This window comes from Agrobacterium sp. RC10-4-1 (assembly GCF_014138475.1).
Lineage (GTDB): Bacteria > Pseudomonadota > Alphaproteobacteria > Rhizobiales > Rhizobiaceae > Agrobacterium > Agrobacterium pusense.
Genome location: NZ_JACJIT010000005.1, coordinates 449,245 through 530,353, shown reverse-complemented (window position 1 = coordinate 530,353; position 81,109 = coordinate 449,245). Strand labels below are relative to the sequence as shown.

The window sequence follows — 81,109 nt, the reverse complement described above, 5'->3', positions numbered from 1 at the left end:
TTGATCTTCTTGGCCTTGGCCTGAAGGTCCTTGACGACTTCAGCAACGGCCAGATCGATACCGCGCTTCAGGTCCATCGGGTTCATGCCGGCAGCGACTGCCTTGGAACCTTCGCGAACGATGGCCTGGGCCAGAACGGTCGCGGTGGTGGTGCCGTCACCGGCGATGTCGTTGGTCTTGGAGGCAACTTCGCGAACGAGCTGTGCGCCCATGTTCTCGAACTTGTCTTCCAGTTCGATTTCCTTGGCGACCGAAACGCCGTCCTTGGTGATGCGCGGAGCGCCGAAGGACTTGTCGATAACGACGTTACGACCCTTCGGGCCGAGGGTTACCTTCACTGCATCAGCAAGAACGTCGACGCCCTTGAGCATCTTTTCGCGTGCTGTGCGGCCGAATTTTACTTCTTTGGCTGCCATTTTCAAAACTCCTGGTTTCGAATGGCCGGACGGGGTCCGGCTTGAAATTTAAGGAAGGATGGGGTGGCCGAAATCAGCCGATGATGCCCATGATGTCGGCTTCCTTCATGATCAGAAGGTCTTCGCCGTTGAGCTTGACTTCGGTGCCCGACCACTTGCCGAACAGAACGCGATCGCCAACCTTGACGTCGAGAGCGACGACCTTGCCGGCTTCGTCACGTGCGCCGGAACCGACGGCGACGATTTCGCCTTCCTGCGGCTTTTCCTTGGCGGTGTCGGGAATGATGATGCCGCCCTTGGTCTTTTCTTCGGACTCAACGCGACGAACAACGACGCGATCGTGAAGCGGGCGGAAATTGGTGCTTGTCATTGTCTAATCCCTCGATCAAATGACTGCGCGAGCTTTTGGAACTCGCCTGATGGGTGTTAGCACTCTCGTTTATCGAGTGCCAGCGGAACCGAGATAAGGAGGGCTTCTTCCGGAGTCAAGAACGCCCTGTCTGAAAAATTTCATGGCCTATGGTTACCAGCGTTCCATGACAGGAATTTCTATGTCTGCGCGATGCTATGAAGCTTCAAATCGGGAGGCTGGAAGGCTCGAAAAGCGCGCCGCTGTCTTCCTCCGGCTTGTCCCGGGAATATGATCTGCCAACGCATTGATTTTCGTGACGGGTTTGGATGCGCGGGATAAGCCTGAGGATGACGTCGAGTGTGACGCGCCATTCCGTTCAGTCCGAAGCCCGGACCGGCGGCGCTTTTTTCCTTGCCATCGGCGTCCCGCTTTGCGATGTGACGCACACACTCTTCTCGCATCCGGAAAGCATCTCATGGCCCACCGCATTCAAACTCTCGGCGAAATCACTGATGGGTTCGACGTTATCCTGTCGGATGTCTGGGGCGTGCTGCACAATGGCGTCAGCGCCTTTCCGGACGCGGCCATTGCCCTGAGAAGCGCGCGCGAGGCCGGCAAGACCGTGGTTCTCATCACCAATTCACCGCGTCCCGCGCCCGGCGTCATCGCCCAGCTGCGTGTGCTCGGCGTGCCCGACGAGGCCTATGACCGCATCGTCACCTCGGGCGATGTAACGCGTGGCCTGATCGCGGAAGGCCCCAGAAAAGTCTTCCTGCTGGGACCGCAGCGGGACATGCCGCTGTTGGAGGGTCTCGATGTCGAGGTGGTTGGCGAGGCCGACGCGGACTCCGTGGTCTGCACCGGCTTCTTCGACGACGAGACGGAGACGCCGGAGGACTATACCGAAATGCTTAAGGGCTTTATTGCCCGCAACGTGCCGATGATCTGCGCCAACCCGGATCTGGTGGTGGAGCGCGGCGAGCGCATCATTCCCTGCGCCGGCGCCATGGCCGCCTATTACGAACAGCTTGGCGGCGAGGTTCGCATCGCCGGAAAGCCGCATGCGCCGATCTATGAGGCCTGCCTTGCAGCGGCCAAGGAGGTGCGCGGCGCCTTCGCCAAGGATCGCGTTCTCGCCATCGGTGACGGCATGCCGACGGATGTGAAGGGCGCGATTGCGAGCGGTCTCAACCTTCTTTATATCAGCGGCGGTATTCACGTCGCCGAATATACGCTGAACGGCCAGACGGACGAGGCGCTTCTCAATGCCTATCTCAAGGGGCAGGGCGCTTCACCCGGCTGGTGGATGCCCCGACTTGCCTGAGGACGCATTTCTACGCCTCGCCTCGGGAATAGCTGGCGCTGGAATGGATCGACTGTCATGACCGTCTTTCACCGCAATGAAAAAAAAGAGCCGCTGCCCGAAGCTCTTCGTGGCGGCGTCGTCGCCATCGGCAATTTCGATGGCGTGCATCGCGGCCACCGGGCCGTGCTGGATCGCGCGCTGGAACTGGCGGAAGCCCGCGGCGTCCCCGCGCTGGTGCTGACCTTCGAGCCGCATCCCCGTTCCGTGTTCAGGCCCGATACGCCGGTCTTTCGCCTCACGCCTGCGCCATTGAAGGCGCGCATCCTTGAGGCCATCGGTTTCCGCTCGGTCATCGAATATCCGTTCGACCGCGAGTTTTCGCAGCGCTCGGCGGAAGAGTTCGTCCAGTCCATCCTGATTGACTGGCTGCATGCGAGCGCCGTCGTCACCGGTTTCGATTTCCATTTCGGCAAGGGCCGGGAAGGTGGGCCGGCATTCCTGATGGAAGCCGGAAAACGCCATGGCTTCGATGTGACGCTGGTGGACGCTTTCCGCGACGAGGGCGCGGATGTCGTCTCTTCCAGCCGGATACGCTCGCTTCTGTGCGAGGGTGATGTGGCGGGCGCCGCAGGCCTGCTTGGTTACCGTTTCACGGTGGAAAGCGAAGTCATCGGCGGCCAGAAGCTTGGCCGCACGCTGGGTTACCCCACCGCCAACATGGCGCTGGCGCCGGAAACGGAACTGAAGGCCGGCATCTATGCCGTCCGCTTCCGCCGACCCGATGGCTCGATCCGCGACGGCGTGGCGAGCTTCGGTTATCGCCCGACGGTCACGGACAACGGCGCGGCGTTGCTCGAAACATTCGTCTTCGATTTTTCGGGCGATCTCTATGGCGAGGTCTGTTCGGTCTCTTTCTTCGGGCATCTGCGCGATGAGTTGAAATTCGATGGTCTCGATCCGCTCGTGGCGCAGATCAAGCGGGATGAAGAAGAGGCGAGGGCGATGCTGTCGGGTGTGCAGCCGCTGAGCGAAGTGGATGCGAAGATCGCGTTTTGAGCAGGCTGTGGGGCATGTCCTTATTCGCCCGCCCCTTGCCGTCGCTTTTCTCTTCCTTTTTACCGGAAAACCGCATAAACAACCGGCCATGTCCCAATACCGGTTGAAATTTGCAGTTCAGATTGGCCGAATTATTGGCCCGGCCTTCCGCCCGCTCTGAGAGAGCCGGAAGGTCCGGGATTTTGGCGCTTCTGTGACAGACGGACGTGGCGCTTTCCGAATTTGCCCTCTTTGCAATTGATATGGCGCGGCCCGCACGGCGCGCAACAACGGTATGATCATGAGCGACACCGCAGAAAAACTGGACTACTCCACCACCCTCTATCTTCCGCAGACGGATTTTCCGATGCGCGCCGGCCTGCCGCAGAAAGAACCGGAAACGGTGAAGCGCTGGCAGGAAATGGGTCTCTACAAGAAGCTGCGCGCCTCGGCCGCCGGCCGCGAGAAATTCGTGCTGCATGACGGCCCGCCCTATGCCAACGGCAATATCCATATCGGCCATGCGCTGAACAAGATCCTGAAAGACGTCATCACCCGCTCGTTCCAGATGCGCGGTTACGACGCCAATTACGTGCCCGGCTGGGATTGCCACGGCCTGCCGATCGAATGGAAGATCGAGGAAGCCTACCGCGCCAAGGGCAAGAACAAGGACGAGGTTCCGGTCAACGAATTCCGCAAGGAGTGCCGTGAGTTTGCGGCCGGCTGGATCAAGGTCCAGTCGGAGGAGTTCAAGCGCCTCGGCATCGAGGGTGACTTCGAAAACCCCTACACGACCATGAACTTCCACGCGGAAGCCCGCATCGCCGGCGAACTTTTGAAGATCGCCAAGAGCGGCCAGCTCTACCGCGGTTCCAAGCCGATCATGTGGTCGGTCGTGGAGCGCACGGCGCTGGCGGAAGCGGAAGTCGAATATCATGACGTCGAGAGTGACACGATCTGGGTGAAGTTCCCGGTCGTTGAAGGCTCTGCTGAGCTTGATGGCGCTTCCATCGTTATCTGGACGACCACGCCGTGGACGATCCCCGGCAACCGTGCCATCTCGTTTTCGTCGCGCATCGCCTATGGCCTTTATGAGGTCACGGCGGCGGCCAATGATTTCGGACCGCAGCCGGGCGAAAAGCTCGTCTTCGCAGACAAGCTGGCAGCCGAATGCTTTGCCAAGGCGAAGCTCGAATTCACACGCCTGCGCGATGTGAAGGCGGAGGAGCTCGCCGCTGTTACCTGCGCCCACCCGCTGGCATCGCTGGGTTACACCTTCCCTGTTCCGGTTCTCGATGGCGATCACGTCACAGACGATGCCGGTACCGGCTTCGTGCACACAGCCCCCGGCCATGGCCGCGAGGACTTTGACGCGTGGATGGCGCAGGCGCGCGATCTGGAAGCGCGCGGCATCTCCTCCAAGATCCCATTCACGGTCGGCGATGACGGTTTCTACACCGAAGACGCCCCCGGTTTCGGCCCGTCGGCCGAAGGCGGTGCCGCCCGTGTCATGGACGATAACGGCAAGAAGGGTGACGCCAATGACCGCGTCATCAAGGCGCTGATCGCGGAAAACAACCTGTTCGCCCGCGGCCGTCTGAAGCACAGCTATCCGCATAGCTGGCGCTCCAAGAAGCCTGTCATCTTCCGCAACACGCCGCAATGGTTCGTCTATATGGACAAGGAACTGGGCGACGGCACGACGCTGCGCTCCCGTTCGCTTTCCGCCATCGACCAGACCCGCTTCGTGCCGGCTTCCGGCCAGAACCGCCTGCGCGCCATGATCGAAGGCCGCCCGGACTGGGTTCTGTCGCGCCAGCGCAGCTGGGGCGTGCCGATCGCCGTCTTCGCCGACGAGAAAGGTGAAGTTCTGATCGACGAAGCCGTCAACGCCCGCATCCTCGAGGCTTTCGAGGCCGAAGGCGCGGACGCCTGGTTCGCCGAAGGCGCCAAGGAACGCTTCCTTGGCAATGACCACGACCATGCCAAGTGGCAGCAGGTCATGGACATCCTCGACGTCTGGTTCGACAGCGGCTGCACTCACACCTTCACGCTGGAAGACCGCCCGGACTTGAAGTGGCCGGCGGATGTCTATCTCGAAGGCTCCGACCAGCATCGCGGCTGGTTCCATTCGTCGCTGCTCGAAAGCTGCGCGACGCGCGGCCGTGCGCCTTACAATGCCGTTGTGACCCACGGTTTCACCATGGATGAGCAGGGGCGCAAACAGTCGAAGTCGCTGGGCAACGTGGTTGCTCCGCAGGAAGTCATGAGCCAGTCGGGTGCCGACATCCTGCGCCTGTGGGTGATGACCACGGATTACTGGGAAGACCAGCGCCTCGGTAAGGCCATCATCCAGACCAATGTCGATGCCTATCGCAAGCTGCGCAACACCATCCGCTGGATGCTCGGTACGCTCGCCCATTACAAGGGTGAGGAGATCGCCTATGACGATCTGCCGGAGCTGGAAAAGCTGGTGCTGCACCGCCTGTCCGAACTGGATGGCGTTGTTCGCGAAGGTTATGACGGCTTCGAGTTCAAGAAGATCACCCGTGCGCTGATCGACTTTGCCAATGTCGAGCTTTCGGCCTTCTATTTCGACGTCCGCAAGGACACGCTGTATTGCGACGCGCCGTCGTCGCTGAAGCGCCGCGCGGCCCTGTCGGTCATCGCCAAGCTGTTCGATTGCCTGGTGACGTGGCTTGCCCCCATGCTGCCCTTCACCACGGAAGAAGCGTGGCTGTCGCGCTACCCGGATGCGGAGTCGGTGCATCTCGCCCAGTTCCCGGAAATCCCGGCAAACTGGAAGAATGATGCGCTGGAAGCGAAGTGGGAGAAAATCCGCAAGGTCCGCACCGTCGTGACGGGCGCGCTTGAAGTCGAGCGCCGTGAAAAGCGCATCGGTTCTTCGCTGGAAGCGGCTCCGGTCGTCCACATCGCCGACGCCGATCTTCTGGCCGCGCTGAAGGATCAGGACTTCGCCGAAATCTGTATCACCTCGGCCATCACGGTTGTGGGTGACGAAGGCCCTGCCGACGGTTTCCGCCTGCCGGAAGTTCCGAAGGTCGTGGTCGAGCAGAAGCTCGCGGAAGGTGAAAAATGCGCGCGTTCGTGGCGCATCACCACCGATGTCGGCTCCGATCCGGATTATCCCGATGTCTCGGCGCGCGATGCGGCCGCCCTGCGCGAGCTTGCGGCCCTGGCATAATGAAAATGGCCGGATGAATTGCGCTTTGCCTCTTCATCCGGTACACCTGCCTGAAAATGGCCGGATTTACAGGGCAATGCGGGCTGCCGCCTGCCGAAAGACGATGTCTGGCGAAGTGGGACGGACGGCTGGAAGGGTTTCAATGAAGACGATGCAGGGTAATGCGCAGGGTTTGGGCATGTTTCGCACGGTGGTTGGCGTCACGACGATAGGCGTGCTGCTCGGCGCGTGCACGAGCCCGACCTACGGTACGGGCAAGACGGCAGCCGAACAGCTTGTCGACGATCTCGGCAACGCAACCTCGATCACCGGCGACCAGACCAAGCGCAACCTGAAATATGGTCCTCGCCCGGGCCTCGTCGTTCCCGCCCAGGCCCGTGCCGAGCAGCTGGCTCAGCCGCAGCAGAACATGGCGAGCCGCGAAAACAATCCGCAATGGGTCGAATCGCCGGAAGAAACCCGCGAACGCCTGCGCGATGAGGCGGATGCCAACAAGAACAACCCGCATTATCGTTCGCCGCTGCTCGCCGGCAACGGCACCGCCGGTCAGATGACGGAAAGCCAGAAGTGGGAAGCCTTCCGCAAGGCCAAGGCCGAAGCCCAGGGCGGCTCTGTGGTCAACGCCCAGCGCAAGTTCCTCACCGATCCGCCGGCCGAATATCGCAGCGTTCCGCAGGATCAGCTGACCGATCTCGGCGAGCCGGAGCAGAAAAAGGAAAAGCGCCGCAAGAAAGAAGCGGCAATGGCCGGCACCGGCAAGAGCTGGTGGAACCCCTTCCAGTAATGGCGAATGGTTGATGGCTGGCGGGAAGGCTTACGCCTCCCGCGAGTCGCTCAGTCGTCGAGACGTTTCCCGCGGAAAAATTGCCGCAGGATGTCAGCACTTTCACTCTCCGCCAGTCCCGAATAAACATCCGGCGCATGATGGCATGTCGGCTGGCTGAAAAACCGCACGCCACTCTCCACTGCACCGCCCTTCGGGTCTTGCGCGCCATAATAGAGCCGACGGATACGGGCAAATGAAATTGCCGCCGCGCACATGGTGCAAGGCTCCAGTGTCACATAGAGATCGGCACCGGGCAGGCGTTCCTGTCCCAGCGCCTCGCAGGCCATACGGATCACGGCGATTTCAGCATGCGCCGTCACATCGTTCAATTCACGGGTGCGGTTGCCGGAACGGGCGATGACGCGACCGTCCAGTACCAGTACGGCACCGATTGGAACCTCCTGCCGCTCGCCGGCGGCACGGGCTTCCCAAAGCGCCAGCTCCATGAAATGCGTCCTTTCGGCCATTGCGTTTCAATTTCCTCTTAACCCTTGTGCTTGGACCTGATAGGACAGCCCAAACAACAGGCAAACAGCAAATGACTTTTAAAGACAAGCCGAAGCGTGACGGCGGCAAGACATTTAGCCGAGACAGGAAGCCGAAAGGCCCCGGCAAACCCGCCGCCGAGCGCGAAAAGAAACCTGCCGAGGCAAAGGCCGCCCCGGTGCCGGAAACCGTTGGCGCCTCGAAGCCCGAGCGCATTTCCAAGATCATGGCGCGCGCCGGCGTGGCTTCGCGCCGCGATGTCGAGCGCATGATCATGGAGGGCCGCGTGTCGTTGAACGGCGTCAAGCTGGATACGCCTGTCGTCAACGCCACGCTGTCGGACAAGATCGAAGTGGATGGCATGCCGATTCGCGGCGCCGAGCGCACGCGGCTGTGGCTTTATCACAAGCCCGCCGGTCTGGTGACCACCAATTCCGACCCGGAAGGCCGCCCGACCGTTTTCGACAATCTGCCGAGCGAACTGCCGCGCGTCCTCTCCATCGGCCGCCTCGATATCAATACCGAAGGCTTGCTGCTGCTTACCAATGATGGCGGTCTTTCCCGCGTTCTGGAATTGCCGACCACCGGCTGGCTGCGCCGTTACCGCGTGCGCGCCCATGGTGAGGTGGATCAGGCGGCGCTCGACAAGCTGAAGGAAGGCATCGCCGTCGATGGCGTGCTCTACGGCGCGATCGACGCCACGCTTGACCGTACCCAGGGCCACAACGTCTGGATCAGCATGGGCCTGCGCGAAGGCAAGAACCGCGAGATCAAGAACGTGCTCGGCGCGCTCGGCCTCGAGGTCAACCGTCTGATCCGCGTTTCCTACGGTCCGTTCCAGCTGGGTGATCTGCCCGAAGGCAAGGTGCTGGAAGTACGTGGCCGGATGCTGCGCGACCAGCTCGGCCCGCGCCTGATCGAACAGGCGGGCGCCAATTTCGATGCGCCGATCTACAATGCCCCCGTTGAGGACGAGGAAGACAACGCGCCGAAGCGGCCCGCGAAGGCCGAATGGGCAAAGAGCGATGCGCCGGAAGGCAAGCCACGCTTCGAAAAAGGCGGCAAGTCCGAGGACCGCCGTGAAAAGGCGCTTGGCCGCCTCGACACCAAGCGGGGCGACAAGCCCGCCGGCAAGTTCGGCGCCAAGGGCCGCACCGAGGATGAGGGTGACGACCGCCGCCCCCGCCAGCCTGCCGGCACAAGCCGCACGGCCAATGTCTGGATGGCGCCTGGCGCGAAGCCGACCCGTGACGGCAAGGAACGCAAGTCGTCTGCCCGTGCTGAGGCGGAAAGCCTGTTCAAGAAGCCTTCTGCGCAGGACGAAGCCCGCCGCAGCCTCGTGCGCCATGCCGATGAAGACGGTGAGTGGATTCGTTCCGAACCCACCCGCGACGATGACCGCGGGCAGGGCCGTGGCGATCGCTCCGCACGTGGCGAGAAGAATTTTGGCGATCGTGGCGGACGCGGCGGCAAGTCGTTCGGCGATCGGCCGTTCCGCGACCGTCCCCGTGAAGATGGCGACCGCCCGCGTGGTGCCAAGCCGTTTGGTGACCGTCCGGCCCGGGGCGACAAACCCTTCGGCGACCGGCCCTTCCGTGACCGCCCGCGCGAAGACGGTGACCGTCCGCGCAGCGACCGCCCACGTGGCGAAAAGAGTTTCGGCGATCGCACCGCCCGGGGGGAAAGACCCGCTGGTGACCGTCCGTTCCGCGACAGACCCCGTGACGACGGTGATCGCGCCCGCGGCGAGCGGCCAGCGGGTGACAAGCCCCGCGGCGGCAAGCCGGGCGGCAAACCCGGCTTTGGCAAGCCGTCCTTCGGAAAATCGGGCGAGCGTGGCGAACGTTCGGGGTTTTCCGGAAAAGGCGCTGGCGGCAAGGGCCCCGGCGGTAATAAGCCGGGCGGCAAGGGCCCGGGTGGCAAACCTTCTGGAGGCAGGGGAATGACACGTAATGCGGATCGTAGGCGGTGAGTTCCGCGGCCGGAGCTTGGCCGCGCCGAAAACAAATTCCATTCGCCCGACCATCGACAGGACGCGGGAAAGCCTCTTCAACATTCTGAGCCATGCCTATCCGGAAAGTCTGGATGGCACGCGCGTTCTGGACGTTTTCGCCGGGACCGGTGCGGTCGGGCTGGAGGCGCTTTCGCGCGGCTGTCGTGTGGCGCTCTTCGTCGAAAACGGCGTCGAGGGCAGGGGGCTGCTTTGGGAAAATATCGATGCGCTGGGTCTGCATGGCCGCGCCCGCATCTTGCGGCGTGATGCCACCAAGCTCGGTGGCGTCAACAATATCGAGCCGTTCGATCTTCTTTTCGCCGATCCACCTTATGGCTATGGCCATGGCGAAAAGGCTTTCACGGCTGCCCATAGTGGCGGTTGGCTCAACGCCGGCGCGCTTGCCATTCTGGAAGAGCGCGGCGATGTGACGGTCAATGTCGATCCGGCGTTCAAGCTGCTTGAAAGCCGCATCTTCGGCGACACGAAGATGCATTTCTACCGCTACGAGCCCTGACGGGGAGTGCCCCGTCACGCCACGGTCTTGTCGTGTTTGCCGGATAGGCAGACCCCTTCACCGTGGTAACCAGTTTTGGGTGTTTCGCATGGATCAGGCTGGGAACGAAAGCGTCACGATCGTCCGCGCCGGAGAAGAAGTTCTCGAAGGCGATGGTGCGGGCAATCATGAGCCGACATTCGGACTGGCGCTCGGCGGCGGCGGCGCACGCGGCATCTGCCATATCAACGTTATCGAGGCTTTCGACGAACTCGGCATCCGGCCCGTGGCAATTTCCGGTTCGTCCATCGGCTCCATCATCGGCGCGGGCATGGCGGCCGGCATGTCTGGCCGCGAAATCCGCGAATACACGCTGGAACTCATGGGACGCAAAGGTTCGGTCGCCAACCGGCTCTGGAGCCTCGGCCCGGCATCGATGCGCCATGCGGTGGACGGTTTTCGTCTCGGCCAGTTCAATCTCGAACTCATTCTCCACGCCTTGATGCCACAGGCGCTGCCGAAGGATTTTTCCGAACTCGCCATTCCGCTCAAAGTGATAACCACGGATTATTACGCCCAGACCGAAGTGGTAGTCGAGAGCGGCGAGATCATCCAGGCGCTGGCGGCTTCAGCCGCCATTCCGGCGCTGTTCATGCCTGTTCGTATCGATGGCCGCATCATGATCGATGGCGGTATCTTCAATCCGGTCCCGTATGAACATTTGCTGGATCACGCCGATATCGTCATTGGCGTCGATGTTGTCGGTGGTCCGGAAGGGGATGGAACCACCATGCCCAGCCGATTGGAAAGCCTGTTCGGCGCCAGCCAGCTGATGATGCAGGCGGCGATTGCTCTGAAGCTCAGACTGCGCCCGCCACACATTTTCCTACGCCCACCGGTTCACCGTTTCGGCGTGCTGGACTTCCTGAAGTCGGAAGAGGTGCTGAACGCGTCGTCCAGCATCAAGAATGATCTGAAACGCCAGATCGAACTGCAGGTAGAGCTGTTTCATCGCGGGCACGGCATGGAGGCTTAAGCAGCAATCCCTGAGTATTCGCTAGGAACGAGCGGGTACCACGCATTTCTTCTCCCCGCCGGGGAGAAGGTGGCCCGAAGGGTCGGATGAGGGGGCAACGCCAGCGATTGACAGAACCCTTGCCCCCTCATCCCGCTGCCGCGGACTTCTGCCCGGCGGGGAGAAGAGACAAGTGGCGCTATCCCAGCCACTACGAAGAACGCATTTCACAACGACACCTCCGTCTCGCTGTCCTCCATATCCTCTTCTTCCTCCCGCTTTTCCGCCTTGTTCTTCGGCTTCATCAGCGGTTCCGGCTTCACCTCGCGTACCGGCTTGTTGTGCAGCATTTGCCGGCCGGCGGCGAGGCCTTCCACGGCTTGCAACTGCAGTCGCTCCTCATCGCGTTCGCGAATGTCGTCGGCAATCGCCAGAGCCCTGTCGCCATCCATATCGAGCCCCTCGAGAATACGCCTGCCAAACAGCAGGCCGGATTCCAGCGTTTCGCGGAGCTCATATTCCACGCCCTTCTTTCTAAGGTCGATCGAATGAATGCGGTCATAGGAGCGGGCATAGATGCGAACGCTTGGAAATTCCGACTGGATCATGTCGATGATACGGTCGGTGACTTCCTTCTTGTGGGTGCAGACAGCCACCAGATCGGCCCGTTCGATGCCGGCGGCGATCAGCACGTCCTTGCGGGTGCCATCACCGAAAAAGATACGGAAACCGAAACGGGCGGCCTGACGCACGCGATCGGCGGAACTGTCGATCACGGTCACGTCGCGCCCGCCGGCGAGAAGGATCTGCGAGGCGATCTGACCGAAACGGGAAAAGCCGATCATCAGCACATCCGCTCCGGCTCCGTCGAAATCCTCTTCCAGCTTGTCTTCTTCCGCATCCTCCGCCGTCAGCCGGCGTGAAATCACCGCAAGAAGCGGCGTCAGCGCCATGGAGAGCGTAACGACGGCAACGAGGATCGACGCGGTTGCCTGCGGAAACAGCCCCGAGGCGGCCGCCGTGGTGAAGAGCACGAAGCCGAATTCGCCGCCCTGCGCCAGAAGCAGCGCGATGCGGCTCGATGCATAACGCGACGAGCCGGCGATGCGGCAGAGACCATAGATCAGCGCCGCCTTCACCGCCATCATGACAGGCACGGCGATCAGGATAAGCACGATGTTCTCATAAACGATATGGACGTGCAGCGACATGCCGACGGCCATGAAGAACAATGCCAGGAACAATCCGCGAAACGGCTCTATATCGGCCTCCAGCTCGTGCCGATAGGAGGACTCCGACAGCATCAACCCCGCCAGCAACGCGCCCATGCCCATCGACAGGCCGACCGCCTCCATGATCGCGGCGGCGCCGATGACGACGAAGAGGGCGGCGGCGATCATCACCTCCCGCGCGCCGGTGCGGGCGATGATCTGGAACATTGGGGTGAGAAGATACCGCCCGGCAAGGATCATTCCGGCCACCGCGACGACGGAGGCGATGAGATCGGACACCATGGAATCCGTCGGGACATCGGGCCGGTTGGAAAGAATGGTGACAAGGGCAAGAAGCGGCACGATGGCGAGATCCTGAAACAGCAGGATCGAGAAGGACCGGTTGCCATGCCTTGTATTCATGTCGCCGTCATCGGCAAGGATCTGCAGTGCAAAGGCGGTGGAGGAAAGCGCAAGGCCGAAACCTGCGACGAGGCTGCCGCGCCAGTCGATCAGCCCCGCCCACCATACAATCGCCGCAAGCACACTGCCCGTCACCAGTACTTGCGCCAGCCCCAGCCCTAAAATATCGCGCCGCATCTGCCAGATGCGCGACGGCTTGAGTTCCAGCCCGATGATGAAGAGCAGGAAAACGACGCCGAGTTCCGAGACGTTGAAGATGTCCTTCGCATCGGTGACCAGATGCAGGAACGGCCCGATGACGATGCCGGCCACCAGATACCCGAGCACGGTGCCAAGTCCGAGTTTGCGGAAAACGGAGGCCGCAATGACCGCGCCGGCCAGAAGCAGCAAGGGTTCGGAAAAGAGAGCGTCGTGCTCGGTCATGCGGGCGAACTTTCGAATAGGGTGGCGATGGCGCCCTCTGGACGGAGAAAGCGACGTTTCGCCCTTGATGCGGGGTTGCTGGCACAATAAATGGAACAGGAATGAAAGGCCAACTCATGTCCTCAGAAATAGATTCTTCCAAACTTCTCGAGCGCGCCAGCCAGCTTGTCGATCTTGCCCGGGCCGCCGGCGCGGATGAGGCGGATGCTGTTGTCGTGCGTTCGCGCTCACAATCGGTCGGCGTGCGGCTCGGCAAGGTGGAAAGCACCGAATCCTCCGAAAGCGACGATTTTTCCCTGCGTGTCTTCGTTGGCCGCCGGGTGGCAAGCGTTTCGGCCAATCCCGGCTTCGATCTGAAGACCTTGGCGGAAAGGGCAGTGGCCATGGCGAAGGTTTCGCCGGAAGACCCCTTTGCCTGCCTTGCGGACAAGGAACGGCTGGCAACTTCCTATGACGATCTCGAGCTTTTCGATGCAACGGACGTGTCTGCGGATCAATTGCGCGAGGCGGCCCTTGCTTCGGAAGAGGCGGCGCTGGCGGTCAAGGGCGTCAGCAATTCCTCGGGTGCTGGCGCGTCGAGCGGCATGGGCGGGCTCGTGCTGGTCACCTCGCATGGCTTTGCCGGCAGCTATATGGGCAGCCGTTTCAGCCGTTCCGTCAGTGTCATCGCCGGCGAAGGCACGAAGATGGAGCGCGACTACGATTTCGACAGCCGCCTTTATTATGCAGATCTCGATGCCGCCGAAGAGATAGGCCGTCGCGCCGGTGAAAAAGTCGTGCGCCGCGTCGGTCCGCGCCAGGTCGATACCGGCAGCAATATCACGGTGGTGTTTGATCCACGCATCGCCCGCGGCTTCGTCGGTGCGATTGCAGGCGCGATCAACGGCGCTTCCGTTGCCCGTAAGACCAGCTTCCTGCGCGACAAGATGGGCCAGCAGGTGCTGAAAAATGGCCTGTACCTCACCGACGATCCTCAGATCGTGCGTGGCCCTTCCTCTCGTCCTTTCGATGGCGAAGGTGTTCGCGGCGAAAAGATGACGATGATTGAGGATGGCGTTTTGAAGCACTGGTTCCTCTCCACCTCCGCGGCACGGGAACTCGGCCTGGAAACCAACGGCCGCGGCGTGCGTGGCGGCACTTCGGTCTCGCCGGCCTCCACCAACCTTGCTCTGGAGCCGGGCGATCTCTCGCCGGAGGACCTGCTGGGGCAGGTCGGGTCGGGCTTTTACGTCACCGAGCTGATCGGCCACGGTGCCAACATGATCACTGGTGAATATAGTTGCGGCGCGAGCGGTTTCTGGATCGAGAACGGCGAAAAGACCTTTCCGGTTTCCGAGGTCACGATTGCCTCGAACCTGAAGGACATGTTCATGCGGATCACGCCAGCCAATGATATTGATCGCAAATACGGCATCGCGGCCCCGACGCTCGCCATCGAAGGCATGACGATCGCAGGCAAGTGAGGCGACCTGCGGGGTTTTCGCTGGCGCTTCATATGCAAGTGCGAACAGAAAAACGGGCGCGCCATCTGAGGCGCGCGGAAAAGACGGCAAGATGAACGACATGGATGAGGCCCGCTGGGCCTCCGATCTGAGGCTGGTCCTCGAAGCCGCCCGCAAGGCGGGCGAGACAGCCCTCGGTTTCTTCCGCAAGGATCCCGAGGTCTGGTGGAAGAATGGCGGGCTTTCGCCGGTCAGCGCGGCCGATTACGCCGCAAATGAAATCCTCGAAACCATTCTGCGCTCCGCCCGGCCGGATTATGGCTGGCTTTCCGAAGAGACGGATGACGATACGGACAGGCTTTCCCGTTCCACCGTCTTTGTGGTCGATCCCATCGACGGCACCCGCGCCTTCATTGGCGGCAGGGATACCTGGTGCATCAGCGTTGCCGTGGTGCATGAAGGGCGACCGGTGGTGGGCGTGCTCGTCGCACCGGCGCTGTCGGAGGAATTTACCGCGATAGAGGGTGGCGTGGCGTTAAAAAACGGAAGCCCCATCTCCGCAAGCGGCGGCAATACCGGCACCTTCCATCTCGCCGCCGCGGCAGAGGCGATCACGCATCTGCCGGAAACGATGCGCAACAATGTCGAGCGTGTCCCGCATGTGCCGTCGCTGGCCTACCGGCTGGCGATGGTGGCGGATGGTCGTATCGACGGTACGCTGGTCATGCCCAACTCACACGAGTGGGACCTGGCCGCGGCGGATCTCATTCTCGAACGCTCCGGCGGCCGGCTTGCCGGTCTGGATGGCAAACCTCTGATGTATAATCGCCGCCGGGTGAACCACCCCGCATTGTGCGCCGCAGCAAATTATGCGCTGCCTGCACTTTTGAAAGCGTTTTCACATCCGTCTGGCAGTTGACGTTTGGCGGGAAATCCCGCAGATGAAGGCCTCTCTCAGAGTTCAAGAAAGAGATAAGACATGACGGAAACTGGCAAACCGAAACAGCTGCTGCACCTCGTCTTCGGCGGCGAACTGGAAAACCTTCAGGATGTTCAGTTCCGGGATTTGAGCGCGCTCGACATCGTCGGCATCTATCCAGATTACGCCTCCGCGCTCACGGCTTGGAAGTCGAAGGCACAGATGACTGTCGATAACGCCCATATGCGTTATTTTATCGTGCATATGCACCGTCTTCTCAATCCTGACGACAAAATTTGAGTCCCTTTGCCCTTGCGTTGTAATACTATTGGATGAAAGCGCGCTTTCCCGTGATTCCTGCGCGAGCGGCGCGGCCCGGGAATGCCGTTACGAGAAAATGTGATCGCGCTTTCGTTTCCGATGACAAAAAATGACGCAATTTGAGAAGAAGTAGGCGGCGATAACAACCAGAACAGGGGCAGGGCATTGCGCGGAATGATCAAGGGCAGACTGTCATGAGCAGCCGTATCGCACGTTTCGCTCTTTCCGGTTACCGCATTGCCGGTATCGCCGCTTACCCGTTTGCCAAGCCCTATCTTTCCTATCGGGCCGCCAAGGGCAAGGAAGACAAACGCCGCCGGCTCGAACGTTTCGGTTATGCGAGTGCCGAGCGCCCGCGCGGGCCGCTCGTCTGGTTCCACGCCGCAAGTGTCGGCGAAACGCTGGCGCTTATTCCGCTCATCCGCGAAATCCGCAAACGCGACATCTTCGTGCTTCTGACCACGGGTACGGTCACCTCGGCCGAACTGACCCGCACCCGGCTCGGCGATGACGTGATCCACCAATATGTGCCGCTCGACATCAAGATCGCGGTCAACCGTTTCCTGACCTACTGGGCACCCGATGCCGCCATCACGGCCGAGTCCGAAATCTGGCCGGTGACGATGATGGAACTGGAGCGTCGGCACATTCCGCAGATCCGGGTCAATGCACGCCTTTCCGACCGTTCCTTCGATCGCTGGAAAGCTCGCCACGACATTGCTGAATCGCTGTTTTCCAAGCTGGCGCTGGTGGTTGCCCAATCCGATCTCGATGCCGAACGTTTCCGCGATCTCGGCTCCTGGCCGGTGGTGATATCGGGTAACCTCAAGGGTGACACCGACCCGCCGCCCTGTGACGAGGCGCTGCTGGAGAGCTACCGCAAGCAGGTCGGCAATCGCAAGACATGGGCGGCGATCTCAACCTTTGACGGTGAGGAGAAGGCCGCGGCCACCGTGCATGCGGCGATCAAGTCGCGCAACGGGCAACTGACCATCATCGTGCCGCGCCATCCCGAGCGTGGAGATGAGGTGGAGGCCATGCTGAAGGGCATGAATCTCTCCGTTGCTCGCCGCAGCCGCAATGATGTGATAACGCCTGAAACCGATATTTTCCTCGGGGACTCCATTGGGGAAATGGGGCTTTACCTGCGGCTGACCGAGCTTGCCTTTGTTGGCCGCTCGCTGACGGCCGAAGGCGGGCAGAACCCGCTGGAGCCTGCCATGCTTGGCTGTGCGGTTTTGTCGGGCGCGCATGTGCAGAACTTCCGCGAGGCCTATCAGAAGCTGATCCGCGCAGGTGGTGGCCGCATCATCCGTGATGTGGAGATGCTGGCAAAGGCGGTGCATTATCTGCTGGTCAACGATAATGAGCGCTACAAGATGATCGATGCGGGCAATCGGGTCATTCAGGATATGCGCGGCGCGCTGTCCTCCACGGTGAAGGCGCTGGAGCCCTATATCAACCCGCTCACCGTTTCCGCCAAGCTGCAGCCGCGGAGCGCCATCGGATCATGGTAGCGGATATAGAACTCAACGCCGCGCAGTCAATCGCCGCAGTGCTTTTCGACAAGGACGGCACGCTGCTGGGCTATGACGCAAGCTGGGGACCGGTGAACCGCGAACTCGCGTCGATTGCGGCCAAGGGAGATCCCGTCCTCGCCGACAGGCTTCTCTCCGCCTGCGGCATGGATCCCGTTACCGGTCATGTGGTGCCCGACAGTCTTCTGGCCGCCGGCAACACGGCGGAGATCGCCGCCGGTCTCGTCGCCGCCGGCTCGCCCTGCGATGTTGTCGAGCTCACGCAACGTCTCGACCGGCTTTTTACCGAGGCCGCGGATAAATCCGTGCCGGTGACCGATCTCAAGGGTTTTTTCGCGAGGCTGAAGGCTCGCGGCTACAAGCTCGGTATCGCCTCCAGCGACAACGAAAACTCCATCCGCCAGACGGCCATCCGCTTCGGTTTCGAAAACGATATCGATTTCGTTGCGGGATATGACAGCGGTTACGGCACCAAGCCGCAGCCCGGCATGGTCCTCGGCTTCTGTCAGGCGATCGGTATCTCTCCCGACCGCGTGGCCGTCGTCGGCGATAATAACCACGATCTGCATATGGCGAAAAACGCTGGCGCGGGTCTAAGGGTCGCCGTTCTCACCGGCACCGGCTCTCGCGAAAGCCTGGGTGCGGATGCCCATTATTGTTTCGATGACATCACCGGGCTCGAAGCGCTGCTGCCGGAAAGGGCTGTTTGAAGCGGTGTCGCACGGTTTGCATTGTCGCGGCACTCTCTAGTCCCGTCATGCCGGCTTTGAGCCGGTATGACGGAGAAAATGGATATCGCGGCGCGCAGATTGAAGTTCCATGTTAAATCGCGGCCAGTCCGTATCAGCACCGGTGCGTAAAGCCGTCTATTCGGATTTTGCAATTTACGGTTTTTTCTGGCAAACAACCTCCCAGACGTGAAATGGCGAACGCAATGCCGTGGGCGACCCGGCCGGGAGCGGGAATAGATGGTTTCTGAAGCGCCGCCCTTCTGGTGGCAGAAAGCGGGCTGGCAGGCGTGGCTCCTGTCTCCTTTCTCGCTTCTTTACGGCAAGGTCGCCGGCCGGCGCATGCGGACGGCAAAAAGGGCAAGTGTTACCGTTCCGGTCATCTGCATCGGCAACTTTACCGTGGGTGGCGCCGGTAAGACGCCGACGGCAATGGCAATTGCAAGGGCCGCCGTTGCGAAAGGCTTGAAACCCGGATTTCTCAGCCGCGGTTATGGCGGCACACTGGACGTCACCACCCTTGTCGATCCCGCACATCATCGCTCTGCCGATGTCGGCGACGAGCCGTTGCTTCTGGCGCGCGAAGCGGTGACGGTGATTTCGCGCCGCCGCGTTGAGGGTGCGCATCGCCTGATCAAAGAGGGCGTCGATCTCATCATCATGGATGACGGGTTTCAGAGTGCGCGTCTGACGCTGGATTATGCGCTTGTCGTCATCGATACGATGCGCGGCATCGGCAACGGCCATCTGGTGCCGGGCGGTCCGGTAAGAGCCCCGCTCGCCGAACAGATGCGGCATATGACCGGGCTCCTGAAGGTCGGTAATGGTCACGCGGCCGATGCCCTTGTGCGGCGAACCGCAAAGGCTGCCAAACCTGTTTTCGTTGCGGCGATCACGCCGCAGGAGCCGCAGGATTTCAGGGGAAGGCGTGTGCTGGCCTATGCGGGCATAGCCGACCCGGCCAAATTTTATCGAACCGTCGAAGCGCTCGGCGGCGATATCGTGATGCAGCGCTCTTTCCCGGATCATCACCACTTCAGCGATGACGAGATTGCCGATCTTCTGCAGGACGCAGGCAAGGCGGATCTGCAACTTGTCACCACGGCCAAGGATGCCGTGCGGCTTAACGGGCACCACGGCCGGGCTGAGGAATTGCTCTGGAACAGCCTGGTGATCGAGGTCGACATGGTGTTCGACGATCCCAATGCGGCTGGAACGATTATCGATACGGCCGTGGCGAACTGCCGCGCCCGTTTGCTTCGGGATAATTCGCGGACGTCGCTATAAGGCACCGAAAAAGACAAGCCGTCGTGCGCCGGTTTCTCCTCACTGACGTGACGAGCACAGGGACGAGGGAGGCACACGCGCGACACTCAACGCGTCGCTTCCCTCCTTATGCCGGCAAAGTACCGGCCTTCTTTTCGGCTTCCAGAGAAGCCGCGGCATCCACATAGGCCTCCTGCCGCGCCACGCTCCAGTAGCGCAGCTCATCGAGCGGAATGCTCTTGCCTGTCATGGCGCAGATGACATGCGAGCCGGTCTGGACGATGCGGAAGTCACCGTCGAGATATTCGATGACGGCGAGGCGATTGCCGCCTCCTTCAAATCTGTTCATCCGTTTTCGTCTCCTGCTCTGTCCTGTCGGGGCACCCAGTCCGAAACGGCGTAGCGTTTTCCTGAACAATCCGGATGCTCCAGTATCCTGAATTTATATAGGCCGGCGTGGCGCAAGGCCAGCCCCGACGCCCTTGCATGTAAGAGGGCGTCAGCTGCGGCCGAAGAGCCGTTCTATATCGGAAAGCTTCAGTTCGATATAGGTCGGACGGCCGTGATTACACTGGCCCGAACCCGGTGTATTTTCCATCTGCCGCAGAAGCGCATTCATCTCCTCCGGCCGCATGCGCCGGCCGGAACGCACCGAGCCGTGGCAGGCCATGGTGGCGGCGACATATTCCAGCTTGTTGGCAAGCGTCGAGGCGGCGTCCCATTCGGCGATCTCGTCGGCAAGCTGGCGCACCAATCCCTGCACGTTGACCTCACCCAGCATGGCCGGGGTTTCGCGAACGGCGACGGCACCCGGCCCGAAACGCTCGATGACGAGCCCCAGCGCATCGAAACCGGTGGCGTGATCCATCAGCCGGTCGCAATCTTCTTCCGGCAGATCGATGATTTCGGGGATGAGCAGCACCTGCGAAGCCGGCCGTTTGGAATGCAGTGCATTCCGCATCTGCTCGAAAACCAGCCGCTCATGCGCCGCATGCTGGTCGACGATGACAAGGCCGTTTTCTGTCTGCGCGATGATGTAGTTCTCGTGCAGCTGCGCCCGCGCGGCCCCGAGCGGGTAGAGCGTGGGCTCGGGCGAGGAGCTCGCGCCGGCTTCATAAGTTTCCCGAGACTCGGCCCGCGCCGTTGGGGTGGTGATGTCCGAGAAATGTGATTGTACCGCCTCCGAAAACTGCGTTGCGCCTGAAACGGCGAGCGGCCGTGACGGCGAGGTCGCGGCGGACCATGGCGCGGGAGCGGTCGTGAAAGGCGATGGCCTGAGGCCAGAAGGGCTATAGCCGGGGCGGAAGGCGTTCATCATCTGGCTGGCGCCCGTCGTTGCCGCCCTGTCGCCGTCACGCGTCAGCGCCTGGCGGATCGCGCCGACGATCAGCCCGCGAATGAGCCCGGGGTCGCGAAAACGAACGTCGGATTTCGCCGGGTGTACGTTTACATCCACAAAGGCGGGATCGAGCGTGATGGAAAGCACCGCGACAGGATATCGCCCATGCGGCACGGTTTCGGCATAAGCACCGCGAATGGCGGATAAAAGCAGTTTGTCCTGCACCGGACGGCCATTGACGAAGACATATTGATGCGCCGAATTGCCACGGTTGAAGGTGGGCACGCCGGCAAAGCCCGTCAGCGTCACATCCTCACGCCCGGCATCGATTTCAATGGCGTTGTCCTTGAAGTCCGCACCGAGAATCTGCGCCATGCGGGCCAGATGATCGTCACCCGTCGACGGAATTTCGAGCGTCGACCGATCCGTGCCTGACAGCACGAAGCGGATATGCGGAAAGGCGATCGCCATGCGTTTGACGACTTCGGTGATTGCGGCCGCTTCGGCGCGTTCCGTCTTCAGGAATTTCAGCCGTGCCGGTGTGGCGAAGAACAGGTCGCGCACCTCGACGATGGTGCCGGCATTCGAGGCGGCCGGCCTCACATCGGAAACCTTGCCGCCGGTGACGGAAATCACCGAACCCTGCTCCGCGCCCTGCTGGCGGCTGGTGATCGTCAGCTTGGCCACGGAGCCGATGGAGGGCAGTGCCTCGCCGCGGAAGCCGAGCGTGCGTATATCGTCAAGTGTATCGGAAATCTTCGAGGTGCAGTGCCGCCTGACCGCAAGCTCGAGATCGGCCGGAGACATGCCACAGCCATTGTCGGTAATCCGCACCAGCCCCTTGCCGCCGCCCGCCGTGGCGATCTCGATGCGCGTCGCCCCGGCGTCGATGGCATTTTCCACCAGTTCCTTCGTGGCGCTGGAGGGTCTTTCGATGACCTCGCCGGCGGCGATCTGGTTGATAAGGGTTTCTGAGAGCTGCTTGATGGCCATGATCGCCATTTTCGCGGATTCGCGCCGGCTTCGAAAGCAAAAAACTGAGACCGCGGAAATTTGCACATGTTTTGCGGGTTGCATGGCATCGGACCATTTCCGCCAATGCAGTTTAAGCGTTAATCCGCCCTTAATCGCCCTTGTTTATGGTGGGGCAGCTTGAAATGACCGCAGAAACGGGGCCACCTCTGCCGGGTGGTGTGTGACGTCGACTATGGGTGAGCGTCATCTTCTCCTCAAGACTGCTTCAAGCGGCAAACCCTGATGTCTGTTTTCCGGAATTTTCGTTTCATCCCGGCATCTGCCCTGGACGATTCCAATAGAAACAAAAGCCTGACCCATTAAAACAGGCGGGAGTTTGCAGTTGAGTGATTTGGCGTCCTCCGGCGCGGGCGTTCATACGGTGATGCTTGATGCCCTTTGCGACGCGCTTGGCGCGGCGATCGTCGTTTACGACCGTAACGATCACATTATTTTCGCAAGCCGGAAGCTCCTCAGTTTTTTCCCGCTGGAAGAGGCCGTCATCGGCCCCGGCGCGCGCCTGCGCGATTATCTTGGCGCCCTGTACGATTGTTACCATATCGAGACGGAAAATCCTGCCGCCAATGCCCGCCAGTTCGGTCGGGAAGAGTGGATCGGCGAACGGCTGGCTCTGCACTGGAAGGAACGGTCTGAAAAAACCGAACGGCTGAAGGGGGAGCGGTTCCTGCGCTTTGTCATGAACCGCCTGCCATCCGGTCTCGGCATTAGTGTCCTCGCGGATATTTCTGAACAGAAGAAGCGTGAAGAACAATGGCGTATCGATCTCGAGCGCGTACAGCTCCTCGAGGATATTCTCGACAATCTGCCGTTTCCCGTCTTCGTCAAGGACCGGAACCTGGCCTATGCCGCCGTGAACAAATCCGCCTGCACCCTGGTCGAAACCAGCCCCGAGAGCCTGCTCGGACGCACGGTCTTCGATCTCCATTCAAGCAAGGTTGCGGGGCGGATCGATGCGGCCGACCGGACGGTACTGGAGAGCGGCACGCCAAGCGTCATTCCGGAAAGGGTGAGACGCCTGAACGGTGAAGAGATACTGACGATCACGCGCAAACAGCGCGTAGGACGGCCAGGCCGTTATTTCCTGGTGACGACGATGGAGGATGTGACTGCGCTCGCCACGCTTGATGCGAACGGCATGCCCGTCATCCCTTCTTTGGAGCATGTGGCATTTGTGTCCTCAACCTATGGAAAGGATGAGGAGAAGGAAGGCCGTAACGGCTTGCTGAAAAGCAAGGCGGTGCTGGTCGTCTCCGAAAACAGCCGCTTTGCAGAGGCCGCCGGCCGCCAGCTCACGGCAGGTGGCATGGACCATGCAGCGGTGACGAGCGAGGAAGAGCAGCGCACCTTTATCGATGTCGCCGCCTCCGCCGGGGTTGCCATCGATGTTGTTGTCATCGACGCCCAGATGAGCATCGCATGCCTCGATATTGCCGCGGCACACCATCTGCCCGTCGTCAGCATCGAGGAGGACGAGATTGACGCGTCGTTGTTGCATCATGTGGCTGTAGGGCTCCATTCGGTGCCGAAGGAGAAATCGGTAGAGGAGGACTGGGAGATCATGACGCAGGACCTGCCCAAAATCCTCAGCAACGGCGGCGTGTGCGACGTTCTTCTCGTCGAGGACAACCGGGTCAACCAGATCGTTTTTTCGCAGATACTTGAGGGTCTCGGGCTTTCCTGGCGGCTCGCCACGTCGGGCGAGGAAGCGCTGCGTCTCTTCGTGGAACAGGCTCCGTCGGTCGTACTGCTTGACACGACGCTTGCCGATATCGACGGCTTCGAGGTCGCCCGCCGCATGCGCGATCTTTCGGGTGAAAAGCGCATTCCTGTTGTCGGCGTCATTACCCACGCATTCGAAGGCGACCTCGACAAATGCCTCGCATCCGGGATGGAGGACATGCTGCTGAAACCTGTCAGCCCCGATATGGTGGAGGCTGTTTTTGTGCGGCTTTTTGGCAAGGACGTGCTGCAGCTGCAGGCGTGATAGCCCCCTCCATCGAACCGCGTGGCGTAAACATACAATTAATTGCCGCCGCCTCGGCCGTTTTGCGCTGGCAGCGGGTCTCAACGAGGGCGGTCTGCGTTTTTCGGTTCGTCGCTCTATGGCTTTTTTAATACTTGCCCTGCATTGTGATCGCGGTCGATAGAGGATTCAAGAGATGCAGGAATGAAACGGGCAGAGCCGCAAACGTTGCAGGTTAGCCAGAACGAGCTTCAGGCGATGGCCTACAGCGATCCGCTGACAGGGCTCGGCAACCGCTACCGTTTGCGGGACAAGATCCGCATGCTCGCCAGCGAACGCTCCAGCGATCCAGCACCCTTCACGGTCGGCATTGCCAATATAGACGGCTTCAAACCCATCAATGACCTTTTCGGCGTGCAGGCGGGCGATGAAATCCTCTGCCAGGTTGCTCACCGCCTCAAAGCCTGCATTCCCGATGGCGCCATCGTGACGCGCCATGACGGCGACGAATTCGCTTTCGTATTGCCGCTGGTGTTCGAACGCACCGGTGCCGAGCGTGTCGGCAACATGATCAAGGACGTGCTCTCCGCTCCCTATGATCTTGGTGATCGTAACGTCCGGCTTTCCTCCTCGTTCGGCTTTGCCATCTATCCCTTCGCCGGCGATGATTTTGAGGATCTGCTGAAAAGCGCCGAGACGGCGCTCTACCGCTCCAAGCGGCGCGGCCGCGGCCAGATCACCGTCTATTCGCGTGAGATTGCGCAGGAGATGAAGCGCGCCACGCAGCTTGAGCAGGCGCTCAGAAACGCGATCATCACCGACGCGATCGACGTGCATTTCCAGCCCATCGTCCGGCTGGAGGAGGCGAAGGTCATCGGTTTCGAGGCGCTCGCGCGCTGGAACGATCCGGATCTCGGCTTCGTATCGCCTGCGGTTTTTGTGCCGCTGGCCGAAGAACGCGGTTTCATCGATGCGCTTTCGGAGGCCCTGCTCAGAAAAGCCGCGGAAGCGGCGCTTTTCTGGCCGCGTGAGCTCTTTCTGTCCTTCAACCTGTCGTCCGCGCAACTGATGGACCCCAGCACGGCAGACAATATTCTGTCCATACTTTCGCGTGTCGGCCTCGACCCGCACCGGCTGGAGCTTGAAATCACCGAAACGGCGGTCATGACCTCCGCCGATACCGCCCAGCGGATCATCAGCGAGTTGCAGAGCGCGGGCGTTCGTATTTCTCTCGACGATTTCGGCACCGGCCAATCGAGCCTCGGCCGCCTGCGGGATTTCACATTCGACAAGGTGAAGATCGATCGCGCTTTCGTCTCGCGCATCAGCAGCGACCGCCCTTCCGAACATATCATCAAGGCCATCGTCGCCATGTGCGAAGGGCTTGATCTTGAAGTCGTGGCCGAAGGGATAGAGGAGCGGGCGGAAGAGGAAAAACTGCGCGCGCTCGGCTGCGCCATGGGACAAGGCTACTTCTACGGCCGCCCCGCCGACGCCGCGGCGACCCAGCGGTATCTACATGAGAATTACCGCGAGATATTGTCGGATATTTCCTGAGAAACGGAATGACCTTGGACGAGGTGGTGGGGACGCCCCCAACACCCCTCATTCCTGTCTTTGCCACGGGAGCCCGGCCGACGCGCGTCTGCGCGGCGAAGAGAGTCCCTTCGGTCCAAGACTTCGGCTGGCTAGATTCCTGTGACAAGCACAGGAATGAGGAGAAGGCGGTGCGTGCCGCGTCTCAGAGCCTGTAAAGCGGCTCAAACCGGCCCTTGACCTCAACCCCCAGTTCGAACGTCAACCCGTGCTGCGGATTGGCGGCTAGGGCGTCCTCGTCAAGATTTTCACGCGCCGACGTCACGAGAAGGCGCGATGCGTCCGGGCCGACGAAGGCCGGGCAGGTCGTCTGTCCCGCGGGCACCGCATATCGGGCAATATGGTTGCCGTCGTTATCATAACGATCAACCGCGCCTTCGCCCCAACGAGCGTTCCAGATATGCCCTTCGGCATCGCAGACCGAGCCGTCGATACCGCCATCGACTCCTGTCGAATCGATGAAGACTTCAGCCTTGCCGGAGGGGAGGCCGGTCTCGGGATCGAGCGGCACGCGCATCAGCTTGTTCACCTTGGTATCGACGTAATATCCGGTCGCGCCATCGGGCGAGAAGCAGATCGAATTCGGAATGCTGATATCGGCAAACAGCTTCGTCACCGTGCCTTTGTAAACATGATAGATGCTGCCCGCGCCGGTTTCCGCCTTTCGGCCCATGGTGCCGATCCAAAGCGCGCCGCAAGGGTGCATGCGCCCGTCATTGGACCGGTTGCCGGGCAGGTCCTTTTCCAGCTCCGCATGCAGAGTCAGCACACCAGTCTTCGTATCACGCAGGAAAAGCCCGTCATCGGAGGCGATCAACTGTTGGCTGTCGCTGACTTTCGCCAGAGCGCTGCCCATGAAGGGCAGGGAATGGACGGTCTTGCGGCCGGAGGCGAGGTGCAGTTCATGCAATTCCCGCTCGAGAATGTTGAACCACCAGGCCGTGCCGGTCGCAGGGTCGAAGGTCGGGCCTTCGCCGAGCAGCATCGGCGTCTCGTCAAGAACACGTCCGGTAAAGGGAAAAACAGTCGCCAAGCTCTTATCCTCCGATGGCTGCATCATAGGCCGACAGTGTGACAGTGGCGCGTTCGCGCACCTCCGCTGCGGTCATGCCGGGTTTATAGAGGCTGGTTCCGAGCCCGAACGCCATGATGCCGGCCGATGTATAGTCGGCAAAATTCTTATCCGAGACACCGCCGACCGCTGCGATGACCAGATCCTTCGGCAGGATCGTCCGGATCGCATTGATGCCGGCGGGGCCAATGATGCTGGCGGGGAAGAACTTCAGCCCGGTCGCACCGGCTTTTGCGGCCACCAGCGCTTCGGTGGGGGTGAGAACGCCCGGCATCGTCACCATGCCTTTTTCACGTGCAGCTGTAATGACCTCCGCATCGGCATTGGGGCTAACCATCAGCCTGCCGCCTGCCGCGTCCAGCGATGCGACGTCTTCCACGCTCAGCACGGTCCCGGCGCCGATCAGGCAATCGGCGGGCGCCATCTTTGCCGCGATCTCGATGGAACGGAACGGATCGGGGGAATTCAGCGGAATTTCGATGGCGCGGAAGCCGGTTTCGATCAGCGCGCCGACAACGCCTTCTGTCTCCTCGGGTTTCAGGCCGCGCAGGATGGCAATCAGCGGATATTTGATGGAAGGAAAGGGAATACGCATGGTCGATCTTTCTTCTTATGGCCAGATGGCTGTTGCAGCGGCCAGCAATCCGCGCCGCACGGCTTCGTCTGCGTCGATGACCGTATAGTGGATATCGAGGGCGGTGAAGGCGCCTTCGTAAAGCGCGCCAAGCGCGCCGGAGCCGATCAGCACCACCGGTGTCTCCCGCCGCGCCGTCGAATGCGCGCCGGCGATCTCCAGCCCGATCATGATGCCAGAAAGCCTGGCCTTGGCATCCGTGGCGGCGAGGCCATGCAGCAATTGACCGGAGCGCAGTGTGAACAGCCGGTTGCTGGTGAGCTGCGGATTGGCGTAAATGTCGAGCACGGCCGCTCTGAAGTCCTCGTGTTGGCCGGTGAAAGGCTCCGCCTCGGCCACCGCATGGGACAGGATCGTCTGCTTGGAAATGACCTCGAACAGTTCGCCGGTCATGAAGGTGGCAAAGCCGTTGACGTCGCCATCACGAACGGTCACCCATTTGGAATGCGTGCCGGGCATACAGACAAGTTTCTCGCCGGTGTCCGAGGAGGCAAGAGCGCCGAGCAATTGCGTTTCCTCGCCACGCATCACGTCGGGCGCGTTTTTATCCCGCTGCGCCAGCCCCGGCAGAATACGCACATCGCGCGCCTGACCCGGCACGCGAACTGCGCCATCCAGCACCGACGACAGCGATGCCGGCACGTCGATGTAACCCGCTTCGACCCAACCCTGCCGCGCGCCTGCCATACCACAGACGAGAACCGGCAAATCTTCAGGCGCGCCGATGGCGTCGAGATGCGCTTGCAGAACCTCGGCAAAACCGGTCCGCATGGCCGTGGTCATGCCTTCCGAACTTCTGCGCTCCGCCAGCACAGCACCCGAGCGGCTCATGAGCCAGAGCCGGAAACTGGTCGTACCCCAGTCAACGGCGATAAAAGCGGGTTCAGACATTATAGAAGGCCTCCGTCTACGATTATGGATTGCGCCGTGATGGCGCTTGATGCCGAGGATGCGAGAAACAGGCATGGCCCAGACAAATCGGCAGCGACGAGCATGCGCTTCAAGCATTGTCGCGCCGTGGTCGTCGCAATGCCCTCATCCGTCAGCCACAGTTCCCTCTGCCGCTCGGTCACGATCATGCCCGGCAGCAGCGTGTTGACGCGGATATTTTCTGGCCCCAGCCGGCCGGCAAGGCTTTTTGTCAACCCGATGATACCTGCCTTCGCCGCCGCATAGGAGGGAAGTTCGCCCATGTTGAGCAGAAACGAGATGGACGAGAAATTGATGATGGAGGCGTCTTTCGCGAGCCGGAGGTAGGGAAGCGCGGCCTGAACGGTAAAAAACATCTGCTTGAGATTGACCGCCTGATTGGCATCCCAATAGGCTTCTGTCACCGCATCTATGTCATGACGGTCGTCCCAGGCGGCGTTGTTGACCAGAACCTTGATACCGCCTATCGCCGCGGCCGCCTCAGTGACGGTCACGGCTATGGCCGCCACGTCGCGCAGGTCGGCCCTGAAGAAATGGACCGGGTGGGGCGACACCCCGGAAAGCCGCCGGACCAGCGCTTCGCTCGGCTCTTCGGCGATATCGATGAACGCTACCTTTGCGCCCTGCATGGCAAAGGCTTCCACGAGCGAAGCCCCTATGCCGGAACCGCCGCCGGTGATCAGCACGCCCGCATCCTTGAGGTCCGGAAATTGGGCTGTCGTCATCGGCATGATCTCATCCGTCAGGGGCTTGATTGTTCCATTATTTGGAACTAGATTTTAATAAATGGAATTATTCCCTTGGCGCAAGCCTCATGTCAAGGCGAATGACAATGGATGTTGCCATGCCTGATACCAAAATACCCAATGGCAGGATGCGCAGCGCAGTTCCAGCCGCGCGGCAAAAAACCGATAGCGACACCGGTACACTCGGTAAGGCCATCTCGCTCCTGGAACTGATCGCCCTTTCTGAAAGGCAGATGCGTTTCACCGATGTGGTGGAAGCGTGCGGGCAGCCGCGAGGCACCGTCCATCGCCAGCTCGCACATCTGCTTGCCGAAGGCCTGATAGACCAGGCCCCCGACCAGACCTACGTTGTTGGCCTGAGGCTGTTGCAGTTTGCAGCCAAAGCCTGGAGTGGCAACGATCTGCGCAGCATAGCCGCCCCACACCTGGCGGCGCTGCAGGAGGCAACGCAGGAATCGGTGCATCTCGCGGTTCTGATCGGGCGCGAAGTGACCTATCTGGACAAGATTGAGGGCAAGCACAGCTTGCGCATGCATTCGCAGGTTGGAAAGACCTCGCCAGCCTATTGCACAGGCGTGGGTAAGGCCGCGCTGTCGCTGCTACCCGCCGGCGATCTGGAAGATCTCGCGGCCGGGCTGGATTTTAAGCGCTTCACGGACAACACCATCACCACACCGCAGGCCCTGATGGAGGATGTTTCGGCCATTCGCACCCTCGGTTACGGTTTCGATCTTCAGGAGCACGAGATCGGCATTCATTGCGTTGCGGCGCCGTTACCGGCCCCGGGACGCAGTTTCCGCGCGGCGATTTCAGTGACCGGCCCCGCCTACAGGGTGGATGTGGAACAGCTCCGCGCCTGGGCTCCGCTGGTGCGTGCAACCGCCGATAAAATTTCGGCAGAACTTGTCTATCGCTTATCGCCGGTTGCGGATGATTGACGAAAAGCCGATGCCGCTTATGGGGTTGCCCGCCCGCGAAAAAGAGGAGACATGACCGGCTTACGCGAGATAACGCTAATTTTCGAATATTCTGATCTAATTTTCAACTTTTGTTTGCATGAATCGATTTGCTGAGTAACATCCTCAAAATTCCGGGCAGAGGCGGGCCTTTGCGGCGGCATTTCCTCATGCTCGAAGAACAGCTTTCATGCAGAAAACAGAAACGGCCAGCGTTCAGTCGATTGGTGTTGATTGCGTTCGCGAGATCGCCAATCTTAATACGCAGTTCGATATATTCCGCTTCCTGAAGCGGCTGACGGAGGCGTGGGAATTCAGGGCCTTCATGGTACTCGACCTCACTACAGAGGTCTCAAGCGAATTGTCGCATTATACCGTCATCACCAGCTGGCCGGCCGAACTGTTGCAACGCTATGATGAAGAAGGCGAGTTGCAGAACAGCCGCGTCATGGCGCGGTTAAGAAAATCCACTGTACCCTTTTCCGTGTCGCTGGATTTCCTGGTCGAAGGCGAGGGGCATGTCCTGAAGAAAAACGTGGTCGCGCTTTTCGAACGGTTCGAGATGATAAATTCCGTCTGGTTCCCGGTGCATGATGTCACCCTCAGGCGCGGCGCCGTATCCTTTTCCGGCAACAAGACGGCCCTGCCGGAAGCCCGGCTTGCGGAGCTTTTTTACATTTCCAGCCACGTCTTTGCCCGGCTGTCCGAAATCCGCCGTCTCGATCTCCGCGTGCCGGAAACATTGAGCGAACGGGAGATCGACTGCCTGAACTGGACGGCAGCCGGAAAGACCAGTGCCGAAATCGCCGAGATCATGATGTTGTCGGAGCATACCATCAATCACTACCTGAACCGCGCGACGAAAAAACTCGATACGGTCAACCGCACCCAGGCGGTCGCCAAGGCCCTGCGCGTCGGACTGATTAAATAGCGAAACTCGCAATTTTATCATTGTGATAAAGCCCTTCCTGGGCGATCCTCTTTTCGAATCACCGGAAAGGAGAAATCGTTGCCGGAGCGGCATAGTGTAAAAGCGGGATTTTCTCCGACTGTCGATTGCGCCGTGCTGATAGTCGCTGCCGAAAAAGGCTTTGCCGCCGATGAAGGCATAGAACTGGAACTGGTCCGAAAGCAGTCCGCACGTGGTGTTCTTTCGGTGCTCGGCGAGGACGGCGTTCAGATCGCGCATTTGCCCGCTCCTGTTCCCGTGGGGTCGGCCGTTGGCCTCCATGATATGCCGGCCAATATCATCGGCGTTTTCACGCTTTCCCTCGGCGGCTCCGCGACCACCGTTTCCCCTGGGTTTTATGATGAACTTTACCGTGAGGGACTGAAGCTGCCGGACCCGGCGGCTTTCGGCCGTGCGATGGCCCGCGTCTGCGCCGCACGCCGGGCCGCGGGTGAAAATCCGCCCGTCTTCGCGGTTGAGGATATCGCCTCGACGTCCTTTTATGCCCTGCGTTATCTGCTCGGAAGCTGCGGTGTGCTGCTTGGCCGTGACATGGAAATCGTCGAAGCGCTGCCGAAGGCGATGCCCGGGCTTCTGGAAAGCGGCGACGTCGATGCGCTCTGTTCCGCTGAACCCGCGGGCAGCGCTGCGGTGCTGGGTGGCGCCGGGCGTATCGTGACGACGGGCGCGCTCATCTGGCACAATGCCCCGGAAAAAATACTTGCCGTGAAGCGAGATTGGGCTGATGCGAATGCCAGCCTCTTGGAGGGGCTGCTGCGCGCACTTTACCGCGCGGGCGAGTGGTGCGCCAACCCCGCCAATATCGAGGAACTTGCCGGTATTCTGGCCGCCCCCCATTATATGAACGTCAGTGGCGAATTCCTGCTTCCGGCCCTGACGGGCTATATTTCGACTTCGCAGAAGGACATGCAGCGTTTTCAGGAATTTTTCGTCACCAGCGCGAAAGCGGCGAATTTTCCATGGCAAAGCCAGGCTCTTTGGTTCTTCAGCCAGATGTTGCGCTGGGGGGAAATACCCGCCGGTTGTCGTTTCGATGCCGCGGTGGTGGAAGCCGCACGCAATGCGTATAGGCCGGATATTTTTCGCAAGGCGATGAAACCACTTTTCGTGCCGGTGCCAGGCGCCAATCTGAAGCTGGAAGGCACGCTGAGGGAACCTGTTCATGTCGGCGCATCGCGCACCGGCCTCGTTCTGGGACCCGACTGTTTCTTCGACGGGCGAGTCTTCGATCCGGAGACGCTCGATATGGATGACGAGATTTGAAATCGCAGCGCTAAATCGTCGCGAATGGTTCCTGTTTGCGCTTTGGCATTGGCGAACCGCTCCCGCTTGTCTATGGATGGCGCAAATTGTTTCCCGATCAGACCGGACGATGTAACGGAGTAAGACAATGGCAGAGGTCAGCAAGAACCAGGTGGAAAAGGCTCTGGACGCCGTCATCTATCCCGGCAGCGGCAGAAGCATCGTTTCCCTCGGCATGGTCTCGGAAATCTTCATCGCAGATGGAAAGGCCTATTTCTCGATCACCGTCCCGGCCGACAGGGCGGCCGAGATGGAGCCGTTGCGCCTGTCCGCCGAACAGGCGGCGAAGGGTGTTCCGGGCATCGCCGGCGCGGTCGTGGCGCTGACTGCCGATCGCAAGCCCGGCCAACAGCAGCCGGCGCCGGCGCGTCCCGCCGCGGCAGCGGGCCGGCCGACGCAGCAGCCGGGCTCGTCCAAGGTGGGCGTCCCCGGCGTCCGCGCCATCATCGCCGTCGCATCGGGCAAGGGCGGGGTCGGCAAATCGACGACATCAGTCAATCTTGCGCTTGGCCTTCAGGCGCTTGGCCTGAAGGTCGGCATGCTGGATGCGGACATTTACGGGCCTTCGCTGCCGCGGCTCCTCAAGATTTCCGGTCGTCCGAAACAGCAGGAGGACCGCATCATTCTTCCCATGGAGAATTATGGGCTGAAGGTCATGTCCATGGGGTTTCTGGTGGATGAGGAGGCCGCGATGATCTGGCGCGGGCCAATGGTGCAGTCCGCCCTGATGCAGATGCTGCGTGAAGTCGCCTGGGGCGAGCTCGACGTGCTGGTGCTGGATATGCCGCCCGGCACGGGTGATGCGCAGCTGACCATCGCCCAGCAGGTGCCGCTTGCCGGCGCGGTCATCGTTTCCACTCCGCAGGACCTCGCGCTGCTCGACGCGCGCAAGGGCATCACCATGTTCCGCAAGGTGGAGGTGCCATTGCTCGGCGTCATCGAGAACATGAGTTACTTCATCGCACCCGATACCGGCGCCCGCTACGATATTTTCGGCCACGGCGGCGCGAAGGCGGAAGCCGAAAGGATCGGTGTGCCGTTCCTCGGCGAGGTGCCGCTCACCATCGCCATCCGCGAAATGTCGGACGCCGGAACGCCTGTCGTCGTTGCCGACCCGGATGGTCCACAGGCTGCGATCTACCGCGAGATAGCGAAAAAAGTCTGGGAGCGTATTGGCGCCGGTGAAAGAAAAGCGGCTCCAAAGATCGTTTTCGAATAAGCTACGGACGGCCGGCAAAACCGCAAAGCGCACCTGCGCTGTGAATAGTCCTGTAAAAACAGAAGATTGGTGGCCAGTAACGGTGCGGTTTCTGGCCATGAAATCCAGAAGTGCTTCGTCTGCAAAGCTGTCACGAAAAAATATTGCTTGATTGCATCTCGCTTTGGGCGCATACGCCTGCGCCGTTTGGCTCTTGGTCCATCGGGCTGGCGCGATATGACGTTGCGCCTGTTTCGGTGGTCCCTGAAGTGTCGTCCAAAGGTTTGCCGACAGCAAACAGGATATGTTAAGCAGCATTGCGGCTAAGGCCTGCAATGTGGAGCGGAGAAACGGATTGATAAAAGCCTATCGCGCCAATTGCGAGGCGATCAGCCTGTCGTCAGACGACGGCTCCGTACAGATTCCTGATGACATCGTCTGGATCGATCTCGTCAACCCGGACAGGGCGGAAGAGCAGCATGTGGAAAAGCTGCTGCAGCTCGATCTGCCGACGCGTGAGGATTTGAAGGATATCGAGCCCTCCAGCCGTCTCTACATGGAAGACGGCAATGTTTTCATGACCGCATCGCTGGTGTGGAAGGCGGATTCGGACGACCCCCGCCTCACAGACGTCGCCTTCATCCTCGCCGGCACGCGCCTCGTGACGATCCGTTATGCTGAGCCGAAATCATTCCACCTTTTCATTGCCGCCATCACCCGCGCGCCGCATGAGATGCGCAGCGGCACGGCGCTGCTTTTGAAACTGCTCGAGACAATCGTCGATCGCACGGCCGAAATTCTCGAAAACTCGGTCGCTGGCATCGACAATCTCGCCGCTGATATTCTCGGCAGCCAAGCCCGTTCCAAGCGCAAGGCGCCGCGTTATCTCGAAGACCGCCTGACCAACATCGCTGCCTATCATCGGCTGATTTCGAAGGTTCGCGTCAGTCTTGCATCGCTGGCGCGGCTGCAGACGTTCTTTTCCACCAGCGATCAGGCGAGCGCGGACAAGGTTGCGAGGGAGCAGGGCAAGTCCATCGGACGCGATATCCAGTCGCTGAACGAACATGCCTCCTTCGTTTCCGGCAATCTGACCTTCCTGCTCGATGCCTCGCTCGGCATCATCAACATCGAGCAGAACAGCATCATCAAGATATTCTCCATCGCTTCGGTGGTTTTTCTGCCGCCCACGCTGGTGGCTTCGGTTTACGGAATGAACTTTCAGCTCATGCCGGAGTTGAACTGGACATTTGGTTATCCACTTGCGCTGATCGTCATGGTGATGTCCGCAATCATCCCGTTTCTCTTTTTTCGTTGGAAGGGCTGGCTCTGAGGAGCCAGGATCATCATGTCCCAGATCGCTGACAAGGATGTTGCCGAGAAGCCGGATGCGGATGACGCTCACAAGAACAAGGGGCTTTACGCCGCTATCCTTGGTTCGATCGGCGTCGTTTATGGCGATATCGGCACCAGCCCGCTCTACGCCTTTCGCGAAGCCCTGCGGCCCATCGCCTATGACGGGGTGACGCAGGAAGAGGTCATCGGCCTCACATCGCTGATGATCTGGTCTCTGACGATCATCGTCACCTTCAAATACATCACGCTTTTGCTGCGCGCCGACAATGACGGCGAGGGCGGTACGCTGTCGCTGCTGGCGCTGCTGATGAAGACGGCCGGCACCCATCGCAGCGTCCTCATCGTGCTTGGCCTGATTGGCGCGGCGCTGTTTCTTGGCGATGCCATGATCACCCCGGCACTTTCAGTGCTTTCGGCGGTGGAAGGCCTGAAGCTCGTCACCCCGGAGATGGACGCCTTCATCATTCCGATCTCTGTCGGCATCCTGATTGGCCTCTTCGCCATCCAGTCCCACGGCACCGGCACGGTGGCAAAATTTTTCGGACCGATCACCGCGGTCTGGTTCATCGTCATGGGCCTTGCAGGCCTCATTCATATCGCTGACGACTTCAGCATTCTCTTTGCCTTCAACCCGTGGCACGCGGTCGAGTTTCTGGCGAATGAAGGTTTTTATGGCATTGTCGTACTCGGCGCGGTGTTCCTGACGATCACGGGCGCAGAAGCGCTTTATGCAGACCTCGGCCATTTCGGCCGCCGCCCCATCCAGTGGGCGTGGTTCTGTCTGGTATTCCCGGCGCTGACGCTGAACTATCTGGGGCAGGGCGCGCTCGTGCTGAAAGACCCGGCGGCCATGTCCAATCCCTTCTATCTGATGTTCCCGCAATGGGCGATCCTGCCCGCCGTCATTCTGGCGACCGCCGCGACAATCATTGCCAGCCAGGCCGTCATAACGGGCGCCTTCTCGCTGGTTCGCCAGGCGATTCACCTCGGCTACCTGCCGCGCATGGAAATTCTCTTCACCTCGGAAACCAATACCGGGCAGATTTATCTTCCGGCGGTCAACACCATCCTGCTTTTCGGTGTCGTTGCCCTGGTGCTCACCTTCAAGAGCTCGGATGCGCTGGCCACCGCCTATGGTATTTCGGTCACCGGTGCGATGGTCGTCACCAGCCTGATGTTCTTCGAGTTCGTGCGCAAACGCTGGCAATGGTCGATCTGGCTTGCCCTTGCGGTGCTGACCCCGCTTCTGGTGCTGGAACTGATCTTCCTCGGCGCAAACCTTCTGAAAATTCATGATGGCGGTTACGTGCCGGTGCTGCTGGCGATTGCCTTCACGGTCATCATGACGACTTGGCAGCGCGGTTCGAGAATCCTGTTCGCCAAGACGCGCCGCATCGATGTGCCGCTGAAGGCCTTCATCGCCTCAGTGGAAAAGGAAAGCGCCCATGCGCCGGTGCGCGTACCGGGTACGGCGATTTTCCTCACCGGCGATCCGGAAACGGCGCCGGCGGCTTTGCTGCATAATCTGAAGCATAACCACGTCCTTCACGACAAGAACGTCATCCTGACGATCCGCACCGAGGATCAGCCGCGCGTTCATCCGGCAGATCGTTATACGTTGACGAAGATGAGCGACCGTTTCGCCGTGGTCGAGCTGCATTTCGGCTTCATGGAAACCCAGAATGTTACCCAGGCGCTGGGCTATCTGCGCCGCACGGGCTACAAGTTCGACATCATGTCGACCTCCTTCTATCTCGGTCGCCGCAAGCTGGTTCCAGATCCGAAATCGGGCATGCCGGGCTGGCAGAACCGCCTGTTCATCGCGCTCGCCGAAACGGCAGCCGATCCCTCCGACTATTTCCGCCTGCCTGCCAATCGGGTGGTGGAACTCGGTTCGCACGTCGTGGTGTGACGAAGTGGGCATGCCCCCAATGTAGCTGGGCGATCTCGTTCTCTCTGTCATACCGGCCTTGAGCCGGTATCCAGCCAGCCCAAGTCCTTGGGGTGAAAGGGTCTTTACGCCGCGCCGACGCGCGACGGCTGGTTCCGGCTCGAGGCGGAATGACGGATGAGGAGATGCCCTGCGGCGCAGTTCTAATCGGCACATGCGAACTCGACTCCACGCCACACTCATTAGCATTCCCTCACACATTAACGTGAAGACACCTTCCTGCGCGGCGTTAACCAACCATCAAGGTTAATAAGAGATTCTCGAACACCTGTAGAAAATTCGGTTGTCGGTGTTCGGAGTGCTGGTTTTGCGTTCGAAAAGAGTAATGCGTCGTCGGTCCCCCGTGTCCTTTCAGGGATGGGCGTCCAAGTGGACGTCACCCGTCGTCTTCGGCCTGGCCGCCTGGCTTGTCTTTCCCTCCCTCGCTGCGCGTGCCGATCTCGCCTCGCTTCTGGCGGGCCTCGACAAGGGCGGCGAACAATGGCGCATGGTGCTGACTGCCTCCCCGGCGGGCTCGACGCATAACGCCTCCCTGACATTCAACGATCCGGAAGGGGGCGAGGCGCTGCATGGCGGCGGCATGACCCTGCCCAACGGCAGCAAGGTCGCGTTCGTCACCAACAAGAAGGGCGAAGCAACGACGCCGGACAGCGAGCGGGTGAACCGCGCCGCCAAGAAGGGCCGCATCGTCGCCACCGAAATCATGCAGCCGCCGAAGGCCTTCACCGCCGGTTCGGTGCTGCAGCGCACCTCGATGCTGGATATCGAGCCGCTGAAGCGCAAGGATCGCACCGCCTTCGTCAAGCCGAAGCGCGGCAAGGATGTCGAACTCGCCTCTTTCTATTTCCGCCGCGAGGAAAAGAAGGCGGATAAGAGCGTCTCGCCGATGCTGGCGGAACTCGTCACCAACCGCACGCCGGACATCCTGGCGACGGCCTATGCGCCCGCCGAACCGGATTTTGCCCGGGAGTCTCCCTTCGACGCCATCCTGAAGAAGCCCGAGGCCGGCCGCTTCGTGCCGCAGATCAACCCAGATGACCACGCCTGGGCCGCAACGCCGCTGCCGGCAGCCGTGTTTTCTCCGGCCGAACAGCAGTGCCTTGCATCGGGCATCTATTTCGAGGCGCGCGGTGAGTCCGTTAAAGGTCAGGCGGCGGTGGCGCAGGTCATCCTAAACCGCGTGCGCAATCCGGCCTATCCGAAAACCATCTGCGGCGTTGTCTACCAGAACAAGGACTGGCGCAATCGCTGCCAGTTCTCCTTCGCCTGCGATAATATCAAGGATCGGGTGAATTCCGAACGCCACTGGAAGATGGCGCGCGAAGTGGCCATGGCGACTACGGCCGGCAAGATCTGGCTGAAGGAAGTTGGCTCTGCCACCCACTATCACGCCGTTTACGTGCGTCCCGCCTGGGGCAAGTCGATGAAGAAGGTCGGCAGAATCGGCCTCCACGTCTTTTACCGTACCTATGGTGGCGGCTGGAGCTGATACCACCGCCAATTTGTCGCATTTTGCGTGTCAAAAATGCCGATTCCCCGGCGAAACATCGCCCCCAAACAGTGATTTCTAGTCAAGCCATTGTTTTTGAATGATTAATTTGTGCCTAAACAACCGCTCGCAGTGCCTTGACTAGAGAAGCCCCTAAAACTATGTTGCGCGCGACTTCAGAGCGGGCTGGAACAGGCTTAATCCGTCACCGTTTACAACTCCAAAGGGTTCTGGCATGGCTGGAACGGAGAAAATGGGTGGGATTTTAAGATGACTGGCAACCGTGACGATAGTCTGGACGAGCGCCGCAAACGCCTTGCTGACAAGTTGGCAAAGGTGAAGGCGGAGGATGAGGCGGAAGTGAGGGCGGAGACCAACGCTGCGGAGAGCCGGAAAGGCTTTGCGATGGCGGTTAAGCTCTCATCGGAGTTCATTTCGGCCATCGTGGTCGGCGCTATGCTGGGTTATCTTCTGGACTATTTTGCCGGCACGACGCCGTGGGGGATGATCGTTCTTCTTCTTCTCGGTTTCTGCGCAGGCGTATTGAATGTGTTGCGTTCGACGGGCGCGGTGGCCAAGCCGCCGCTGCTTGAGAAGGCGGACAGACGAGACGAGGGTGGAAAACGCGGCCTTTGAGGCTGTTTTTCCTTACAGTTGAGATGCCGCGACAGGCGGCGACAGGTAAAGAGGGCAGCCGGTGGCAAACGATCCGACCCATCAGTTCTTGGTGCAGCCGATCATTCCGATCGAAATTGGCGGCGTCGATTTTTCCTTCACCAATGCGTCGCTCTTCATGGTCGCGACCGTGGCTGCTGCTTCGGGTTTCCTTTATTTCGCAACGTCGAACCGCGGTCTGATCCCCACCCGCATGCAGTCCGTTGCCGAAATGTCCTATGAGTTCATCGCCTCCATGCTGCGCGAAGGCGCCGGCAAGAAGGGCATGGTGTTCTTCCCCTTCGTTTTCTCGCTGTTCATGTTCGTGCTGACGGCAAACCTGCTCGGCATGTTCCCGTATTTCTTCACGGTCACCAGCCAGATCATTGTCACCTTCGCGCTCGCCTGCCTCGTCATCGGCACGGTCGTGGTTTACGGTTTTTATAAGCACGGTCTGCATTTCTTCGGCATTTTCGCCCCCTCCGGCGTGCCCAAGGCACTTCTGCCGCTTGTGGCGTCGATTGAAATGATCTCCTTCCTGTCGCGCCCGATCAGCCTTTCCGTTCGTCTTTTCGCGAACATGCTGGCCGGCCACATCACGCTCAAGGTTTTCGCAGGCTTCGTCGCCTCCATGAGCGCACTTGGCGCGCTCGGCGTCGGCGGTGCAGTCCTGCCTCTCATCATGACGGTCGCAATGACCGCTCTCGAATTTCTCGTTGCCTTCCTGCAGGCTTACGTCTTCGCGGTACTGACTTGCATGTACCTGAACGACGCCGTGCATGGTGGTCACTGAGAAGTAAAGTCGCTGGCCCCGGCAACGGGCGTCAAAAACAGCCGCAACAACCAATATCTCAAGGAGTCTCACATGGAAGCGGAAGCAGCAAAGTACATCGGCGCAGGTCTCGCATGCCTCGGCATGGCTGGTACGTCCCTCGCACTCGGCCGTATCTTCGGTGATTACCTGTCCGGCGCACTGCGCAACCCCTCTGCTGCCGACAGCCAGTTCGGCCGTCTGGTATTCGGCTTCGCCGTTACGGAAGCTCTGGGCATCTTCTCGCTGCTCGTTGCTCTCCTTCTCCTGTTCGCTGTCTAATATCGGCATCAGGTCTGGATCACGGCCCGCAACATAGCGTGCCGTGATCCTTCGCATTTGCAGTCCCCCTGGAGGTGAGCATGTTCGTGACCGAGGCTTATGCCCAGTCAGCACCGACCGTAGGTGAAACGCATACGGAAACTCCGGCCGTTGGCCAGCCGCAACCGGAAGCCACGCACACGGAAACCGGTGTAGCGCATGGCGCCGAGCACGGTTCTTCCGGCGTTTTCCCGCCGTTCGACCAGTCTACTTATGCATCGCAGGTCCTGTGGCTGGCGATTACGTTTGGCCTTTTCTACCTGCTCATGCAGAAGGTCATCGTTCCGCGCGTCGGCGGCATTCTGGAAAACCGTCATGGACGCATCGCACAGGATCTCGACGAAGCGGCACGGCTGAAAGCTGAAGCTGACGCTGCCGTCGAAACCTATGAAAAAGAACTCGCGGCAGCCCGCGCCAAGGCAAGCTCGATCGGCGCCGCGGCCCGTGACGCCGCCAAGGCGAAGGCCGATGCCGATCGCGCCGCTATTGAAGCCGGTCTCGCCGAAAAGCTTGCCGCTGCCGAAAAGCGCATTGCCGGCATCAAGGATCAGGCTTTCGCCGATGTCGGCGCCATCGCCGAGGAAACCGCGACCGCAATCGTCGACCAGCTGGTTGGCGCAAAGGTCAAGGACACGGACGTGAAGGCAGCGATTGCCGCCGCTTCGAACGTGAAGGGAGCCTGATATGGCATTTGATGCATCATTTTTCGCTCTCGTCGGTCTCGTTCTCTTCTTCGTCCTGATCGCTTACCTCAAGGTTCCGGGCATGCTCTCCAAGTCTCTGGACGAGCGCGCGCAGAACATTCAGGACGAACTGGCCGAAGCCAAGCGCCTGCGTGAAGAGGCCCAGCACCTGCTGGCCGAATATCAGCGCAAGCGCAAGGAAGCCGAAGCCGAAGCCGCCGGCATCGTTGCCGCCGCTGAACGCGAAGCCGCCGCATTGACGGAAGAGGCCAAGCAGAAGACGGAAGAATTCGTCGCCCGCCGCACGGCCCTTTCGGAACAGAAGATCAAGCAGGCCGAAGAAGACGCCATCGGCGCCGTCCGCGCCGCCGCCGTCGACATCGCCATTGCCGCTTCCGAGAAGCTGCTGGCCGAAAAGACGACGGCCGCCGCAAAGGCCAAGCTTTTCACCGCCACGATCGGCGAAGTGAAGTCGAAACTGAACTGAGATTTATCTCGGTATTGTTCAAAACCCCTCCGGCCCCGCCGCGAGGGGTTTTTTGTTTGAGGTGATAAAGCTGGCTAGGATTGGGTGCCGCCTGCACTACGAAAATGCGGCATTCGCTAACAGGCATTTCTCTTAGGGTGGCGGTAACTGGCTGCAATGTTTTTGATGCAGATTGCTCATCGCTTTGCTCCAATACTTGGCATGGTTTGGACGCACCGAAAGCATCGGAAGGCCCTTAGCAAACACTGCCCGCAAAGGGTTGACTATGACAGAGGCAACTATCATAAGCCGGACAGTTAAGGGGAGAGTTCTCGTTGAACCAGATAGCCATCTTCAGCGGTAGTGCGCATCCCGAACTTGCGAAGGAAATTTGTTCCCACCTCGGCGTGCCGTTGCATCCGGTGCGCACTAAGCGCTTCTCCAACGATTGCCTTGAGGTCCAGCTGCAGGCAAACTGCCGGGAGCAAGATGTCTTTATCGTCCAACCGCTCAGTGCGCCTGTGCAGGAAAACCTGATCGAGCTGCTCTTGATGCTCGATGCGGCGCGTGGTGCGTCGGCCTCACGCATCACCGCAGTCATTCCGCACTTTTCCTATGCTCGCTCCGACAAGAAAGATGCGCCGAGGATCTCCATCGGCGGTCGGCTGGTCGCAGATCTCCTAGTTACGGCAGGTGCCAGCCGCGTGCTCACCATGACGCTGCATTCCCCCCAGGTCCACGGCTTTTTCAGCGTGCCTGTTGATCAGCTCCACGCCTTGGGCGAGCTCGCCAATTATTTCTTCCGTTATGATCTCAGCCGGGCCGTCGTCGTTTCCCCCGACCTTGGCAATGCCAAGAACGCGGCCGCCTTTGCAAAGCGGCTGAATGTGCCTGTCGCGGCCGGCGCCAAAGAACGGGTGAGCGATACCCAAGTGCGCATCTCGGCGCTGATCGGCGATATCCGAAATCGCGACGTCATTGTGCTCGATGACGAGATCGCCAGCGGTGGCTCCATTCTTGAGCTGCTCCAACATCTGCGGGCCCACGGCGCACGCACCATCCGGATCGCCACCACGCACGGAATTCTCGCTGGCTCTGCAGTTGCCCGGCTTGCCGCGGAACCGGACGTGCTTGAGATCGTGTGCACCAACACGGTGCCCATCGCTGCCGAAAAGCGCCTTCCCAAGCTTACCGTGTTGTCTGTCGCACCGGCTCTCGCCGAAGCAATGCGCCGGATTAATTCGGGGGATTCCGTTAGCGCGCTTCTGGCCGAGGACATTGCTCCGGCCCAAGTGATCACCGCGTCTCAAAGCAAATGAAGTGAGCATTTCTTTGGACTGCCGGACTAGAGATGTCCTCAGGTGGCGCCGCCGTCAAGTCCGCGCTGCGGCTAGAACTTCACCATTTGTCATCAATCCCGCTTCAGTGGCCGAAAGCTCATCCTGTGCAGCGCGCAGGGCCCGTGGCTTTCGATGGCGCGCAGGTGGGCCGGTGTGCCGTAGCCTGCGTGGCCTTCAAAGCCATAGGATGAATGCACCACACCCGCACGTTCCATCATCCGGTCGCGGGTCACCTTGGCGACGATTGAGGCGGCGGCGATGGAGAGGGAGCGGGAATCGCCCTTGATGACGGCCTTGGCTTCGCAGGTGATGCCTGGCGGCCTGTCGCGGCCGTCGGCCAGTACGAGGGCGGGGGAAATTTCGAGTCCGAGGACTGCGCGGCGCATGGCGTCCAGGCTGGCGCGCAGGATATTCATCGTGTCGATCAGGCCCGGGCCGGAGGAGGCGACCGATACGATCGAGGTTTCCATGATCTGGACGAACAGGCTCTCGCGCTTTTGCTTCGTCAGTTTCTTGGAATCATCCATTCCGTCAGGAATATTGTCCGGATCGAGAATGACGGCGGCCGCAACCACAGGGCCGGCGAGCGGGCCACGCCCTGCCTCGTCCGTGCCGGCGACCGGCCAGAGGCCCTTCTTTCGCGCTTCCAGCTCGAACGAGAAATCCGGGCCAGTATCGGCAAGATCAAAAAGGGCAGGAGAATCGGGTGTGGCCGTGCGTTTCATGCGGCGAAACTGGCACACACACCCGATCTCCTGCAAGCCCCCGGAAGCGGGCGATGACAGGCACGATGAGCCGGGGTCAAGGGGCGTGGCTCACCGTGCCCAAGGTCGTCATGACCTTTTATCCTCCAGCAGGGCGGCGGAGGAAAAACGATCGCACGCGAGGCGGCGGTTCCAGGGGCGATGTCCGGCGGGCCAGGGAAAACCAGCCGGGCATTTCGTCGAGAGCAACACGATGAGACGATTGCTCCTGTCATTTTGAATTCCGTTTATTAAAAGCTCACAGCACCTCGTATTGTCGGCGCGTCATCCCCCCGTGCTCGATGTCCTCTCGGGCTTGACCCGAGATCCTGTCGCGCTCGGTTCACGTTCCAGGGTCGAGCCCGAGGGTAGCGTCTGGTTCATCACGGGCATTCGTTACCTTCAGTCACTTTCACCATGCGGCTCTCAAAGCAGAGACAATTGCACCCCGGCACCGCCCGGAGGCACGAACAGGTCGTCACGCAGGTTGATGCCGCGGCGGATGAGACCAAGTCTTTTGGTCGCCATCTCGAATCGCCTGCCGATCTGCCAGGCATAAGGGCCATCACCCTTCATGCGCTTGCCGAACTCCGCGTCATAATCCTTGCCGTCGCGCATGGAGCGCACCAGCGACATGACATGACGGTAACGGTCCGGATAGTTGCGCAGCAGCCAGTCGCGGAACAGCGGGCTTACCTCCAGCGGCAGCCGCAAAAGCACATAGGAAGCCTCGGTCGCGCCAGCAGCCTTGCCGGCCTCAAGAATGCGCTCGATTTCATGATCGTTAAGCGCCGGGATGACGGGTGCCATCATCACCGCCACCGGAATTCCGGCATCCGTCAGCGCCTTGACGGCCTCCAGCCGCTTCTCCGGCGTGGCGGCGCGCGGCTCCATCGTGCGCGAAAGCTTGCGATCCAGCGACGTGACGGAAATGCCGACCTTGACGAGCCCCTTTTTTGCCATTGGCGCGAGAATATCAATATCCCGCTTGATCAGCGCCGATTTGGTGACGATGGCGACGGGATGATCAGCCTTGGCCAGCACTTCCAGTATCTGCCGCATGATGCGCCATTCGCGCTCAATCGGCTGGTAAGGGTCGGTATTGGTGCCGATGGCGATTACCCGCGCCTTGTAGCCGGGTTTCGCCAGTTCCCGTTCCAGAAGTTTGGCCGCATCAGGCTTGGCAAACAGCTTGGCCTCGAAATCAAGTCCGGCCGAAAGGCCCATGTAGCTGTGAGTGGGTCTGGCAAAACAGTAAATGCAGCCATGTTCGCAGCCCCTGTATGGATTGATGGAACGATCGAAGGGGATATCGGACGATTCATTGCGGGTGATGATGCTGCGTGGCTTTTCCACCTGCACCTCGGTGCGGAATTCCGGCATCTCTTCCAGCGTCTGCCAGCCATCGTCGAAGACCTCACGCTGCAAGGCTTCGAAACGTCCATCTGGATTGAGCCCCGCACCACGGCCGCGGCGACGGTCAATCTCGATGCGCAGGCCGGATGCATCGGCCAGCGCATTGGCAATGTCAGGCATATGGCTCGGCTGGAAGGCAGCCTGCCCCGAAAGCGAATGATTTCTCATCTGGATGCTCCCAAGACGTCGCACGCCTTTCGAGGCACGCTGAACGCCCTAAACCGTTTCCATCCGGAGAGGCCTCATCGCCCCTCGAATGATTAAATTCCTACATCACGAATGAGAACAATACAAGAACAAAATTGTAAATTTGGCTGCTTTTGTACTGCCGGGGCCAGCGCCAGGACGGGCACGCCGGCACCTGAGATCGCGGAGAGCGACATCAACCCCCGCGGATTTTACCGCGACGAGCATGGTGGCAATTTATTGTGCGATGCGTTAGAGCTATGCACATGTTGACAGTCATAATGGAATGCCGGGATCAGGAGCCGGAACTGGCGCATACGCTGTCTGCGCTTGTCACCGGTGCCGTGGAAGGGCTTGTAAGCGATGTTGTGATTCTGGATCACGGTTCGCGCGATGGATCGTCGCGTGTGGCCGATGCGGCCGGCTGCCGTTTTTATGGGCAATGGGAACTGGAGGATATCGTCAAGTCCGCGCGTGGCGGCTGGTTGCTGCTGATCGAGCCGGGCGCACGCCCGCAGGCAGGCTGGATCGATGAAATCCTGGAATATGTCGCGATCTGCGAACAGCCAGCGCGCTTTTCCCCATCACGTTATCACCGGCGGAATGTTTTCAGCCGTGTCCTGCGCCGCACCCCGCCGCTGGAGCATGGTTATCTCCTGCCGAAGAAGCACGCGATGTCGATTGCGAAATCGGGCATGAGCCTGACGCAATTTGTCGGCGCGCAGAAGCCGCGCCGGCTGAATGCGGAAATGGTGCCCGCCTGGGCATTGCGGGCTTCGGCCTGAGGCGGGAAGGGTTATTCCGCGAGCACCTTGCCGGGGTTCATGATTCCGGCGGGATCGAATGCGTGCTTGATGCGCCGCATCAGCTCCATTTCGATGCCGGGCCGGATGGCGGCCAGTTCGTCGCGCTTTAACTGGCCAATGCCGTGTTCGGCGGAAATCGAACCGCCCAGCGACAGCACGATGCCGTGCACGATTTCGTTCATGTCCCGCCAGCGGGCGAGGAATTGCGCCTTGTCCGCCCCCACCGGCTGGGAAATATTGTAATGGATGTTGCCGTCGCCCAGATGGCCGAAGGCGCAGACACGGGCGCCCGGGATAGCAGCAAGAACCGCCTTTTCCGCCGTCGCCATGAACTCCGGTATTCTGGAAACCGGGACGGAGACATCGTGCTTGATGGAGCCGCCCTCCGGCTTCTGCGCATCCGACATGCTCTCACGCATGTGCCACAGTGCCTGACGCTGGGCTTCGGAGGCGGCGATCACGGCATCCTCGACCAGCCCGGCCTCAAAACCACGCTCCAGCAGCAATTGCATCATCGTATCCGCCGTCTCGGCCGAATCGGAGGTGGAGATGTCGATGAGTGCGTACCAGTCATGGGGCTGTTCCAGGGGATCGCGCACGCCGGGAATATGTCTGGCGGTAAACTCCACGCCAATCCGTGGCATAAGCTCGAAGCCGGTCAGCGCCGTGCCGCAGAGGTTTGACGCCATCTCGAACAGCTTCAGCGCATCTTCGGTTGAGGTCAGCCCGGCGAAGGCCACCTGATGGCCGAGTGGCTTCGGGAAGAGCTTCAGCACCGCGCCGGTGATGATGCCGAGCGTACCTTCGGAGCCGATGAAGAGATCACGCAGATCGTAACCGGTATTGTCCTTTTTCAGCCGGCGCAGCCCGTTCCAGATCTCGCCTGTCGGCAACACCACTTCGAGCCCGAGGCAGAGCTGGCGCATATTGCCATAAGCAAGCACTGCGGTACCGCCGGCATTGGTGGCGAGATTGCCGCCGATACGGCAGGACCCCTGAGAGCCGAGGGACAGCGGAAACATGCGTTCAACCGAATCGGCGGCTTTATGGATGTCATCGAGAATGCAGCCGGCATCGGCAACGATGACATTGGCGACGGGATCGATGTCGCGAATGCGGTTCATGCGCTCCAGCGAAAGAATGATGTCAGTTCCCCCGGCGCGCGGCGTTTGCCCGCCGACAAGGCCCGTATTGCCCGTCTGCGGCACGATTGGGGTACCCGTCTCGCTGGCGAACTGCAGGATGGCCGATACTTCCTCGACCGATCCGGGTTTGAGGAGCAACGGCGAAGCGCCACGATAAAGCCCGCGATTTTCCACCAGCCGCGGCGCCATCTCTGTCGCATCGCGCACCGCATTCCTGTCTCCGACAATGGCGGCAAATCGGTCGAGGATGTCGGAGGAGGGGACGGTTGTCATCGGGCGTCTCTCTGTCATTTGAAACGGTGGGCGAATGGTCGGCGGGCCTCAGCTCCGCGGTGCGGCGGCGCGGGAAAGGCGGTCATTGATCGCCTCTCCAAGACCGTGAGTGGGAATGCTGGTGATGGCGATGCTGTCTGCGCCGCTTGCATCGGCGGCCTTGAGGTAATCGAACAGGTTGGCGGCGGCCTCGGAAAGATCGCCGGAGGGGCTGAGATCGAAAACGGCGCGGGCGGTCTCTTCACCCGCAACCGGGATACCTTCGAACCGGATCAACGCTTCGCCAGGCGAAACCGATGTGGCGTTGAGGCGCACGGCGGCGCCGGGGGCATAATGCGAAGCGAGCATGCCTGGCGCCTCGATGGCCGCCGACGCTTTTTCAGAACGTTCAAGCCGCTTGCCCGCAACACGCTCTATTTCGGCCGTGACGACGCCGCCAGGACGAAGCAGACGCACCCTTCCATCTTCCTCCACCTTGACGATGGTGGATTCGACGCCGACCGAAGCCGCCCCGCCGTCGAGAATGAGGTTGATTTTCTGACCGAGATCGGCCTCCACATGGGCGGCGCTTGTCGGGCTGATCTTGCCGGAACTATTGGCGCTGGGGGCTGCGAGCGGTTTGCCGAACCGGCGGATAAGATCGCCGGCAAAACCTTGCGGTACGCGAATGCCGACCGTATCGAGCCCGGCCGTCGCCAGCGCATGAATATCGCTTGCCGGCTTCAGCGGCAGCACCAGTGTCAGCGGGCCGGGCCAGAAGGCCTGTGCAAGATCAAGCGACATGGGATCGAAAATGGCGTAACGTTCCGCCATGGCGATATCTGCCATGTGGCAGATCAACGGGTTGAATTGCGGCCGGCCTTTGGTCTCGTAGATACGGGCAATGGCTGCAGGGTTGGTGGCATCGGCGGCAAGGCCGTAAACGGTTTCCGTCGGCAGGGCGATCGGCTGGCCGGCGGCAAGCTCCGTGACGGCTGCTTGAAGGGCGGTTTCCCGCTCGTTTTCAATATGGATATGACGCGCCATGATGCTGCCTTTCAGGGCGGTCAATAGCGTATTTCCGGGCAGAATGGAAAGCGCTAATGCACATTGTCCGAAACTGGTCGTCGGTTTCGGGACAACGACATGCCTAAGAAAGAAAGATGAAGTCCCTGGGGGCTTTGTCGCTGCTATATCGCCTTGATGATCCTGCGCATCTCCTCCGAGCGCGCGCCGAGCATGAGGACGTTTTTCAGCGCCACGCGCGGATCGTGGGTCTGGAACAGCAGGCCGCCGCGATGGACGGATGTATCGACGGCGATTTCCTGATCGGGAAGGGCGTTGATGGCGACAGCGAAATACATCCGCGAATAACGCGCATCGATATTTTCGAAGAAGTTTTCGGCCCCGCTCAGTTCCGCGAAGAAATTCGCGAAATAGAAGGACCATAGCACATGACGCTCTGCATCGAAGCTGGTCGTCGCCGCCGTGACGTGGCAATAACCCAGATGCGGCCGGTCATTCAGCAGATGGTGAAAAACCATTTTCGGAAAACGGATGGACTGGTGAAAGCCGTTCAGGCGGCTGTGGGTGGCATCGGCGGCAGCTTCCAGCTTTCGCCCGGTCAGCGCAGCCACTTCGTCATGGCTGTAGTAGACGCGTTCTTTCGGCAGCCACCGCTCTTCGTAACGGCTGATGCGCCCTGTCCGCAAAAAATCGGAATGCGCGGTCTTCGAGCGTATCGGTGTGACCGAATGCCTGCTCGCATCGAAATAGCGTATGCGTGTCGCCTTCTCCACCGGGAACACCCTCGTTGCTGTCGATCCGGTAAGATAATTTAGGGTGCGTTAATACTCCGTTGCGCTGCAGCCCCTGTTTTTTGATGGGTGGGCAGTGGCTGCGCCATCATGCGTCATATTGCGACGTCGTTGCAGGCGGTAAATAGTTGCCGGATTTTGCAGTGGAATGGCCTGAAGACGCCGTTTGGACATGTCGCAATTTGTCGCCAATGCGGAAGCCGATGTCGCTGTCTGTGCTGCCGCAAATGACCGCCGATGATTAGATGAGGACATGCTTCCGCAGCCCCCGCAATTGGTGTCGGGCAGGGCGGTTTGATCGAGGATTTGGCCATGGAATTGCGTGATACCGTATTGCGCCAGCTGAAAAACCGCCGCGAAGGTTTTAGCCTGGAACAGCCCTTCTACACGGACCCGGATTACTTCAAGCTGGATATGGAAACCATCTGGTATCGCGACTGGCTGTTTGTCGGCCATGATTGTGAGGTACAGAAGTCCGGCAGCTATTTCACCGTGCAGATCGGCGCCTATTCGGTTGTCATCGTTCGTGGCCGCGACGGGCAAATCCGCGCGTTCCACAATTCCTGCCGCCATCGCGGCTCCCGCGTCTGCACCACGCAGAAGGGCCAGTCGGCGCGTCTGGTCTGTCCCTATCACCAGTGGACCTACGATCTTGACGGCAAGCTGCTTTTTGCCCGCCACATGGGCGAGGAGTTCGACAAGGGCGATTTCGGCCTGAAGCCTGTCGCCTGCGAAACCGTCGCTGGCTACGTCTTCATCTGCCTCGCCGATCAGCCGGCGGATTTTGAGCCCATGCGCGCCGAAGTGGAGAGCTACATGGCGCCGCACCGCATATGGGAAGCCAAGGTCGCGCATGAGAGCACCATCATCGAAAAGGGTAACTGGAAGCTCGTCTGGGAAAACAACCGCGAGTGCTACCATTGCGCCGCCAACCATCCGGAACTCTGCCGTACCTATCCCGAAAACCCGAGCGTGACGGGAACGGATGGCGGGGCAAGCGACCCCGAGATCGGCGGCCACTGGGCACGCTGCGAAGCAGCCGGCCTGCCCAGCCGTTTCAAGATTGACCCGAAGGGCCAGTTCCGCGTGGCGCGCATGCCGCTGATCGGCGAAGCGGAAAGCTACACAATGTCGGGAAAACGCGCCGTGCGCCGGCCGCTGTCGGACGATGTCAGCATCAGCCATATTGGCGCGCTGCTCCTGTTCCATTACCCGACGACCTGGAACCACTTCCTCGGCGACCACACCATCTCCTTCCGCGTGCTGCCGCTCAGCGCCAACGAGACGATGGTTACCACCAAATGGCTGGTGCACAAGGATGCGGTGGAGGGCGTGGATTACGATCTTGAGGATCTCACCCATGTCTGGAACGAAACCAACGATCAGGACCGCCGCATCGTCGAGGAAAATGCCTTCGGCATCCGCTCGCCCGCTTATGAGCCCGGCCCTTACTCCATGGAGGACGAGGGCGGCGTGATGCAGTTCGTCAACTGGTACGCCGATTTCATGATCGACCGGCTGTCCGGCGACAAGGCCCGGCTTTCGGCTGTAGCGTGAAGATGAACATGGTCGTGACATATAAGCATATTGACGAGATGAAGCCGTGGAGCGACAAGCTCCAGCTGCTGGAATGTATTTCGGTAACCCCCGAAACACAGGATGTGATGACGTTCCTGTTCCGCTCCGAGGATCAGAACTGGTTCCGTTATCTGCCGGGCCAGTTCGTCACGCTGGAACTGCCGGTGGGCAAGGAGCCGCTTTACCGCACCTACACATTGTCATCCAGCCCGTCGCGGCCCTATTCACTGTCGGTCACGGTCAAGGCGCAGGCCAACAGTATCGGCACGCGCTGGATGTTCGACAATCTGAAGCCCGGCATGAAGATCCGGGCGCTTGGTCCGCTCGGCGATTTTTCCTACGTCAAGCATCCCGGGGACAAGTATCTCTTCATCTCCGCGGGCTCCGGCGTCACGCCGATGATGTCGATGGTGCGCGACATGAGCGACCGCGCCCCGCAAAGCGACATTGCCTTCATCAATTGCTCGCGTACACCCGGCGATATTGTCTTCCGTCACGAGCTGGAATATCTCGCCCGCTTCATGCCGAACCTGTCGCTCGGCTTCATTGTCGAGAAATGTGGACGCACCGATCTGTGGTCCGGCCTGAAGGGCATGGTCGACAAGGCCAAGATCGCGCTGCTCGCCCATGACTTCATGGAGCGTACCGTCTTCTGCTGCGGGCCGGAGCCGTTCATGGCCGCCGTCCGCTCCATGCTTGAAGCCTCCGGCTTCGACATGGGCCGTTACCATCAGGAAAGCTTCTCGCCTGCTGCTCCCGTCGCCGTCGGCGAGAGTGTTCTCACCGATGATGGCGAAGCGTTGTCGATGGTGGGTTTTACCCTTTCCGGGAAAGAAATGCCCTGCCAGCCCGGGCAGACCGTTCTGATGACGGCGCGTGCAGCCGGTGTGCGGATCGGCGCAGCCTGCGAATCCGGCATCTGCGGGACTTGCCGGGTCTTGAAACTTTCCGGCGAGGTGGAGATGAACCACAATGGTGGCATTCTCGATGAGGAAATCGAGGAGGGCTATATTCTCGCCTGCTGCTCGCGGCCTTTGACCGATGTCAAGGTGGAGGCATGATGCCGGCAGGCGTTTGAGGCTTTCCTTCCATTACCATTGTCTGGAACCAAATTTCCGTAAATTCGTTTGCACGTCATCCAATTCTTCTCGGGCATGAAGCGGGGCTGACCCTAATCTCCGAAAAGAGTGAGTGGGTGAAAAGCGTGGGTCAACGCGCTGAAGCAAACGGAGGAAGATCATGATAAATTTCCGGACAACGAGTGTCGCCACGGCCCTCGTCGTGTTCCTGACCAGCTTTACGCCGTCGCAGGCGTTCCAGGTTCCTGTGCCGATCCAGAAGCCGGCGGTTTCCACCGACAATGTCGTGCAGGTGCAATATCGCGAATGGGACCGTCGACATGATCGCCGTCACGGCGACCGCATGTATCGCCCGCGCCCGCCGCGTGACGGCTATTATAATGGCCACCGTGGTTACCGCGACCGCCGTCCGGGTTACCGTTATCATAACGGCTACTGGTTCCCGCTTGCCGCTTTCGCCACCGGCGCCATCATCGGCGGCGCGATTCAGCAACCCCGTCCGGCCTATGGCGGTAGCCATGTATCCTGGTGTCAGAATCGCTGGCGCTCGTATCGTGCCTACGACAACACCTACCAGCCCAACAGCGGTCCGCGTCGCATTTGCGTATCGCCTTACAGCCGCTAATTGCACAAGCAGAAGCCCGGTTTCTACCGGGCTTTTGTCTGGCCCTGAAACGCCGTGGTTTTGATAAACGAAGCGTGATCGGACCGTTAATCGTAGGTTCAGCCACACGTCCCTAGGCTGTAGAAGTATACGACACCGCCCGGACAAAGGCGGAATAGAACAACAGAAATTCACGTCTTACGGCCTGTCGACCGTCGTGAATGGAGGAAGTCAGATGAAAAGCTATGTGAAGAATATCCTGGCTGTCGGTCTTTCTGCAATCGTGGTTGCAGGAGCGATTGTTCCGGCCGAAGCCGCCATGCCCCTGCCTGTAGCGCCGAAGAGCGTTGAGACCTCGGGCAACGATGCCAGCAAGAATATCGTGAACGTGCAATATTGGCGTGACCGTGACGGCTGGGGCGATCGTCGCGGCTGGTATCGCGGTCACCGCGGTTACCGCGATTATCGTCCGGGTTACCGCCACCATGACGGTTACTGGTTCCCGCTCGCAGCATTTGCAACGGGCGCAATCATCGGCGGCGCTCTTTCGCAGCCGCGCGAAGTCTACCGTCCGGTGCCGGAATATCGCCCGCGCCCGGTCTATCGTGAGTATCGTCCGGTCCGCCGTGGCGGCATGAGCCAGGCGCATGTGAACTGGTGCTATGGCCGCTATCGCTCCTACGACGCCTATAGCAACACGTTCCAGCCGTATAACGGTCCGCGTCAGACCTGCTATTCGCCCTACGGCTGATAGGTTGGCCAAGACCGAGATTGACAGAGCCGTCCGGTTTCGACCGGACGGCTTTTTGCTGTCAGAGGATACGCGCGCGTTTCAACACGAACCAGGCGAGCACGACCGAGATGACGATGAAGATGCTGGCCGCCATGGTGCCACCGGTCCCGACCGTAAACGGCAGCTCATCCGTGTTCATGCCAAAAAAGCCGGTTACCAGCGACGGTGGCAGCAGGAACGCCGTCATCAGCGACAGGATATAGAGATGCCGGTTGGTTTCAGACGAGAGTTTTGAATCGATTTCTTCGTGAAGCAGCCTTGCGCGCTCCTGCAGGGCATAGACGTCATGATCGACAGCCTCGAGGCGCCCCATCAGCCGTGAGGCGACATCCTCGAAACCGTCAGGCATCTCGTCGTCATCCGCGGCCGAAGCCCGCCGCATCAGGGTGAGGACGGTGCGCAAATGCCGGTGCAGGCGCACCACCGTGCGGCGCAGCGGTGCGAGGCGTCGCCTTTCGTCGCGGGTCTCGCTGTCATAGACCAGATCCTCGATGGCGTTCAGTTCTTCCGTCGTCTCCATCACCAGATTGATCAACGAGCGCTGGAATTCGGCGACAAGGCCTTCGAAGACGTGGGACGGTGTGAGATAGCGGTTGGAGTTCTTGTCGACCGCCGCCTTTAGCCGGTCTACCGAATGCAGCGGCTGAAGGCGGGTGGTGATTATAAAACGGTCGCTCACCGCAAAATGCAGCCAGCCGAAATCGCGCGTTTCCTTGTCGAATTCCCGTTGGAAATCGACCAGGGTGCCGTAGAGCGATTTTTCGTCGACAACAATGGATGGATGCGTTTCGTGGGTGGTGAGGCTTGCCCGTGCTGCCGGATCGAGACCCTCAACCGTCTCCAGAAAACCCGCCACGCGCTGATCGGCGAGATTGAGATGCAGCCAGAAGAACCCGTCGCGTCCCGCCATCTCGTCAAAGCCGGCATCGGGCGCCAGCCTGCGGCATGGGGCCTTCCCGGGTTGAAATTGATAGGCCCAAACGAGGCCGGGAATGGTGGGCGTTATGAGGTCCATCGTGGCAGTCCTGACCGGCGGGATGGGAGGAGAGGGGTGCCCGTCGCACCGGGAGGAGGCGAAAGGAGCGCGTCAGGGCACCGTCAACATGCTGAGCAAATTCATATGACAGTTTTATAACAAGCCCGTCGAAATACCGGGAATTTTCAAATTGACGTTTACGTAAAAATCATTTAGCCCGAAGGCAGTAGCAGGATACAAGAGCTTCGGGAGGAGGCAGCATGTATAGCGCGCCGGTGGATGATATCGCCTTTACACTCAAACATGTAGCGGGTCTCGGAGACGCGCTTTCCAGGGGTGTGCTGGGAGATCTGAGTGAAGATCTCGTCGATGCCATTCTGGAGGAAGCCGGACGTTTCGCCACCGGAGAGGTCGCGCCGCTCGCCGAAATCGGGGACCGTCAGGGCGCAAAACTTGCCGATGGCAAGGTGACGACGCCCGATGGCTGGGCCGATCTTTACCGTCGCTGGGCGGCGGCGGGCTGGAACAGCCTGACTGCCCCGGAAGAATTCGGCGGCCAGAACCTGCCGCATATGCTGAATGTTGCAGCGCTCGAAATGTGGAATTCCGGCTCCATGGCCTTCGCGCTGGCACCGACGCTGACAATGGGCGCGGTGGAAGCCATCGTTGCCCACGGCAGCAACGATCTCAAGCGAAGCTACCTGCCGAAACTCGTCTCCGGCGAATGGACCGGCACGATGAACCTGACCGAGCCGCATGCGGGTTCCGATCTTGGTGTCCTGAAGACCCGGGCGGAGCGCAATGGTGACGGCACCTACCGCATCTTCGGCCAGAAGATTTTCATCACCTGGGGTGAACACGACGCGGCTGATAATATCATCCACCTCGTTCTCGCCCGTCTTCCGGATGCGCCGGCGGGAACGCGTGGCATTTCGCTGTTCCTCGTGCCAAAATTCCTGCCCGATGAAAACGGCGCGCCGGGCAGCCGCAACGATCTTTTCTGCCACTCTCTCGAACACAAGCTCGGTATTCACGGTTCGCCCACCTGCACCATGATCTTCGGTGACGGCAAATTTGGTGACGAAAAGGGTGCGCTCGGCTGGCTGGTCGGCGAGGAGAACAAGGGCCTCGCCTGCATGTTCACCATGATGAACAACGCCCGCCTTGCCGTTGGCATGCAGGGCGTGGCGATCTGTGAGGCGGCGACCCAGAAGGCGATCGAATACGCGAGGGAACGCACGCAGGGCAAGGCGCCCGGCTGGCAGGGTCCTGGCATGAGCCCGATCATCGAACATCCTGATATCGTGAGAACCCTTCTGACAATGAAGGCGCTGACGCAAGGATCACGGGCGATTTCCTTCAGCTGCGCGCACGCCATCGACATGGCGCATGCGACTGAGGACGCCCGGCAGCGCGCTCACTGGCAGGAGCGCGCTGCCCTTCTGACACCGATCGCCAAGTCCTTTTCCACCGATGCCGGTGTCGATGTCGCATCCATGGGCATTCAGGTGCATGGCGGCATGGGCTTCATCGAGGAAACCGGCGCGGCGCGTTATCTGCGTGATGCCCGCATCGCGCCGATCTACGAGGGCACCAACGGCATTCAGGCCATCGATCTGGTCCTGCGCAAGTTGCCGCTCTCCGAGGGCGCGCAGGTCCGCGGTTTCATCGCCGAACTGCGTGAGATCGCCGCCCGCACGGCTGCATCGAACCGTGACGATCTCGGAGAGACCGCCCGTTATCTCGATGCCAGCCTCACCGATCTGGAAACGGCAACCGACTGGCTGCTCTCCCGCATCAAGGCGGGCGAAACCGAGATGGCACTTGCGGGCGCCACGCCCTATCAGCGTCTCTTCGGTCTGGCCTTGACGGGCGCTTATCTCGCCAAGGGCGCATTGGTCTCCGTCGATGATGGCAGGGGCGGGCATCGTGCCGCGCTTTGCCGTTTCGCGGCGGAAAACCTGCTGGCGGAAACGGCGGCGCTGAAGGACCGCATTGTGTCAGGCGCGGCAAGCCTTGCCGCCGCCCGTACTGTTTTGGCTTGAGGAGCTTCAGATGTCGGACGACCATATTCTTGTCGCGCGTGTCGGCCATGCGCCTGACGTTCTGACCATCCGCTTCAACCGACCGGAAAAGAAAAACGCCATCACCGACGCCATGTATCTGCGCATGGCCGAGGCGTTGCACGCCGCCAATACGGATCCGGACATCCGCGTCGTTGCCTTTCTCGGCACGGAAGGCTGCTTTTCCGCCGGCAACGACATGGCTGATTTTCTCGCCTTCGCCATGTCAGGTGGAAAGGGCAAGCTCGCCGCCCTCGAACTTCTGAAAGCGCTGGTCGCCTTCGAAAAACCGCTGGTATCCGGTGTCGATGGGCTCGCCATCGGCATCGGCACCACGCTGAACCTGCATTGCGACCTGACGGTCGCTTCCAGCCGCAGCCTGTTCAAGACGCCCTTCGTGGATCTCGCATTGGTGCCGGAAGCGGCCTCCAGCCTGCTCGTGCCAAGGCTCATCGGCCACCAGCGCGCCTTTGCGCTGCTCGCGATGGGTGAGGGTTTTTCCGCCGAGCAGGCATTGCAGGCCGGGCTGATCTGGAAAGTCGTTGCCCCGGAACATGTCGAAACCGAGACGCTGGCGCTTGCCACCCGCCTCGCCGCCAAACCGCAGCAGGCGCTGAAGATCGCTCGCGATCTGGTCCGCGGCAACCCGGCCGATATTCTCACACGCATTGAAGAGGAAGGTCGTCATTTCATCGCGCAGCTGCAAAGTGCCGAAGCGCGCGCCGCCTTCGAGGCATTCATGCGTCGTTAAGTGTGCGGGCAGGAATTCCTTGCGGTTAAGCAACCGGGCAATATGGCTTGGGTTAGATAACGCACCGTCATTGTCCGAAGGCCACCCACATGCGTCACTTCGTTTTCGCCCTGACTGTCTTCCTATCCGCCGCGACGATTGCTGAAGCGGCGGCGATAACACGCGCTCCAGCTGCTTCCACCAACGATGTCATTCTGGCGCAGTCCACGGACGACGATAGTCCGAACTTCTATTCCGGCAATAACCGCGACCGCCAGCGCCGCGCGCGTTTCGTCTGCGTCATCACCCCCCCGGACAGCGCCAACCGCCGTCGGCCCTATATCTGCCCGCTGGAGCGCGGCCGTGTCGGCGGTGCCTGCCGCTGCTCGGGCGTGGTGGGCAACGGCACGGTCGATACGGCCTGGTAAGACTCCCAGGCTTCATCTTCACTCTCATTCCTGTGACAAGCACAGGAATGAGGGCTGTTGGGATTGCGGGCATATGAATCGTTGCGTTGCCTCAGCGTCGCTGAGCGGCTCTCCGCCCGGATTGCTTATTTCTCCAGCGTCGCCACCGCTTCCACATGCGGCGACCACAGGAACTGGTCAACCGGCGTGACGCGGGTGATGCGATAGCCGCCCTCGGTCAGGATGGCGAGATCGCGCGCCAGTGTCAGCGGGTTGCAGCTCACGGCCACGATCTTCTTTACCGTGCTGCGTGCCAGTTCCTTGCACTGGAATTCCGCGCCCGCGCGTGGCGGATCGAAGACGACGGCGTCGTAATTCTTTAGCTCGCTTGTCATCAGGGGGCGGCGGAAGAGATCGCGCTTCTCGACGCTGACCGGCTTCAGGCCCTGCGTGTTGCGGGCGGCGAAATCCAGCGCCTTCAGCGGCTTGTCTTCCGCCTCCACCGCATGCACCTTGCCAACGCGCGCAAGCCGCAGCGCAAATGTGCCGGAGCCGCAGAAGAGATCGGCAATGCGTTTGGACTTGCCGACATGGGCAAGCACGAGCTCCGCCATGGCGTCCTCCGCCTGCTTCGTCGCCTGCGTGAAGCTGCCGGCCGGCGGCGATACCGCCACCCCGCCAAACTCGATGATCGGCTTCTGGGGTTCGATCAGTATCTCACCCGACAGTGAAACACGCGCAATGCCGCGCATGGCAAGAACCGTTTCCGTGAGCGTGCGGCGCTGCTTGTCGCTGACCGACTTGATGCCGTCGACGGAAATATCGAGGCCGGAAAGGGTCTCCAGCACCGTCATCCGGAAGGGTTCCGCATTCGCCACCATTGAAAGTCCGATGGCGCGGATGGCATCCAGTCGCGAGACGATGCCGGGCGAGGTGACGGGACATTCCTCAATGGCGACGATGTGGTGGCTGTTCGCCTGGCTGAAGCCGAGCAGCAGGCCCTTTTCCGTCTTGCGGGCGGCGAACACCGCACGGCGGCGCTCGCCAGGGTGACAGATGACGAGATTATCCACATCGGGCGTCAAGCCCTTCGATTTCAGTGCCGAGACCACCAGTTCCCGCTTGTATGCATGGTAAGGCTCGTCGGCGAGATGTTGCAGCGAACAGCCGCCGCAGGTGCCATTCTTGCCCTCCGGGCCGAAATGGCGGCAGGCGGGTGTACGGCGCTCGGGTGAGGCTTCCGTAATCGACATCACGGTGCCGTGATCCTTCACCTTGGCGATGGCGACCGTCTCGCCGGGCAACGCGAAGGGCACATAGACCGGGCCGTCGGGACAGTGCGCAATGCCATCGCCCTGGGCGCCGAGGCTCTTGATGGTGACGGTTTGTGTGCTCATGGCTTTTGGCCTCCGAGAAGAAATTCGACATTGCCGTCACCGCCGGAAATCGGCGAGGGAATGAGGCCGAGACTTTTCCAGCCCATCTCCTCCGTCAGCCAGCGCTCCAGTTCCGCCGCCACTGCGGGCGCGGTTTCGGGTTCCTTCAGAAGCCCGGCCTTGCTGATGGCGTCACGCCCTGCCTCGAATTGCGGTTTCACCAACAGGACAGCACGAGCACCCGGCTCAGCAAGATCAAGCGCCGGGGCGAGCGCGAGCTTCAGCGAAATGAAGGACACGTCCGAGACAATGAAGCCGATGGGCTGGTCATCGATATCGTCCGCCGTCAGGAAGCGGGCATTCAGCCCCTCCAGATTGGTGACACGCGGATCGTTCGCGATCCTTGCATGCATCTGCCCGTGGCCGACATCGATGGCGATGACGTGGCTGGCGCCCCGTTCCAGCAGCACCTCGGTAAAACCGCCTGTGGAAGCGCCGACGTCAAGACAGTGATGGCCGGAAGGATCGAGCCCGAAATGATCGAGTGCGGCCACGAGTTTCAGAGCTGCGCGGGAAACATAGGCCTGCGCTGGATCGCTGATGGCGATCTCGGCATTGCCGGCGACGGTCTGGCTCGGTTTGGTGACGGTCTTGCCGTTGACGCTCACGGTGCCGCGCGCAATCGCGTCGCGCGCACGCGAGCGACTGGCGAAGTGGCCGAGCGACACGAGAAGCTGGTCAAGCCGTTCATTTTCAGGTGTTTTGGACATGATCCCGTGTCAATGACTGCCAAACTCCGCCGATGCAAGCGATTTATCGCGATGCGGAGCCGACAGCGCCTGAGCCACGGCCTTATGAGGCTTTTGCGCCGCAAAATCAGCATATCAGATTAATCCAATATAAAGGCTTGTATTGCAGGGTGTGCCAAGGCCCGTGCGGCCGGTCGGAACCCGCCATGATGGCATCTTCTCCCATTTCTGAAATTGCGGCCGTTGCAGCGCAGACGCTTGCTCCGAGGCATCGGGTCGCCGAGAGAGTTTGCGATGTCGCTGAAAAATCTCCCCATTAATCTGAAGCTCATAGCCACCTTCTGTGCCTTGATGGGCGTGTGCCTGCTCGCTTCCGCGGTCGTATTCTGGCAGACGCTGGGGAGCGAGCGTGTCACGATTGAAAACAACCGCACCAAGGATATCATCCAGGCCGTGGATGGCGCGACGGCAGCCATGCTGGAACAGGCCGTCAATCAGCGCGGCTTCCTGCTGTTCCGCAGTGACAGCACCTATAATGACGTGTTCGCCCAGCGCGATATCATGCTGAAGAAGCTTGATGAAGCGCGCGCCCTTGCTGCCGGCCAGCCGGACATCCTGAAATCCATCGACGACATGCAGAAATCCGCCACCGTGTTCTTCAAGGAACTGGCGGAACCGCAGATCGCCGCACGCAAGACGACCGAAGCGCCGATTTCCGAAATCATCGAAATCGGCCGCAATCAGGCCAAGGGCCAGCTTGACGGCTTCCGTGCCTCGGCCGCCAAGATCAAGGAACAGCTGAATGGCCTGTCCACCGCTTACGCTGCAGAACAGCAGGCTGCTGCCCGCAAGCTGGAATATGCCCTTCTCGGCGGTGGCGCCGTCGCCGGCCTTCTCGCCGTGATCCTGATCTGGGCGCTTTCGCGCTCCATCGTTACGCCAATCGTCGGCATGACAGCGGCGATGAGCCGGCTTGCCGATGGCGATCTGACGACGGAAGTTCCGGCCACGGATCGTGGCGACGAAGTCGGCAAGATGGCAAAGGCTGTAATGGTCTTCAAGGAAGCCGGGCTTGAAAAAGCCCGCCTTGCCGGTGAGACCGATCGCATGCGCTCCGCGACGGAAGCAGAACGTCGCCGCACCGAGGAAGAAAAAGCCAGGGACGAGGCCGCCAGCGCTTTTGCCAGCGCCGAGCTTGGCAAGGGCCTTGCGGCTCTCGCGGATGGCGATCTTTCCTATCGCATTGAAACGCCTTTTGCGCCTGCGATTGATCCGGTTCGTGTGAATTTCAACAGCGCCGTCGAAAAACTCCAGCAGGCATTGCGCACGGTCGGCGAGAACGCGGCCGCCATCAATGCCGGCGCTTCGGAAATGCTCTCCGCCGCCGACGACCTGTCGCGCCGCACCGAACAGCAGGCGGCCTCCATCGAAGAGACCGCTGCGGCGCTCGAAGAAGTCACCACCACCGTGCGTGATAGCGCCCGTGGTGCGGAAGATGCCGGCAATCTGGTCCAGCGCGCCCGCGCCGGTGCGGAAAAGTCGGGTGTTGTGGTCCGCAAGGCGGTTGCCGCCATGCGCGAGATCGAGAAGTCCTCGGGCGAAATCGGCAACATCATTGGCGTCATCGACGATATCGCTTTCCAGACCAACCTCCTGGCGCTGAATGCCGGTGTGGAAGCCGCCCGCGCCGGTGATGCCGGCAAGGGCTTTGCGGTGGTCGCGCAGGAAGTCCGTGAACTTGCCCAGCGTTCGGCCAATGCCGCCAAGGAAATCAAGACCTTGATCAGCGCTTCCAGCCAGCAGGTGGAAAACGGTGTCAATCTCGTCGATGAAACCGGCAAGGCGCTGGAACTCATCGTCTCGGAAGTCGAAGAGATCAACGCCCATGTCAGCGCCATCGTTGTCGCTGCCCGCGAACAGGCCACCGGCCTGCAGGAAATCAACACGGCCGTGAACACCATGGATCAGGGCACGCAGCAGAACGCCGCCATGGTGGAGCAGCAGACCGCCGCCAGCCATTCGCTGGCCCGCGAAGCGGAAGCGCTGAACAGCCTGCTTGGCCAGTTCAGGATGGGCGGCGCACGCACCGCCGTTGCGAGCGCCGGCGGATATTCCGCTCCGCGCCCGTCTTCGGCCAAGCCGGCCTTTCAGCCTGCGCCAGCCGCGCCGATCCGCAAGGCTCCGGTAAAATCGGCCTCTGCAACAGCAAGGCCTGTCGCATCGCCGGCCCGTGCACTCGGCCAGAGCCTTGCCCGCGCCTTCGGTGGAGCTGCCGAAGCACCGGCCGCGAAGGATCAGGACTGGACGGAGTTCTGAGCGGGGCTTCAGATTGAACCTACGGATCGGGGGCCGAAAGGCCCCCTTTTTGCGTCGGCATTTTCAAATGGGAGGCCGCCTAGGCGCGCTGTAGCCGGAACATCCGCGCAAAAAAAAGCTCATCCGACAGGCGGTGGAGCAGGGCGGCAATGACGGCGGTTGCGGCAATGGCGAAAACGAGACGTCCGGCGAGAACCCCGTAGACATCCGCACCCAGCGACATGACCACAAGCGTGTCTTCAATCACGCTATGGGCAAAACCCATGAAGACGCAGGACAGAAATACCTGCCGCGGTGATATCGTCCCCGATTGCGCCTCGCGGATCAGGAAACCCGCGCCATAGGAAATGCCGAGGAATAACCCGATGGCAGTGAGATGCTCGGCCTCGCCGCGAATGCCTGCAAGACGCAGCAGGGGCGAGAGCGCTTTCATCATCAGCGCGAGCAGGCCGGTCAGCCTGAGAATTTCAAGGCAAAGGGAAAGGGCAAGGAGGATGACGAGCATCCAGGCCATGGTTTCACCGAGACCGAGGAAATAGGCGGACCATTCAGGCGTGGCGCTCATCGCAATCCAGGCCGGGCTCACCGGCCCCGACAACCAGCCGGTCGATTCCAGAAGCTGGTGCAGGAGAAAGGCATAAAGCAATCCGCCGCCGACGCGCAGCCCCGTCGTGACGATCATGCCGGGGCCCGCCTTTTCGATGATTTTCTGTTCGATGGGCAGGCCATGGGCGAACAGGATGAGCGCCGAAAAAACGGTGATATCAGCCACGGTCAGCGACGACGCGGGAACCAGCGTGAAGATGAGCGGCACGGCACCCCATATGCCGACCAGCATCGCGGTCAGCCAGGCAAGGCCGAGTTCAGGCGGCAGGCCGATGAGGTTCATGACCGGCGCAAAGGCAGGCGCCACCGCCTCGATCGCCCCCATCCTTGATAGCAGCTCGGTCAGTATGGCGATCGGGACCGTGATCCGCACCAGCACCCAGTAAATTGCAAGCGTTTCCCGCGCTTTTTGCCAGACGGTCTGTAGAACTGACATATGAAGGCTCCCCTGAAAGTTGTTTCCATCCACTACTCCCGGCCGGTTCGCATTTGCGGTCAGAGATTGCAGTTTTATGCAATTTTATTGCAAAGATGGCGGCGGGCGATATGCTATCCGCATGGACAGGATCGACCGGAAACTTCTGAACCTTTTGCAGGACGACGCCTCGCGCACCAATGTGGATATGGCTGATGAAGTCGGGCTGTCGCCATCCAGTTGCCTGCGCCGCCTGCAGCGGCTGCGCAAGTCGGGCGTGATCGACCGCATCGTGGCGATCCTCAACCCGGCAAAGGCGGGACGCGTGCTCAAGGCTCTGGTGACGGTGGAGCTGAAACTGCACGGTGAGCAGCAGATGCGCCGCTTTTTGGATATTGCCTGCGCGGAGGAGGCGGTGTCGCAGGCCTATGCCGTCACCGGCGCAAGCGATGTCGTACTGATGTTACGCCTGCGGGATATGGAAGAATTCGACGCCCTGTGCGACCGCTTGTTCCGCGATCAGCACAATGTGGCACGCTTTTTCACCATGGTCGTCATCAAGACGGCGAAAGAAGAAACGGCCATCAAGCTTTGAAACTGATAATATGGCCTTCTGGGAAGGCATTTGATCCTCCCCTTCAACCCAAGGAAAGCGTCTGGCTTTTGGGAAGGCAGTTTACAGATGGCGCCTCGCGTTAAGTTAAGGCTCCTTGAGGGCACCTACGGAGTGGCCCGGCTTTCTGCCGATGCATCCATTCCAGCCTGGGCCGATGGCACAGGTTTTCTCAGCATCAGCCGGACTGATGATGAGCTTTCCGTCGTTTGCCGTCAGGAGCGTATCCCTCATGATGTTAAGGCCGACACCGGCTGGAACTGTCTCAAACTTCAGGGCCCGTTCGCCTTTGATGAGACCGGCATCGTGCTTTCGGTGATCGAACCGCTATCGACCAACGACATCGGGATATTCGTGGTTTCCACTTTCGATGGCGATCACCTGCTGGTCAAATCGAAAGATCTTGAGAAAACGTTTGAGCTGCTGGCAAATGCAGGGCACTCGCGCATCTAAGCTCCGTGAGCGTGATCCGCCCGCATGGGATGCCAGACGGAAATATCGCGCGGCGCGTCCAGAAGCTCGGGCAGGGCATCGTGCCATGCCTGCCGATAGGGCCGGTGGATCTGAACGTCGATGACGTCCTGATGGTCAGTCCAGGTCTCATGCAGCAGGAACCGGTTCTCGTTTTCGCCACCCCAGTGCAGGGTTACGTTCACGAAGGTCTTTTCGTGCCGCATGGCGTCGAGCAGCGCATTCAGCAATTCCAGAAAACGTTCGCGCTGGGCTGGACGGACCTGAAAGCTGATAAGATAGGTGGTGTGCACGGGTCTTACTCCCTGGCGCCTTGCATCAGTGCGTTGCGGGTTGCTGCGTCGGCGGGATAAAAACACTCCAGCACGAGTTCGGAGAGCGTGACGTCCGTCGCCGTCCCGAAAACCGTGGTGGTTGAAATGAAGCTCAATATGCCGCCCGAAGATGGATCGCGAAGCTGGAGCGGTATGGCCAGAGGGTCGGCCCCGGCGGTATGCGGGGCGACCTTTGGCGCGGGATAGGCCGCAAGCTCCGCATGCAGCCGAGAAAGCACTTCGTCTCCGGTTTCCTCGACCTGACGGCGCAGGCGTTCCAGCAGGTGATGGCGCCATTCGGCCAGATTGACGATGCGTGAACTCAGACCCAGCGGATGCAGGCTCAGCCTCAAGGCGTTGAGCGGCGGGTAAAGCAGCTCTTCTGAAACGCCGGCCAGAAGCGACGTGATCGCCCCATTGGCGAGAACGACATTCCAGTGCCGATCCACGGCAAGAGCGGGGAATGGCATATGCCCATGCACTACCGTTTCGACGGCTTGTCGGGCGGCTGCCATATCAGGTGCATCCAGTGATCGTTCGGAATGAACGGGTGCATAACCTGCAGCCAGCATCAGCCGGTTGGCGGCGCGGGCCGGCATCGAAAGCTGCTCCGCCAGCCTCACCAGCATGTCGCGGCTGGGCGATGATCGCCCGCTTTCAACGAAGCTCAGATGGCGTGCTGATATTTCAGCCTCCACCGCCAGATCCAGCTGGCTCAATCTGCGGCGGGCTCGCCATTCCTTCAGCACCTGGCCGACATGTTCTCGATGATGTGTCATGCCCCGCAGCCTAGCAGAAGATATCGCGGATGCGATTACCTCGGAGGTAATTGTTCCGCTTCCCGACCCCCGGCATGTTTGGGCCGTCAACCACAAGGAGCGCAATCATGACGCAGCATCTCGCAATCGCCGAAACCTATCTCGCAGCCTGGAATGAGGAAGACAATGAACGTCGCAGGCACCTGATCGGTCAGGCATGGGCAGAAAATACGCGCTACGTCGATCCGCTGATGCAGGGCGAAGGCCAGCAGGGGATTGCCGCCATGATCGAGGCGGCGCGGCAGAAATTTCCGGGATATCGTTTCGTTCTTGCCGGCACCCCGGACGGACACGGCAAATTCACCCGTTTCTCCTGGCGCCTTATCTCGCCTGAAGGGGACGATGTGGCTGGTGGCACCGATGTCGTCAGCCACGATGCCGAGGGCCGGATCGAAAATGTCGTTGGTTTTCTCGACGGCGCGGCATCCTGAGGTAAAGGCGGGATAGTCCCGCCTCCTGTCCCGGCAGTTTTGTCAGCCGGCGAAACCGACTCCGGCCTGACGCTGGCCGAGCGCATTGAACACCGTGGAAATGATGCCGGCCCGGTCGAGGCCGGCATTGGCATACATGGTCTCTGGCTTGGCTTGTTCCACCCACTGGTCGGGCAGTGTGAGTGTCCGCACCTTGGGGCCGTGATCGAGCAGGCCGGCGCTTGCCATGAAATGCAGCACATGTGCGCCAAAACCGCCGACCGAGCCTTCTTCGATCGTCACCAGAATCTCATGATGGGCGGCAAGCTGTCGGATGAGATCGAGATCGAGCGGCTTGGCGAAGCGCGCATCGGCAACCGTCGTAGAAAGACCGGCGGCGTCCAGGTCTTCGGCCGCCGCCAGGCATTCCGCAAGGCGGGTTCCGAAGGAAAGCAGGGCAACCTTCGTGCCTTCCTTGATGATGCGACCCTTGCCGATCTGAAGAATCTCCCCGCGCGCGGGCATCTCGACGCCGACACCTTCTCCGCGCGGATAACGGAAGGAAATCGGGCCTTCGTCATAGGCCGCTGCCGTGCGGACCATATGTTTCAGCTCCGCCTCATCCGAGGCCGCCATAACTACCATGCCGGGGAGGGTGGCGAGGAAAGTGGTGTCGAAAGAGCCGGCATGGGTCGGCCCGTCGGCGCCGACAAAACCGGCGCGGTCGATCGGGAAACGCACGGGCAGGCTCTGTATTGCCACATCATGCACCAACTGGTCGTAACCGCGCTGCAGGAAGGTGGAATAAAGCGCGCAGAACGGCTTGTAACCGTCAGCCGCAAGCCCCGCCGCAAAGGTGACGGCATGCTGTTCGGCAATGCCGACATCGAAGGTGCGCGCCGGGAACAGCTCGGCCATCTTGTCGAGGCCGGTGCCGTTGGGCATCGCGGCCGTCACACCGATGATTTTCTCATCGAGCGTGGCTTCTTGGATCAGCGCCTCGGCGAAGACGCTGGTATAGCTCGGCGCATTCGGCTTGGCTTTTGCCTGCGCGCCGGTGATGACGTCGAACTTGTTGACGCCGTGATATTTATCGGCGGCCGCCTCCGCCGGCGCGTAACCCTTGCCCTTCTGTGTCACCACATGAATGAGGACGGGGCCTTTCTGGTTGTCGCGCACATTGCGCAGCACCGGCAAAAGGTGGTCGAAGGAGTGACCGTCGATCGGGCCGATGTGATAGAAACCAAGCTCCTCGAACAGCGTGCCGCCGGTCACGTAACCGCGCGCATGGGTCACGGCGCGGGTAATGGCGCGGTCGATCGTCTTCCCGAGATACGCCGTCAGCTTCTTGCCGAAATCGCGAAAACCCATATAGGTGCGGCCGGAGGCGAGACGCGCCAGATAGGCGCTCATCGCGCCGGTCGGTGGCGCGATCGACATGTCGTTGTCGTTGAGGATGACGATCAGTCGTGCATCGAGCGCACCGGCATTGTTCAGTGCCTCAAACGCCATGCCGGCAGACATGGAACCGTCACCGATGACAGCAATGACCTTGCGGTCGCTGCCATCCAAGCCCGCCGCCACCGCCATGCCGAGACCGGCGGAAATGGAGGTGGAAGAATGGCCGGCGCCGAAATCATCATATTCGCTTTCCGCACGGCGGGTGAAACCGGAAAGGCCACCTTCCTGCCGCAGCGTTCGGATGCGATCACGCCGGCCGGTCAGGATCTTGTGCGGGTAACATTGATGGCCGACATCGAAGATCAGCCGGTCTTCGGGCGTGTTGAAGACCTTGTGGATGGCAATCGTCAGTTCCACCACGCCAAGGCCGGCACCCAGATGCCCACCGGTTTTCGACACGGCGTCAATCATCTCGTCGCGCAGTTCCCTTGCCAGTTCCGGCAAGTCGCGATCATCGATCTCCTTGAGATCGGAGGGAAAATTCACCCGGTCAAGCAATGGTGTCTGTGGCATTCCGGTCAATCGTTCGGCCTTTTCTGGTGGTCCCCGCGCGGCGCGTGAGAACGTCTTTCATCGCGAAAGCCGCCGGGTGAACCATGCATGTCGTATACTTCTATAGAATTTCAACCTTCCGGCAAAGGGACAAACTCTTCTTCGTCGCCGGGAACGATGTCGAAGCGTCCCGTTCTCCACTCCTGTTTGGCCTGTTCTATGCGTTCTTTTGATGACGAAACGAAGTTCCACCAGATGTATCGGCGCTCATTCAGCGCTGCCCCGCCAAAGATCATGATGTGACAGCCATTGCTGCCGGCCTGAAGCGTGATGTCGTCACCCGGCCGGAAGACGAGCAGCTGGTCGGCGGCGAAGATATCGCCCGCCACATCCAGCGAGCCGGACAGAATATAGATCGCCCGCTCCTCATGATCGGCGGAAAAGGGACACTTTGCCCCCGGCTCCAGCGTCAGGTCGACATAAAGCGTATCCGTGAAGGCCGCAACGGGGGAGGTGAGGCCCTCGAATTCACCGATCACTACACGACCCGACGCGCCCTTGATATCGATCAGCGGCATCTCTTCCTTTGCCGTGTGGGCAAAGGCCGGGTCGATTTCCTCCATATGGTCGGGCAGGGCAAGCCAGGTCTGGAGGCCCGACATGGAAAGCGGATGGCCGCGCAGGTTTTCCGGCGTGCGTTCCGAATGCACGATGCCGCGCCCGGCCGTCATCAGGTTGATGTCGCCGGGGCGGATGACAAGCTCGGTGCCGAGACTGTCTCGATGCTTGATTTCGCCGTCGAACAGATAGGTGACGGTGGAAAGCCCGATATGCGGATGCGGCTTCACATCCAGCGCCTCACCGGCCTTCAGTATCGCCGGACCCATGCGATCGAAAAAGATGAAGGGACCGACAAGCCGCCGCTGCCGCGTCGGTAGCGCGCGCCGCACCGCAAAGCCGCCAATATCGCTGGTGCGGGGGATGATGAGGTTCTCGATGGCGTCGCAGGCAAAGGCATCGCCCGCGACGGGATCGTTACCGGGAAAGAAGGACATGGTCAGCTCCTCGTATCGTCTGGCGGGAGTTTAGCATAACCGAGGGGGAGGGGAGCATCGCGATATCGAACGCAGCGTCAACGATCCTTGTTAACACGACATTGTGAGAACACCTTACGGCCGGGGAAAGTTCTCAAAACCTCTCCTCCGTCATCCTCGGGACAAGCCCGAGGATGACGTCGAGGGTTTGAATCGGGAGGTGGCTACCTTATCGAATCACGTCCGAACGCTCACCCTAAACGCAATCACTCCCCGTCCAGCGGCTCCACACCCTGCGGCTTGCCGGCGCGGTCGAGACGGATCTTCTCGATGCGCTTTTCGGCAGCGTTCAGCAGCGTTTCGCAATGCTTCTTCAGGGCTTCGCCGCGCTCATAGATGGCGATGGATTCGTCCAGCGCCACGTCGCCGCGTTCCAGACGTGCGACAATGCTTTCCAGCTCGGCGACGGCTTTTTCGAACGAATAACCGCTGACATCGGCTGTGTTGGCATTTTCCGTCATGTTCAACCCTTCATCATTCTCAAAATATGCATGGCTGCCGATTCCGCCAGCCCTTCCAGATCATAACCGCCTTCCAGCAGGCTGACGACCCGATTCGAAGTGTATTTATCCGCCATCTCCAGAAGCCGGCCCGTCGCCCAGTCGAAATCCTCTCCCACCAGATTGATCTGCGCCAGCGGATCACGGTGATGCGCGTCGAAACCGGCGGAGATGAGAATGAGATCGGGCGAAAAATCCGCAATCGCCGGCAAAACGCGTGATTTGAATGCCTCGCGGAAATGTTCGCTGCCGGTGTTGGGAGAAAGCGGTGCGTTGACGACGTTGTTCTTCACGCCGGTTTCGTTTTTATCGCCGCTCCACGGATAAAGCGGCATCTGGTGGGTGGAACAGAACAGCACGGATGTGTCGTTCCAGAAGATGTCCTGCGTGCCGTTGCCGTGGTGCACATCCCAGTCAATGATGGCGACGCGCTCGGCACCATGCGCCTTCTGCGCGTGGCGGGCGGCGATCGCCACATTGTTGAAAAGACAGAAGCCCATGGCCTTGGCGGTCTCGGCATGGTGGCCAGGCGGGCGGGCTGCAACGAAGACATTGTCGGCAGCGCCGGCAAAAACATCGTCTACTGCCGCCATTGCAGCGCCGATGCCGGTCAGCGCCGCCTGCAGGCTTTTTTGCGAAACGTAAGTGTCGGCCTCAATGCGGTTGATCTCGCCATCCTCTTCCGGAATCTGTCGCATCACGGCAAGCAGATGCTCTTCCGGATGCGCCAGCAGCACCGCGTCTTCATTGGCCTGAGGCGCTTCTTTGCGATCAAGGCGCTCGAAATTCGGATGTTCGAGCGCGATGTTCAGCGACCGCAGGCGGTCCGGCCGCTCGGGATGGCCGGAAGGCGTGATATGCTCAAGGAAGATCGGATGTTCGTATAAACGCGTCGCCATTCTTTTCCTCCCGAAGAAAGTGTTTTCAGGCGCGCTGCGGCAGCAGCGGATAACCCGCCATGACGGCGCGGCCGGCAAGGGCTGCCAGCACGGCCTTCAGCGCATCACCCGGGATGAAGGCGAGCGAACCCATGAAAGCCTTTTCAAAACCGAGACCGACGACCACCGCCAGGTAGGTGATGCCGAAAGCATAAAGCACGACCACGCCGCCGATCAGGCTGGCGACGAAAAAGCCAACACCCTGCGCCAGAGCGGACTGGCTGCGATTGACGAGTTTTTCCGAGAGCGTGCCGGTGACGAAAACGGCTGCGATCCAGCCGATCAGGAAGCCCGTTGTCGGCGTGGTGAAGATCGAAAGACCGCCACGTCCGCCCGAAAGCACCGGCAGGCCGATGGCGGCAATCAGGATCGTCAGCAGAACCGCGAGCGTGCCGCGTTTTGCGCCGAGGACGACGCCGGCGAGCATGACGCCGAGCGACTGCGCGGTAATCGGCACCGGAATGAAACCGAGCGTGATCGGCGGCAAAAGCCCGAGCGCGATGATGATGGCGGAAAACAGCGAAATCAGCACGAGGTCGCGGGTCGTCATGGCTCGGAAACTCCGGATGGTTGTCTGGCCGTCAGCTTTGGCCTCTGAAACCGCGCGCGTCAATGGCGTCGGCAATGGCATCGGCATCCTTCAACGTCATAATGACGAGCGGCACGATGATGGTCGCCATCCGCACGGGCAGGCCACGCGCCCGGTGTGCATCGCGCACCGCATGGTAACGGTTGACGATCTCAGGCACGAAGCGCACCACCAGTCCGACTGCAAGCCCGATATCGGCGGCCTTGAGCAGCCCCAGCCTTTCCAGCGGGGAGGCAGCACGTGTAATTTCGTCCATGAACTGCGAAATGCTGACGGTGATGGTGACGGCGGTGGCGAGCAACGCAAGTGCCGTCAGCCGCATAAGATTGACACTGGCATCGTGTGCCGGAAGCAGGAGATAGCTGAAGCCGGCAACGAGGAAGATCGTCAGCATCACCGGCCGCAGCCGCAGGGCGATGTCCTTGAGGGGCAGCCGCGTCGCGCTCAGAACTAGCGCGGTCAGAACCATCGCGCATGCGAGAACCAGCAAGTCGTGGGTGAGGAACAATGCAATGCTGAAGCCCATGAGCGTCAGAAGCTTGAGGCGCGGCGAGACGCGGTAAAGCCAGCCCGTTCCTTCGACATGCAGCGATTTCATCGCGACGCCACCTCCAGATAGCGCGCCACCGCCGCTTCAGGTGCAGCATCTGCAATAAGCGCACCCTCATGGAAAACCAGCACCCGGTCGAAACCCCGAAGCAACGGCAGATCGTGGGTTATGACAATCAGCGCCTGGGACAGCGCCGCCATGGCTCTTTCCACGATTGCGCGGTTTTTGAGATCAAGCTGGTTGGTTGGCTCATCGAGAATGAGGATTTGCGGTTCCGTCACCAGAAGGGCGGCAAGCGCTGCAAGCTGTAGCTCACCGCCGGAAAGCTCATGCGCGCGCCGGTCTTCCAGCTGCGCGATGCCGAGTCCGGCCAGAACGACCTTCACCCGATTTTCAGTTTCGGCCTTGCCGAGGCCGAGCCGCTTCAGCCCGAAGGCGACATCGTCGCGCACGATCGGCAGGATGATCTGGTTTTGGGGATTCTGGAAGATGAAACCGACCATCTGCAGGATGGCCCTGGCGTCGCTCACGGTGTCGAGACCGTTCACCGAAACCTTGCCCTCGCTTGGCTTGTTCAGCCCGTTGATCAGCCGGGCAAAGGTGGTCTTACCGGAACCATTGAGACCGATTACGCCGATACGCCGTTCCGTCAACGTCAAAGACAGCGGCTGCAGGACCTGCCGGCCCTCGAAAACGACACCGGCGGCATCGAAACGGATTTCCAAACTTACATCCTCGCGCTCGTTTCCGGTTCTATATCCCGTCATCAACAGAAGTGAAACAAGGAACAAAAAAAGAACATTGCATTCGCGAAAAAGCCGTCATACCTTCTGGGCCATGACGATCAAGGTTTCGAACGAAGCAGCAAGGCGAATTTTTCTGGCGCGGCAGGGCCTTTCCTCCCCGCCCGGCAAGGCGCTTTCCAAGGATGGGCTGCTGCAGCTCATCACCGATCTCGGCTTCGTGCAGGTGGACAGCATCGGCACGGTGGAGCGCGCCCATCACCAGATTATTTTCTCCCGCAACCAGACCTACAGGCGCAACCATCTGACCACGCTGCTGGAAAAGGATCGCGCGCTTTTCGAGCACTGGACGCATGATGCCTCCATCCTGCCGACGGAATTTTATCCCTATTGGAAACACCGCTTCCGCCGCCGCGAGCCGATCATTCAGGAACGCTGGCGCAAATGGCACGGTGAGGGCTTCGATGCCGCGTTCGGCGAAACGCTGGAGCGCATCGCCGCAACCGGGCCGGTGCTGGCGCGGGAGCTTAAAGAGGAGGGACACCAGTCCGGTGGCTGGTGGAACTGGCATCCCTCCAAGACCGCACTCGAATATCTCTGGCACACCGGCAAGCTTGCAATTGCCGGCCGTGTGAACTTCCAGAAGGTCTATGATCTGGCCGAACGGGTCATTCCCGGTGAGCATCACGAGACCGAAGTGGAGCACGCCGAATTCGTCGACTGGGCCTGCCGCGAGGCGCTGAAACGGCTGGGGTTCGCCACCCACGGCGAAATCGCCGCGTTTTTCGATCTTGTGACGCCGCAGGAGGCGAGAGACTGGGTCAAAAACCATCGCGATGAATTGTGCGAGGTCTCGCTTCTCGCAAGTGACGGCGATACTGCCCGCCAGTCCTATGCCTTTGCCGATTTCACTGCCGACCTGACGGACGTACCGGAACCGTCCTCCCGCGTTCGCGTGCTGAGCCCCTTCGACCCTTTGCTGCGTGACCGAAACCGCACGGAGCGGCTATTCGGCTTTTATTATCGCATCGAGGTTTTCGTGCCGGAGCCGAAGCGGCAATATGGCTATTATGTTTTTCCGCTTCTGGAAGGCGACCGTCTGATCGGTCGCATCGACATGAAGGCGGAGCGCAAAGGCAGCACTCTGGATGTACGCCGCCTGTGGCTCGAGCCCGGCGTGCGCGCTTCGGCCGGGCGGCTGGAAAAGCTCGATGCGGAATTGTCGCGGCTTGCGAAGTTCACAGGGGTCGAGAGCGTGAACTATCTGGAGGGCTGGCGGGAGGAAAACTGAGTTTTTCGCACGGATGATTGCGAGAGAGGTGCCCTCGGACTCAAGGTTATCGATCCGTGATACCCCATTGTAGCGCGGCGTTGCGACATATTTCTTCTCCCCGCCGGGGAGAAGGTGGCCCAAAGGGTCGGATGAGGGGGCAACGGTAGAGATTTACGGAGAGCTAGCCCCTCATCCCGCTGCCACGGACTTCTCCCCGGCGGCGAGAAGAAGCAGGCGGAACCCGCTCGCCTCACAATTGCGCGGCGAGACCAGGCAAAAACCTAAGCTCACCCGATATCCGTCGCCGAAATCTTGATGCCAAATCCTTCGAGACCGACATAATGGCGTTCGCGCGTGGTCATCAGCTTGATCGAGCTGATGCCGAGGTCTTTGAGGATTTGCGCGCCGAGACCGATTTCCAGCCATTCGTTTTCCCGCGAGCGGGCCTGGGCGTGTGCCTCGTCCGGGTCGCGCGCCTTGCGCCGCCCCGCAACCTGACCGACGCCGACGGAGCCTTCACGGAGATAGACGATGACGCCGCGGCCTTCCTCGGCGATCTTCTGCATGTAGTGCCGCACCGGCTGGCGGTCGCCGAATACGTCGTCAGCGACGTTTTCCGGGTGCAGGCGCACGGGAATGTCGACACCGTCCCTGATGTCGCCGAAAATCACCGCCATGTGCTGCATCCGGTCCCAGGGAAGGGAGTAGGTCTGCGCTCTGGCCGGGCCGAAGGGCGTTTCGATGGTGAAGGAGGATTCCATCTCCACCAGCGTTTCCTTGCGCTGGCGATAGGCTATCAGATCGGCAACCGACACCTGCTTGAGCTGATGTTTTTCCGCAAAGGCGGTGACCTGCGGTCCACGCGTCACGGTGCCGTCGTCATTGACGAGTTCGCAGATGACACCGATCGGCGGCAGGCCTGCCAGCTTGCAGAGGTCGACGGCGGCTTCCGTATGTCCGGAGCGCATCAGGACGCCGCCCTCACGGGCAATCAGCGGGAAAATGTGTCCAGGCCGGGTAAAATCGGCGGCTCCGACATTTGGATTGGCGAGATTGCGCACCGTCAGCGTGCGGTCATCGGCGGAAATGCCCGTTGTGGTGCCGTGCTTGAAATCGACGCTGACGGTGAAGGCCGTGGTATGGGCGCTGTCATTTTCGGCCACCATGGCATTGAGGTTCAGGCGCTTGGCTTCTTCGCGCGGCATGGGGGCGCAGACGATGCCTGACGTGTGGCGCACGATGAAAGCCATCTTTTCTGCCGTGCAGTGGACCGCTGAAATGATCAGATCGCCCTCGTTCTCACGGTCATCATCATCGGTCACGACAACGATTTCACCGGCTTCGAAAGCGCGGATGGCATCGACAACGCGTTTCTGGTCATAGGCCATTGCGGAATACCTCACTTCAACCGGCCGGTCTGGCCGCGATCCCTCAGATAATGGTCGGCGACGGTGCAGGCCACCATCGCTTCGCCGATCGGCACGGCACGAATGCCGACGCAGGGGTCGTGGCGTCCCTTGGTGCGCACGTCGACATTGTTGCCATCGGCGTCGATCGACTGGCGCTCGGTCAGGATTGACGAGGTCGGCTTGATGGCAAAGCGCGCGATGACGGGCTCGCCGGTCGCAATGCCACCCAGAATGCCGCCGGCATGATTGGAGAGGAAGATCGGCCTGCCGTCATTGCCCATGCGCATTTCATCGGCATTCTCCTCGCCGGAAAGCTCGGCGGAGGCGAAACCCTCACCGATCTCCACACCCTTGACGGCGTTGATCGACATCAGGCTGGAGGCTATATCCTGGTCAAGCTTGGCGTAGATCGGTGCGCCGATACCCGCCGGAACGCCTTCGGCGATCACTTCGACAACGGCGCCAATGGACGAACCGGCCTTGCGGATGCCGTCGAGATATTCTTCCCAGACGGGCACCATGGCGGCATCAGGGCAGAAGAACGGGTTCTGATCGACCTGATCCCAATCCCAGTTGTCGCGGTTGATCCTGTGTTTGCCGATCTGCACCAGCGCGCCGCGCACGTTGAGGCTGGGTACCACCTTTCGCGCAATTGCGCCGGCAGCGACACGCGCCGCCGTCTCGCGCGCGGAGGAGCGACCACCGCCGCGATAATCGCGAATGCCATATTTCAGGTCATAGGTGAAATCCGCATGTCCGGGGCGGAAACGCCTGGCGATCTCGCCATAATCCTTGGAGCGCTGGTCGGTATTTTCGATCAGCATGGAAATCGGCGTGCCTGTTGTCGTCATCGTCTCGCCGTCCTCATCCAGCATGACGCCGGAAAGGACCTTGACGATATCGTCCTCGCGCCGCTGGGTGACGAAGCGGCTCTGGCCCGGCTTGCGCTTGTCCATCCAGTGCTGCACCTCCGCAAGGGTAAACCGGATGCCGGGCGGGCAACCATCCACCACGCAGCCAAGTGCCGGCCCGTGGCTTTCTCCCCAGGTGGTAACGCGGAAAAGATGACCGAAACTGTTATGCGACATAATTCTCAAACCGGAAAACGGGGCGCCTGTGGACAGCGCCGTTTAAAACAAGCGGATTTGTCTTAGTGGAAAATCCGGACAAGGCAAAAGCCTTTCTTTCATCGCAAACGCGATAAGAAGGTGACGTACCGTTCACGACTTGCGAAAGGACGAAAAACGACAGTCCCGCCATGGGCGACGGAAAGTGATTCGACCGTATCGACGGTTTTTTGAGATGACGAAATTGTAAAAGAGCCGGGGTTTTCCACCCTAAACCCGAGTTTTCCAATATTGCCGGAAAATGCGGTGTAAAAATCACTAACGGCTTGAACAGGATTTGAAATCCGTTCATCAATTGGGCCGAAAATGTCATGGTTGCGGGCAATTTCCGCCACATTCGAAAGGCAATTCTTCATGCATGTAAGGTTTTCACGCAAATCCACGAAAGCTAGATCGATGCGTATGATGATTGCCGCCCTTCTGGCCACCGCCAACCTCCTGATGCCGATCAACGGCTTCGCCCAGAGCGTCGACGTGGAAGGCACGATCAGCAAGATCGACGCGAACGGTCTCAGTATCACGCTGAACGACGGCAAGACCTATCGTGTGCCGGAAGAATTCAATTTCGAAGGTCTGAAAGCGGGCGTGAAGGTCGTTGTCTTCTACACGGAAGTGGATGGGAAACGTGTGGTCGACGATCTGCAGGTTGTGGAGTAAGCAGCCGCCTACCAAGTCAAAACCTCCTTTGTGAAACGAGCGGGTGCCACCTGTTTCTTCTCCCCGAGGGGAGAAGTCCGCGGCAGCGGAATGAGGGGGCAAGCTCTCCGAAATCCGGCAACGTTGCCCCCTCATCCAACCCTTCGGGCCACCTCTCCCCGGGTGAGAGAAGAAACAAGCTGCGATGTCCTGCCAATCATAGGAAAGCTGCCAGCCCCTAGGAAATCCACTCGACGCTGTTCCTGTCGATCTCGACCTTCAAAATCTGGTCCTGCGGGATTTGCGTCCGCGACGCCTCATCCTTGTCCATGCCTGAAACAAGTCTGAAAATCGAGCGGATGACGCCGCCATGGCAGACGCAGACTGTCGGCCGCTCCACGGAGGAGAGCCATGCGCCGATGCGCCAGGAGAGGATTTCATAGCTTTCGGCATCCTGGCCGGGGGGAATGAAATCCCACTTGTTGGCCTTGCGCGCCTTCACCCGGTCCGGAAATTCCTTCTTGAGCTCGGGCAACGTCTGCCCTTCCCAGTCACCGAAGGAAACTTCGATGAGGCGGTCGTCGGTGCGATAGGCCTTGGGATCGAGCCCCATCGCGCCGCGCATCAGTTCCATTGTCTCGCGCGTGCGCCCGAGCGGGCTTGCTACATAATCGAAATCCGCGGCCTGATCCCCCAGGAGGCGGGCGAGAAGCAGACCATTGCCGACCGCCTGCTGGCGGCCGAAATCATTGAGCGGAATGTCTTTCTGGCCCTGAAGCCGGCGTATCGCATTCCAGTCCGTTTGTCCGTGCCGGATCACATAGACGAGCAAGGCGATACCCCAGTTTCAAGCATTCCCGGTTGTCGTCAGTCCTTCACCACCGAAATGTCAGGCGCATCCACCGCCTTCATGCCGATGGTGTGGTAACCGGAATCGACATGGTGGATTTCGCCGGTCACGCCAGTCGAAAGGTCGGAGAGCAGGTAAAGCGCCGACTTGCCGACTTCCTCGATCGAAACGGTGCGCTTCAGCGGCGCATTATATTCGTTCCACTTGAGAATGTAACGGAAGTCGCCGATGCCGGAAGCAGCGAGCGTCTTGATAGGGCCGGCGGAAACGGCATTGACGCGGATGCCGCGATTGCCGAGGTCGACGGCGAGGTAACGCACGCTTGCCTCAAGCGCGGCCTTGGCCACGCCCATGACGTTGTAGTTCGGCATCACCTTTTCGGCGCCGTAATAGGTGAGCGTCACGATCGAACCACCGTCATTCATGACGGGCTCCGCCCGCTTGGCAACGGCGGCCAGCGAGAAGACGGAAATGTCCATGGTGCGGTTGAAATTGTCGCGGCTGGTGTCGAGGTAACGGCCGGTCAGCTCATCCTTGTCGGAAAAGGCAATGGCGTGCACGACGAAGTCGATCTTGCCCCAGTGCTTTTCCAGGCTGGCAAAAACCGCATCGATCGTCTCGAGATCGGTCACATCGCAGTGACCGGCCATGAAGGCGCCGAGTTCCTGGGCCAGCGGCTCGACACGCTTCTTCAGCGCATCGCCCTGCCAGGTGAGAGCCACTTCCGCACCCGCGTCGGCGCAGGCCTTGGCGATGCCCCAAGCGATGGAACGATTATTGGCGACACCCATGATGAGGCCGCGTTTGCCAGCCATGAGGCCGGATGCCTGAGCCATTTTATGCTCCCTAGTACTTTTGATCGGTCCTGCCTATGGCATAGGCTGCAATCCTGTTCAAGATTGCCAAGGATCATCAACTGTTAGGGAACGTAACAAAGGGTGCGTTGTCCCGGCTATTCGCAAAACTTTCACAAATAAAGGCCTTCGCGCATGTGGCGCATCAGGTCGGTCACCTTCTCATCGGGCTTCTCGTGCAGGACGATGCGCAGTTCGATGACGAGATCGCCGGAGCCGCCATTGCCGTCGGCAAGGCCCTTGCCGGCAATCCTGAGCGCGCGGTCCGAGCCTGACCAGGCTGGAATGGTGATGCTTTCCTCGCCAAGCGGCGTCTTGACCTTTGCTTCGCAGCCCAGAACCGCATCGCTGAGCGAGATCGGCAACGTTGTGTGGATATCGAAGCCACGAAGGGAAAACGCATCCTCGCGTGCGGTCAGCAATGTCACGGCGAGATCGCCGCGGGCCATGTTCGGAAGCTTCAGCCCCTGTCCCTTCAGCCGCACCACATGTCCGTCGGTCATGCCGGCTTCCAGCTGGAAGCGAACCTCTCGTTCATCGGCAAGCGATACGGTAATCCACTTTTGCTCCAGCAGATCGGCGACCGTGACGATGGCCTCCGCCGTGATATCGGGCGCCTTTTCGGGAGCTGGTTGCGGCGTGCGGAACCGGCGTACGAGAGCGCTGAAGAGATTGGCGGCAAGCGAGACGGGCGCGGCCCTGTCATCGCCAGCGCCGGACTGGGCGGTCTCGCCGGCGGCAGGCGCATCGCCTCTTACGGCGCTTGCGGCAGCCTTTGCCGCTTCCGCCGCCTGCTGTACCTTGGGATCGTTCTGTGCCTCCGCGCCGAAAATCCGCTCGACGATGTCTTCGGCACTTTCCGTCCTGGCGTCGGTTTTCTGGCCGGTCTGCGTCCGGTTGCGGGCGTCCGCCCGGGCCAGTTCTTCCATCAGCTTTTCGGCCGCCCTGGCGCGTTCAGCCGCCTCGCGCGCGGCCTCCCGCTGCTGCATGATGGTCTGATCGCGCTGCTTTTTTTCTGCAGCCTTGCGGGCCTGATCGTAGAGATCGCGCTTTTTCGGGTCTTTCAGAAGGTCGTAGGCCTGTCCGATCTCGGCGAATCGCGCCGAGGCATCGGGATCGTCGCGATTGGCGTCCGGATGAACGGTTTTCGCCTTCGTGCGCCAGGCGGCCTTGATTTCCTCGTGGCGGGCGTCACGTTTTACGCCGAGGATCGAATATGGATCGCGCATGCGAAACACCAGTTACGTTGGCTCAGGCGCCTGCCGCCCGTCATGGCGCAATCCTGAAGCTAACCCCTCCGAAAAGGGGTGCCCGCGATCATTCGCCTGCACGCCCTCGGTTTAATCAACGTCGACTGTTGCAATAAGTTGCTAATCACTCCTTTACGGAGCAGGTTCGACGCACCGGGGCCGCGCCTATTCCCCATGGAAGGGTAAACAGATTATTTCTGCTCGAAGCGGGTCATCAACCATTCGCCGGTTTCCGACAGGCAGGCCTGTCCGGAATAAGCTGCCACCCCTTCGAAGGAGTGGCGCGTTGTCTTGAAATCGCGGCAGACGAAACCGCTTGATTTGTCTTCGTGAATGGCGGTCACGACGCCGGCGCTGCCGGTGGCGGCATTCGCCCAGGGCAGCGGCTGGTCGGCAAGTTTGGCGAGATCGGCCGATGTCACCGCATTGCGAATGGTCACATCGTCGGTCTGGGCGCTGCCATTCTGCTGGTTGGGCACGGAGGCAGTGGAAAGCGAGCGGTCAACCTTGTCGCCGCCGAACAGATCGAGGCTGACGCATCCGCTCAGCACCGCAAGCATCGACACGACGGCGGAAACTTCCGCTACCGACGAAAGGAGGCTCTTTGTTCGACTGTTCGACTTTGCTATGACGGTCACCATCTTTCACCAGAGATCATCTCTGGGGTCCAAATCAGCTCGGGAGCATTTTAGTCAATATGTCGGAAACGGGGTTAACATCCAGTGACTTCACGGAAGAAAATGAACCTTTCACGCTTTTTGCCGAATGGCTGAAGGATGCGACGGCTTCCGAGATCAACGATCCGAACGCGGTGGCACTTGCCACAGTGGACGAAAATGGCCTGCCGAATGTGCGCATGGTGCTGCTGAAAGGCGTCGATGACCGCGGCTTCGTGTTCTACACGAATTTCGAAAGCCAGAAGGGCCGGGAGATCCTCGGCCAGAAAAAAGCGGCCATGTGTTTTCACTGGAAGAGCCTGCGACGTCAGGTGCGCCTGCGCGGCGAGGTGGAGATCGTGAGCGACGAGGAGGCGGATGCCTATTACTCCTCCCGCCCGCGTGGCAGCCGCATCGGCGCTTGGGCATCCAAGCAGTCACGGCCGCTGGAAGACCGTTTCGCGCTGGAAAAGGCGGTGGCTGAATACACTGCCAAATATGCGATCGGCGATATTCCGCGCCCGTCCCATTGGTCCGGTTTCCGCATTCGCCCCGTCAGCATCGAATTCTGGCATGACCGCAAGTTCCGCCTACATGACCGCATCGAATTCCGCCGCGACACGCCAGACGGTGCCTGGTCCAAGGTCCGCATGTACCCCTAAGGGCGTCAGGCCGCGCCATTGGCGCCTGCCTGTTTAAGCAGCCAATCCAACAGCGCCGGGCCAAGGGTGGCCCGGCAGAAGCTCCATCCGCCGTCCGTAAAGCGCTTTCGAATCGACGCTGCCGGAGAATCGTGATTAGAGTTGGACATCACGAACAAAGGATGAACAAATGCTTCTGTCCATGATGCGCCAGTTCGAGGCTGCCTCGCAGAAATATGCCGATGAAAACGGGATCGCCCGTGATCCCGACTGGTTCATGCTGAAGCTTCAGGAGGAGGTGGGCGAGGTTACGCAGGCCTGGAACCGGCTGACAGGGCGGGGGCGCAGCAGGGGCAGAAGCGGAGAGGAGATGAAGCGTGATCTGGCTGACGAAACCGCCGATCTGCTCGGCCACGTACTGCTGCTGGCGCATCGCAACGGTCTCGATCTCGAAAATGCGATAGAACGCAAGTGGCGCTTCAAGCCGGGGGCCTGACGCTCCGCCGAGGACCATTCGATCCTGCTGCGTCGTGCCTCCGCGATCCGCTAGGAGAACGCGATGACAAAGAACAGGATCGCAAGAGCGACAGCCACAGGTGCCATGACCAGCTGCTCCGGGCGGCTTTTCGACATTGCGTTCAATCCGATGCTCACCGCCATGTAACAGACGATGATCCAGATTCCAGGTTCAACCCAGCCAGACGGCCAGATGTCGGCCCAACCCGCCTTTTGCAGCGGGAAGGAAACGAAAAGCGCATAAATGAGCGGTGTCGCTGCGCTGGCTATCCTTTGCCGTCCCGGCAATACCGTGTGCGCGCCGCCCCAGGCAAGGCGGCCGAAAGGGGCGCCGGCGGCGAGCGCAATCTGGAACAGGGACAGAACCAGCAGTATCAGCGTTATGAGTGACACGGCGACAGGCATCATGATTACCCCGGTTATGGATACGCCGGCAGAGGCATTTGCCCAGTAGCGGCGCCCCAGCCCGACATGTGTTTCATCATGACGCCAAATCGCGAAGCACGTATGACGCCGTTTCGCGCCCCAGCCCGATTTTCACTCTACTCAGGCCTGCGCTTTTTGCAGAAGGTCGGCCACCATATGCAGGTCGCTGGCGACGGCCACGCATTTCTCCCGCATTTCCTCGGTCGGC

Annotated in this window: 81 protein-coding genes (1 of these 81 cut by a window edge); 44 read left to right on the top strand and 37 right to left on the bottom strand. The window is 60.5% G+C overall.

Going from position 1 to position 81,109, the window contains the following annotated elements; translation table 11 throughout:
* A partial coding sequence (locus FHW77_RS17085) for a TCP-1/cpn60 chaperonin family protein (RefSeq protein ID WP_286086113.1) occupies positions 1-416 on the bottom strand: 416 nt, incomplete at its 3' end.
* A gap of 73 nt (positions 417-489) precedes the next feature.
* The gene (groES, locus tag FHW77_RS17080; protein WP_004440196.1) at positions 490-786 is read right to left on the bottom strand and encodes a co-chaperone GroES; all 297 of its coding nucleotides are present in this window, start codon (positions 784-786) and stop codon (positions 490-492) included.
* 457 nt (positions 787-1,243) lie between these two features.
* Here groES and FHW77_RS17075 point away from each other — a divergent pair, with 457 nt between their 5' ends.
* From FHW77_RS17075 to FHW77_RS17060, 4 genes are all read left to right on the top strand, one after another.
* Positions 1,244-2,092, top strand: a complete 849-nt coding sequence (locus FHW77_RS17075; RefSeq protein ID WP_004440197.1) for a TIGR01459 family HAD-type hydrolase — start codon at positions 1,244-1,246, stop codon at positions 2,090-2,092.
* Positions 2,093-2,149: 57 nt separating this feature from the next.
* Positions 2,150-3,130, top strand: a complete 981-nt coding sequence (locus FHW77_RS17070; RefSeq protein WP_004440200.1) for a bifunctional riboflavin kinase/FAD synthetase — start codon at positions 2,150-2,152, stop codon at positions 3,128-3,130.
* A 280-nt stretch (positions 3,131-3,410) separates the two neighbouring features.
* Positions 3,411-6,314 carry an isoleucine--tRNA ligase gene (gene ileS / locus FHW77_RS17065; protein WP_034496298.1) on the top strand — a complete coding sequence of 968 codons (2,904 nt, stop codon included), beginning with the start codon at positions 3,411-3,413 and terminating at the stop codon, positions 6,312-6,314.
* A gap of 142 nt (positions 6,315-6,456) precedes the next feature.
* Positions 6,457-7,098, top strand: a complete 642-nt coding sequence (locus FHW77_RS17060) for a hypothetical protein (RefSeq protein ID WP_004440212.1) — start codon at positions 6,457-6,459, stop codon at positions 7,096-7,098.
* A 50-nt stretch (positions 7,099-7,148) separates the two neighbouring features.
* Here FHW77_RS17060 and FHW77_RS17055 read toward each other — a convergent pair whose 3' ends face one another.
* The gene (locus tag FHW77_RS17055) at positions 7,149-7,607 is read right to left on the bottom strand and encodes a nucleoside deaminase (RefSeq protein ID WP_004440213.1); all 459 of its coding nucleotides are present in this window, start codon (positions 7,605-7,607) and stop codon (positions 7,149-7,151) included.
* 71 nt (positions 7,608-7,678) lie between these two features.
* Here FHW77_RS17055 and FHW77_RS17050 point away from each other — a divergent pair, with 71 nt between their 5' ends.
* The 3 genes from FHW77_RS17050 (at position 7,679) to FHW77_RS17040 (ending at position 11,151) form a co-directional block, all read left to right on the top strand.
* Positions 7,679-9,598: a pseudouridine synthase gene (locus FHW77_RS17050; protein ID WP_034495968.1), complete on the top strand. Its 1,920-nt coding sequence runs from the start codon at positions 7,679-7,681 to the stop codon at positions 9,596-9,598.
* Positions 9,579-10,136, top strand: coding sequence for a 16S rRNA (guanine(966)-N(2))-methyltransferase RsmD (gene rsmD, locus FHW77_RS17045; RefSeq protein ID WP_034495966.1), 558 nt, complete (start codon positions 9,579-9,581; stop codon positions 10,134-10,136). The genes FHW77_RS17050 and rsmD overlap by 20 nt, the downstream gene beginning before the upstream one ends.
* An 88-nt stretch (positions 10,137-10,224) precedes the next feature.
* Positions 10,225-11,151, top strand: coding sequence for a patatin-like phospholipase family protein (locus FHW77_RS17040; RefSeq protein WP_034496294.1), 927 nt, complete (start codon positions 10,225-10,227; stop codon positions 11,149-11,151).
* Positions 11,152-11,357: 206 nt separating this feature from the next.
* Here the strand turns inward: FHW77_RS17040 and FHW77_RS17035 are convergent, their stop codons facing one another.
* Positions 11,358-13,187, bottom strand: a complete 1,830-nt coding sequence (locus FHW77_RS17035) for a monovalent cation:proton antiporter-2 (CPA2) family protein (RefSeq protein WP_004440219.1) — start codon at positions 13,185-13,187, stop codon at positions 11,358-11,360.
* 116 nt (positions 13,188-13,303) lie between these two features.
* Between FHW77_RS17035 and FHW77_RS17030 the strand changes: the two genes are divergently transcribed.
* From FHW77_RS17030 to lpxK, 6 genes are all read left to right on the top strand, one after another.
* Positions 13,304-14,650 carry a TldD/PmbA family protein gene (locus tag FHW77_RS17030; protein ID WP_034496291.1) on the top strand — a complete coding sequence of 449 codons (1,347 nt, stop codon included), beginning with the start codon at positions 13,304-13,306 and terminating at the stop codon, positions 14,648-14,650.
* A gap of 91 nt (positions 14,651-14,741) precedes the next feature.
* Positions 14,742-15,548, top strand: a complete 807-nt coding sequence (locus tag FHW77_RS17025; RefSeq protein ID WP_004440221.1) for a 3'(2'),5'-bisphosphate nucleotidase CysQ — start codon at positions 14,742-14,744, stop codon at positions 15,546-15,548.
* Between the two features lie 60 nt (positions 15,549-15,608).
* On the top strand, positions 15,609-15,848 hold the full coding sequence (locus FHW77_RS17020; protein WP_004440223.1) for a DUF4170 domain-containing protein: 240 nt from the start codon (positions 15,609-15,611) through the stop codon (positions 15,846-15,848).
* 215 nt (positions 15,849-16,063) lie between these two features.
* The gene (gene waaA, locus FHW77_RS17015; RefSeq protein WP_006699512.1) at positions 16,064-17,386 is read left to right on the top strand and encodes a lipid IV(A) 3-deoxy-D-manno-octulosonic acid transferase; all 1,323 of its coding nucleotides are present in this window, start codon (positions 16,064-16,066) and stop codon (positions 17,384-17,386) included.
* Positions 17,380-18,117 (top strand): HAD family hydrolase, encoded by a 738-nt coding sequence (locus tag FHW77_RS17010; RefSeq protein WP_004440228.1) that lies wholly within the window; start codon positions 17,380-17,382, stop codon positions 18,115-18,117. Before waaA ends, FHW77_RS17010 begins: the two co-directional genes overlap by 7 nt.
* Positions 18,118-18,375: 258 nt before the next feature.
* Entirely contained in the window at positions 18,376-19,422 is a 1,047-nt protein-coding gene (lpxK, locus tag FHW77_RS17005; protein ID WP_004440230.1) for a tetraacyldisaccharide 4'-kinase, read from the top strand.
* Between the two features lie 106 nt (positions 19,423-19,528).
* Here the strand turns inward: lpxK and FHW77_RS17000 are convergent, their stop codons facing one another.
* Complete coding sequence (locus FHW77_RS17000) at positions 19,529-19,750, bottom strand: DUF2093 domain-containing protein (RefSeq protein ID WP_004440232.1); 222 nt, start codon at positions 19,748-19,750, stop codon at positions 19,529-19,531.
* 150 nt (positions 19,751-19,900) lie between these two features.
* Positions 19,901-21,733: a DNA mismatch repair endonuclease MutL gene (mutL, locus tag FHW77_RS16995; RefSeq protein ID WP_034496289.1), complete on the bottom strand. Its 1,833-nt coding sequence runs from the start codon at positions 21,731-21,733 to the stop codon at positions 19,901-19,903.
* Positions 21,734-22,139: 406 nt separating this feature from the next.
* Between mutL and FHW77_RS16990 the strand changes: the two genes are divergently transcribed.
* Both FHW77_RS16990 and FHW77_RS16985 read left to right on the top strand, forming a co-directional pair.
* Complete coding sequence (locus FHW77_RS16990; protein WP_044458782.1) at positions 22,140-23,759, top strand: response regulator; 1,620 nt, start codon at positions 22,140-22,142, stop codon at positions 23,757-23,759.
* A 183-nt stretch (positions 23,760-23,942) separates the two neighbouring features.
* Positions 23,943-25,295, top strand: a complete 1,353-nt coding sequence (locus FHW77_RS16985; protein WP_004440238.1) for a putative bifunctional diguanylate cyclase/phosphodiesterase — start codon at positions 23,943-23,945, stop codon at positions 25,293-25,295.
* Between the two features lie 184 nt (positions 25,296-25,479).
* Here FHW77_RS16985 and FHW77_RS16980 read toward each other — a convergent pair whose 3' ends face one another.
* The 4 genes from FHW77_RS16980 to FHW77_RS16965 are packed head-to-tail and all read right to left on the bottom strand — an operon-like array spanning position 25,480 to position 28,701.
* Positions 25,480-26,367: an SMP-30/gluconolactonase/LRE family protein gene (locus FHW77_RS16980; RefSeq protein WP_004440239.1), complete on the bottom strand. Its 888-nt coding sequence runs from the start codon at positions 26,365-26,367 to the stop codon at positions 25,480-25,482.
* 4 nt (positions 26,368-26,371) lie between these two features.
* Positions 26,372-27,001, bottom strand: a complete 630-nt coding sequence (locus FHW77_RS16975) for a 2-dehydro-3-deoxy-6-phosphogalactonate aldolase (protein WP_004440240.1) — start codon at positions 26,999-27,001, stop codon at positions 26,372-26,374.
* Between the two features lie 15 nt (positions 27,002-27,016).
* Complete coding sequence (locus tag FHW77_RS16970) at positions 27,017-27,931, bottom strand: 2-dehydro-3-deoxygalactonokinase (protein ID WP_004440241.1); 915 nt, start codon at positions 27,929-27,931, stop codon at positions 27,017-27,019.
* A complete protein-coding gene (locus FHW77_RS16965; protein WP_004440244.1) occupies positions 27,931-28,701 on the bottom strand; it encodes an SDR family NAD(P)-dependent oxidoreductase in 771 nt (256 codons plus the stop codon). Before FHW77_RS16965 ends, FHW77_RS16970 begins: the two co-directional genes overlap by 1 nt.
* An 83-nt stretch (positions 28,702-28,784) precedes the next feature.
* Here FHW77_RS16965 and FHW77_RS16960 point away from each other — a divergent pair, with 83 nt between their 5' ends.
* From FHW77_RS16960 to FHW77_RS16900, 13 genes are all read left to right on the top strand, one after another.
* The gene (locus tag FHW77_RS16960; protein ID WP_034495957.1) at positions 28,785-29,654 is read left to right on the top strand and encodes an IclR family transcriptional regulator; all 870 of its coding nucleotides are present in this window, start codon (positions 28,785-28,787) and stop codon (positions 29,652-29,654) included.
* A 208-nt stretch (positions 29,655-29,862) separates the two neighbouring features.
* Positions 29,863-30,603 (top strand): helix-turn-helix transcriptional regulator, encoded by a 741-nt coding sequence (locus FHW77_RS16955; protein WP_004440251.1) that lies wholly within the window; start codon positions 29,863-29,865, stop codon positions 30,601-30,603.
* Positions 30,604-30,681: 78 nt separating this feature from the next.
* A complete protein-coding gene (locus FHW77_RS16950) occupies positions 30,682-31,905 on the top strand; it encodes a CmpA/NrtA family ABC transporter substrate-binding protein (protein WP_004440252.1) in 1,224 nt (407 codons plus the stop codon).
* Positions 31,906-32,032: 127 nt separating this feature from the next.
* Positions 32,033-33,163, top strand: coding sequence for an Mrp/NBP35 family ATP-binding protein (locus FHW77_RS16945; RefSeq protein ID WP_004440253.1), 1,131 nt, complete (start codon positions 32,033-32,035; stop codon positions 33,161-33,163).
* Positions 33,164-33,497: 334 nt separating this feature from the next.
* Positions 33,498-34,475: a magnesium transporter CorA family protein gene (locus FHW77_RS16940; RefSeq protein ID WP_004440254.1), complete on the top strand. Its 978-nt coding sequence runs from the start codon at positions 33,498-33,500 to the stop codon at positions 34,473-34,475.
* A 15-nt stretch (positions 34,476-34,490) separates the two neighbouring features.
* Positions 34,491-36,410, top strand: coding sequence for a potassium transporter Kup (locus FHW77_RS16935; RefSeq protein WP_004440255.1), 1,920 nt, complete (start codon positions 34,491-34,493; stop codon positions 36,408-36,410).
* Positions 36,411-36,774: 364 nt separating this feature from the next.
* A complete protein-coding gene (locus tag FHW77_RS16930; RefSeq protein ID WP_034495953.1) occupies positions 36,775-37,938 on the top strand; it encodes a cell wall hydrolase in 1,164 nt (387 codons plus the stop codon).
* Between the two features lie 270 nt (positions 37,939-38,208).
* Positions 38,209-38,574, top strand: a complete 366-nt coding sequence (locus FHW77_RS16925) for an AtpZ/AtpI family protein (protein ID WP_004440257.1) — start codon at positions 38,209-38,211, stop codon at positions 38,572-38,574.
* A 61-nt stretch (positions 38,575-38,635) separates the two neighbouring features.
* Positions 38,636-39,385 (top strand): F0F1 ATP synthase subunit A, encoded by a 750-nt coding sequence (locus FHW77_RS16920; protein ID WP_004440258.1) that lies wholly within the window; start codon positions 38,636-38,638, stop codon positions 39,383-39,385.
* A 72-nt stretch (positions 39,386-39,457) separates the two neighbouring features.
* Positions 39,458-39,685 carry a F0F1 ATP synthase subunit C gene (locus FHW77_RS16915; RefSeq protein WP_003494147.1) on the top strand — a complete coding sequence of 76 codons (228 nt, stop codon included), beginning with the start codon at positions 39,458-39,460 and terminating at the stop codon, positions 39,683-39,685.
* Positions 39,686-39,765: 80 nt separating this feature from the next.
* A complete protein-coding gene (locus FHW77_RS16910; protein WP_004440268.1) occupies positions 39,766-40,407 on the top strand; it encodes a F0F1 ATP synthase subunit B in 642 nt (213 codons plus the stop codon).
* Between the two features lies 1 nt (position 40,408).
* Positions 40,409-40,894: a F0F1 ATP synthase subunit B gene (locus FHW77_RS16905; RefSeq protein WP_004440269.1), complete on the top strand. Its 486-nt coding sequence runs from the start codon at positions 40,409-40,411 to the stop codon at positions 40,892-40,894.
* 314 nt (positions 40,895-41,208) lie between these two features.
* On the top strand, positions 41,209-42,192 hold the full coding sequence (locus tag FHW77_RS16900) for a ribose-phosphate diphosphokinase (RefSeq protein WP_004440272.1): 984 nt from the start codon (positions 41,209-41,211) through the stop codon (positions 42,190-42,192).
* Between the two features lie 92 nt (positions 42,193-42,284).
* Here the strand turns inward: FHW77_RS16900 and rnhB are convergent, their stop codons facing one another.
* Positions 42,285-42,938 carry a ribonuclease HII gene (gene rnhB / locus FHW77_RS16895; RefSeq protein ID WP_072494030.1) on the bottom strand — a complete coding sequence of 218 codons (654 nt, stop codon included), beginning with the start codon at positions 42,936-42,938 and terminating at the stop codon, positions 42,285-42,287.
* 444 nt (positions 42,939-43,382) lie between these two features.
* Positions 43,383-44,540, bottom strand: a complete 1,158-nt coding sequence (locus FHW77_RS16890; RefSeq protein ID WP_004440278.1) for a PA0069 family radical SAM protein — start codon at positions 44,538-44,540, stop codon at positions 43,383-43,385.
* Between the two features lie 284 nt (positions 44,541-44,824).
* On the opposite strand from FHW77_RS16890, the gene FHW77_RS16885 reads away from it, so the two are divergent.
* Entirely contained in the window at positions 44,825-45,343 is a 519-nt protein-coding gene (locus FHW77_RS16885; RefSeq protein ID WP_004440279.1) for a hypothetical protein, read from the top strand.
* An 11-nt stretch (positions 45,344-45,354) separates the two neighbouring features.
* Here the strand turns inward: FHW77_RS16885 and FHW77_RS16880 are convergent, their stop codons facing one another.
* The 3 genes from FHW77_RS16880 to FHW77_RS16870 form a co-directional block, all read right to left on the bottom strand.
* A complete protein-coding gene (locus FHW77_RS16880; protein WP_004440282.1) occupies positions 45,355-46,782 on the bottom strand; it encodes an FAD-binding oxidoreductase in 1,428 nt (475 codons plus the stop codon).
* A 48-nt stretch (positions 46,783-46,830) separates the two neighbouring features.
* Positions 46,831-47,808: an L-threonylcarbamoyladenylate synthase gene (locus tag FHW77_RS16875; protein ID WP_004440284.1), complete on the bottom strand. Its 978-nt coding sequence runs from the start codon at positions 47,806-47,808 to the stop codon at positions 46,831-46,833.
* 143 nt (positions 47,809-47,951) lie between these two features.
* Positions 47,952-48,560: a DUF6656 family protein gene (locus tag FHW77_RS16870; protein ID WP_004440288.1), complete on the bottom strand. Its 609-nt coding sequence runs from the start codon at positions 48,558-48,560 to the stop codon at positions 47,952-47,954.
* A gap of 330 nt (positions 48,561-48,890) precedes the next feature.
* Here FHW77_RS16870 and FHW77_RS16865 point away from each other — a divergent pair, with 330 nt between their 5' ends.
* From FHW77_RS16865 to FHW77_RS16850, 4 genes are all read left to right on the top strand, one after another.
* Positions 48,891-50,135, top strand: coding sequence for an aromatic ring-hydroxylating oxygenase subunit alpha (locus FHW77_RS16865; RefSeq protein WP_004440290.1), 1,245 nt, complete (start codon positions 48,891-48,893; stop codon positions 50,133-50,135).
* Positions 50,136-50,143: 8 nt separating this feature from the next.
* Positions 50,144-51,217 carry an FAD-binding oxidoreductase gene (locus FHW77_RS16860; RefSeq protein WP_004440293.1) on the top strand — a complete coding sequence of 358 codons (1,074 nt, stop codon included), beginning with the start codon at positions 50,144-50,146 and terminating at the stop codon, positions 51,215-51,217.
* Positions 51,218-51,395: 178 nt separating this feature from the next.
* Positions 51,396-51,860 carry a BA14K family protein gene (locus FHW77_RS16855; protein WP_004440296.1) on the top strand — a complete coding sequence of 155 codons (465 nt, stop codon included), beginning with the start codon at positions 51,396-51,398 and terminating at the stop codon, positions 51,858-51,860.
* Positions 51,861-52,074: 214 nt separating this feature from the next.
* Positions 52,075-52,590: a BA14K family protein gene (locus FHW77_RS16850; protein WP_004440298.1), complete on the top strand. Its 516-nt coding sequence runs from the start codon at positions 52,075-52,077 to the stop codon at positions 52,588-52,590.
* A 61-nt stretch (positions 52,591-52,651) separates the two neighbouring features.
* Here FHW77_RS16850 and FHW77_RS16845 read toward each other — a convergent pair whose 3' ends face one another.
* On the bottom strand, positions 52,652-53,647 hold the full coding sequence (locus tag FHW77_RS16845) for a transporter (RefSeq protein ID WP_004440300.1): 996 nt from the start codon (positions 53,645-53,647) through the stop codon (positions 52,652-52,654).
* A gap of 221 nt (positions 53,648-53,868) precedes the next feature.
* Between FHW77_RS16845 and FHW77_RS16840 the strand changes: the two genes are divergently transcribed.
* From FHW77_RS16840 to FHW77_RS16830, 3 genes are all read left to right on the top strand, one after another.
* Positions 53,869-55,653, top strand: a complete 1,785-nt coding sequence (locus FHW77_RS16840; protein WP_004440303.1) for an acyl-CoA dehydrogenase family protein — start codon at positions 53,869-53,871, stop codon at positions 55,651-55,653.
* Positions 55,654-55,663: 10 nt separating this feature from the next.
* On the top strand, positions 55,664-56,422 hold the full coding sequence (locus FHW77_RS16835) for a crotonase/enoyl-CoA hydratase family protein (RefSeq protein ID WP_004440305.1): 759 nt from the start codon (positions 55,664-55,666) through the stop codon (positions 56,420-56,422).
* Between the two features lie 89 nt (positions 56,423-56,511).
* Positions 56,512-56,829 carry a hypothetical protein gene (locus FHW77_RS16830; RefSeq protein ID WP_003503086.1) on the top strand — a complete coding sequence of 106 codons (318 nt, stop codon included), beginning with the start codon at positions 56,512-56,514 and terminating at the stop codon, positions 56,827-56,829.
* 125 nt (positions 56,830-56,954) lie between these two features.
* On the opposite strand, the gene FHW77_RS16825 is transcribed toward FHW77_RS16830, so the two are convergent.
* Together FHW77_RS16825 and FHW77_RS16820 are read right to left on the bottom strand one after the other, a co-directional pair.
* Positions 56,955-58,205, bottom strand: coding sequence for a class I SAM-dependent RNA methyltransferase (locus FHW77_RS16825; protein WP_004440307.1), 1,251 nt, complete (start codon positions 58,203-58,205; stop codon positions 56,955-56,957).
* A complete protein-coding gene (locus FHW77_RS16820; RefSeq protein ID WP_004440308.1) occupies positions 58,202-58,954 on the bottom strand; it encodes a TlyA family RNA methyltransferase in 753 nt (250 codons plus the stop codon). Before FHW77_RS16820 ends, FHW77_RS16825 begins: the two co-directional genes overlap by 4 nt.
* Before the next feature lie 273 nt (positions 58,955-59,227).
* On the opposite strand from FHW77_RS16820, the gene FHW77_RS16815 reads away from it, so the two are divergent.
* Complete coding sequence (locus tag FHW77_RS16815) at positions 59,228-61,249, top strand: methyl-accepting chemotaxis protein (RefSeq protein WP_004440310.1); 2,022 nt, start codon at positions 59,228-59,230, stop codon at positions 61,247-61,249.
* A 79-nt stretch (positions 61,250-61,328) separates the two neighbouring features.
* On the opposite strand, the gene FHW77_RS16810 is transcribed toward FHW77_RS16815, so the two are convergent.
* Positions 61,329-62,291, bottom strand: coding sequence for a nucleoside recognition domain-containing protein (locus FHW77_RS16810; RefSeq protein WP_044458733.1), 963 nt, complete (start codon positions 62,289-62,291; stop codon positions 61,329-61,331).
* A 121-nt stretch (positions 62,292-62,412) separates the two neighbouring features.
* Between FHW77_RS16810 and FHW77_RS16805 the strand changes: the two genes are divergently transcribed.
* Positions 62,413-62,865, top strand: a complete 453-nt coding sequence (locus FHW77_RS16805) for an Lrp/AsnC family transcriptional regulator (protein WP_044458734.1) — start codon at positions 62,413-62,415, stop codon at positions 62,863-62,865.
* 87 nt (positions 62,866-62,952) lie between these two features.
* Entirely contained in the window at positions 62,953-63,336 is a 384-nt protein-coding gene (locus tag FHW77_RS16800) for an ACT domain-containing protein (RefSeq protein WP_044458735.1), read from the top strand.
* Here the strand turns inward: FHW77_RS16800 and FHW77_RS16795 are convergent.
* Both FHW77_RS16795 and FHW77_RS16790 read right to left on the bottom strand, forming a co-directional pair.
* On the bottom strand, positions 63,333-63,647 hold the full coding sequence (locus FHW77_RS16795; RefSeq protein ID WP_004440318.1) for a putative quinol monooxygenase: 315 nt from the start codon (positions 63,645-63,647) through the stop codon (positions 63,333-63,335). The two genes, FHW77_RS16800 and FHW77_RS16795, sit on opposite strands and share 4 nt — an antisense overlap.
* A 5-nt stretch (positions 63,648-63,652) precedes the next feature.
* On the bottom strand, positions 63,653-64,447 hold the full coding sequence (locus tag FHW77_RS16790) for a helix-turn-helix domain-containing protein (protein ID WP_064263208.1): 795 nt from the start codon (positions 64,445-64,447) through the stop codon (positions 63,653-63,655).
* 107 nt (positions 64,448-64,554) lie between these two features.
* Here FHW77_RS16790 and FHW77_RS16785 point away from each other — a divergent pair, with 107 nt between their 5' ends.
* Complete coding sequence (locus FHW77_RS16785; RefSeq protein ID WP_044458737.1) at positions 64,555-64,917, top strand: nuclear transport factor 2 family protein; 363 nt, start codon at positions 64,555-64,557, stop codon at positions 64,915-64,917.
* Positions 64,918-64,959: 42 nt separating this feature from the next.
* On the opposite strand, the gene dxs is transcribed toward FHW77_RS16785, so the two are convergent.
* The 7 genes from dxs to FHW77_RS16750 form a co-directional block, all read right to left on the bottom strand.
* Positions 64,960-66,879 (bottom strand): 1-deoxy-D-xylulose-5-phosphate synthase, encoded by a 1,920-nt coding sequence (dxs, locus tag FHW77_RS16780; RefSeq protein WP_034495944.1) that lies wholly within the window; start codon positions 66,877-66,879, stop codon positions 64,960-64,962.
* A gap of 101 nt (positions 66,880-66,980) precedes the next feature.
* Complete coding sequence (locus tag FHW77_RS16775) at positions 66,981-67,904, bottom strand: pirin family protein (RefSeq protein WP_044458738.1); 924 nt, start codon at positions 67,902-67,904, stop codon at positions 66,981-66,983.
* 245 nt (positions 67,905-68,149) lie between these two features.
* Complete coding sequence (locus FHW77_RS16770) at positions 68,150-68,404, bottom strand: exodeoxyribonuclease VII small subunit (RefSeq protein WP_003503059.1); 255 nt, start codon at positions 68,402-68,404, stop codon at positions 68,150-68,152.
* A 2-nt stretch (positions 68,405-68,406) separates the two neighbouring features.
* A complete protein-coding gene (locus FHW77_RS16765; RefSeq protein WP_004440330.1) occupies positions 68,407-69,342 on the bottom strand; it encodes a histone deacetylase family protein in 936 nt (311 codons plus the stop codon).
* A gap of 25 nt (positions 69,343-69,367) precedes the next feature.
* A complete protein-coding gene (locus tag FHW77_RS16760; protein ID WP_004440332.1) occupies positions 69,368-69,931 on the bottom strand; it encodes a biotin transporter BioY in 564 nt (187 codons plus the stop codon).
* Positions 69,932-69,962: 31 nt separating this feature from the next.
* Positions 69,963-70,568, bottom strand: a complete 606-nt coding sequence (locus tag FHW77_RS16755) for an energy-coupling factor transporter transmembrane component T family protein (protein WP_182590602.1) — start codon at positions 70,566-70,568, stop codon at positions 69,963-69,965.
* Positions 70,565-71,245 (bottom strand): energy-coupling factor ABC transporter ATP-binding protein, encoded by a 681-nt coding sequence (locus tag FHW77_RS16750; RefSeq protein ID WP_004440338.1) that lies wholly within the window; start codon positions 71,243-71,245, stop codon positions 70,565-70,567. The genes FHW77_RS16755 and FHW77_RS16750 overlap by 4 nt, the downstream gene beginning before the upstream one ends.
* Before the next feature lie 112 nt (positions 71,246-71,357).
* Here FHW77_RS16750 and FHW77_RS16745 point away from each other — a divergent pair, with 112 nt between their 5' ends.
* The gene (locus FHW77_RS16745) at positions 71,358-72,554 is read left to right on the top strand and encodes a winged helix-turn-helix domain-containing protein (RefSeq protein WP_004440339.1); all 1,197 of its coding nucleotides are present in this window, start codon (positions 71,358-71,360) and stop codon (positions 72,552-72,554) included.
* Positions 72,555-72,823: 269 nt separating this feature from the next.
* Here FHW77_RS16745 and ribB read toward each other — a convergent pair whose 3' ends face one another.
* From ribB to FHW77_RS16730, 3 genes are all read right to left on the bottom strand, one after another.
* Complete coding sequence (ribB, locus tag FHW77_RS16740; protein ID WP_004440341.1) at positions 72,824-73,924, bottom strand: 3,4-dihydroxy-2-butanone-4-phosphate synthase; 1,101 nt, start codon at positions 73,922-73,924, stop codon at positions 72,824-72,826.
* Between the two features lie 11 nt (positions 73,925-73,935).
* On the bottom strand, positions 73,936-75,033 hold the full coding sequence (gene aroC / locus FHW77_RS16735; protein ID WP_004440343.1) for a chorismate synthase: 1,098 nt from the start codon (positions 75,031-75,033) through the stop codon (positions 73,936-73,938).
* A gap of 98 nt (positions 75,034-75,131) precedes the next feature.
* Complete coding sequence (locus tag FHW77_RS16730) at positions 75,132-75,428, bottom strand: hypothetical protein (RefSeq protein ID WP_162484559.1); 297 nt, start codon at positions 75,426-75,428, stop codon at positions 75,132-75,134.
* A gap of 40 nt (positions 75,429-75,468) precedes the next feature.
* Here FHW77_RS16730 and FHW77_RS16725 point away from each other — a divergent pair, with 40 nt between their 5' ends.
* Positions 75,469-75,729, top strand: a complete 261-nt coding sequence (locus FHW77_RS16725; protein ID WP_006699882.1) for a DUF1344 domain-containing protein — start codon at positions 75,469-75,471, stop codon at positions 75,727-75,729.
* Positions 75,730-75,946: 217 nt separating this feature from the next.
* On the opposite strand, the gene FHW77_RS16720 is transcribed toward FHW77_RS16725, so the two are convergent.
* From FHW77_RS16720 to FHW77_RS16705, 4 genes are all read right to left on the bottom strand, one after another.
* On the bottom strand, positions 75,947-76,540 hold the full coding sequence (locus FHW77_RS16720) for a histidine phosphatase family protein (RefSeq protein ID WP_006699881.1): 594 nt from the start codon (positions 76,538-76,540) through the stop codon (positions 75,947-75,949).
* A gap of 35 nt (positions 76,541-76,575) precedes the next feature.
* Entirely contained in the window at positions 76,576-77,394 is an 819-nt protein-coding gene (gene fabI / locus FHW77_RS16715) for an enoyl-ACP reductase FabI (RefSeq protein WP_004440350.1), read from the bottom strand.
* Between the two features lie 131 nt (positions 77,395-77,525).
* The gene (locus tag FHW77_RS16710; protein ID WP_004440352.1) at positions 77,526-78,641 is read right to left on the bottom strand and encodes a DnaJ C-terminal domain-containing protein; all 1,116 of its coding nucleotides are present in this window, start codon (positions 78,639-78,641) and stop codon (positions 77,526-77,528) included.
* A 212-nt stretch (positions 78,642-78,853) separates the two neighbouring features.
* On the bottom strand, positions 78,854-79,303 hold the full coding sequence (locus FHW77_RS16705) for an RT0821/Lpp0805 family surface protein (RefSeq protein WP_004440354.1): 450 nt from the start codon (positions 79,301-79,303) through the stop codon (positions 78,854-78,856).
* A gap of 56 nt (positions 79,304-79,359) precedes the next feature.
* Here FHW77_RS16705 and pdxH point away from each other — a divergent pair, with 56 nt between their 5' ends.
* Together pdxH and FHW77_RS16695 are read left to right on the top strand one after the other, a co-directional pair.
* Positions 79,360-79,980, top strand: coding sequence for a pyridoxamine 5'-phosphate oxidase (pdxH, locus tag FHW77_RS16700; RefSeq protein WP_004440355.1), 621 nt, complete (start codon positions 79,360-79,362; stop codon positions 79,978-79,980).
* Positions 79,981-80,149: 169 nt separating this feature from the next.
* Entirely contained in the window at positions 80,150-80,455 is a 306-nt protein-coding gene (locus tag FHW77_RS16695) for a pyrophosphohydrolase domain-containing protein (RefSeq protein ID WP_004440356.1), read from the top strand.
* 50 nt (positions 80,456-80,505) lie between these two features.
* Here FHW77_RS16695 and FHW77_RS16690 read toward each other — a convergent pair whose 3' ends face one another.
* Together FHW77_RS16690 and FHW77_RS16685 are read right to left on the bottom strand one after the other, a co-directional pair.
* On the bottom strand, positions 80,506-80,883 hold the full coding sequence (locus FHW77_RS16690) for a hypothetical protein (RefSeq protein WP_004440357.1): 378 nt from the start codon (positions 80,881-80,883) through the stop codon (positions 80,506-80,508).
* A 138-nt stretch (positions 80,884-81,021) separates the two neighbouring features.
* A protein-coding gene (locus FHW77_RS16685) for an HAD family hydrolase (RefSeq protein ID WP_004440358.1) crosses the window boundary here: on the bottom strand, positions 81,022-81,109 show its 3' end. It continues 578 nt past the right edge of the window; the window shows 88 of its 666 coding nt (coding positions 579-666); its start codon lies off the right edge, out of view; its stop codon occupies positions 81,022-81,024.

Bases quoted from the DNA above. Each gene is read 5' to 3' on its own strand.
- groES (WP_004440196.1), bottom strand. From the start codon at position 786: ATGACAAGCACCAATTTCCGCCCGCTTCACGATCGCGTCGTTGTTCGT.
- FHW77_RS17075 (WP_004440197.1), top strand. From the start codon at position 1,244: ATGGCCCACCGCATTCAAACTCTCGGCGAAATCACTGATGGGTTCGAC.
- FHW77_RS17070 (WP_004440200.1), top strand. From the start codon at position 2,150: ATGACCGTCTTTCACCGCAATGAAAAAAAAGAGCCGCTGCCCGAAGCT.
- ileS (WP_034496298.1), top strand. From the start codon at position 3,411: ATGAGCGACACCGCAGAAAAACTGGACTACTCCACCACCCTCTATCTT.
- FHW77_RS17060 (WP_004440212.1), top strand. From the start codon at position 6,457: ATGAAGACGATGCAGGGTAATGCGCAGGGTTTGGGCATGTTTCGCACG.
- FHW77_RS17055 (WP_004440213.1), bottom strand. From the start codon at position 7,607: ATGGCCGAAAGGACGCATTTCATGGAGCTGGCGCTTTGGGAAGCCCGT.
- FHW77_RS17050 (WP_034495968.1), top strand. From the start codon at position 7,679: ATGACTTTTAAAGACAAGCCGAAGCGTGACGGCGGCAAGACATTTAGC.
- rsmD (WP_034495966.1), top strand. From the start codon at position 9,579: ATGCGGATCGTAGGCGGTGAGTTCCGCGGCCGGAGCTTGGCCGCGCCG.
- FHW77_RS17040 (WP_034496294.1), top strand. From the start codon at position 10,225: ATGGATCAGGCTGGGAACGAAAGCGTCACGATCGTCCGCGCCGGAGAA.
- FHW77_RS17035 (WP_004440219.1), bottom strand. From the start codon at position 13,187: ATGACCGAGCACGACGCTCTCTTTTCCGAACCCTTGCTGCTTCTGGCC.
- FHW77_RS17030 (WP_034496291.1), top strand. From the start codon at position 13,304: ATGTCCTCAGAAATAGATTCTTCCAAACTTCTCGAGCGCGCCAGCCAG.
- FHW77_RS17025 (WP_004440221.1), top strand. From the start codon at position 14,742: ATGAACGACATGGATGAGGCCCGCTGGGCCTCCGATCTGAGGCTGGTC.
- FHW77_RS17020 (WP_004440223.1), top strand. From the start codon at position 15,609: ATGACGGAAACTGGCAAACCGAAACAGCTGCTGCACCTCGTCTTCGGC.
- waaA (WP_006699512.1), top strand. From the start codon at position 16,064: ATGAGCAGCCGTATCGCACGTTTCGCTCTTTCCGGTTACCGCATTGCC.
- FHW77_RS17010 (WP_004440228.1), top strand. From the start codon at position 17,380: ATGGTAGCGGATATAGAACTCAACGCCGCGCAGTCAATCGCCGCAGTG.
- lpxK (WP_004440230.1), top strand. From the start codon at position 18,376: ATGGTTTCTGAAGCGCCGCCCTTCTGGTGGCAGAAAGCGGGCTGGCAG.
- FHW77_RS17000 (WP_004440232.1), bottom strand. From the start codon at position 19,750: ATGAACAGATTTGAAGGAGGCGGCAATCGCCTCGCCGTCATCGAATAT.
- mutL (WP_034496289.1), bottom strand. From the start codon at position 21,733: ATGGCCATCAAGCAGCTCTCAGAAACCCTTATCAACCAGATCGCCGCC.
- FHW77_RS16990 (WP_044458782.1), top strand. From the start codon at position 22,140: ATGCTTGATGCCCTTTGCGACGCGCTTGGCGCGGCGATCGTCGTTTAC.
- FHW77_RS16985 (WP_004440238.1), top strand. From the start codon at position 23,943: ATGAAACGGGCAGAGCCGCAAACGTTGCAGGTTAGCCAGAACGAGCTT.
- FHW77_RS16975 (WP_004440240.1), bottom strand. From the start codon at position 27,001: ATGCGTATTCCCTTTCCTTCCATCAAATATCCGCTGATTGCCATCCTG.
- FHW77_RS16970 (WP_004440241.1), bottom strand. From the start codon at position 27,931: ATGTCTGAACCCGCTTTTATCGCCGTTGACTGGGGTACGACCAGTTTC.
- FHW77_RS16965 (WP_004440244.1), bottom strand. From the start codon at position 28,701: ATGCCGATGACGACAGCCCAATTTCCGGACCTCAAGGATGCGGGCGTG.
- FHW77_RS16960 (WP_034495957.1), top strand. From the start codon at position 28,785: ATGTCAAGGCGAATGACAATGGATGTTGCCATGCCTGATACCAAAATA.
- FHW77_RS16955 (WP_004440251.1), top strand. From the start codon at position 29,863: ATGCAGAAAACAGAAACGGCCAGCGTTCAGTCGATTGGTGTTGATTGC.
- FHW77_RS16945 (WP_004440253.1), top strand. From the start codon at position 32,033: ATGGCAGAGGTCAGCAAGAACCAGGTGGAAAAGGCTCTGGACGCCGTC.
- FHW77_RS16935 (WP_004440255.1), top strand. From the start codon at position 34,491: ATGTCCCAGATCGCTGACAAGGATGTTGCCGAGAAGCCGGATGCGGAT.
- FHW77_RS16930 (WP_034495953.1), top strand. From the start codon at position 36,775: ATGCGTCGTCGGTCCCCCGTGTCCTTTCAGGGATGGGCGTCCAAGTGG.
- FHW77_RS16925 (WP_004440257.1), top strand. From the start codon at position 38,209: ATGACTGGCAACCGTGACGATAGTCTGGACGAGCGCCGCAAACGCCTT.
- FHW77_RS16915 (WP_003494147.1), top strand. From the start codon at position 39,458: ATGGAAGCGGAAGCAGCAAAGTACATCGGCGCAGGTCTCGCATGCCTC.
- FHW77_RS16910 (WP_004440268.1), top strand. From the start codon at position 39,766: ATGTTCGTGACCGAGGCTTATGCCCAGTCAGCACCGACCGTAGGTGAA.
- FHW77_RS16905 (WP_004440269.1), top strand. From the start codon at position 40,409: ATGGCATTTGATGCATCATTTTTCGCTCTCGTCGGTCTCGTTCTCTTC.
- rnhB (WP_072494030.1), bottom strand. From the start codon at position 42,938: ATGAAACGCACGGCCACACCCGATTCTCCTGCCCTTTTTGATCTTGCC.
- FHW77_RS16890 (WP_004440278.1), bottom strand. From the start codon at position 44,540: ATGAGAAATCATTCGCTTTCGGGGCAGGCTGCCTTCCAGCCGAGCCAT.
- FHW77_RS16885 (WP_004440279.1), top strand. From the start codon at position 44,825: ATGTTGACAGTCATAATGGAATGCCGGGATCAGGAGCCGGAACTGGCG.
- FHW77_RS16880 (WP_004440282.1), bottom strand. From the start codon at position 46,782: ATGACAACCGTCCCCTCCTCCGACATCCTCGACCGATTTGCCGCCATT.
- FHW77_RS16875 (WP_004440284.1), bottom strand. From the start codon at position 47,808: ATGGCGCGTCATATCCATATTGAAAACGAGCGGGAAACCGCCCTTCAA.
- FHW77_RS16865 (WP_004440290.1), top strand. From the start codon at position 48,891: ATGGAATTGCGTGATACCGTATTGCGCCAGCTGAAAAACCGCCGCGAA.
- FHW77_RS16860 (WP_004440293.1), top strand. From the start codon at position 50,144: ATGGTCGTGACATATAAGCATATTGACGAGATGAAGCCGTGGAGCGAC.
- FHW77_RS16855 (WP_004440296.1), top strand. From the start codon at position 51,396: ATGATAAATTTCCGGACAACGAGTGTCGCCACGGCCCTCGTCGTGTTC.
- FHW77_RS16850 (WP_004440298.1), top strand. From the start codon at position 52,075: ATGAAAAGCTATGTGAAGAATATCCTGGCTGTCGGTCTTTCTGCAATC.
- FHW77_RS16845 (WP_004440300.1), bottom strand. From the start codon at position 53,647: ATGGACCTCATAACGCCCACCATTCCCGGCCTCGTTTGGGCCTATCAA.
- FHW77_RS16840 (WP_004440303.1), top strand. From the start codon at position 53,869: ATGTATAGCGCGCCGGTGGATGATATCGCCTTTACACTCAAACATGTA.
- FHW77_RS16835 (WP_004440305.1), top strand. From the start codon at position 55,664: ATGTCGGACGACCATATTCTTGTCGCGCGTGTCGGCCATGCGCCTGAC.
- FHW77_RS16830 (WP_003503086.1), top strand. From the start codon at position 56,512: ATGCGTCACTTCGTTTTCGCCCTGACTGTCTTCCTATCCGCCGCGACG.
- FHW77_RS16825 (WP_004440307.1), bottom strand. From the start codon at position 58,205: ATGAGCACACAAACCGTCACCATCAAGAGCCTCGGCGCCCAGGGCGAT.
- FHW77_RS16820 (WP_004440308.1), bottom strand. From the start codon at position 58,954: ATGTCCAAAACACCTGAAAATGAACGGCTTGACCAGCTTCTCGTGTCG.
- FHW77_RS16815 (WP_004440310.1), top strand. From the start codon at position 59,228: ATGTCGCTGAAAAATCTCCCCATTAATCTGAAGCTCATAGCCACCTTC.
- FHW77_RS16810 (WP_044458733.1), bottom strand. From the start codon at position 62,291: ATGTCAGTTCTACAGACCGTCTGGCAAAAAGCGCGGGAAACGCTTGCA.
- FHW77_RS16805 (WP_044458734.1), top strand. From the start codon at position 62,413: ATGGACAGGATCGACCGGAAACTTCTGAACCTTTTGCAGGACGACGCC.
- FHW77_RS16800 (WP_044458735.1), top strand. From the start codon at position 62,953: ATGGCGCCTCGCGTTAAGTTAAGGCTCCTTGAGGGCACCTACGGAGTG.
- FHW77_RS16790 (WP_064263208.1), bottom strand. From the start codon at position 64,447: ATGACACATCATCGAGAACATGTCGGCCAGGTGCTGAAGGAATGGCGA.
- FHW77_RS16785 (WP_044458737.1), top strand. From the start codon at position 64,555: ATGACGCAGCATCTCGCAATCGCCGAAACCTATCTCGCAGCCTGGAAT.
- FHW77_RS16775 (WP_044458738.1), bottom strand. From the start codon at position 67,904: ATGTCCTTCTTTCCCGGTAACGATCCCGTCGCGGGCGATGCCTTTGCC.
- FHW77_RS16770 (WP_003503059.1), bottom strand. From the start codon at position 68,404: ATGACGGAAAATGCCAACACAGCCGATGTCAGCGGTTATTCGTTCGAA.
- FHW77_RS16765 (WP_004440330.1), bottom strand. From the start codon at position 69,342: ATGGCGACGCGTTTATACGAACATCCGATCTTCCTTGAGCATATCACG.
- FHW77_RS16760 (WP_004440332.1), bottom strand. From the start codon at position 69,931: ATGACGACCCGCGACCTCGTGCTGATTTCGCTGTTTTCCGCCATCATC.
- FHW77_RS16755 (WP_182590602.1), bottom strand. From the start codon at position 70,568: ATGAAATCGCTGCATGTCGAAGGAACGGGCTGGCTTTACCGCGTCTCG.
- FHW77_RS16745 (WP_004440339.1), top strand. From the start codon at position 71,358: ATGACGATCAAGGTTTCGAACGAAGCAGCAAGGCGAATTTTTCTGGCG.
- ribB (WP_004440341.1), bottom strand. From the start codon at position 73,924: ATGGCCTATGACCAGAAACGCGTTGTCGATGCCATCCGCGCTTTCGAA.
- aroC (WP_004440343.1), bottom strand. From the start codon at position 75,033: ATGTCGCATAACAGTTTCGGTCATCTTTTCCGCGTTACCACCTGGGGA.
- FHW77_RS16730 (WP_162484559.1), bottom strand. From the start codon at position 75,428: ATGAAGAATTGCCTTTCGAATGTGGCGGAAATTGCCCGCAACCATGAC.
- FHW77_RS16725 (WP_006699882.1), top strand. From the start codon at position 75,469: ATGCGTATGATGATTGCCGCCCTTCTGGCCACCGCCAACCTCCTGATG.
- fabI (WP_004440350.1), bottom strand. From the start codon at position 77,394: ATGGCTCAGGCATCCGGCCTCATGGCTGGCAAACGCGGCCTCATCATG.
- FHW77_RS16710 (WP_004440352.1), bottom strand. From the start codon at position 78,641: ATGCGCGATCCATATTCGATCCTCGGCGTAAAACGTGACGCCCGCCAC.
- FHW77_RS16705 (WP_004440354.1), bottom strand. From the start codon at position 79,303: ATGGTGACCGTCATAGCAAAGTCGAACAGTCGAACAAAGAGCCTCCTT.
- pdxH (WP_004440355.1), top strand. From the start codon at position 79,360: ATGTCGGAAACGGGGTTAACATCCAGTGACTTCACGGAAGAAAATGAA.
- FHW77_RS16695 (WP_004440356.1), top strand. From the start codon at position 80,150: ATGCTTCTGTCCATGATGCGCCAGTTCGAGGCTGCCTCGCAGAAATAT.
- FHW77_RS16690 (WP_004440357.1), bottom strand. From the start codon at position 80,883: ATGATGCCTGTCGCCGTGTCACTCATAACGCTGATACTGCTGGTTCTG.